The sequence below is a fragment of the Proteus sp. fly-1067 genome (assembly GCF_040139345.1).
GTDB classification, from domain to species: domain Bacteria; phylum Pseudomonadota; class Gammaproteobacteria; order Enterobacterales; family Enterobacteriaceae; genus Proteus; species Proteus vulgaris_B.
On record NZ_JBEEUL010000002.1, the window covers coordinates 100,999 to 216,341 of the forward strand.

Below are 115,343 nucleotides of genomic sequence, written 5' to 3' on the forward strand. Positions count from 1 at the left end.
CTGTAACTTGAATTATTTAGAGTATCTACTTGTTATACTTTAAGTTGTAGATTGTTTGTCACTCATCGCCTAGCTGTAACTTGAATTATTTAGAGTATCTACTTGTTATACTTTAAGTTGTAGATTGTTTGTCACTCATCGCCTAGCTGTGACTTGAATTATTTAGAGTATCTACTGGTTATACTTTAAGTTGTAGATTGTTTGTCACTCATCGCCTAGCTGTAACTTGAATTATTTAGAGTATGTAGATTTCTCTATCTCTATCACCATTTTTTGTTTCTTTTTAATGGTTATATTTATTGATATATAACCAGTTTCTAGCATCTAATCCTTTCAATTTACGCTGTATCTTGATATATACAGCGTGTCATCCTTTAATTTAAGTGGAATTAGAACATGAAAAAATTATCAGGCAAGCTACTTGCTGGCGCAGTTATCTCTTTTGCTTTAGTAAGCCAAAGTTTTGCATCGGAAAAAGTAACGGTATTTGCTGCCGCTTCTCTTACCAATGCTCTTAATGAAATTTCGGCACAATATAAGCAAGAGAAACAAGCTGAAGTTGTTGCGTCTTATGCATCTTCTTCAACGCTAGCTCGTCAAATTGAACAAGGCGCACCTGCAAATCTGTTTATTTCAGCAGACCAGCAGTGGATGGACTACGCAATCGATAAGAATTTAATGGTTGCAGATTCACGTCATACACTATTAGGTAATGATTTAGTGCTTATTGCCCCTAAAGATAGTCAATTAAATGACGTTGTTATTAATAAGGAAACCAAATGGAAATCCTTACTTAATGGCGGAAAACTAGCGGTTGGCGATCCGGATCATGTGCCTGTTGGTATCTATGCGAAAGAATCATTAGAATATTTAGGTGCATGGGACACAGTAAGCCCAGAAATGGCTCGAACTAATAACGTACGTAGCGGTATGGCGTTGGTGGAACGTGATGAAGCACCATTAGGTATCGTATACGGTTCTGATGCGGTTGCGAGTGATAAAGTGAAAGTGGTCGGCGTATTCCCAGCTGATAGCCACAAACCTGTTGAGTATCCAATGGCAGTTGTAAAAGGTCAGGACAATAAAGCAGTTCGTGATTTTTATGACTATCTGAAAACACCTCAAGCCGCAGAAATCTTTAAGAAATACGGCTTTAGCCCACTGTAGGAATTATACTTTTGGAGATGTTAAGTGAATACGAATGGCAAGCCATTATACTAAGCCTTAAGGTATCGACTGTTGCGGTTATTATCAGTCTACCTTTTGGTATTTTTATGGCTTGGCTTTTAGTTAGGGTACGTTTTCCCGGTAAATCATTGCTTGATAGCATTATCCATTTACCTTTAGTTCTTCCTCCTGTTGTGGTCGGTTATCTTTTACTGATCAGTATGGGAAGACGTGGATTTATTGGTGAATGGTTGTATGACTGGTTTGGTTTTAGCTTTACATTTAGTTGGCGAGGCGCAGCACTTGCATCTGCAGTCGTTGCATTTCCACTAATGGTAAGGGCTATCAGATTAGCATTAGAGGCTGTCGATCAGCGTATGGAACAAGCGGCAAGAACCCTTGGGGCTTCACCATTACGCGTCTTTTTTACCATAACGTTACCTTTGTCTATGCCAGGGATCATCGCAGGAATTGTGTTGGCATTTGCGCGCTCATTGGGAGAATTTGGCGCAACAATCACTTTCGTCTCCAATATTCCTGGGGAAACAAGAACTATTCCTCTGGCAATGTATACCTTGATTGAAACACCGGGCGCAGAAATGGATGCCGCCCGTTTATGTGTTATTGCAATTATTTTGGCGCTCGTCTCTTTAATGGCTTCAGAGTGGCTAACTCGTTGGGGGCGTAAAAGATTGGGGGGCGTATGCTAGAGATGAATTTTAAACAGACGCTAGGATCACTGCGTCTGGAAGTCAATACTGAACTGCCAACAGAAAGTATTACCGCAGTCTTTGGTTTATCTGGGGCGGGAAAAACTTCCCTAATTAATGTGATTGGCGGTTTAACCAAACCCGATTCGGGTCGGATTGTATTAAATAATCACACACTGGTTGATACTGAAAAGAAAATTTATCTGCCGCCTGAAAAACGTAAAGTGGGTTATGTATTCCAAGATGCCAGACTGTTTCCTCATTACACCGTAAGAGGAAATCTGCTTTACGGTATGTCGCCAACAATGAAAGTGCAGTTTGATCGCATTATTCATTTATTAGGGATTGGTCATTTACTCTCTCGGTTTCCTATCACCTTATCAGGCGGTGAAAAACAGCGTGTTGCCATAGGGCGAGCGTTGTTAACAGCGCCTGATATTATGTTGATGGATGAGCCTTTGGCTTCGCTTGATTTACCGCGTAAACGCGAGTTACTGCCATATTTAGAAAAGCTCTCACAAGATGTACAAATTCCGATTTTGTATGTAAGTCATAGTCTTGATGAAATTATTCGACTTGCTGATAATGTCATTGTGATGGATGCAGGAAAAATCAAGGCAACAGGTAAGCTGGAAGATGTATGGGCAAGTAGTGCATTACGCCCGTGGTTACAAAAAGAGACATTAAGTAGTATCGCTAATGTGATGGTAGTCGAACACCATAGTCATTACGATATGACAGCAACCGCTTTTGGTAATCAAGTGCTGTGGTTGCCTCAAATCGAGACTAAAATTGGTCGCGATGTGCGTGTGCGTATTGATGCTTCTGATGTGTCACTGACTACCATTCGTCCTTCAAATAGCAGTATTCGTAATATTTTGCATATGAAAGTGGTTGAAACCATTAAAAATGATGGCCAAGTTGATGTGAAACTTGTCAATGACGGTAATTATTTATGGGCAAGGATCACGCCTTGGGCAAAAGATGAGTTGAATATTCAAGAAGGGCAATGGCTTTATGCGCAAATTAAGAGTATTTCGCTAAGTCGCCATCTTTGATTATCAGTTATATTTATCGAGAAAAAGACCTTATTTTAAATGAGGTCTTTTTCTTTTGGGTGAGGTAAAAATAAGACTAAGACAAAATATATTTATGAATAGTTTCTGCAATACCCGGTTGTGAATTCACTTTGGTGACCATTTTAGCGCGAGCTTTTACTTCGTCAGAGGCATTACCCATTGCAACACCTAAGCCAACATGTTCTAGCATGCTAAGATCATTAAAATTATCACCAAAGGCAATAACATCACTCATATTCATGCCATTCGCTTCAACCCAGCGTTGTAAACGGTGGCCTTTACTGTTGCCTTTTTTGGCGATATCAACTTGATCAACCCAAGACCATTCGCACTCTAAACCGACTTGTTGCTCAATTTTTTCAACTAAAGCGCGTAATTCATCGTGATCAGGTGTTGTTGTTGCTATTTTCCAAATGGCATTAACATCATGCATGGCCTTATAGAAATCATCGACTTTAATTAAGTTTGGACGCTGTGCAGTGGGTAATGTTTCTGACCATTTTAAAGTACGCTGCACAGGGGCTGATAGTTGGTCATACATCATTGCATCATCAGCATAAACTAAGTGATGTACATCTGTTTGTTTAACGAGATCTAATACTGCGCTGGTTTCTTGAGTGGTTAATGGATCGGATTCCAGTACCTTTTTACCAATATAGTCATAAAGGTAGGTTCCATTACAGCAGATCGCAGGGGTATCAAGATCGAGTGCTTGATAGAATGGATGAATAGCAACATGATGACGACCTGTTACAATTAAAACTTTAACACCAGCCTTTCTTGCAAGATTGAGTGCTTCTAAAGATTCTGGCAGGATACGTTTTTGGTCATCAAGCAGTGTGCCATCAAGATCCAAAGCAATAACGCGATATGACATAAATAAGCCCCTTGATAGTATATAAGATGCAATGGTGTTGATGTTACACGTTAACCAATAAAAGATAAACTAGCTTAATCGTTACAATCAAACGTTGGTTTTTCTATTATTCTTTATAAATCAATGGGTAATGGATTTTAAGGAGAAGGAATGAAACAGGTAGTCTACGTAGCAAGTCCAGAGAGTCAGCAAATTCATGTTTATGCGTTAAACACCGAAGGTGAAATGGATTTATTGCAGGTTGTTGAGGTTGCAGGGCAAGTGCAACCCATGATTGCAAGTGCTGATGGAAAATACCTTTATGTAGGTATTCGTCCTCATTTTAGTGTGGTGACATTTGCGATTGCTGTCGATGGTCAGTTAGAGCAAAAGGCTATCACTTCCATTCCAAGTACACCTGTTCATTTATGCTTAGATAAAACGGGGCGATTTTTGTTTGTTCCTTCTTATCATCAAGGTAATTTAGCTGTTTTGCCTATTAATGCGCAAGGGATCCCCCAATCACCTATTCAAATTATTGAAGGCTTAAATAAGCCTCATTCATCTAATATTGATTGGAATAATAAACAACTGATTGTGCCTTGCTTAGGTGAAGATCATATTCGTTTATTTGATTTATCAGAAGACGGTCGTTTAACAGAAGCGGGTACTGAAGAGCTAACAACAGCACAAAATGCAGGTCCTCGTCATATGGTATTCCATCCTAATGGTGATGTGTTTTACTGCCTTAATGAATTAGATGCGACAATCAATGTATATCGTCGTATGGGGGATTTATATCGCTTAATGCAAACCGTGGATATTGTGCCTGAAACCTTTAACAGTACTCGTTGGGCGTCAGATATTCATATTACACCTGATGGCTGTTTTCTTTATGCAAGCGAACGTTCTGAAAGCTTTATTTGTGCAATGGCAATTTCAGAGGCGGGCGATTATCTGCAACCTGTGGGTTATTACCCAACGCAAACACAGCCTCGTGGCTTTAATCTTGATAATACAGGAAATTACCTGATTTCTTGTGGCCAAAAATCAGATTTTGCGTCTGTTTCTCGTATTGATAAACACACTGGCGCTTTAACTGAATTAGCGTGTTACCCAGTAGGCAAAGGTGCTATGTGGGTTACTGTTGTGACAAAATAAAAGTCACTTTAAACCTCTAGCGAAATATTTTATCGCTAGAGGTTTAATTCTTTATGAAAGATGAACCACTTTCTCAATAGCTTGAGTGAGTTTAGAGAGGTTTGCTGGTGGCATAATAAATGGCGGCATAATGTAAATCAGCTTGCCAAAAGGTCTGATCCAAACCCCTTCATCTACAAAGATTTTTTGTAGTTTTGCCATATTGACGGGCTCATTCATTTCGACCACACCAATCGCCCCTAAAACCCGCACATCTTTGACACTTTTTACCTGCTTTAGTGGTAATAGCTCTTTTTTAAGTTGTGCTTCTAGTCGTTCAACTTGGTTTATCCAATCGCCTTTTGCTAATAGAGATAAACTGGCATCTGCAACAGCACAAGCTAAAGGATTTCCCATATAAGTAGGACCATGCATAAAGCATCCTGCATCGCCTTGGCTTATGGTTTCTGCAATATGGCGCGTGGTTAAGGTTGCCGATAACGTCATATATCCACCTGTTAATGCTTTACCTACACACATAATATCAGGAGAAATTCCAGCGTGTTCACAGGCAAAAAGTTTACCTGTTCGGCCAAAACCAGTGGCTATTTCATCGGCAATGAGTAGTACATCAAACTCGTCACACAGTGCTCTTGTGTGTTTTAAATATTCAGGATGGTAAATCCGCATTCCACCCGCGCCTTGAACAATAGGCTCAAGCATTACTGCCGCAATTTCGTGGTGATGTTGTTCTAATGTTGAGCGTAATGAATTGATATCACTTGGGTTCCACTGTTCATAAAAGCCTGTTTGAGGCGCATCAACAAATAGGTGATTAGGCAAGTAGCCTTTATAAAGACTGTGCATGGAGTTATTCGGATCACACACTGACATTGCGCCAAAGGTATCACCATGATATCCCTGTTTTAACGCCACAATACGTTGACGTTTTTCTCCTTTAGCTTGCCAATATTGCAAGGCCATTTTCAGTGCGACTTCAACGGCAACCGAACCTGAATCCGCTAAGAATATGCATTCAAGAGGCTCAGGTGTTATTGCTAATAATTTTCGACAAAGTGATACTGCTGGAGGATGAGTAATGCCACCAAACATTACATGAGACATATTGCTTAGTTGTGTAGTAACCGCATTATTAAGCTCAGGATGATTATATCCATGAATTGCTGCCCACCATGAAGACATTCCATCTATCAGTTTTCTACCATCAGCCAAGACTAGTTCAACGCCTTTTGCACTGACGATAGGGTAAGCAGGTAACGGATTACTCATCGAGGTGTATGGATGCCAAATGTGGCGTAAATCAAAAGCGATATCTTCAGGTGTCATTCTATTTTTCACTTAATCATGTAAACCAATGGTGATCAATTTTAGTTGACATGATAACCCTATTATTTAAACTGGCAATCACTTTTAAATAGGAGATTGTATTGTGAGCACACTAAAACGCTGGACATTAAAAGAAGCCAGAGCATTGTTTGATATGCCATTTTTAGATTTGGTTTTTCAAGCGCAACAAGTGCATCGTCAACATTTTGATCCTTCACAGATCCAAGTCAGTACGTTGCTTTCTATCAAAACAGGGGCTTGTCCTGAAGATTGTAAATATTGTGCTCAAAGTGCGCGCTATAAAACGGGATTAGAAAAAGAACGTTTAATGGAAGTGCAGCAAGTAATTGAATCAGCAAAAAAAGCAAAAGCGGCTGGTTCAACGCGTTTTTGTATGGGAGCTGCTTGGAAAAATCCGCATGAACGTGACATGCCTTACCTTGAACAGATGGTGAAAGAAGTCAAAGCATTAGGTATGGAAACTTGTATGACACTGGGTAAGTTAGATGATTCACAAGCTAATAGATTAGCTGATGCGGGGCTAGATTTTTATAACCATAACCTCGATACCTCACCTGAATTTTACGGCAGCATTGTGACAACGCGAACGTATCAAGATCGTTTAGATACACTTGATAAAGTCCGCAATGCAGGCATTAAAGTCTGCTCTGGCGGAATTTTAGGTTTGGGTGAAGAAGTGAAAGACAGAGCCGCAATGTTGGTACAATTAGCCAATTTGCCACAACCTCCAGAAAGTGTACCAATTAATATGTTAGCCAAAATCAAAGGTACGCCATTGGCTGATAATAAAGATGTCGATCCTTTTGATTTTATTCGTACTATCGCCGTTGCTCGTATCATGATGCCACGCTCTTATGTTCGCCTTTCTGCTGGTCGTGAGCAAATGAGTGAACAAACACAAGCATTCTGCTTTATGGCTGGGGCGAACTCTATTTTCTATGGTTGCAAATTATTAACAACAACTAATCCAACTGAAGATAAAGACCACCAACTATTCCGTAAATTAGGCTTAAATCCTGAACGATTAGCAGTATCTATGGGCGACAATCAGCAAGAAGAAGCTTTAATACAAGCAGTTGCTAATAAAGACACTGAACAATTTTATAACGCGGCACTGTAATGAGTTGGCAAACCTATTTAAATGAGCAACTTAATGAGCGTAGAAATACGCCATTATGGCGAAAACGCAAAGTGATCAAACGAGTAGATGGGCGTTTTTTGATCACAATATCAGGTGAAAAGTACCTTAATTTTTCAGGCAATGATTATTTAGGTATTAGCCAACATGCGGATGTTATTAAAGCATGGCAGCAAGGCGCTGATGAGTACGGTGTAGGTAGCGGTGGATCAGGACATATCACCGGATTTACACAAGCGCATGCACAATTAGAACAACATCTAGCAGATTGGCTAGGTTACGATAATGCATTGTTATTTTCATCAGGTTACAGTGCCAATCAAGGCGTTATTTCGGCATTACTTGAAAAAGACGATGCCATTATTGCGGATAAACTTTGCCATGCCTCGTTAATGGAAGCCGCTGTATTATCACCAGCTACATTATGGCGTTTTTTACACAATTCTTTTGACTCTTTATCTCAACGACTTAATAAAACGTCAGCTAGTAAAACCTTGGTGGTTACAGAAGGGGTATTTAGCATGGATGGAGATCAAGCACCATTAACAGAAATAGCAACAATAAGCCGACAACATGATGCATGGTTAATGGTCGATGATGCACACGGTATTGGTGTTTTAGGTAAAGAAGGTCGAGGCAGTTGTGATAAATCGGGTATCAAACCTGAGTTATTAGTGGTGACTTTTGGTAAGGCTTTTGGTATCAGTGGGGCGGCAGTACTTTGTAACAAGCCAACAGCGGAATTTTTTGAACAATACGCTCGTCACCTTATTTATAGTACCTCAATGCCACCTGCACAGGCAGTCGCGTTACATTCAGCATTAAATATAATTAAGCAAGCTGATGGTGAGCGAGCATACCTTCAACAATTAATTGATACCTTTCGTCAAGGTGTTATTTCGCTTCCTATTAAATTATTACCTTCACAAACGGCTATTCAGCCATTAATTATTGGTGATGAACAATTATGCCAAACACTTTCAGGTTATCTGCAATCTAAAGGGCTTTGGGTAAAATCTATCTTTCCACCTACAGTTCCACCTCATAGCGCACGTTTACGAATAACGTTAACCACTCGCCACCACCTTTCAGATATTAAGCTGTTAATCGAGACGCTTCATGCATTCTTTAGTCAAAACAGATAAACAACGTATAGCCCAAACATTTGGTAAAGCGGCTATTCATTATGATAATCACGCCAATATTCAGCGCTACAGTGGCAATAAATTAATGGATTTAGCGCGTTATGATAGTGGCAATATTGTCTTAGATGCAGGATGCGGAACAGGGTATTTCAGCCAAAAATGGAAACAACGCGGATACTTTGTTATTGCACTTGATTTATCACATAAGATGCTACAAGTGGCAAAACAACAACAACGGGCAAATGATTATCTACAAAGTGATATAGAGCATTGTGCAATTATGCCACAAAGTGTGGATATCGTGTTTAGCAATTTAGCGATGCAATGGTGCGATGATTTATCCGTTGCGATTAATTCACTCATGAATGTAGTAAATAAAACAGGAGCACTTTATTTCTCAACACTCGCTACGTTGACACTGCAAGAAGTCAGAGACGCTTGGCAATTTATTGATAACCACCCGCATGTTAATCCTTTTTTATCACTTCATGATATTGAGAAAGCGTGTTGTGGTTTTCATTGCCAATTTTCTACTGAAACTGTCACGGAACACTATGATTCATTACATGCGTTGTTTGCTTCTTTAAAGGGTGTTGGTGCCAATTTTGTACAAGGTGATAGACAAAAAGGGTTAATGACGCGACAAAAATTTCGTGCACTAGAAAAGGTATGGAAAACAGATTCAGGTAAATATGTACTTACCTATCAAATTGTTATAGGAAAAATATCACATGACTAAAATAGTGTTCTTAACAGGTACAGATACAGAAGTAGGTAAAACCGTGGTAAGTAGTGCTCTATTACAATGTGCAGCACATCAAGGATATCAAACTGCGGGCTACAAACCTGTTGCTTCGGGAAGTGAGTGGCTAAATGAAGGTTTACGTAATTCAGATGCACTTACATTGCAAAAATTCAGTACGGTAAAGTTAGATTACCATCGTGTGAATCCTTATTGTTTTGAAACGCCAACATCTCCTCATATTATCAGTCAAGAGATGCATCAGCCTATTGATTTTAATGTGATGTCAGAAGGCTTATCTTACTTAAAACAGCAAGCTGATTGGATTTTAGTTGAAGGGGCTGGTGGTTGGTTTACGCCACTATCAGAAAAGCAATTTTTTTCTGATTGGGTTATTAGTGAACAGCTTCCCGTTATTTTAACGGTAGGTGTTAAATTGGGTTGTATTAATCATGCGTTATTAACGCAACAAGCAATTATTCAGTCTGGTTTAACATTGGCGGGGTGGGTTGCCAATGAAGTTGAACCCGCAGGGCGATATCAGAAGGAATATCTGGCAACATTAAAGCAACATATTAAAGCACCATTCTTAGGCAAAATACCCTATTTAAATGAAGTAAAAGAGCATGATTTTACGTCTTACCTCGATCTTTCTTGTTTAAAACTAGGTTGATAAGCCATTATTGGATAAATGATCAAAGTCTATTTCTTATATCAATAAAAAAATAAAAAAAATAAATTTCTCCGATTTTGAGGGATATTTTAAGCTGGAAAAAAAGACGTAACCTACCGAGAGATAACAACTTTGTGTAGTTATCCACTATTCCTGTGGATAACCTTGTGTATTACCATTATAAAAATACTCTGAATAGAGAGAATACAAGGCATTGCTAAAGATTGGCGTTATTCTCAACTTTTATTTTTAATTCTTATATATCAATTAATTAAATAAAATCAATAGAGCGGATGTTGTTGACGTGTCTCTTTGAATAATTCACAAAATAGGGGCTTGCTTTTTGAAAAAATTCCAGTTCCAAAACTGGGGATAACTTATGCTAATTATTCAAACAAATTTTAGTAGATAGAGATTGAAGCTGGATTTTTATCCAGTATCATAAGGAGTGTCAGCGAGGAGAAGAAAATATGAGCAAAGCTTTTAAACTGCATTCTGAATTTAAGCCTGGTGGTGATCAACCTACGGCTATTGCTTCACTTTGTGAAGGATTAGACGATGGGCTTGCACATCAAACCCTCTTAGGGGTAACTGGTTCAGGTAAAACTTTTACTATTGCTAATGTGATAGCCAACTTAAATCGGCCTACGATGGTGCTTGCGCCAAATAAAACTTTAGCAGCACAGCTTTACAGTGAAATGAAAGAATTCTTTCCTGAAAATGCAGTAGAATACTTTGTTTCTTATTACGATTATTATCAGCCAGAAGCCTATGTGCCAAGTTCTGACACCTTTATTGAAAAAGATGCCTCAGTTAACGAACATATTGAACAAATGCGTTTGTCTGCCACTAAAGCCTTATTAGAACGCAAAGACGTGATTGTGGTGTCATCCGTTTCTGCGATTTATGGTTTGGGTGATCCTGACAGTTATTTAAAAATGATGCTTCACCTGACGAACGGCATGATAATCGACCAACGTGCGATTTTACGGCGTCTCGCTGATTTACAATATACTCGCAATGATCAAGCTTTTCAGCGCGGGACATTTCGTGTCCGTGGTGAGGTGATTGATATCTTCCCTGCTGAATCTGATGATTACGCTTTACGTGTTGAATTATTTGATGAAGAAGTCGAACGCCTTTCGCTCTTTGACCCTTTAACTGGGCAAATCCACTACAATGTGCCCCGTTTTACCGTTTACCCTAAAACGCACTATGTCACCCCACGCGAGCGTATTCTTGAAGCAATGGAGGAAATCAAAAAAGAACTTGCAGAGAGACGCAAAGTGCTTTTAGCGAATGATAAACTTGTTGAAGAACAACGTGTGACACAGCGCACCCAATTTGATCTAGAAATGATGAATGAGCTGGGATATTGCTCAGGTATTGAAAACTATTCACGTTATCTATCAGGTAGAGGGCCAGGTGAGCCACCACCAACCCTATTTGATTACCTTCCTGCTAACGGTCTATTAGTGATTGATGAATCACACGTTACCATTCCACAAATTGGTGGAATGTATAAAGGCGACCGTTCTCGTAAAGAAACTTTGGTTGAATATGGTTTCCGTTTACCCTCGGCACTCGATAACCGCCCATTACGTTTTGAAGAGTTTGAGGCGTTAGCACCACAAACAATTTATGTTTCAGCAACACCGGGTAAATATGAGCTTGAAAAATCAGGTGATGAAATTGTCGAACAAGTTGTAAGACCAACAGGCTTACTTGACCCGATTGTTGAAGTGCGGCCGGTTTCTACACAAGTTGATGATTTACTGTCTGAAATTCGTATTCGTGCTGCAAAAAATGAACGTGTACTGGTTACCACATTAACAAAACGAATGGCAGAAGATTTAACAGAATATCTAGAAGAGCATGGTGAGCGAGTTCGCTATTTACACTCTGATATTGATACGGTTGAACGTGTCGAAATTATTCGTGATTTGCGCCTTGGTGAGTTTGATGTATTAGTCGGTATCAACTTACTCCGAGAGGGATTGGATATGCCAGAGGTCTCTTTGGTTGCTATTTTGGATGCAGATAAAGAAGGTTTCTTGCGTTCAGAGCGTTCATTAATTCAGACTATCGGCCGTGCAGCTCGTAACCTTGAAGGTAAAGCGATTTTATATGGCGATAGAATTACGGACTCAATGGCGAAAGCAATTGGTGAAACTGAACGTCGCCGAGAGAAACAGCAACAATTTAACCTTGAACATGGCATTGTACCTAAAGGGCTAAATAAAAAAGTGGGTGATATTCTTAAAATTGGTCAGCCTTCTCAAGGTCGTAACAAGAAAGGGCATAAAGCAAAAGATATTCATGAAAATTACCCATTATTATCGACTGCTGAGCTAGAAAAAGAGATCCAGCGTTTAGAGGCTGAAATGTATCAACATGCCAAAGATCTTGAGTTTGAAAAAGCCGCAAGTACGCGAGATAAACTACAAGCGTTGCGAGCTCAATTTATTGCGAACTCTTAATAACAGAATTTAAACCAGCACAATAAAGGGATATCTGTATATTTACTCCAGATTATCCCTTTTTCCCTTTTATCTTTCACTTTTTCCCTAGTTTTATATTCCCTTAATGGCGTTCAACTGTTTAAATATCACCACAAACAAGCGTCAATTATTTACAAAGATAAAAAAGATATTAAGGACAGTGAATGAGCGGTTATGTTTATGCAGGGTTTCCCAGCTCTGCAGGGGTTATTATTGGTGTTATTCTTCTTATTTTGCTTTTTAAATGGTTACGCAAATTTGCTGTACAAGATAGTGAATTATCAAAACCATCAACAGCAGGGCAGGAGCCCATTTTATCTGAAGCAGAAAATACAACAGATCAATTATTACCTCATGAATGGGGATTATATGTAGCAGCACCTTACGCTGTGATGAATGAATGGGCATATAACGAATATGACCAAGGTAAAGATGATGGTGGATTATCAGCAGGTTGGGGAATAAACGACCGTTGGGATTTAGTCTATCAATTATTTTGGTTGCTCACTCAAGGTCACACTAATGATTTTTATCAGCTACGTGACCAAATTTTGGATGGCAAAGAAGACGATGTTCAGTCATTAAAAAATGACATTTTGCTTTCAGAGTTAACAGAACATGATAAAAACGAGCGTTTATGGCAAATCGATATGATGAGCACTAATCGCATGAATATTCAAAATGTGAAATACCTTATTTGGGATCTCTGCCGTTTTAACAAGCTCTGTTTAGAAGGATGTCAGCAAGGTTATATTACCCAGCAAGAAGCGCAAACATGGTCGCTAATGAGTGCCTCAATGTTACGTCGAATTTACGATGGCTGGGAAGATATGTGGAAAAACTTTATTGCAGCGCGTTGGTTTTGGGCGAGTGGCGATCAAGATTGGGTTTCTTCTCATCAAGCTTTTACGGATGTTATACAAAATATTCTTAATGCAGAAGATACGTTGGCAACAGAAGAAAACTGGATAATGGATTTGCCACCATTGGATTTAACATCTTTCTCTCGTACTGTGGCTGGCCTCGGTTTAATGAAAAATGACGTGCCAATGACACTTTCTGAAATTGAAGAAACCATTAGCCAACGTATTACGTTAAAACACCTTAATAGTTAATAATGCGTTGAAAACCAATAGCAATATTATGTTTTCATCGACAAAAAAACCGCATTTGCTGTCTATTACAGATGCGGTTTTTTAATGAAATTAGGTAATTAAATTTTATTTAATGGCTTGAGTCGATGCGTTACGTTGCCCTAATTGTTGCAGTGTTAACTCAATAGCTTTACCTAATAAATGGCGATCGTGACGATAAGGAATATCTTTAGCTTCCAATTGAGCCTGTACAATTAATCGACCTTTCATGGATTCATATTGAGTTTCAGGGCTAATGATCACCGCATCTATTGTTTGTAAACCAATATAGTTCTCCATCATGGCGATTTTATCAGACATCGTCATACTGGCAGCCGCGGGACTTAATTCTTTGCCTAAATTACCAATATAAATGGTTGTTGCACTACTACGGCGCAAGGCTTGTGCAAGCTCTGGCAATAATAACAAAGGCATTAAACTGGTAAAAAAACTACCGGGGCCAATTAAGATAAGATCAGCTTGTTCAATGGCTTCAATAGCTTCTCTTGTCGTTGGTACTTTAGGATAAAGATCAAGTTTTTGTGGGATCTTAGGCAAAATATCAACGTTAACTTCACCATAAATCTCATTTCCTTGATCATCTATCGCCATAAGGTCAACAGCTTGTTCAGACATTGGGATAAGATGCGCATTGACTCTTAATAATCCACGAATAAGATTAATAGCTTCTAAAGGTCGAACACTTAAGTTATCTAACGCTTTTAGCATTAAATTTCCTAAATTGTGTCCAGCCAGCTCACCTGTACCTGAAAAGCGGTATTCAAACATTGCAGAAGCTACTGAAGGCTCTGTAATTAATTGATTAATGCAATTGCGCATATCACCCCACGCAATGCCACCTTCTTCTTGACGAATACGGCCAGTAGAACCGCCATTGTCCGTTGTTGTGACAATACCAGTAAGGCGAGAGCCTAAGTAGGAGAGTGCTGAAAGCACACGCCCAAGGCCATGACCTCCACCAAGGGCAACAACACGATCTAAATCACTTAGCGTGCGATTTCGCATATTTGTTCTACTCATCTTTAAAAATTTGTCGCTAATTTATCACAATTAAATTTTAAGCCTATGATCACGGCGTGATTTCATCACATTCCTAGTTTAATTTTACTTTTGACAGCCTAATATTTAATCAATGAAAGTGTTTTTATTTATGTTATTAGCGTGACTAAAGTTTTGTAAGTCGTTGTATTATAAATTATATAGCGAAAACATTATTCGCTTTTTACATAATTAGCAGGTAGAATCCACAATAAATATATAGGTATTAGAAACCTGTGAAAAACAGGTAAAGATAAACTCCTAGCCTTAACGTCTAAGTCGTGTTTTGACAAGATATGATGTTCTGGCCGTGACGAAATAAGTCACCAGGGTGCAAGGTAGAAATGTCTGCATCTCCCGATTTGGAAAGGTGTTATTATGCAACAACTCGTTGATGCGTTTTCCCGCAAGTTTTTCTATTTACGTCTTTCAATTACAGACGTGTGCAATTTCCGTTGTACTTATTGCCTGCCTAATGGTTATAAGCCTAATGGTCACAAATCATTCCTTTCATTAGATGAAATCAGTAGACTCACACAATCTTTTGCTGCATTAGGAACAGAAAAAATCCGCTTAACGGGTGGTGAACCAACAATGCGCCGTGATTTTACTGATATTATCGCGACAATCAAAGATAATGCAGCGATTAAAAAAATTGCAGTAACAACAAATGGTTATCGTTTATCACGCGATGTTGCACAATGGCGTGATGCTGGATTAAATGCGATTAATGTGAGTGTTGATAGTCTCGATCCCCGCCAATTCCACGCTATTACTGGACAAGATAAATTTAGCCAAGTGATGGAAGGTATTGATGCTGCATTTACCGCAGGGTTCGAAAAAGTCAAAGTTAACGTTGTGTTGATGCGTAATGTGAATGACAAAAATCTTCCTGATTTTCTTAATTGGATCAAAGACAGACCTATTCAGCTGCGCTTTATTGAATTAATGGAAACAGGTGACGGTAGTGATATTTTCAACCGCTTTCATTTGTCTGGTGAAGTTATTCGCCAGCGCTTACTCAATGAAGGTTGGTTACAAATTCCTCGCGCCCGTAGTGACGGGCCAGCTCAAGTATTTACTCATCCTGATTATCAAGGTGAAATAGGTCTGATCATGCCTTATGAGAAAGACTTTTGCCTAACCTGTAACCGTTTACGTGTTTCAGCTATTGGTAATCTCCATCTTTGTCTATTTGGTGAAAATGGTATTCCGTTACGTGACCTACTTGCTGACGATAGTCAACAAGAGGCATTACAACAACGTATTCAGGGTGGTCTTCTTCATAAACGAGAAACACATTTTCTTCATCAAGGTGATAGCGGTATTACACCGAACTTATCTGTTATTGGTGGGTAGTTTTTCGCTCTGTTATTTCGTTAATTTCAGGAGTTGTGCATGTCTCAACTAACTCATATTAATGCTGCCGGTGAAGCTCACATGGTGGATGTTAGTGCTAAAGCTGAAACAGTGCGAGAAGCGCGTGCTGAAGCCTTTGTTGAAATGTCAGCAGAAACATTAAGTATGATCACCGAAGGCAAACACCATAAAGGTGATGTATTTGCGACCGCAAGAATTGCAGGTATTCAAGCAGCAAAAAGAACATGGGAATTAATCCCACTATGTCATCCGCTGTTATTAACTAAAGTCGAAGTACGTTTAGAAGCACTCACTGGATCTAATCGTGTACGTATTGAATCTGTTTGCCGTTTAACGGGTAAAACAGGGGTTGAAATGGAAGCATTAACTGCGGCATCAGTAGCTGCGTTAACGATTTATGATATGTGTAAAGCCGTTCAAAAAGATATGGTGATAGGGCCTGTACGTTTATTAGAAAAAACAGGTGGTAAATCAGGTCATTTTAAGGTGGAAGCATGATTAAAGTTCTCTTTTTTGCTCAAGTCCGTGAGTTAGTCGGTGTTGATTCTCTTGAATTAGATTGTGAGTACCACACAGTAGACGATTTACGTAAAGCATTAATTACCAAAGGTGAACGTTGGTTGCTGGCGTTAGAAGATGGCAAGTTACTCTCTGCGGTAAACCAATCTTTTGTTCAAGGTTCTCACGTTATTAATGACGGTGATGAAATCGCCTTTTTCCCACCGGTTACAGGAGGATAAGATGAGCGCATCAACTCGTATTTCAGTACAAACCGAAAATTTTAATGTTGGCGATGAATACCAATGGCTTTCTGAGTGCGATAGCGATGGCGCCGTTGTGACCTTTACAGGTAAAGTGCGTAATCATAATCTCGGTGATGAAGTGAGTACGCTTACTCTTGAGCATTATCCCGGTATGACTGAAAAAGCACTTAATGACATTGTAAGTGAGGCGAGATCTCGTTGGCCTTTACAACGTGTAAGTGTTATTCACCGTGTAGGAACTTTGCATATTGGTGAAGAGATCGTGTTTGTGGGTGTTACCAGTTCTCATCGCAATAGCGCGTTTGAATCCGCTGAATTTATTATGGATTTTTTAAAAACACGCGCACCGTTTTGGAAAAAAGAAGGGCTTTCTGAAAATAACGATAGATGGGTGGATGCACGCCAAAGTGATTATGATTCAGCCGAGCGTTGGGAATAAATTATTACGTTCAATTAAACGCTACATTACTTTACCTAAATTTATTTTGTGATGACATTTCATACAGTTTATTTCATGGAAATGTAAAATCAGTGTGATAAAATTAAATTCTAATGAGTCCATAATGGGCTCTTTACTGAAATAAACGTTATTATTAAATCTAACGTTATCACTATGATTAAAGGGTAATCATCATGGATCGATTTTCACGTTCAAATGATTCAATCGTACAACGCACAGGTTCTGGCCTACAAACCTTTATGGCTCAGGTTTATGGTTGGATGACTGTAGGTCTGTTATTAACTGCGTTTGTTGCATTCTACGTTGCATCAAGCGAAGCATTATTATCAATGATTTTCTCAAGCAAGATCGTCTTCTTTGGTCTGATCATTGCTCAATTAGGATTAGTTTTCGTGTTATCAGGTATGGTTCATAAAATGAGTGGTGCAATGGCAACCTCATTATTTATGCTCTATTCCGTGTTAACGGGTGTGACTATCTCAAGCGTATTACTGCTTTATACCGCATCTTCAATCGCTAGCACATTCTTTATCTGTGCTGCTATGTTTGGTGCATTAAGCATTTACGGTTACACCACTAAGCGTAGCTTAACGGGTATGGGTAGCTTCCTGTTTATGGGGCTTATCGGTATCATTATTGCTTCTATCGTTAATATCTTTATGCAAAGCTCAATGATGAGCATGGTTATCTCTTATGCGGGTGTGTTAATTTTTGCAGGCTTAACGGCTTATGACACACAAAAACTAAAAGATATGGGTAATGAAATTAACCAAGAAGATAAAGAAAATATGCGCCGTTACTCAATTATGGGTGCATTAACGCTTTATTTAGATTTCATCAACCTGTTCTTAATGTTACTGCGTATTTTAGGTGATCGTCGTTAATTTTAACGATATCTGCGGATAAACGTAGTTAAAAAACAGCATAAAAAATAAATCCCACAACTTTATAAGTTGTGGGATTTTTTTGTGCTTTAATTGCTATTATTTTAAGCAATCTTCCTTTGGAAAAGATAATAGGCAATGCTACCCGTTCCTGCTGCAATCACTAATAAAGGCCATAAACTGTGCCATATTACTGTAATATCAGCATTTTTAAGGTAAATCTGCTTTGTAATATCGGTGAAATGACGAATTGGGTTTATCCATGTGGCATGTTGTAGCCAAACTGGCATGTTTTCTACGGGAGAAATATAGCCTGATAATAAAACGGCAGGCATCATAAATACGAAGACACCAATAAAAGCCTGTTGTTGTGTTGAACTTAATGCTGATATTAATAAGCCAAAACCCACCAGTGATAAACCATAAATTAGCATGGTAAAATAAAACAATAATAATGAACCTGAAAAGGGTATTTGATAACCAAATATCCCTATAATCAATACAATAGTACCTTGAATGGCGGCAACAACCATCGCCGGAACCGCTTTACCCACAAAAATTTGCCATGTTGATAGAGGGGAAACTAATAGTTGATCCAAGGTACCTTGCTCTCGCTCTCTAGCAACTGAAAGTGAAGTGACTATCATTACGCCAATGGTGATAATCAATGCTACTAATGAGGGCACAATAAACCATTTATAATTTAAATTTGGGTTATACCAATTACGAACAACAAGTTCTGTTTTATTCAGTAAAGACGGTGTATGTCCTGCTAATTCAGTTTGGTAATTTTGTACGATTTGTTGTACATAATTAGCAGCAATTTGCGCACTATTAGAATTTCGCCCATCTAAGATTAATTGCAATTTAACAGGGATTTGGCTTTCTAAGTTAGCACTAAAGTTTTGTGGAAATCGAACCAATAAAAGTGCTTTACGATTATCAATGGTCTCTTTTATTTCATGTTCATTTTTCAGTAATAATGTTTGAGAAAATGCACTAGCTTTGGCAATACGTTGGGTTAACTCAATAGATTGTTTACCATTATCTTCATCAAAAATTGCGATTGAGGCATTGGTAACATCTAATGTTGCGGCAAAAGGAAATAAGATCATTTGAAAGATAACAGGCATTATCAAAATAATACGAGTCTGAGGCTCTTGTAATAATGACTGTAGCTCTTTCATTATTAGGGTGAGAAGACGATACAACATAAATACTCTCCCTTTAATCTAATCGACGTCGTGTTGCTAATGCTGTTAAGCCAATAAAAAATAGGGCAGAAACGATCAGCAACCACATATCTAATATTAATATCAATGGAATATCACCTGCTAAAAATAGCGTTTGTAAGCTACTGACAAAATAACGTGCGGGAATGAAATAAGTCACTACCTGAATAAAAAATGGCATGCTATCAATTTCAAACACAAAACCGGACAGCATAATCGCAGGTAAAAAAGCTGCATTTAGGGCAATCATGGCGGCATTAAATTGATTGCGAGTCAGTGTTGAAATGAGTAATCCCATTCCTAAGGCAGTGGCTAAAAAGAGCGAGGTGATCCCCCCTAAAATCCAAAGTGATCCTCGATAAGGTACTCCTAGCAAAAAGACGGTTACCACCATGCACAGTACCATGACAAAACTACCTAAAACTTGGTAAGGAATAAGTTTTGAAAGCAAGAGCTCGGTACGTGTGATTTGGGTTGAAAGTAGAGCTTCCATTGTGCCACGTTCCCATTCACGAGCTATGACTAACGAAGTGAGAATTGCACCCACAACGGTAATAATAATAGTAACGGCACCCGGAATAATATAGTGCTGACTAATTGCCGCTGGGTTAAACCAATAGCGCGGTTCTATTTCAATTAGTGGTGTAGTATCAATACCCTTGCTGATGGCTTGTTGTTGTAGCCAGATTTGCCAAACCCCTTTGGTATAGGCTTGTACAAAGTTTGCAGTGTTAGGTTCACTGCCATCGGTGATCACCTGAATGGGCGCATGAGTATCTTGTCGGGTCAGTAACTCAGCAAAGTTCACAGGAATAACCACAATGCCCCGAATTTGTCCCGCTTGCATCTTATCAATCAATAATTGGCGATTATCGCTAATAGTTGCGTTGATATATGGTGAATTGGTAAAAGTGTAAACGAGTTCTTGTGCAGGTTGGCTTTGTTGATTAGTCAAAATACCAATATTTAACTTACTTGAATCCAAGTTAATACCGTAGCCAAAAATAAACAACAGAGTGAGAGGGATCACAAAAGCGATAAGGGCACTACTGGGATCACGGGTGATCTGTTTTGTTTCTTTTAAACATAATGCGAACAGACGTCGCCAAGAAAAATGGGCATGAGAGGATTGAGCTGAATTACGCATGTTTTTCGCTCCCTTTATCATTTTCACGTTCAAGTTTTTTATCGTAATCCAACACTAAACCTATAAAAGCATCTTCCATTGAAGGCGTCGGATTATCGTCGTTAGCAACCATTTTTTTGAGAGAATCTGGCTCTCCTGCAGCAATAATTTTTCCGCGATAAACCAAACCAATACGATCACAATATTCTGCTTCGTCCATAAAGTGAGTGGTCACCATTACGGTTACTCCCTTATCAACCATGCCATTAATATGTAACCAAAATTCTCTTCGCGTTAATGGGTCAACGCCTGATGTGGGTTCATCTAAAAAAAGAATATCAGGCTCGTGCATTAATGAGCATGCAAGGGCAAGGCGCTGCTTATAACCTAAAGGCAAGGTTTCAGTGATTTGATTCACCATCGGCTGTAAGCTAAAGGCAGTTATCATATCGTTGATTTTATTGCGTTGTTGTTTACCGTGTAATCCATAAACACCAGAGAAGAATTTCAAGTTCTGTCCCACTTTAAGATTGCCATAAAGTGAGAATTTTTGTGCCATATAACCTAAATGCTGACGAGCTTTACCTGAGCTCTCTTTTAAGTCCATACCTAATACCAGCGCTTTACCGCTGGTGGGAACTAATAAACCACACATCATTTTAAAGGTTGTCGATTTACCTGCACCATTAGGCCCCAATAACCCAAAAATTTCACCTCGTTTAACTTGAAAATCAACGTGATCGGTTGCTGCAAATTGACCAAACATTTTAGTTAGTTGCTGTGCTTCAATAACGGTTTCATTGGGAGCTGGAGGAATTTGAGGCATAATTTCAGCTAATTCAGATTTATGAGAAGGGCCACCTCCTAATAAATCAATAAAGGCATCCTCAAAGCGTGGTGTAGCTGGAATAAGTTTAGCATCAGGTTTACCCAAGGCATTGAGTAATTCGGATTGATTACTTTGTTTTTTCAATATCAAACGAACAGATTGTCCTTGAATAACTCCATCTGTCACTTGAGGTTGAATGATAGCTTGTTGTAATATTTTTCTTCGCTGATGGCCTTCAACATCAAGCAAAAAAGAACGACCTGCCATTTTCGCTGTTAAATCTTGTGGTATACCACTATAAAGTAACTCTCCTTTATTAAGTAAGAGAATGTTTTTACATTGCTCTGCTTCATCAAGATAAGAGGTACTCCACAGTATCAACATACCATCGCTGGCTAAGGCATGTACCATTTGCCAAAGCTCACGGCGTGCAATGGGATCAACGCCGACGCCAGGCTCATCAAGTAGCAAGACTTTAGGGCTACCTAATAAAGTACAAGCCAGTCCCAGTTTTTGTTTCATACCCCCTGAAAGATTACCTGCAAGGCGAGAGGTAAAACGTGTGAGATCGGTAAAAGAGAGCAACTGTTGGTAAACTTTTTTGCGCTCTTCACCGATGACATTTTTTAAATCAGCATAAAGATTAAGGTTTTCTAATACCGTTAAATCTTCATAGAGACCAAATTTTTGAGGCATATAGCCAAGAATAGCTCGGACATCTACACTTTGTTTTTGTGGCTCCATTCCTAAAATACGAATATCACCAGCATCTGGTTTTAATAGCCCTGCAAGCATACGAATTAATGTGGTTTTACCTGCACCATCTGGGCCGACTAAGCCTGTGACAGAGCCACCCGTTATGGTGGCTGTTAATGCAGAAACCGCTGGGCTTTCTAGTCCGGTAAAGCGTTTTTCAACGCCTTGTAGCTCGATAGTGTAATCAGTGTGTTCCATTTCGCCTCCCACTTAATGAGTGGGTGCAAATTTTAAAGTCACGGGCATTCCTTGACGTAATGCATCGTCAGCATCCGTCACAACAATGCGGAGTCGATAAACTAAATCAGTTCTTAATTCCGGTGTTTCGACACTCTTTGGCGTAAATTCTGCTGTCGGTGAAACAAAACCAATCGTACCATGATAAGGCTTATCTTTACGTCCATCAGTGTAGAGATAGACTTCTCGATTAGGGATTGCTTCACTTAAGTAGGTTTCACTAATATACGCTCTAACCCAAACAGGGTTAGTTAAAGACACCGTAAATACGGGATTACCAGCAGACAAAATAGTGCCAGGCTCAACGGCCCTTGTTAATATTGTACCTTGTGAAGGTGAGACTAACTGTGTGTCTTGAAGGTTTAACTCTGCTTGAGCAACGGCGGCTTTTGCCTGCATAACTTGCCCTTTAGCCGCATCAATATCTTCTTTTCGATAACCATTTTGATATTGATTTAATTTATCTTGGGCTGCTTTTAAGGCTGCAGCTGCTTGATTGCGATTATTTCTTGCGCTATCTAAATCATTGGCTGAAATTACTTTTCGGTTAGCCAAATCTTGCTGGCGTTTATAAAAGTTGTCGGCATATTGCCAAGCGGCTTGTTTTAATGACACGTCAGATTGGGCTTGTGCAATTTCTTCACTGCGATAACCAGCTTCCATTAATGCTAATGCAGCAATAGCGCTATCACGCTCACCATAAGCTTTATTTAGTGCATTACGATAGGGGGCATCATCAAGCTTTCCTAACAATTGCCCTTGTTTGACGGGGGCACCTTCATCAACGAGTAGGGAATCTAATTTCCCTGCAACACGAAAACTCAGGTTAACAGTACGTATATCGACATTACCATAGAGTACTAATTCAGACTCTTTGTTTTCTTCGTAATAATAGATACCTGCAATAATACCGATAATAATCATTAAGATGATAAAGAAACTGATTTTTTTAGTTTTCATAATAACTCTATTTATGCATGATGTGGGTGAGTGTAAATTTCTCTTAATCCATTGAGTAATAAAGTAATATGTGTTTTTAAAGTATTAGAGATAATTTGATACTCATTCTTACCAATTCTATCCCATCCTGTTTGTCTTAGAATGGTTTCTCTCACTAAGCGAAATGATAGCACTTCTCCTAAAATAGCGTGAGTGTGTAGCATTGTCGTCGGAAGAGTGGGATCTAAACCAATATAGATAGCTAATAATTTATTCACACGCGTTAAAAGTGGTGATAACGCTTGCTGGTGGATAAGGGAATACGCTTCGGTAGGAACAAGCTGTTCTCTTGCCATGATACGACTAAGATGAATATTGGCTTTATCAAGTACCAGTTGAGCATATTGTAAAAAGCTATCTATGATCAGCGTTTGTAGCAATGGTAGATGCTCTGTGGGATTGGGCCGCTCAAGAAATTCGTCAAGGATGGTAACAGTAGGTTCAAAATCAAGACGGATAAGATCAGCAATATGTTGCGCAACGGCGAGATACAATCCTTCTTTAGAACCAAAATAATAAGCGATAGCGGCAATATTTTGTTGAGCAGCTTGTGCAATTTGGCGTGTGGTGGCGGCATCAGGGCCATTTTTACCAAAGATCTCACATGCCGCTTCCAATAATTGTCGTTTTGCTAGTTCACCACGAGTCGTCTTCTGATGGGTTTCTGACATAATAGAAGATACCTTACTTAAGTAAAATGTAACAAAACCAATGATATTAAAAACAGCGATAACAAGGAGTATTATATTAGATGATATTGAACAATAGGGAAATTTTGTAATAAATAATCCAATAAAGGTATTTTGTAATAAAAAACGCTATCTATTATTGAAAATTATTTTTGTATTCTGAATACAGCAAAAACTGTTAAAATAGGGGTTATTAGGTTAATCTAGCAAGGTTCATTCTCTTTCATCACTGTCTTACTAACTAAATGATAGTACCTATAGAGTAATAATACCTATAGATTGACAGCATGAAAGCCCGTCATTTTTAATTTCAATCACCGTGTTATACGTTCTGGTTGTAGGAGACTACTGTTTTGACCGATTTTACATCGCTTGGTTTAAGTGAGGCGCTTCTCCGCGCTATTGATGAACAAGGGTATAAAACCCCAACCCCTATTCAACAGCAGGCGATTGAGCCGATTTTGGCGGGTAAAGACGTATTAGCCAGTGCGCAAACAGGGACAGGAAAAACGGCGGCTTTTACATTGCCGATCTTGGAAAAGTTAGCTCAATCAGCAGAAAAAACTAAAGGTCGTCAACCAGTTAAAGCACTAATTTTAACACCAACCCGTGAACTCGCCGCGCAAATTGCTGAGAATGTGAAAGCTTATAGTCGCTATTTACCAATCCGTTCACTGGTCGTTTTTGGTGGTGTGAGTATTAACCCACAAATGATGAAATTGCGCGGTGGCGTTGATGTATTGATAGCAACACCTGGACGCTTACTCGACCTTGAACATCAAAATGCAGTCGATCTTTCTCGTGTTGAAGTCTTAGTGCTTGATGAAGCTGATCGTATGTTAGATATGGGCTTTATTCATGATATTCGCCGTGTGATCAATAAATTACCTAAAAAACGTCAAAATTTATTGTTCTCTGCGACATTCTCTAAAGAGATCACAGGACTTGCCAACTCGTTGTTAAACAATCCTGTGAGTATTTCCGTTGCACCAAAAAATTCAGCAGCTGAATCTGTAGATCAATATGTCCATTTAGTGGATAAAAAACGCAAAACAGAGTTGTTATCACATTTAATTGGCTTAGAAAACTGGTCACAAGTGCTTATTTTTACGCGTACTAAGCACGGTGCTAATAAGCTTGCTGAACATTTAAATGCTGATGGTATCAAATCAGCCGCTATTCATGGTAATAAAAGCCAAGGTGCAAGAACTCGTGCTTTAGCTGACTTTAAAGATGGTAAATTAAAAGCACTGGTGGCAACTGATATTGCAGCTCGTGGCCTTGATATTGACCAACTGCCTTATGTTGTCAATTTTGAACTACCACAAGTGGCAGAAGATTATGTTCACCGTATTGGTAGAACCGGTCGAGCAGCTGCAACAGGTAAAGCTATTTCATTGGTTTGTGTTGATGAACATGGATTATTAGCTGATATCGAGCGTCTATTAAAACGTGAAATTCCGCGTTTAGCGTTAGATGGTTACGATCCTGATCCTTCGATTAAAGCGGCTCCATTGCATAAAAAGCCAAAAAATAATGCTCCACGTAGAAATGGCGGTGGTCATGGACGTGCAGATATTCGTGGCAAAGATAATCGTAACAACGCTCGTAAAGAGAATGATAGTGAAGGCAGTAAAGAAGGCGGTCGTAATAAAAGCAAAGAAAATTACCGTAATAAAGATGGCTCACGTACTGGTAAATTAGGGCCTCGTCGTTCACGTAAAAGTGATGAAGGTAGTGCTAATCAAAGCCCTTGGTCAAAAGCTAGAAAAGAGTTTTGAGGTTAAAAAGTGCGAGTTCTATTAGCGCCAATGGAGGGGGTTTTAGACCCCCTTGTGAGAGAATTACTTACTTCGATTAACGATTACGATCTCTGTATTACAGAATTTGTGCGTGTTGTTGATTCATTATTACCAACAAAAGCCTTTTATCGCTTATGTCCTGAATTACATACAGAAAGTCGCACAAAAAGTGGCACGCTTGTACGGGTGCAATTACTAGGTCAACACCCTCAATGGTTGGCTGAAAATGCGTTTAGAGCCGTATCGTTAGGCTCTTGGGGCGTTGATTTAAACTGTGGTTGCCCTTCAAAAACGGTTAATGGTAGTGGTGGAGGAGCTTCACTTTTAAAACAGCCTGAAACTATTTATCAAGCAACTAAAGAGATGCGTAATGCAGTACCTTTAGAATTACCCGTATCAGTAAAAGTCAGACTTGGTTGGGATTCTTCTACATATAGCCATGAAATTGCTGATGCCGTAGCACAGGGTGGCGCAACAGAAATCACAGTACATGGCAGAACAAAAGAAGATGGTTATAATGCTGAAAAAATCAATTGGCAGGCCATTGGTGATATTCGTCAAAGACTCTCAATACCTGTAATTGCCAATGGTGAAATTTGGAACCGCGAAGATGCATTGGCCTGTTTAGCCACAACAGGTTGTGATGCGATAATGATTGGTCGTGGTGCAATGAATACGCCTAACTTAAGTCGTGTTGTAAAAGGTATAGAAACAAGGATGCCTTGGTCTGAGGTTATTGAATTATTAAAGCGCTATATTCGCTTAGAAAAGCGCGGTGATACGACAATTTATCATGCATCACGGATTAAACAGTGGTTTAGTTATTTACGCAAAGAGTATCCAGAAGCTGATGAATTATTTAGACAAATTAGAACATTAAAAACGTCGCCAGAAATTGCAGTGGCAATAGAGGCTCTGTAGTTTAAAAATAATCTTATCCAATAAAAAATAGCGCTAATTAATCAGCGCTATTTTTTTATTTATTGAGAAATAATCCATCCATTTATCCTAAATATTATGTAATTTATTTCTAATAATTGGAAAAAATTACTTTTTCGACTTACACTCAATAGGTGACTTTTTTAGGTATGTTGTTTATATCATGACTATTTTAGGGGGAAATATGGGAATTCTTGCTTGGATTATCTTTGGTTTAATCGCAGGTATTTTGGCGAAATTCTTAATGCCAGGCTCTTATGATATTGGTCTGATATGGACTTGTATTCTTGGTATTGTAGGTGCGGTTGTCGGTGGTGCAATTAGTAGCTTCTTTGGCAAAGGTAAAGTGGATGGCTTTAATTTTGGTAGCTTTGTTGTCGCTGTGATTGGTGCCATTGTTGTGCTCTACCTTGCAAAAATATTTGCAAGTTAATGCCTTCACATCAAATAGATATTGATAATAAACCCGCGTAATGCGGGTTTACTTTTTAAAGCGTGGACTGATTAAATCAGCATTCACAGGGAAGGGCACTTTCAGCACCCCATTGCGCCCAAGAGCCGTCATAAAGTGCGATAGATTGGCAACCTAATACAGTTAATGCTAAAAATAAAATTGCCGCAGTCATACCAGAGCCACAGGTAACAATAATGGGTTGTGATAAATCAACACCAGCCTGTTCAAATATTTGTTTTAATTCAGTTTTATCTTTTAATTTTCCATCTATAACTAATTCATTCCAAGGCACATTTTTACTACCGGGGATATGTCCACTGCGCAAGCCTGGGCGGGGTTCTGGTGCTCTACCATAAAAGCGATCAGCAGAACGCGCATCAACCATCTGTTTTTGCTTTGTCGCTAGATTATCAATAAGTTGTTGTTTATTGGCATAACGTTGGGAGTGACGTTCAACTACAAATGGGGATTGCCCAGGTGTCTTGATAGCTTCACCTTGTTCTATAGGAAATCCAGAATCAATCCATGCTTGTAGACCGCCAGCAAGAATGCGCACATTACGGCAACCTAGAGTGGTTAATGTCCACCAACCTCTAGGTGCAGAAAATAAGTTACCTTGATCGTAAAGAATAACAGTTGTGGTATTAGAGATACCTAATTGCGTCAGCGTTTCTGAAAATAGTGCATCAGATGGCAACATATGTGGCAATGTTGTTGTTTTATCTGCGACTTCATCGAGATTAAAAAAATGCGCATGTGGAATATGACGTTCAAGGTAAAGCGCTTGATAATCAATCTGTTGGGTTGGCATTGGTGCGCTGACATCAAGGATCACAACATCAGCATTATGTTGATGTTCAAATAGCCATTTGGGTGTAACAAAGTAATCGTATTCCACGGTGCGACCTCATTTATTTAGCAGAAGGTGAGCTGTCTGGGATAGCTGGAAATTGCTGTGTAGGTGATGTTTCAGGTTGCGTTTGCTCTGTTTCTATTGGTGTGGTGGAGCGTGTATAGATATTTAAGCCCGCAAGGAAAACACCACCGATAGAACCGAAAGCAAGTAGTGCGATAATAACAATAATTATTTTTTTCATAATGTTCATTTGCAGATGAATGTTGCGCAAAAGTATATCTAGATATGAAGTTGAAACAAGTGCTAAGTCAGTTTAATCGACAAATGAGAGTGGCTAAAAAAGAGATGAATAGATAAATAAAAAGGCTATTTATTTTTTATAAATAGCCTGAGTAAAGTTAGCGTTGACGTTAATTATTTCAATCAAAGGTTACAGTCAATGATAAGAAAAAAACCCTTAAACTCAGGAGTAAATGAGTTTAAGGGCAAGGGGTAACGCAACTTAATTAGGAATATAAAAACCAGAATGTCATTGCTAAGTTCACAATAGCTGCGACAGCCATAGGAATGGCAGTACGTTTAACTATTTGGAAAGGTGAGACATTCGCAATACCAGCAATGGCAACAATGGCGGCTGTAATGGGTGAAACAGTACGACCAAAGCTTGTCATTATTTGCATTGGTAAAATTAAAGTAATGACATCGACTTTTAAGAAAGCGGCAATTTTTGGTGTTAAGGCTGCAAATGAGAAGAATGCCGCATTACCTGATCCCATTAAAAAGGCCGCTAATGCAAGAATGGCACTCATTACAATGATCATCGCGGCAATGCCGAAGCCAGCATCTTGAGCAGAGCTAATTAGCGTATCGACGGCACCACTTTTAAGTAGACCATTAGCAAAGAACTCACCAGACACAATTAACGAGACCACTAAGACAAATTGCTTACCCATTCCTTCAAAGAACAGCATAAAGCTATTCATCACCGCTTTTGCATCACGTAAGCGAACATATTCGAAAAGAAGTGCAATTACGGTACTAATAATCATTGCCGTGGTGACTTCTAATTTAATGTAAGGGTGTAGCAAAGGACTGAAACCGATAATCAGAATTAAAGGGATCACAGGTAATAGAGCATAAGACAGTGGAATTTTATTGCCTTCTTCTTTTACAACATCAATGGTTGTTGGGTCAAAAACAAAACCTTCACGTTTATCCCACCAGCGTTGAATAAAGAAGTGAGTAATAGCAACAGCAATAATAATAGGAATAGTAACGGGTAATTGGTGCTGAACAAAATAGACGGCAGGTTCGATATCCGCTGTTTTTGCAGCCATAATCACATTACCAGAGCCAGGACCATGGTCGATAAACTGGCAGCATCCAATAACGGCTAAAGCAGAAAGTGGACTAATACCAGAACGAATTAATATCGGATACATAGTGACCATTAACAGCATACCTAAACCAGCATGGCTAGGAATAAAAATAACCAAGATTTGAGTGACTAGAAATGAAATCACTAACAATAAGTAAGGTGATTTTATGGCTTTTAATGGCTTTTCAAAAATTGCGAATAAAGCACGACTTGCGCCAACGTGTTCCATATAACGAGAAAAGCCCGCAATAGCCATTAACGTTAAACCAAGACCAGCAAGACGAGAACTCATAATATCCGTGAAAATTTGGAAGACATCAAAATACTTAAATTGAGTTGTCTTATTTTCAGGTAATAACGGATTAAGATCGAGAGAAGCCGTTAGGAGCAGTAACAACAAGCCCCCGAGTAATAATACTGGCTGAGGTTTATAACCCCGTGCCAGTAAATAAACCACCAACGCTGTTACCAGCGCGGCAATGATTAAACCTGTCATAGTGAATTCCCCGGTAATGATGCAATATTTTTTGTTATTGGTTTAATGCTGAAAAAGCTTGTGTAATATCTGCAATAAGATCATCTGTTGCTTCAAGGCCGATGTGTAAACGTACAAAAGGGCCATGACCTTCACGCCAATTAGAGGCTGTTCTTGCGCCAACGACATTGGCGGGTAATGCAAGGCTTTCAAACCCACCCCAAGATGCACCAATACCAAATAGTTCAAGCGCATCAATAAATTGCTCTGATTGTTTTGTGGTAAATTCTTGTTTAAATTCAATAGTTAATAGGCCATTACTGCCTTTGCAGTCACGTTTCCACAAATCATGACGAGGGTGATTTGGTAATTCAGGGAACCATACTTTTTCAACTTCAGGACGTGTCTCTAACCACTGTGCGATAGCCAAAGCTGATTTACCATGAGCAGCAATACGTTGACCTAATGTTCTCATTCCGCGAAGTACGAGTGCTGCATCATCAGGGCTACTGGCTTGACCTAATGCTTCAGGTAATGCACCAATTTTTTCCCATGCTTTTTCATTCGCAACCATAATGCCCATCATGACATCAGAGTGACCGCACAAATATTTAGTTGCCGCAATAACAGAGACATCAGCACCTAATTCAAGCGGGTTATAAAGCCATGCAGAACCCCATGTATTATCAACACCGACAGGAATATTTCTTTCATGAGCAATACGGCAGATTTCAGGTAAATCAAGCATTTCATAAAGGAGTGAACCTGGTGATTCGACAAAAATAAGCTGTGTATTTTGTTGAATTTTTTGCTCAAAATCTGAACCATCTGTTTTAAAGAAGCTATAAGCAATGTTATTGGGTTCAAGGAAAGCAGATGCGATTTTACGCACAGGTTCATAAACAGAATCTGCAAATAAAACATGTCCACCACTACGCGCATATCCCATGATGGTCACTGCGATAGCCGCCAATCCAGTCGGGAATAACTGTGCACGATGACCGCCTTCTAACTCGGTCACTAATGCTTCTAATGCAAAAGCGGTTTCGGTACCACGTGCGCCATAGCTCAATACACGTTCTGTTGCACGACGATCACGCACATCACGCCAGCTTTTTATTGAGTCAAAAACAATAGTACTGGCTCTCATAACGGGTGGATTAATAGGGCCAGAAGTTTTAATTTCTTGACGTCCACTGTGTATCAATTTTGTTTGTTTATTTTGTTTCATTATTAATATCTCCAAATATAGAAATAGAGTTCCCCGGTAATTAAATAAAATGATTAATTACTGATTGTGCTTATTTTGTTTCTATTATTTATAACAAACTTATTTATTTTTAAAATAGCTATTTTCTAAAAATGATGATCTTCCTCTAACTTTTTAGCATTAATTATTCTAATTAAATCTTAAATGTTATTTAAGAATCAAAAGTTATAACTAATAAATAAAGGGTTATTTGTAACGCGTTGAATCAATGTTATTTTTTAATTGATAAGAAATATTTGAAATTAGATTAAAATTATCAAAGTGTTTTTTTTGAGATTATATTGCATAAATAAAATAACAATCTAACAAGTCGTTTGATTAAAAAAACGATTTTTTTATTATTTTTTTAACAGGGGAAATAATTATGGGAACCAGCGTTTTTGATTCGGTTTTATTAAAGAATTTATGGTCAACAGAAGAGATGAGAACTATTTTTTCTGATAAAACAAGAATGCAAAATTGGCTTGATTATGAAGCAGCATTAGCTATTGAACAAGCCGAATTAGATTTGATCCCGAAAGAGGCGGCAAAAGTTATTGCAGATACCGCGAAACTTGAAAAGCTCGATATGGATTATGTATTAGAACAAGTGCGTCTTACTCGCCATCCATTAGTGCCAACAATTCGTGGTTTAGAGCATGCTTGCCCAGAACATTATGGGGAATATGTTCATTTTGGCCCAACAACACAAGATGTCATTGATACTGGCCTTGTATTGCAACTAAAAGATGCTCATCATACTTTTTTACGTGATATCAAAGTATTAGGTCGTGCATTGCTTTCATTAAGTGAACAACATCGCAACACGCCAATGGTTGGACGTACGTTAGCATTACAAGCTCTGCCAATTACATTTGGGCATAAAACAGCGATCTGGCTAACTGAATTAGCGCGTCATTATCAACGACTTAAAGAGATAGAACCTCGCTTATTTGTTGGCAGTGTTGTCGGTGCGGTAGGTACAAAAGCTTCTTTAAGCGATAAAGCTGATGAATTAGAAGCTCGTGTATTAAAACGCTTAGGCTTAGGTGTACCTGAAATTTCATGGCAACCTGCGCGCGATAGATTCAGTGAATATGGCATGTTAATCGGTTTAATTAGCGGTACGCTAGGTAAAATTGCTAATGAAATCCTACTATTAGCGCATAACGAAATTGATGAGTTATCTGAGCCATTTAGTAAAGGTCAAGTGGGCTCTTCGACTATGCCACATAAACGTAATCCTGCTATTGTGGAAAATGCGGCCTGTGTGAGTAATACCCTAAAAGCAAATCTATCTGTATTAACGGATATGATGAAACATCAGCATGAGCGCGATGGTGCGATTTGGAAAATGGAATGGAAAATCATGCCAGAAATGTGCCTGATGCTGTCTGTTATCTTCGATAATATGAAAACAGTATTAGGTGGATTAAATGTGCATGTAGAAAAAATGCGTGAAAATATGGACATTTTGGGTGGCTTTATGTTGGCAGAGCGAGTGATGTTTGCATTATCTGATAAAGCGGGTAAACAAACTGCACATGAAATTGTGTATGAAGCATCAATGTCAGGGCAAGAAGAAGGTATCACTTTTGTTGAAGCGATTAATCGTGATACCCGTATTCGTGATCACATTACTCAAGAAGAGCTTGATGCACTTTTAGATCCAACAACTTATGTAGGAAATGCACCGACCCAAGTTGATCGTGTTGTTGCGCAAACTAAAGCGTCTGGTTGGTTAAATGACTAAGTGACTTGATTGAACTCAACCTTCTTATTATCTAAAAGCCGGTGATATTACTGGCTTTTTCTTATCTATTTCGAGGTGTTTATGACATTAAGTCAGCAGTTAGCCCAATTTATTACGACAACCACTTTCTCTGATTTACCAGCTCAAGTTATTAGCCGAGCTAAAATTCATTTATTAGATACATTAGGTGTTGCACTTGCGGGGAGTGTACAACAAAGTGCGATTCAAAGTCGTCAGGGCATCACTTTTTTACCTGATAGCCAAGGCACTATTCCAATTTGGGGCAGTTCACTCACAACAAGTACAACTGTAGCTGCACTTACAAATGGTATTGCATCACATGCATTAGATTTTGATGATACACATACCGATTCTATTACACATGGTAGCGCGGTATTAACGCCGATTGCTTTTGCATTGGGTGAGTCAATCGGTGCGTCATCACAAGATATTTTAACGGCCTGGGTGATTGGCTGGGAAGTTGCGGCTAGAGTCGGCTTAGCAAGCCATAGTGGATTTCATCAACGAGGCTTTCATGCCACTGCGATTGCAGGTATTTTTGGCGCAACAGCTTGTGCGGCCTCGTTATTAAAATTAACACCAGAACAGACTGTGAATGCATTAGGGCTCACAGGAAGCCAAGCAGGAGGAGTGGCTGAATATCTTACCAATAGTTCTTCTTCTAAATGCTTTCATGCGGGATGGGCTGCGCAATCAGGTATTATTGCCGCATCATTGGCGAAAGGTGGAATGACTGGCCCTGAAACGATATTCGAAGGTCGCTATAGCCTCTATCAAACCCATGGTATTCGAGAGCAAGCACACCCCGAACAAGTGGCATTGGGATTAGGTGATGTATGGGAATTTTTAAATGTTTCGATTAAACCTTATCCGGTGTGCCATTTTGCTCATGCGACTGTGGATTGTGGGCGTAATTTGCTGAAAAAAGGGATCACGGCTGATGATATTGAAAGTGTGGAATGCGTGGTTGATCCTGTCGCAGCTGCCTTGATTTGTGAGCCTCCTGAAACAAAATGGGCACCTCAAACAGCCTACGGAGCTAAATTTAGTTTGCCATGGTTATTTGCTGCAGGTTTTTTAGATAACGCTTTAACGCTCTCTTCATTATTACCTGAAAACCTACAACGGGAAGATATCCAATCATTAGCAAAGCGTGTAAGTTATCGTTATCCCGAAAAAGGAGAGATCCCATTTCCTACCTATTTCCCCGGATTAATTTTCGTGACATTAAAAAATGGCGAGAAGATCACAGAGAGATTAGATATTCAATATGGCAATCCACAAAATCCAATGACAGATAAAGATGTGATCAGTAAGTTTTACGATAATGCATCTTTGGCGATAGAAGCAGAACAAGCAGCACAATTAGTTGAAAAAATACTGCATTTCGACAATGCCACCATTTCAGAAATAACACAATTATTACGTATTAAAGAAATAGAAGGTTAGGCAGAAATAAAATAGACAAGATGATTGTGTAACAGCTTGATGTGAAAGGGCAGTGTAAAAGATGAGTGTAAAGGATTGGTTTGAGCTACCAATCCTTTTTTATTGCCTTGCACACATAAATTCAGATGTACAAATAATCTTTTCACCATTACGAACAACACCAGAAAAACTAACAATAGTACGGCGCTGCCGACGAAATTCGATCTCAATAAGTAGTTGATCACCTGCTTTTACTGCATCATGAAAACGTGCTTTTTTTATACTGGCAAAATAACATTGCTGGCCTTCTTCCATGGGGGAAAGGTAGTAATGTGCAAGAACTCCAGCGGCTTGAGCCATACTTTCAAGGAGTAGTAAGGGAGGGTAAAATCCGCCAAAAACAACAGTGTCATTGGTGGTGATATTTTTAATTGCGATTAATTTGCCACTAGCAAGTTCAGCTGGCTCAGAAATAACACCATCAATTAATAAGAATGGATAACGATGAGGTAATATTTCCATTATTTCACTGACGGAAATGGGCATACATTTTCTCCTCGTTATGGTGATAGAATAAACACGATTTTGTAATAATGTCGGCTATTATTTCATTCTTATTCAATATCGTACAGTACAACCTAATGATTTTAGACAGGAAATAGTCATAAAAATAATAACAATGGCTAGAAAAGTATAAAATCTAGCCATTAGTATGACTCAATAAGAATAGCTTATTAATCAAGGCGAGCAATAATTTGGCGTAGATCCGCCATTGCGACATCGTTTAGAGGCTCTTGCGGTAAAATAGGCAAGCCCACATCAAAACCTTGAATATTTAGAGAGGCTTTAATACATGATGCTAACGAATATTTGGTAAAGGCTTCGTTGATTTGCCACATTTCTTTTTGTTTTGCTAATGCCGTATCAAAGTCACCTTTTGTTGCGAGGTCATATAGTTCAACACATTGCTTTGGTAATACACAAGCAGGGCCGGCCATCCAACCGACACCACCAAGTTTTAATACAAGTAATGGAATATGTGCCGAAGCACTAAAGATCTTCACGCGTTCACCAAAGGTGTTGATCATAGTAAGCAATCGACCTGTATTGCTTGATGCATCTTTAATATATTCAATATTGGGAATATAGCTAAGTTCATTAAATAAAGAGATGGGAAGAACATCACCCAAAAGCCCCGGATTGGTATAAATTGTCATGGATTTTTCAGGAAATGCTTCAGCGATAGTTCGGAAATAACCTGCTTGTGCGGTTTCACTTAACGGGTACATTTTTTGTGAAATCAGCACCATGCCATCTACACCTAACTGGGCGTATTGTTCGGCTTGATGACAAGCATCTGCGGTTGAAAAACCGGCAACCCCTGCGATAACAGGGATACGCCCCGCAGTTTGATCAACTGTGATACGCACAATTTCATTACGCTGTGCTTGAGAGAGATAAGCGTATTCACCCGTGCTACCTAACGGGCTTAAACCATGAACGCCACACGAGATCAAATGTTCGACCAATCGACGTAATGAAGATTCAAGAATGGTGCCTTTAGTTTGATCAACAGGGGAAACAAGGTAAGGAAAAATACCATGGAATTGGGTCATAATCGGTGTCCTGTTTTATGGTTTTAATATTTTATTGCTTTGGTTATCAACACTATTTAAGGGCTTTGAAATCTCTATTCTTATTGAAGTGTAATATCAGCATGATTAATCACTTCATTTTGCTCATTCTTTAACGAATCAAACAGTATTTGTGCGGCTTTTCCTGGGCTATTGGCATTGAGATATAGGTTATAACTAATTGCTGGTAAAGGGGGTAAGCCTTCTTTTTCGCCTAAAATACGCAAATCGTCACCTGAAAGCTCAATTGAACGAGCCATAATACCTAAGCCCGCACGTACAGCAGCTCTTGCACCTGAAAGCGTTGTAGCAATATAAGCGATCCGCCAACGAATACCTTGTTGATCAAGGTGATTTATCATCATATCGCGGTATGTACTGGGTTCATCTAATACAACTAATGGCAAGGGTTCATCAAGATCAAACCTGAAATGTTTTCCGCAATACCATAAGGAAGGGGAAACTCGTAGCACAATTTTGGGGTAACCCACATGTTCTTCAGTAGAAATGGCTAAATCAAGCTCGTTGTTTTCTAGCATCGACATTAAAAACGGACTACGTTTAACAATGATTTCCATAATAAGACGAGGATACGCCCCTGAAAAACGTGCAAGTAGATCAGGTAAAATTGTGTTTGCCGTATCATCAGGGGAGCCAATTTTTAAGATCCCATCAATTTCTTCATGCATTAATGAAAGACAAGCTTCATCATTTAGGCGCAAAATACGGCGAGCATAGTTAAGCAGTTGTGTACCCGCTTCTGTCAGTGTTTTATTTCGACCTTGGCGAGCAAACAGCTCTTTGCCTATCAACGATTCAAGGCGTTGCATTTGCTGGCTTACTGCAGATTGAGTACGGCAAACAGATTCTGCGGCTGCGGCAAAGGTATTTCCATCGACAACAGCAACAAAGGTTCGGAGTAAATCAAGTTCTAAGTTAAAAATAGGGCGCTTTGTAGGGGTCATTATGGTGTCTCTTAACTGGTGTTGTTGTATTTAATCAAACAAAAAGTATTATTTTTTATAAGGCTATTTTTAGAAGTTATGGCATCAATACTCATACTATGAAGAGTTGGATTAATAATCTATAACAAAGCTCAATAATTTCGAGGCGTTATCCATTCTTTGATGAAAGAAGAGAGCAAATGAAGGTAACTACTGATTTTTATACAGTGTTATGAGACAATAGCGCCCTTCTTAAAATCAGTCACAGAGTAGTTATGTCTCTTTCTCAATCAGTCAAAAATCAAATAAGTCAGTGGTATAAAGCCCTACCAGAGCATATTGAAGGGTTTATTCCGCGTGCGCCACAGCGTGAAATGATAGCTGAAGTGGCCAAGACTTTTTCTGATGAAATGGGACGACACTTAGTGATTGAAGCTCCGACTGGGGTAGGTAAAACACTTTCTTATCTTATTCCGGGTATTGCTATCAGTCGTGATGAAAAAAAACCACTGATTATCAGTACAGCCAATGTGGCACTGCAAGATCAGATTTTTAGCAAAGATCTCCCATTACTCAAAAAAATCATTCCAGATCTTACTTTCACGGGGGCTTTTGGCCGTGGCCGCTATTTATGTCCACGTAATTTAGACGCGATTTGTGTAACAGAAGGTGAACAAATCGACTTAATGTTTTTGCTTGAAGACAAAGTGGATGTGGCGACCAGTGCAGAAAGAGAAATTTGCCAAGAGCTAAAAAATGATTTTACCAGTTTCGGTTGGGATGGTTTACGTGATCATCATAAACGGGCATTAACAGACAGTTTATGGCGTAAAATTAGCACCGATAAAATGAACTGTTTAGGACGTAATTGCCAATATTATCATCGTTGCCCTTTTTTTATTGCACGCCGTGAAATTGATGAAGTGGATGTTGTTATTACCAATCACGCTTTAGTGATGGCAGCAATGGAAAGCGAATCGGTATTACCCGATGCCAAAAACCTGCTGTTAGTGTTGGATGAAGGTCATCATATTCCTGATGTTGCGCGAGATGCACTCGAAGTCGAAGGGGAAATTACCTTAGTTGCCCTTAATAATCAGCTGGATAATATTACTCGCCATGTTAGTCAGTATTTAGCGCAATTTATTCCTGTAAGACCCCCTAAGTTGGCTGATCCTATTCGTTTTGATGCTCACATTGCTAAGTTACGTGAGGCTTATCAAGAGGTTGATACCTTTACGCGAGCATTATTACCAGAACGTAGTGAACAAGATGAATATCTCTTTCCATTAGGCGAATTACCTGAACAGCTTCTGTTAAGTTGTCAGACATTATTTAAGCTAACAGATAGTTTAAAAATGTTGGGTGAAGCTATTTTAAATGATTTAACAGAGCGTACAGCAAAAGAAGATGTTGTGCGTTTACATCGTGCCATTTTAACTACCAGTAGAATGGTCGGTTATTTAGAGAATATGGCCAAATTGTGGCGCTTAGCCACATTAGAGCAAACCTCAAAAGCACCTGTATCGAAATGGCTCACTCGGCGTTACGATAAAAAGCAGTCTCATCTCTATTTCCATTGCGCAGGTATTCGAGTAAGCGAACAACTGACACAATTGTTATGGAAAAATATCCCACATGTGGTTATTACATCTGCAACGTTACGCTCGTTAAATAGCTATTCTCGCATTCAAGAATTAACAGGATTAAGTGAGCATTTTGATGATCGCTTTATTACGTTGTCTTCACCTTTTGAACATAAAGATCAGGGTAGATTAGTTATTCCTAAAATGCGCTATGAACCGACGATGACTCATGAACGTGAACATTTAAAAGAAATGGCACGTTATTTTCGACAAAGCATGGAAGCGAATAACCACAGAGGACAATTGGTTTTATTTAGTAGCCAACGGGCAATGGATGGCTTTTTAGAAGAAGTGAAAGACTTACGGTTATGCTTATTGGTGCAAGGAGATCAGCCTCGTTATCGCTTGGTAGAAACACATTGTAAGCGTATTGATGCAGGAGATAATAGTGTATTGATAGGTTTACAATCATTTGCCGAAGGACTCGATTTAAAAGGCGATTATTTAACGCAGGTGCATATTCATAAAATTGCTTTTCCACCTGTGACCGATCCAGTGATTGTGACAGAAGGCGAGTGGTTAAAATCGCTGAAACGTTATCCTTTTGAAGTGCAGAGCTTGCCAAGTGCATCGTTTAATTTAATTCAGCAAGTTGGGCGACTTATCCGCAGCCATCATTGCCACGGCGAAATTATTATTTATGACAGACGTTTACTAACCAAAAACTATGGTTCACGCTTATTAACAGCACTACCTGTTTTCCCTATTTATCAACCTGATATGCCTAAAGAGAAATAAAGAGAAAGGCCACCTATATCAAGAGAGGTAGCCTTTCTAAGTCATAATAGAAATTTGTTATTACGAATTAATTCTCAATATTGGCTTCAATGAACCATAAGAATTTATCAAGATCACGCGATGCTGCGGTAAACATATCGGCGGTGTCTTCGTCTTCAACTTCATCAATGGCTTTACGGATATCATTTGCAACGATAGCGTAACGATCAGCCAGTGCTTTTAAATGGTCTTGTACATCATGAATATCCAGAGGATAAGCTTTCAATGGGGTTTTCTTGCTAACAACTTGTGCGGTGCCTAATACAGTGCCACCTAATTGAACAATACGCTCTGCAAATTCATCGGTGTGCTCATTTATGGTGTCACGGAAGCCGTCAACCATTTCATGAACAGAAATAAAGTTTCTACCACGCATATTCCAGTGCGCTTGTTTTGTGATGAGAGATAGGTCGATAAACTGCGTCACCATTTGTTGCAGTAACTCGATAGCGTGCAGTTTTACGCTGTCATCGAGATTATTACGGGTATAAAGCAGAGTTGAAGGTGTGGATTTGACTAATTTAGCAGTACTCATAATCGTTCTCCCTAAATAATTAATAAATCAATATCTTAATTTCTGTAAATCATGATAGTGAATTATTAATGGTTAGTCTTATCGATTGATACTATTAAATTGATAGGTCATCTATTAAAAAAATCTAATCTATCGAAATAGTCTATTTAGGGTAAGACAATGAGCGCAAAATAGCAATGATAGGTCAGTAAAGTTATTATTTAATAAGTAAAAAGGATCATAAGATCCTTTTTAAATTAATATTTATTTCTTACTGAGTAAAATGAGTTAAATATCTATTTTACTTCCTCAATTTTGGTTTTACTTTTCATTGTTGCTGTTGAGCCAATAGAAGCTAAAACAATAAAGGCTAAGGCAACCCATTGTATTAACGTCAAATGTTCATGTAAGAAAATAATACCAATAAAGGCACCCATACAAGGCTCTAAGCTCATTAAAGTACCAAATGTTTTGGCGGGTAAGCGCGTAAGTGCGATCATTTCCAAGGTATAAGGAAACGCGGTTGATAAAATCGCAATCGCTAAGGCAATGGGTAAGATAGACCAGCTAAACATAATATCAGGGCTGCTTTGTAATATACCGATAGGCACAAAAATAAAAGCGGCTACTAATGAACCAATTGATACAGTTGCCGCACCATAGCCTTTTCCAGCACGTTGTCCGAATACGATATATAATGCCCACCCCACACCTGCGCCTAAGGCATAAAGAATACCCAGTGGGTCAAGGCCATGAATATTATCACCAATAGGCAACAATAATCCTAAGCCAGCGATGACTAAAATTATCCATAAAAAGTCGATAGCTCTGCGCGATGAAAACATTGCAACGGCTAAAGGGCCTGTAAATTCAAGGGCTACAGCAATACCTAGCGGGATAGTTTCAAGTGCAAGGTAGAAAAGGTAATTCATTGCACCTAAAGATAAGCCATATAAAAACAGTGGCATAATTGACTCGCGATTAAATTTGAGTCGCCATGGTTTAAAGATAAAAAATAGGATCAAAGTCCCTAATAATAGGCGTAACGCCGTTACCGCAGGGGCACCAATAACTGGAAATAGGCTTTTAGCAAGGGATGCGCCACTTTGTATCGAAAGCATAGAAAGGAGCAAAAGAAGCACAGGGTAAAACACCTGTAATTTAGCTGAGTGTCTGGCTGACAACATCCTATAAAACCTCGTCAATAATCAATCGTATGTGTGCTCTGTTAGCGAGATAACAAAGGATCGCATAATATAGAATAAAATTACGTGCTTTAATATAGTTATTTATTAATAAATATTTTCAGTTAAATTTAGTTGAATAAACTTAGCTAAAATATAAATTAATTAATATTTATTAAAATAAAAATTAGGATAATTTAAATATTAGAATTAATAATAATTAACAATATATGTACGATAAAAAGTGCAAAAACACTTTTTTTAACCTTTTTTATCAAAGTAGGCTTAAGTATAATTCAAAATTCGTTTTAACTAGCAAAATGAGAATAACAAATGAATAAAATAAAATCTATCGCAGTGTATTGTGGCTCTAGTTTAGGCGCATCACCTATTTATAAAGAACAGGCCATTATTTTTGCCAAAGAGCTGGTTAAACGTAATATCACCTTAATTTATGGTGGTGCAAGTGTAGGAATTATGGGGACACTCGCCGATACAGTATTAGCTGAAGGCGGAAAGGTGATAGGCGTTATTCCTACGCTATTAGAAGGGCGTGAAATATCTCATAATAATCTGACTGAACTGCATATTGTTGAGACCATGCATCAGCGTAAAAGTAAAATGATAGAACTGGCTGAAGGTTTTGTCGCTTTACCGGGTGGTTTTGGTACATTAGAAGAGTTTAGTGAAGTCTTTACATGGAGCCAAATTGGTTTGCATCAAAAACCATTGGGCATACTTAATATCAATCAGTTTTATTCACCATTATTAATGATGATTGATAAAATGGCGGACGAACAATTCTTACATGAAAAGTACCGCAATATGGCAATTGTAGAACAATGTCCTATTCAATTATTAGATAAATTTGAAACATATATTGCACCTCCAGTTAAAACCTACAACAAATAAAGGTAAAAAATGATAATAATAAGAAAAGCAATTTTGTCTGATGTAGAAGAAATTAATGACCTTTACACCCATTTATTTAATGAAATGGCTAATTTACAACCCGATCGATTAAAGCCGGGTAAGCAAGACGAAGCTTTTATTATTAATGGAATAAAAAATAATAAATTTCATCTTTTGGTCGCAGATTTAGATGGCAAAGTAATTGGATTTAGCATTGCACAAATTCAAGAAACGCCTATGTTTAACTGTTTAGTTCAACGTAAATATGCCTATATTTACGATATTGTCACTGATCCTACAATACGTAACCAAGGTGTCGGCCGTTTATTGCTAACTGCAATGAAAGAGTGGGCGATATCAGAAAAAATGACACATCTTGAGTTATCTGTATTAGCTGAAAATGGCGCTGCAAAACGTTTTTACGAACGTGAAGGGTTAAAAGAAGTGAGCACAGTGATGGGGATTGCTTTATAACAGACTAAATTTATATTAATTCTCATAGGATTAAGCGCATTGATAAAAATAAACCCGCTTAACGCGGGTTTATTACTTATATTATTCAGCTAAATTGTGGGTTTCCCCGCAATGATCGTACACAATACCCTGACATTTTCAACATCTTCTGCCGATATTTCAAACAGGTTTCTATCTAATACTATAAAATCGGCAAATTTTCCGACTTCTAATGATCCAATTTGAGTATCCATATCCAAAGCTTCTGCCGCATTAATGGTGGCTGCACGTAAGACTTCCACTAATGTCAGATTACGATCGTTATCAAGACGTGGACTTGTTGCATCTTTTTGGCGAGTCATCGCAACTTTAAAATCGTACCATTCATTAAGTGGATCAATCGGCCAGTCGCTACCAAAAGCTACGGTGACACCCGCATCAATAAATTTCCCTGCCGTTTCCAAATATTCACAGCGAGATTTACCAAGCATTTCAATATCTTTCTCAATATTGTTCTGATCTACAGCAGCCCATTGGAAAGAGAGAAAAGGGTAGGTTTTTAATTGTGTAAAACGAGCATAATCTTTTTCACACATCAATTCATTATGTGCAAGCCCCGGTCTAATGTCTTTTTCAGGTAACACTTTACGCATTTCACTGATAGCGTCTAGAGCCGTACTAATTGCACCTTCAGCAACGGTATGAATATGAGGATGATAACCCGCACGGGCAATTTCTGTGACTAACGGCGTTAAAATTTCAGGTGAGAAATAGAGATCGCCAATATGTTCAGAGTCTTGCCAATGAGGAGTGTCATCAGTCCCGACATTAATCCGATAAGGGGCATGAAGGCGTGCCGTCATAATTGGTGCTTGTAATACACCATCAAGAAAAAGTTTGATATGGCGGATCGCAACACTAGGTTGAGCCCCATCGCTGATTTGATGCCATTGTGAAAAACGAGTAGCTGCATGGTGTACAGCATTTGGAATAGCATCAATAGATGGCACATCATCAGGCGTAATTTCAACGGCATTTTCAACACGAAGAGTCAGTTCACCGGCTTTTCTTAATGTATTAAAGGCGCGTAATTGAGGCTCACCCACACGTGCATCCATAATAGTGGTTACACCTTGTTCATTTAATAATTTTTGAACATGACGGGCGATTTGCAGGTTTTGTGCTTCAGTGAGTGGTGGCAAGCTATCAATAGCTTGCATTGCAGGTGCGTCTTCAAGAATACCTATTGGTGTTCTATCACCATCACGTTCAATGTTTCCATCAGGAGGATCAGGTGTTTCCGCAGTGATATTTAACAGCGCTAAAGCGCGTGAATTAGCCAATACGCTATGGCAATCACTTGAAAAAAGCAAAATAGGGCGAGCTGTATTTAAGGTATCAAGGTGATAGCGTGTCATTTGTACGCCTTCTGGTTGCATACCTTCACGATACCACGCAGAAACTTTTAGCCATTCAGTATCATTATCAATAAAGTTTTCATCAAGGTATTTTTGAATACGCGATAAAATGTCATCGATAGCAAGTGATTGATAATCAAGATGGCAACCCGCTAATGTTGCACCTCCCCAGAATGGGTGCATATGTGCATCAATAATGCCCGGCATGACCATTCTTCCCTGTAAATCAATTTGTTCAGTATTTTCATTACAGTAAGAAAGTAAACCCTCTTTTTTACCAGAAGCAATAATTACACCTTGGCTGATCGCGATAGCATCAACAATATTGTTATTATGATCAGCGGTATAAATAAGCCCGTTGTAATAGAGAGTGTCTGCAATTTGAAATGTCATTCTTCTACCTTGTATTGCTTTTTTAGCACGTTGAGCTTGTGCTTAAATGATAGTTTTGCTTATAGGGCATCCTGTTGCGTTTTGACGCGGGCGGTCATAGTAGAATTAAATCAGAGTGAATACTACAAGCTTGTCACGTCGATTTAGCGAGAAATACGACTTAGAGGATGATTAAATTGCTAAGAAAATAGATTGATACCTCTATTTTTGGGAAGCGATAAGGTAAGTTTAAATAGGTTAGACTTACCTTATCTAGAATAAAAAGTAGTTAGTTATCTGGTAAATCGGCAGAGCATACTTCGCAATGTGGGTTTTTAGGTAGCTTAAACTCACGAAATTGCATTCGCATTGCGTCAAACATTAATACTTTGCCATGCAAGTTTTCACCGTAGCCAGTGAGTAACTTTATTGCTTCAACAGCTTGTAATGTGCCAATAGTACCTACAACAGGTGCCATTATGCCCGCTTCAACACAACTTAAAGCGTTGTCGCCAAAAAGATGGCTCAGACAACGATAGCAAGGCTCGTCATCTTGATAAGTGAATACACTGATTTGACCTTCCATTCTAATCGCTGCACCAGATACTAGTGGTTTTTTTTGATGAAAGCAGAGGCGATTAAGTTGCTCGCGTACTGCCACATTATCCGTACAGTCCATTACGATATTATGTTGGCTAATAAGTTTATCTAAAGCCTCATCTTCAAGTAATGCATCAACGGTGTCTATTGTGACATGAGGATTAATTGCTTCTAATGTTACTTTTGCAGATAGTACTTTGGGTTGGCCAATCGTAGCGTCACGATGAAGAATTTGGCGCTGAAGATTAGAAAGGGAAACTGTATCAAAATCTAATAATGTGAGTTTTCCTACACCTGCGGCTGTAAGATATTGCGAAGCACTACATCCTAAGCCACCTGCGCCAACAATCAATACAGAGGCACTTTTCAGTGCCTCTTGACCATCAAAATCAAAGCCCCTCAATACAATCTGGCGATTGTAGCGCAGTGTTTCTTCATCGGTTAATTCGATACTCATAAAAACTATTCGCTTTTTAACAGAGAATTAAATAGCTCGATTGTGACGGTTTCACCCGCAGCCACTTTACCACGCTCACGTTCTAAGACGATAAAGCAGTTAGCGACACTAAAGGAGCTATAAACGTGTGAGCCTTGGTGACCTGAAGTGTCTACTTGCCACACACCTTCTGCATTAATACTTGCGATACCACGTTGAAAATCAAGACGACCCACTGATTTTTTCAATGGTGATTGTGTTATGGCTTGGAAACGTTGTGGTGCTTTCCAATGACTAAAACCTGATAACCGCGCAATCAAAGGCTGAACTAATTGATAGAATGTGACGGTTGCTGAGACAGGGTTACCCGGTAAACCGCAGAACCATGCATTGTGCAATCGACCAAATGCAAATGGTTTTCCTGGTTTAATGGCTAATTTCCAAAAACCAATCTCTCCAATTTCATCAAGAATTTGTTTGGTGTAATCTGCTTCACCTACAGAAACACCGCCACTGCTGATCACTAAATCTGCTTCTTGATCTGCTTTTTTAAAGGTTTCACGGAGTTTTTCAGGTGAGTCAGGAATAACGCCTAAATCTAAAACTTCACAACCTAATTTTTCAAGCATTAAGCGTACAGCAAAACGGTTAGTATCATATATTTGCCCCGTTTTTAATGGCTGACCGATAGTTTGTAATTCATCACCTGTTGAGAAAACGGCAACTTTTAAGCGTCGATAAACTTGTACAGTGGCGATCCCTAAAGAGGCGATTAATGGCAATTGTGCTGTTGAAAGCTTAGTGCCAGCAGATAATACAATATCGTTTTCTTTAATATCTTCACCAATACGGCGAATATTTTGGCCTTTCTTAGCAGGTTGTGAAAAATGAACACCATGTTCAGTGACTTCAGCTTCTTCTTGCATAATGACAGTATCAACGCCTGTAGGAACCATTGCTCCTGTCATAATGCGGACACATTGACCAGCAGGAAGTTCTCCCTCAAAAGGAATACCCGCAAACGATTTTCCCGCCACCGGAAGAGGAATTTGGGTGTCTAAGTCAGCGTAACGAAGTCCGTAACCATCCATTGCAGAATTATCAAAAGGTGGAACATTGAGTGGAGATGTAATATCTGCACTTAGAATATAATCGGCTGCATTATTTAATGGGATGTTAAGGGTATCGGTAATTGCCAGCGGTTTTTCAAGTAGTTTTTCTAGCGCTTCATCAAGAGATAATAAACCGCTAACGTGACATTGACTCATCATATACTCCAAGATCTATCGAAATGTTCTGTTTTATTTCATGATACTAATCTATCACGATGGACATCATCATGTCAGAGATCATCTTGTGACTAGAAAGAAACGAAACGTATTATTACAAAAGTGTTAACTATCTGTGGTTAATATGTTGCTCATTCTGTTATTAATGAACAGCACATTTAAAATGTATAAAACGATAAAATAAAATAATGGATATCAATGAATACTTCAAATCACCAAAGTCATTCAGCGCAAGCTTTTCATATCGCGTTTAGTGGTTTTCTTGCTTTAGTCGTTGCAATGGGTATAGGGCGCTTTACCTTTACACCACAAGTGCCATTAATGATTGCAGAATATCAATTGACGCTAACAAGTGCTGGTATTGTCGCCGCATTTAATTATCTTGGTTATCTTGCTGGCTCCTATGATGCAATGAAAGCAGTTAAAGGTGTGGGGTATCGTTTGTGGGCGGGACTTTGGGGGGCGGTGATAATTACTCTGTTGTCCGCTTTTTTAAATGACGCATTTACACACAGTATTGCTCGTTTTTTTATCGGTTGGGCAAGTGGTTGGACGTTGGTGCTGGTGGCGTCATGGGCCAATGAATTATTGGCTCGCCTTAATCGCCCCGCATTAAGCGTTGCTGTTTATGCTGGAACAGGGGCAGGTATATTTATTAGCGGAATGCTCGCTGTATTAATTATGAAATGGCAAATGAATGCGATGACTGGCTGGCTTATTTATGGTTCGCTTGCTTTTATTTGTGCAATATATGTGTGTTACCACCTTCCTAAACCTTGGGCGATGAGTCGAGAAGAGGTAAAAATTGCACCTTTAACACTGACACCAGCAATGAAAAAGTTGATTTTGGGTTATACCTTTGCGGGTTTTGGTTATATTTTACCGGCTACATTTCTTTCTCAAATGGCAGCAGAGCGCTTCCCAGGGAGCTTAATCGCACAATTTGTTTGGCCCATATTTGGTGCTTCTGCTGCATTATGTATCGGAATTGCCATTTTAACGCGTAATGTATTAAACACGCAGTTACGCTTAGCCATTACGCTTTGGTTACAAGCATTAGGTATTTTGATCGCAGAGTGGATACCGACAATAACAGGGCTTGCGATAGGTGCTTTTTTAATTGGTGGCGGTTTGATGTGTGCGGTACAACTTGCTTTTTTACGAGGTAGAGAGTTAGCACCTGATCATGGGCGTTATATGGCGGGTTTACTCACGACTTTTTATGCTATTGGACAATTGGTTGGTCCTATTGTTTCTTCGCTTTCAACGGCATTAACCGGGAAATTAGAACCTGCGCTTTATGTTGCCTTTATTGTGTTGATAATCGGTGGTTTTCTGGTGTGTTTAAAAGAGAAAAAAAAGGCTTAATCTAAAAATAGTTCATACAAAAATGCAATAATTTCATAACGAAAAATGCGGTATCGCTGGATAATGTGATTCATGTCATCTAAAGTGTAGGCTGTTGTCGCTGACAGCGAAACAGATACTTCATTAATGTGTTTATCGGAGAGTCCAATGTCATCATTAAGTAAAGAGGCGCAATGGGTGCACGCTGCGTTAGTTGAACGCGGTTTGGAAACGCCTCTTCGTGAATCAAAGCTATCTCCAAGTGAGAGTAAACAGCAAATTGAACATCATATGACCGAAGTGATGAAGCTGTTAAATCTGGATTTAACTGACGATAGTTTAGCTGAAACGCCTCGTCGTATTGCTAAAATGTATGTTGATGAAATTTTCTCAGGACTGGATTATCACAACTTCCCAAAAATCACACTAATTGAAAATAAAATGCAAGTTGATGAAATGGTGACAGTACGAGATATCACATTAACCAGTACTTGCGAACATCACTTTGTTACCATTGATGGCAAGGCGATTGTGGCTTATATTCCAAAAGATAAAGTGATTGGCTTATCAAAAATTAATCGTATTGTGCAATTTTTTGCTCAACGTCCTCAAGTTCAAGAACGTTTAACCCAGCAAATTCTTATCGCATTACAAACGTTACTAGGCACAAAAAATGTGGCTGTTTCTATTGATGCGGTTCATTACTGTGTTAAAGCTCGTGGTATTCGTGATGCAACGAGTGCAACCACGACAACCTCGTTAGGTGGGTTATTTAAATCGAGTCAAAATACGCGTCAGGAATTTTTACGCGCTGTTCGTCACCTTTGAGATTTCAAATAAATGAATGAATCGTCTCATCAACGTATCGAAGCACTTGATGCGTTGAGAGGAATGGCGATCCTTGGCATTTTATTGCTCAATATTTCAGGTTTTGCCTTATTAAGAGTGGCTTCATTTAACCCGTTACATTCGGGGGAAGCCTCTTTTGGTGATCGTATAACATGGATGGCATTAAACCTTTTTGCCCAAGGCAAGTTCCTCTTTATTTTTGCGTTATTATTTGGTGGTACGCTTTACTTGCTACTACGCAAAGGAACACGTTTTAATTTATCGCGGTTAGTTGTGTTAGCGTTGATTGGTGTTATTCACACACTATTTCTTTGGGAAGGTGATATCTTATTTCCATATAGTGTGTGTGGATTATTTGTTTTTGTTTTTATCAAATCAATAACGACAAAGAACCAATTTATATTGGGAGCGATACTCTATTTTTGTGGTGCACTTATTTTAGGTGTGTTGTTTTATTATTATCGTGATTTTATTGATACCGTTTGGTACAGCACGCCATATTCCCAAATGGTTGAATCCGATTGGAAAACAGGGCCTTATTTAAATAGTATTTATTATCGTTTGAATGAATTAAGTATTTTTGTTTTTAATTTGGTACGTCAATATAGTTGGTTTTTATTTGGTGCAATGTTGATGGGTGCTGCGCTAATGGCATCAGGCTGGTTACAGCAGAAATTTAGCCGTACACACTATGGTTATGTGGCACTTTGTTTTCTCTCAATCAGTTTAAGCTTACAAACAATTGTTGTGCTGGTGGATTATTTTTTTGATTGGGATTATCGCTGGGCTGCGGTTTGGGCACAGCCTTTGACGATGTTGATCCAAGTTATACAAAGCTTGGGGTATATTGCGTTATTTTATTGGAGTTGGAATACAATTAGTCACTCTTATTTTGCCTATGCTTTACGTTGCGTAGGAAAAATGGCGCTGACGACCTATTTAATGCAAAGTCTTATCGGCATTATCCTATTTCAGCGGATGGGATTATTTAACCAATTTACCTTACCTGAACTGATGCCTTTTGTTGTGGTTATTTGGGCAATCAATATTGCTTTTGCCGTAATTTGGCTACGCTATTTCCCACAAGGCCCAATAGAGTGGATTTGGCGTAAATCAGCCTCAAAATTAGCGCAATTCTTTTAGGTTTTCTCGTGATTATTGTCACTTAGAGGAAGTGATTCAACTTCCTCTGGTGAAACTGCGGGATATCCTTTAATGCCATCAGGAATAGATTGTATCGCGGGAATTGTTTCTGGTGGCCCTAAAAAGCGCGGCTCTCGATTTAGAATATATACATCAATTATTGCACCTGCTCTGGCAAATACCTCACGTATGCGTACTTTAAACATACTTTTAGGGGATGCAACTGCGAAACATTGCGCATCAATTCCTTTTTCTAATGCGATAAAAACAGCTCGTTCACAGTGAAAACGTTGCGTAATAATAGTAAAGCCATCAGTCCCAAAAACTTCTTTTGTCCGCACAACAGAATCAAGCGTTCTGAATCCTGCAAAATCCATTACGATACGAGAAGCCGGAATACCCGCTTTAATGAGATCTTTACGCATTGTATTAGGCTCATTATAGCTATGCTTTGCATTATCCCCGCTTAATAATAAATACTGGATTTTACCACTATTATAGGCATTAACAGCACCTTGGATGCGATATTGATAAAATTGGTTAATGTAACCACTGGTGTAATATTTTGATGTACCTAACACCATGCCCACTTTTTTAGCGGGTAACCTATCAATATCTTCAAAAATATAAGGATTTGTTTTCCACCCGATCCAGCGATCGCAGGCAATCAAGGTGACTGCAAGTAGAATAAAAAGCGTGAGAAAAAGATAAATGAGGCGTTTTAGCATGTCCTTGCCTTAATGACGCAAATAACAAATGACTTTCATAATGGTTAAGGCTACTTGAGCAGAGATAGGGAAGCAAGAAAAAAGCGCCTCATATTAAGTAATGATGCGCTTTTCAGAATGGTACTTAGTATTTAGAACGACGTTCTTTTGTAAATACGGTATTCAGGCTGCCAATAGTTGCGTTCAATTGCTTCTTCTAAGGCTGAATCTGAGGTGACAGTAGCAACACCTTGTACTTGTGCTTCTTTTGCAACTTGTTTTGCAATATAACGCGAAACTTGTTGAATATCAGCCAGTAAAGGTAATAGGGAGCCGTCACCCTCTTTTGCCATTGGTGAGCAATCAGCTAATGCACGACTTGCAACCATTAACATGGCATCAGTCACACGTTTAGCACCACAGGCAATAACACCTAACCCAATGCCTGGGAAGATATAAGAGTTATTACATTGTGCAATTGGATACTCTTTATCTTTGTATTTTACAGGTGCAAATGGGCTGCCAGTTGCAACTAAAGCTTGGCCATCTGTCCAATTGATAATATCTTCAGGGCGGGCTTCAACACGTGAAGTTGGATTAGATAATGGCATCACGATAGGGCGTTCACAGTGTTTGTGCATTTCACGAATAATTTCTTCAGTGAATAACCCAGCTTGTCCTGAAACACCAATTAAGATTGTTGGTTTTGCATTCTTAACTACTTCTAACAGAGAAATCGCATCGCTTTCTGTTTTCCAATCAGCAATGGCTTCACTTTTTTGGATAAGCTTGCTTTGGAAATCAAGTAAATTTGGTAGTTTATCAGTTAATAAGCCAAAACGGTCAACCATGAAGATACGCTCACGCGCTTGCTCATCGCTTAAGCCTTCAGATTTCATTTGGGCAATGATTTGCTCAGCAATACCACAACCCGCAGAGCCTGCACCTAAGAAAGTGACTGTTTGGTCTTTTAATTGGCGTCCCGCAGCACGGCTAGCCGCGATAAGACTACCTAAAGTAACAGACGCAGTACCTTGAATATCATCGTTAAAGCAACATAATTCATCACGATAACGGTTTAGTAAAGGCATCGCATTTTTTTGCGCGAAGTCTTCAAATTGCAGCAAAACATTTGGCCAGCGACGTTTAACAGCTTGAATAAATTCATCAACGAACTCGTTATATTCATCACCAGTAATACGAGGATGGCGCCATCCCATATATAGTGGATCGTTTAAACGTTGTGGATTGTTAGTACCAACATCAAGTACAACAGGCAATGTGTACGCTGGGCTGATACCCCCACACGCGGTATATAAAGAGAGTTTACCGATAGGAATACCCATACCACCGATGCCTTGGTCACCTAGACCAAGAATACGTTCGCCATCAGTGACAACAATCACTTTTACGTTTTGTTTAGTGGCGTTTTGTAGCATATCGTCGATATTGGCGCGGTTAGGGTAAGAGATAAACAAACCGCGAGCACGACGATAAATATCAGAGAAATGTTCGCAAGCTTCACCCACTGTTGGTGTGTAAATGATTGGCATCATTTCAGTAAGGTGAGATTCCAATAAACGGTAAAACAGCGTTTCATTGGTGTCTTGGATGTTTCTTAGGTAAATATGTTTGTCGTTATCGTTTTTGAAATCAAGATATTGGCGATAAGCGCGTTCAACCTGCTCTTCAATAGTTTCAACTGCTTCAGGCAGTAAACCATGTAAGTTAAAGGTGCTGCGTTCTTCTTCGCTGAAAGCACTACCTTTATTTAACAGGGGAAATTCAAGCAGGATTGGGCCTGCATACGGGATGTAGAGAGGGCGTTTACTTTCGTGTTCCAGTTCCATGAAAAATACTCTTGTAAGGCAGTTAGTCACATGACAATTGTAGATCCTACAAAATAATAAAAATATGTACAGCTTATGTTATTTTTTTATGATTTTAATGCTTAGAAATGAGAGATAGATACAGTTGTTACAACTTTTTCTGGTAAGCATCAGCAAAATTTACATGCTGATGCTTTTTTAGGAGAGATTTTTAGAGGAATAAGTTAAAACTTTTTACAAAGTGATGCGTTGCATCTGGCGACAACCTAAAGCTGTTAATGTGGCTTGAGTTGCATCCCATTGTGTTAAGATTGTTTCTGCTTTTTCAATTAGGACAGCAGATTCAATTTCCATCACACTCTCACCTGCCATATTTAATAAAATTAATGCGGCTTGTAATGGCGGTAAGCTTGGGTTAAATGCGGCATTTTCTGCGTAGCTACCTTGGAAAATTTTGCCATTTTTCATTTGAACAGCAATACCACTGTGAGACTCACTATAAGGTGCATGACTACGATTGGCAGCTTGTAGCGCCTGTTGTGCTAATTCACTAGGGTTATCAATTTTGTAACCGTGATTAACCTTATCCATTAATAAAGAGGTGATATTGAGATCCTTCGGGCCAAAGCTATCAGGTAAATAATCCCCTAATGTCGCTACCTTTCTACCAGGTAATTGGATCTGAATATGGGTGCCGCTGTTGAGTTCGTTCATAAACTGGCGACAATGACCACAAGGTGTATAGTTAACGGTGATTGAAATTAAGCGAGATTCACCACGTAGCCATGCGTGAGTTACCGCACTTTGTTCAGCATGGACTGTTTGTTGTAATGGTGCGCCAGCAAATTCCATATTGGCACCGAAGTAAAGATTACCACTTTCACCACGAGCAACCGCACCTACTTTGAAGTTAGAGATAGGTGCAACAGCGCAAGCCGCAGCAACAGGCAAAAGTGCAAGGGCTAAGGCATCATCATTACATTGTAACTGTGTTTTTATGGCGTTGACCTGTTCTGTCGTGAACATTGCAGGGAATGCATCCTGCTCAAGATAAGGAGCAAGTGCGTGTTGTAACTGCGGAGATAAATCTGACCAAATTGCCTGAAAACGAGTATGCATACATGAGTCTCCCATTAATCTTTCTGTATTATAAGATTCTAGGCATCTTTACCCATTCTTATATGTGATGAAAATCATATTTTCAATGAAACAATTGCAACAAATTCATTAATTGAGAGATGTATCTCAAATTTATAGTAAAAATCCCCGAAATAAATTTAATTAAATCGGGGATTTAAGAATGGAGAGTAAGAAAGAGATCAACTATAAAGATGCAAAATAATAGGGAATATAAACGGAGCAAGTAAAGAAGTAATAATCCCACAGGTCATTAATGCTAATGAACTATAAGCACCTTCGATATAATCTACTTCTGCAGCTCTTGCTGTTCCCACTGCATGCGAAACGGTTCCCATAGCTAAACCTCGAGAGGCGTGAGTCGGAATTCGCAATATCTTGAATAGAGTGTGACCAAAAATGGCACCTAAAATACCTACTGCAATAACACATGCAGCACTGATTGCAGGAATACCACCTATGGAGTCTGCGACTGCCATCGCGATAGGTGTTGTGACGGATTTAGGTAAGATTGATGCTGCGATTTCAGGTGTTGCACCAGCCCATAAGGCAATCGCAGTACCACTAGCCATGGCAGCAACACTACCAATAAAGCAAATACTAATTAATGATTTCCACTGTGCGCGAATTTGGTGTAATTGCTGATAAAGCGGGATTGCTAAAGCGACAACCGCAGGTTGTAGTAAGTCATTTAAAATACGACTACCTGCAAAATAATTTTCATAAGGTATTTTAGTTATTAATAAAATAGGAATAATCACCACAATAGCAATTAAAAGCGGATTTAAAATAGGCAATTTAAATCGGGCTGCAAGCTTACGAGCTAAGTAAAAAATAAAAATACTTAAAGGTAGTGACCACCAAATATTCATCAATATGGCTAACATTTTTTCTTCTCGCTTAACGCGTTATCGTCGTCTTTCTTTTTTGTTTCAACAATATCTTTAACTTGGTCTGGTTTTGAACCCACGATAATGCGTTCACGATGAACGTAGTGTGAGCAATATGCAACGAGTGCCATAACACCAAAGGTACTCACGACGCAGGCTAAAACGATGGGAAAAAGTTGCTGACTTAACAAATCATAATAGTTCATTACACCAACACCGATAGGGATAAAGAGTAATGACATGTTTTTTAATAGGATATTGGCACCGGGTTTAACCCAACGTAAAGGGATAAGCTGGAAAGCAAGTAGACCAAAAAGGATCAGTAAGCCAACAATACTGCCTGGAACCGCAAAGGGTAGAAGGGCTGAAATAAGATTACCAGCAAAGAGACAAAGATAAAGTACCAAAAAAGATCGTAGATAATGCCAAAGTGTAATCTGCAATCGTGCCCGTTTAGATTTCATAAGTAAGTGTCCCAAATCAACTAACAGAATTATCATACACCGATTTTGAAAGTGTGCTATGGATCACAATAAAAAAAGAGCGGGGCTCTAATAGAACCCCGCCATTTATTTACTTGGCAAATGAATCTTGGTTGTTATTTCACTTGTTGGCCCGGTTTTGCACCAGTATCTGGGCTGAGTAAGAAGATATCTTTATCACCCGGGCCGGCAGCCATTACCATGCCTTCTGAAATACCAAAACGCATTTTACGAGGTGCTAAGTTTGCCACCATTACTGTTAAGCGACCTTCTAACACTTTAGGATCTGGGTATGCTGTACGAATACCGGAAAATACTTGGCGAGTTTCTCCACCTAAGTCCAAAATTAATTTCAACAGTTTGTCTGAGCCTTCAACAAAATCTGCTTGTTTAATTTCAGCGATACGCATATCAATTTTTGCAAAATCATCAAACTTGATGGTTTCTTGGATCGGTGAATCAGCTAATGGACCAGAGACTTCTTTTACGGGTGCAATGGTACTTTTAGATGCTTCAACCATTGCATTGGCTTTATCCATTTCAATACGGTTAAACAGCGCTTTGAATTTAGTGATTTCTTGGCCTAACAGCGGTTGTGCAAGTGCATCCCATGTTAATTGAGTTTGCAAAAATGCTTCTGAACGTTCTGTTAGTGAAGGTAAGACTGGTTTCAGATACGTCATCAACACGCGGAACAAGTTAATTCCCATGGTGCAGATTGCTTGTAACTGAGCGTCTTGACCTTCTTGTTTTGCCACTACCCAAGGTGCTTTTTCGTCAATATAACGGTTAGCTTCATCAGCTAATGCCATAATTTCACGGATGGCTTTACTAAATTCACGATTTTCGAATGATTGTGCAATGGTTTCTTGCATATCAACAAAGTGCTGATAAAGCTTAGCATCATCTAAAGAATCTGCTAATTTGCCATCAAAACGCTTGCTGATAAAACCAGCGGTACGTGATGCTAGGTTAACGACTTTATTTACGATGTCGCTATTTACGCGCTGAACAAAGTCTTCTAAGTTTAGGTCAATATCGTCAATGCGTGATGAAAGTTTTGCTGCATAATAATAACGTAGGCAATCAGCATCAAAATGATCAAGATAGGCACGAGCAGTAATAAATGTGCCACGAGACTTAGACATCTTGGCGCCATTTACAGTGACATAACCATGAACAAATAGGTTTGTTGGCTTGCGATATTCACTGCCTTCTAACATAGCAGGCCAGAATAAGCTGTGGAAATAGACGATATCTTTGCCAATAAAGTGATAAAGGTCAGCTTTGCTGTCTTTATTCCAAAACTCATCAAAATTTAAATCACCGCGTTTTTCACATAAGTTTAAGAATGAACTCATGTAGCCAATCGGTGCATCTAGCCATACATAGAAATATTTACCTGGTGCATCTGGAATTTCGAAACCGAAATAAGGCGCATCACGAGTGATATCCCATTGCTGTAAACCACTGTCGAACCATTCTTGCATTTTATTCGCAACTTGTTCTTGCAGTGCGCCTGAACGGATCCATGCTTGTAGCATGTTGCTGAATGCAGGTAAGTCAAAGAAGTAGTGTTCTGTTTCGCGCATTACAGGTGTTGATCCTGAAACGACAGAACGTGGATTAATTAATTCTGTAGGGCTGTATGTTGAGCCACATACTTCACAGTTATCACCGTATTGGTCTTGTGCTTTACATTTAGGGCACGTGCCTTTTACAAAACGGTCAGGAAGAAACATGCCTTTTTCTTCATCATACAGCTGAGAAATTGTTTTGCTTTTGATGTGACCATTTTTCTTCAGTGCTAGATAAATTTTCGTCGATAATTCACGACTTTCTTCACTGTGTGTAGAGTGATAATTATCATAGCTGATATTGAAGCCAGCAAAATCCTGCTGATGCTCTTTGCTCATTTCTTCAATCATGGCTTCTGGGGTTATACCCAATTGTTGAGCTTTCAACATAATTGGAGTGCCGTGGGCATCGTCAGCGCAGATGAAATGAACTTCTTTGCCGCGCATTCGTTGATAACGGACCCAGATATCTGCCTGAATGTGCTCAAGGATATGACCGAGATGAATTGAACCGTTAGCATAAGGTAACGCGCAGGTTACCAATAATTTATTCGCGACGTGAGACATAGTAAGGATCTTACTTCCATAAAATTAATAAAAGGGACTTTGATGGTAACCGATCCGTCATGATGTCGCTAGGGCAATAATGGAGTTTTTGCAAGAGAAATTTCAGTTGGCAAATTGAGGTAAGGCATTATCGTAGTCATCTACTATCTGATATGATAGATACACTCATATAGTTAATAAATAATGAAAACGAGAGGAGCCGGGATGAGTGATAAATCCCCCGAGCAGACCACCCCTGAGATTCTGAACGAAAAGGTTTCAGGTGTCTTGTCTACTTTTGAACACCCGACATTGAAACGTAATCTGCTTTCTCTAAAAGCATTACATCAATGTGCGATGATTGACGATGTTCTTCATATCGAATTAGTGATGCCATTTGTTTGGAAAAAACCTTTCCAAGCGCTAATCGAAGAAAAGACAGCTGAACTTCGTGACATTACAGGCGCAAAAGCGATTGAATGGAAACTCAAGCATAATATTTCAACCTTACGTCGTGCAAATGATCTGCCTGGCGTTAATGGCGTGCGTAATATTCTTGCTGTGAGCTCTGGTAAAGGTGGTGTAGGTAAATCAAGTACAGCCGTTAACCTTGCATTAGCCCTTGCACAAGAAGGTGCTAAAGTGGGTATTCTTGATGCGGATATTTATGGGCCGTCTATTCCTAATATGTTAGGTACCACAATGGAGCGTCCAACGTCTCCTGATGGACAACATATGGCGCCAATTATGGCTTATGGATTAGCGTCTAACTCTATCGGTTATTTAGTGACTGATGATAATGCGATGGTATGGCGTGGTCCTATGGCAAGCAAGGCGTTAATGCAAATGCTCCAAGATACGTTGTGGCCTGACTTAGATTATCTCGTTATCGATATGCCACCAGGAACAGGTGATATTCAATTAACCTTATCCCAAAATATCCCTGTAACCGCAGCGGTTGTGGTAACAACACCTCAAGATATTGCGCTGGTGGATGCAATGAAAGGGATTGTCATGTTTAAGAAAGTCAATGTGCCAGTATTAGGTATTATTGAAAACATGAGTGCGCATATTTGTAGTAACTGTGGTCACCTTGAGCCTATCTTTGGTACAGGTGGCGCGGCGAAATTGGCGGAGAAATATCATTGCCAATTATTAGGTCAAGTTCCTCTTCATATCTCTTTACGTGAAGACTTAGACCGTGGACAGCCAACAGTGATGCGTGATCCAGAAGGTGAATTTGCTGATATTTATCGCGAAATAGCGTCAACCGTTTCTGCTCAAATGTATTGGGATGGTGATGCAATTCCAACGGAAATTTCTTTCCGCGCAGTGTAATCGCAGTAGAATAATGCCTGAAATTATTTACTGATTTAAATGGAGAGTCATTTGGCTTTCCATTTTTTACATGTGATTTCCGGCTGTTTTTGATAAAAAACAAATAGATTTCTGGTTTTACGCTGGAACCAGAGTGATTTCAAAACTATAATCTGCGCTAGCGTAATATTTACATATTATTACGTTATCCCTCTTTTTATTTCAAACCAGGTTTTTGATTATGGCTGACACAGCACATCAGTGCACAATTGTAGGTATCGCTGGAGCTTCTGCTTCGGGTAAAAGTCTTATTGCAAGTACGCTTTACCGTGAATTAAGAGCGCAAGTAGGTGATCATAATATCGGTGTGATACCAGAAGATTGTTATTATCGTGACCAAAGTGATTTAACGATGGAAGAACGATATAAGGTCAATTATGACCACCCAAATTCGATGGATCACTCACTTTTATACCAACATTTGTGTGAATTAAAAGCAGGAAAAGCCATCGAACTCCCCCAATATGATTACGTCGCTCACACACGCAAAGCAGAATCCATTCCTTTTAGACCAAAAAAAGTTATCATCATTGAAGGCATTTTGTTATTAACAGACAAACGCCTACGTGAAGAGATGGATTTTTCTATTTTTGTTGATACGCCATTAGATATCTGTTTAATGCGTAGAATTAAACGTGATGTAAATGAACGTGGGCGTAGCTTAGACTCAGTCATTGAACAATATAATAAAACTGTTCGTCCGATGTTTTTCCAGTTTATTGAACCTTCTAAACAATATGCCGATATTATTGTGCCAAGAGGGGGTAAAAACCGCGTTGCGATTGATATTCTGAAAGCAAAAATAGGGCAGTTCTGCGAATAATAGGTTCATTTATGGGCAGCTTTCATGCATGATGAAACTGCCTAATTAACTTGAAGAAGGAAATAAAATGCGATTATGCGACCGTGATATTATTCAGTGGCTGGATGAAGGTAAATTAGTCATTGAGCCTCGCCCGCCTGTCGAGCGAATTAACGGCGCAACAGCAGATGTTCGCTTAGGAAACCAGTTTCGTGTTTTCCAAGGACATACTGCCGCTTATATTGATCTGAGTGGCCCAAAAGCTGAAGTGAATGCTGCATTAGAACGTGTGATGAGTGATGAAATTGTTTTACCTGAAGGTGAAGCGTTTTACTTACATCCTGGTGAATTAGCATTAGCTGTGACACTAGAGTCAGTCACATTACCTGATAATGTGGTGGGGTGGTTAGATGGACGCTCATCATTAGCACGCTTAGGTTTGATGGTGCACGTTACTGCACATCGTATTGATCCTGGTTGGCATGGACAAATCGTATTAGAATTCTTTAATTCAGGTAAACTACCTCTTGCATTAAGACCGGGCATGGTGATTGGTGCATTAAGTTTTGAACCTATGTCAGGCCCTGCGGATAGACCTTATAATCGTCGTCAAGATGCTAAGTATAAAAATCAACAAGGTGCGGTAGGTAGTCGAATTAGTGAAGATTAACTATCTTTATAATCATCATTATCAGATTTCACTAAACGGGTAATTATATGAAAAGGTTTTTGACAACACTGGCTATTTTGCTTGTGGTTATTTTGGCAGGCTTAACAGCATTAGTTTTACTCATTAACCCTAATGATTTCCGTGGATATCTTGTTGAAAGAGTTGAAAAACAAAGCGGTTATAAACTCACATTACAAGATGATATGCGTTGGCATGTTTGGCCAAAACTGAGCATTATCAGTGGTAAAATGTCATTGACAGCACCTGGTGCTGAAATGCCTTTAATTACTGCGGATAATATGCGTCTGGATGTTGAGTTATTACCGCTTCTTTCTCATCAACTTGAAGTAAAAGAAGTCATGCTTAAAGGTGCCGTAGTACGTCAAACACCCGAAAGTAAGGCTATTCCAAAAATAGTTTCTCCTTCTACACCTAAAGATGTTTCTCACCCAGTGATTGAAACAAGAGCGAATAATTGGCAGTTAAATATTGCCAAAGTTAAAATTTCAGACAGCTTAATTATTTGGCAAATGAAAGATGGCGAGCAGCTTAATTTGCGTGATATTAATTTATCGCTGAAAACAGATGATAAAAAACAAATTAATCTAGAGATGAGTACGAAAGTAAATCGTGATCGTCGTGAGATAACGCTAAATGTTGCTGCTAATGCTGATATGAACAGCTATCCTTACCAAATCAATGGTACGATCACACAGTTAGATTATGCATTATCCGGAGTAGAAATCCCTGAAAATGGCATAACAGGAAGTTTAACCTCGGATTTTATGATCCAAAATGAGGGTGTGAGAAAAATTTCATTTGATAACCTAAATCTCACTGCTAATGATAGTCAATTACAAGGCAGTGTTAGTGCGGAGTTTGCAAATAAAACACGTTATCAGGTTGATTTAAAAGGTGAACAATTAAATTTAAATACGTTGTTACCAGAGTTAGCAGCGACTAAAATAACTGAAACCGCATTATTGGTTCCTAAAGATAATAAAATACCATCATCATTTTCATTATTTAATACTGCGCATGCGGCTCCAGCACCAAATGCCACGATTATGGCCAAGCCGGTTATTACTTCAGTGACTATTGAAAATAAAGAATATGATTTAACCCATTGGGGCAATATTGAATTTACGCTGAAATTAGCACTAAATAAGCTCCTTTATAAAGATTTAGAGATTAATAATTTTAAACTTGATGCGCTAAATAACCCTAATTCGCTAAATATTCAAACTTTAACAGGAAAAATTCTTCAGGGTGATTTTTCACTTCCTACCGTGATTTCTACAAGTATTGTGCCAGCACATATTAGTATGGATATCACAATGAATAATATTCCGTTACAACCTCTATTGCATGCGTTCAATCAGCCTGAAAATTTCAGTGGATTAATTTCAGCCAAAGGAAATGTTGAAGGTGCGGGATATAACCGAAAAGCCTTTTATCATTACTGGCAGGGCACACTGAATACCTCATTAACTCAATTTAAGATGCAGGGCTTAAATGTCCCTCAGGTGATCCAGCAATCTATTGCCCAAGCGACAGATAAAGTGATTTATCCTGAAGATATCGAAAGTTACACTCAAGCAGATAATGTCATTGCCCAATTTAAATTAACACCCAAAGGACAATTGGCGGTTAATTCCCTTGATGCTCAAGCTGATGCTTATCAAATTAAAGGGCAGGGTAAAGTTAACCTTCAACGTCATGATCTTGATGTAACACTATTGGTTAATATTAAAAAAGGGTGGGGTAAAGAAAATGAATTTATCCGCCAACTGGCTAAAATTGATATTCCATTAAGACTTTATGGGGATTGGAATGCGGTGCAATATGAGCTCAATGTTGAAAAATTATTGCGCGATCAATTACAGCAAAAAGCGAAACAAGCTATCGATAATTGGCTGAATAAGCAAGATGCTGAAAGCCCAGAAGTAAAAGCACTTAATCAGCTATTGAAGAAAATTTAATTTCACGACTTTTAACTTCATCACACTCTTAATAAAAGCACACAATTTTGATAATTGTGTGCTTTTTGCTTTATATCTATCATTTAATTTACGTTTTGAATGAAAAGTAAGCATTCGTGCTATATCTATACAAAAAAATAGTCGTTTTTTTTGATATATGTCATACACTGCAACGTTGCCTTTGGGCAGAGTGTGTCAATCACACTAAACGCAAAAATGATGATAAAAATAAAAAACTTCATTTTATAAATGATTACTTTAGACAGGATAAATAAATGATTGAAATTCTTATCGGCGCCTTAGTTGCTGTAGGCGTTGGACGCTATATTGTAAAAGGCTATTCACCAACCGGCGTTTTAATGACTGGTGGTCTGTTATTACTGATCATCAGCGTTATTATGGGAAGGGCTGTTTTACCTGCAAGTGCAACTGCGACAGGCTACGGCTTAATCGATATTGTTGAGTATGTGAAAAATCTACTAATGAGCCGTGGTGGCGATTTAGGTATGATGATCATGATACTTTGTGGTTTTGCTTCTTATATGACACACATTGGTGCTAATGATGTTGTTGTTAAATTAGCATCACGTCCTCTGAAAATGATCAACTCACCTTATCTGCTGATGGTTGCGGCTTATATTGTTGCGTGCCTAATGTCACTGGCCGTTTCATCAGCAACAGGTTTAGGGGTGTTGTTAATGGCAACACTGTTCCCTGTTATGGTGAATATGGGAATTAGTCGCGGTGCGGCAGCTGCAATTTGTGCGTCTCCAGCCTCTATCATTTTAGCGCCAACATCGGGCGATGTTATTTTAGCTGCTGAAGCATCTCAAATGCCACTGATTGATTTTGCATTTAAAACCACATTACCTATCTCTATTGCTGCAATTATTGGTATGTGTATTGCACACTTCTTCTGGCAACGTTACCTTGACCGCAAAGAGCACATTGAAACTGAAATGTTAGACGTGAATGAAATCAAAACTCACGCACCAAGTTTCTATGCTATTTTACCTTTTACGCCAATCATTGGTGTTTTAGTTTTTGATGGTAAATGGTTACCAGAGCTTCATATCGTTGCCATTATTATCATCTGTATGATTTTAGCAGCTATTATCGAATTTATTCGTAGCTTCAGTGCAAAACAAGTTTTTGAAGGTTTAGAAGTCGCTTACCGCGGTATGGCAGATGCATTTGCTCAAGTTGTTATGTTATTAGTTGCTGCGGGAGTATTTGCTCAAGGCTTAACAACTGTTGGTTTTATTAATGCCTTAATTGAAGGAGCTCAGTCATTAGGCTCAGGTGCCATTGTGATGATGATTGCACTGGTATTAATTACGATGTTAGCTGCAATGACAACGGGCTCTGGGAATGCACCATTCTATGCTTTTGTTGAATTAATTCCTCGCTTAGCAAGCAATATGGGTGTTAACCCTGCTTATTTAACTATTCCTATGTTACAAGCTTCAAACTTAGGCCGTACATTATCGCCTGTTTCTGGTGTTGTGGTTGCGGTATCCGGTATGGCAAAAATTTCACCGTTTGAAGTGATGAAACGTGTTTCTGTACCAGTATTAGTAGGGTTGATTATTGTTATTGTTGCGACTGAAATTCTAGTACCAAGTACATTAGGTTAATTGTTAACCAATTGAATTAATAGAAAATTATTGTTTTAAATTTTATTGACGGGCTTTGTCATTAAACAAAGCCCGTTTTTTTATTTGTTTAAGAAAAGTCGTATAAAAAATAATTAGTTAAACTGAATAAAAGCATCCGCGACTTTTTTAGGGCCTTCATAAATTTCAATTTTTTCTAATTTTTCTAATAAATGATGAGGAGCATGTTCAACTAAAAACTGCATATTTCCCTCACTTATCCAATGTTCAGGCTCTTGTTTGGTGTGAGTGATTTCAATGGCAAGACTCCAGCTATTTGGTTCATAAGGTAGTTGAGTGGTTGGATAATAAAAACCAGCTAAAGGCGGTGGAGATTGTCTTCCTCCTTCAACAGAGGTTAACCAGACGATTTTAACGCAGACATTGGTATGCATATGACTTTCCAGTAGATACTATCTTCAGATAAAAAATATCCGCCTTTAAGGCGGATATTTTGCTATTTGACAGGGATTACGCTTCGTCAACGTTTTCTTCGTCTTCAGGTGTAGGTTCCACAATTCGAACTTTATTAATTCGATGGTTGTTCACTTCTAATGGCTCAAATTCAATACCATCAATAAGGATCTTCTCACCAACAGTTGGAACACGTTGTAAATGCTCCATTAATAAGCCTGCTAAAGTTTCATACTCACGTTTTTCATCCAATTTTATTGGAATATAAAGTACTAAGTCTTCAAGTGGTGTAAAGCCATTAACAGTCCATGAACCGTCTTCATTTTGAACCAAATCGTGGCGTGAATCGTTTTCTTCAGAACTGACAGGCAAGTTACCTGCTATGGTTTCCATTACGTCAGTTAACGTGACGATACCCTCAACTGAACCAAATTCATCTACAACAAAAGCGAAGTGAGTATGAGCACTTCGGAATTGTTCTAATGCTTGTAATAAGGATAAACCTTCAGGGAAGATCAGTGGCTGTGTTACTAACAATCGTAAGTTTAACGGCTCATTACGTAATTGTTGATTCAACAGCTGAATAACATTCACAACTCCAACAGGTTCATCACTGTGTTGTTCATCAGTAATCACTAGGCGAGAGTGAGGATCTTTTTCCAATAATTGGCGGATATCATCTTGCGTTGAATTTAAGTCTACATATTCAACATCATGGCGAGAAGTCATGATACTGTTGACATTACGTTGACTTAAACCAAGCACACGCACAATCATTTGACGTTCTTGAGGATCAAATACCTCTTCAGCATTAGAGACTAAATCGGATGTGTGATGATCTAATTCGGATGATTCAGGCTTACCATTAATAATACGTAACACGGCTTCAGCTGTTCGTTCACGTAAAGAACGAGAGGCTGATAAGAAACGGCGACGATTAAATTGTGCTAGCTGATTAAAGACTTCTATCATGATAGAGAAGCCGATCGCTGCATATAGGTAACCTTTTGGAATGGCGTAGCCAAAGCCTTCGGCAACTAATGCAAAACCAATCATCAGTAAGAAACTTAAACACAAAATCACAATGGTTGGGTGGTTATTAACGAAGTTCGTTAAAGGCTTACTTGCCAGGATCATTAAGAACATTGCGATAGTAACAGCCGCAATCATAACACCTAAATGATCAACCATACCCACAGCAGTTATTACTGAGTCAAGCGAGAATACCGCATCCAGCACGATAATTTGGGCAACAACAGACCAAAAGCTGGTTGTTTTACGTTGTTTTCCCTCATTGTGGTCTTTACCTTCTAGCCGTTCATTAAGCTCCATAGTGGCTTTGAACAGCAAGAATATCCCTCCGAGAAGCATAATTAAATCTCTTGCACTGAAAGGATGATCAAACAGTGTAATAAGAGGTTTTGTCAGAGTGATAAGCCAAGAGAGACTAAATAACAACACAACACGCATTATTAAGGCACATAATAGCCCTGTTATACGCGCTTTATCTCTTAGTTTTGCTGGGAGTTTATCTGCCAGAATAGCAATAAAAACAAGGTTATCAATACCAAGTACGATTTCGAGAACAATTAGGGTGGAAAGTCCTACCCAGATCGTCGGATCCAAGATCCATTCCATACAGTTTGTTTTACCTTCTATAAAGACGGCATATGCCGACTTGGGAATAATGAGCAATTTGGAGGAATTTTTCAATAATTTATTATCAATAGAAGGGTAATAATTTCATTTTGTATAAAAGATTGTGATACCAATTACATCAATAACTACCACCAAGTGAGAGAGTGAGTTACTATGTGATCAGGTTAACAAATTGTCAGTACATTGATACTGGCAGGTTTATTTTCAGACGGGAGTTATTTTCATGTCAAAACAGCAAATCGGCGTGGTTGGTATGGCAGTAATGGGACGTAACCTAGCGCTAAATATTGAAAGCCGCGGTTATTCTGTTTCTATCTACAACCGCTCAAGCGATAAAACTAATGAAGTTATCGCTGAAAATCCAGGTAAAAAACTGGTTCCGAATTATTCTATTGAAGAGTTTGTTGATTCGTTAGAAAAACCGCGCCGTATCTTATTAATGGTAAAAGCGGGTGAAGCAACGGATAAAACAATTGCTGCATTGACACCGCATTTAGATAAAGGCGATATCCTTATCGATGGCGGAAATACATTCTTTAAAGACACTATTCGTCGTAACCGTGAGTTATCAGCGCAAGGCTTTAATTTCATCGGCACAGGTGTTTCTGGCGGTGAAGAAGGTGCATTAAAAGGCCCTTCAATCATGCCTGGCGGACAAAAAGAAGCTTACGAATTAGTCGCGCCAATCCTTGAAAAAATTGCGGCTGTTGCTGAAGGCGAACCTTGTGTGACTTATATCGGTGCTGATGGCGCGGGTCACTATGTGAAAATGGTTCACAATGGTATTGAATATGGCGATATGCAATTGATCGCAGAAGCCTATTCCGTATTAAAACACTCTTTAGGCCTGACTAATGAAGAATTAGCAGAAACCTTCACTGAGTGGAATAAAGGTGAATTAAGTAGCTACTTGATTGAGATTACTGCTGATATTTTCCGTAAAAAAGATGATGAAGGTAAATACCTTGTTGATGTTATCCTTGATGAAGCTGCAAATAAAGGTACTGGTAAATGGACTAGCCAAAGCTCTTTAGACTTAGGTGTACCTGTTACTCTTATCACTGAATCTGTGTTTGCTCGTTATATCTCTTCATTAAAAGATCAACGTGTGGCGGCATCTAAAGTATTATCAGGCCCAACCCCTAAAGCATTCTCTGGTGACAAAAAAGCCTTTATTGAAAATGTTCGTCGTGCACTGTATTTAGGAAAAATTGTTTCTTATGCGCAGGGTTTCCAACAACTGAAAGCGGCATCAGATGAATATAACTGGGATTTAAACTACGGTGAAATCGCGAAGATTTTCCGTGCGGGTTGTATCATTCGTGCGCAATTCCTGCAAAAAATTACAGATGCATATAATGAAGATGCAAGTATTGCAAATCTGCTGTTAGCGCCTTACTTCAAACAAATCGCGGATGATTACCAACAAGCGCTACGTGATGTTGTTTGTTACGGTGTACAAGCTGGTATTCCTACGCCAACATTCTCTGCTGCTATTTCTTACTACGATAGCTATCGTGCAGAAGTATTGCCAGCAAACTTAATCCAAGCACAACGTGACTACTTTGGTGCACATACGTATAAACGCACTGATAAAGATGGCGTATTCCACACAGAGTGGATGGAATAAGTAAGATTAAATATTAAGTTATATCTCGATTAATATAACAAATAAAAGGTGCTTATTAATGAGCACCTTTTTTATTTTGAGCGATTAAATTCAATTACAGCCTCGTCTCTTTGCTGGTCTATATAAGATGCTAAGTCATTTACAATGGATCATCCTAGTTGATTTTTGACTATCATTTAAGCGATATGTTGGTATCGGTAATTCACCTGCATTAGCTTTTCTTCCTGCTTTAGATTTTCTTACTTATCAAGGAGTTCTCAGTTTTACATCAAGTCCATTTGTTTCCGCTAACGTTAAGAGTGCTTTTTCTAAATCACTAACAGCGCTAAGAACTAGTGCAGTTGAAGCAATGTCAGTTGCGCCAAAGCTTGCTAGGGTTACAGGTGTTGGAATTGCAATCGAAGGATTGTGGCCAAGTAGCAATATCATGTCTACTCAAGCTGAAATGGCTTTATTGAATAATTATGGCATTTTGGATAGGGATATATTTGATAGAAATAAAGCACGCAAAGTTACCACAATGCCTGCGGATATTGTTACTAATCAAATTAGTGATATTGGTAAAAAAAAATCATTAAGCATACATACTCAGGTCATGTCTGCTTTAGATAAGAATACTGGAAAGCAACGAACCATTGTATCTACAGGTCAGGCTATTAGTATTCCAATCGTAAAGGCAACAGCAACAAGCACACCTAACATTTATACGGCCCCTATTATTGCGGGTGCCAAGCCAGTGCGTATTAGCGTTTCTGAAAACAAAGCAGATAAAAATAAACAGGTGATCATCAACTCTAAGCCTAATGCTGGATACTATATTCCTTCATCTAAATTAAAGACCCATCATGCCATTGTTGATTTTGGTGGTAAACATGAAGCTCTTTATGTCTCTATTATTGATGTCATTGATGTCAATAATGAAAAGCAAATAGTAGAAACAGAATGGGCTGAATGGTCGACATTGCATCCGTTAGAAGCTGCATTATTAGAGCTTGAAGAAGCCAAGAAAAGATTAGCGAATATTGATAAACAGTATCAGGCACAAGTTGCTGTTATTAATAAACTCAAAGCCACACCAGAAGGTTTAACATTAGCTGATCCTGTTAAAAATCCTCTTGTTTATAAACAGGATAATAAGCAAATTAGTGTGACCAAAGTTGAAGTTAAGATTGCTGATAAGATTCTACTTAATACTCTTCTAACTAAAGGAATGGGTGCATATTTAGGTGAAGTAGAAAAAAGAATAGCTATAAATAAGCCAGATAGAATACAAACTTACCTAATTAAACTATTTTATGAGCGACTTGGTGATCAGGTAGTATCATATAACAATCAATTAGCCAAATCGGAGGAAATCCTAGCTCCTATCCTCGAATCGCGAAAAAAAGCAGAAGGAAAGAAAAAAGCCGCTGAGGATAAGCTTAAGGCTGAGCAGGATAAAAAACGCCAGGGCGTTAAGGAAAAAGGTCATGGTTACCATGAGCCACCGAAAACTCAAGATATTAAGGGATTGGGGGAATTAAAAGAAAGCAAGCCCAAAACACCTAAGCAAGGCGGAGCTGGTAAACGAGCTCGTTGGCTCGGGGATAAAGGACGTAAAATTTATGAGTGGGATTATCAGCATGGTGAAATTGAAGGTTATCGTGCTAGCGATGGACAACATATTGGGGCATTTGACCCGAAAACGGGTAAGCAACTTAAACCGGCAGATCCGAAACGCAATATCAAAAAATATTTATAAGGAGATGACAAATCATGGGATTGAAATTAAGAGTTTATTGGTTCGATAAAAAGACAGAAGACTTTATTGGTGAAGAATATTCCAAAGATTTTGGAGATGACGATTTTTTAATTGGAGAAACGGTTAATCCAAAAAATGAGAATATTATCAATAATGGTGAGTTTGACTTGGAAAAAGAATGGATAGATACAATTCAAAAGCATATAACTCATAAAATTGAACAAAATAAGTATGATTATTTTATTGCTTTTGCTTACCGAGATAAGTGGTAATTAATTATCGTCAGGGATGAAAGGAAGGCGAATACCCGTTACTCACGGATGAGTGGCGGGTATTCATTAACTGGCGTGTTAATATCGTGGGTAACATCTATCCTACAATAAGAGAATGAGAATAGATGTAAATCATAAGGCTGAATTTATTTATTAGTGAGCATGTTATATTTGTCATGTAACGTTTGGGGGAACAGTTCAGTGTAAACTTGCCAGAGGGTTGCAAGTGACTTGTGCTACTTCCTCTATACTAAATCTTGCCTCAAATAAACGACTAGCGCCTTCACGTCTAAGGTCGTGATATCGGAAGTCAATAATTCCCAGTTTATCCCTAACCTTGTGAACACCTTTAGATACAGACTGAGAATTATATGGAAAAATCCTATCATTAGTTTTGCTTTGTCGGCTCAAAATTTCCCAAGCTTCACCAAGTAAAGGCACCACCATGTGATTGCCGATTTTTTTTCTTGGATCTTTTCTATCTATAACTAAAACCGAACGACTAGCATAATCGACATCAGTCCATAAAATCTTACAGACTTCACCTATTCGCATACATGAAAGTATAGAAAACATAAAAATATCCCTGTATGGAATAATACCTATTTAAACTTACTTTAAAACTAAGCTTAATATGCATGTTAATTAACTGAAATCGTCTATTTTAATTATCTTTATTTCCTATGGGCAGATTTTTCTAATAGAGGTATTGCTCTTTCTTCTCCCCAGCTTTGTAGTGCAGCTAAAACGTGAGAGAGTGATTCTCCGTCTTCACTTAATCTATATTCAACTTTGGGTGGAATTTCGGCATATACTTTGCGCTCAATAAGCCCATCAGACTCAAGTTCACGTAATTGTTTAGTTAGCATTCTAGGCGTTATTGAAATAAGTTTTCTTTTTAGTTCATTAAACCGCAGTATTTTCCCCTGTAAATGGTAAAGGATCATGCCTTTTCCTTTACCTCCCATTAGCTCTAAAGAAGCCTCAACCGGGCATCCATCATAGGTATAGTTGTTATATCTGTTCTTTTTGACAGTATCCATTTGTATCCTATATACATAAATTGTGCGTACTTGCTAGATGGTAAATTATTATTAAAATAGCACAGATACAAGTGTCTTATTTGGAATAGGTGTAATAAATGAATTTATTAAAGATATTGAAAACACGTTATGCGACAAAACATTTTGATAAAAATAAAGTGATCCCTGAGCAAGAGTTAGAACAAATAAAAGCATTATTACAACTAAGCCCATCAAGTGTGAATACTCAGCCATGGCATTTTTTTATAGCAAAAAGTGATGATGCAAAGCAGAAAATTGCGGGATCAACAGAAGGCGGATATGAATTTAATAAAGAGAAAATATTAAGTGCTTCACATGTTGTGGTTATGTGTGCAAAAAATGCTTTATCTGAAGAATATCTCTCTCATCTGCTTGAATTAGAAGATAAAGCTGGACGATATTCTACAGCAGAATTTAAAGAGCAGAATAAACTTGCTCGATCATTTTTTGTTAATTTACATGAAAAGCAACTTGATGATTTATCTCATTGGATAGAGAAACAAGTTTATTTAAATATGGGCTCTTTGTTATTAGGAGCTGCAACGTTAGGAATTGATGCTTTACCAATGGAAGGCTTTGACCTATCAAAAATAGATTCAACATTTTCTTTAAATGATAAAGGCCTCCATGCCGTGGCAATTGTTGCATTAGGCTATAGAGAAGAAGATGATTTCAACTACAATTTGCCAAAATCAAGATTGCCACAGAGTGAAATTATCACAGATATTTAAATTTTAAGTTTTTGATTTAAACCTCACTTAATAAAGTGAGGTTTTCTCGTGATATTTTGTATTTTATTAAGAAATATAAAAACTATTGTTCAGATGCTTTTATATAGTGTGTTTTTTCATTTATTTTCTCTGATACTAAATCAGAATCTAGCTTGGTTTCTATTGATACATTTCCACTAAAAACATCATTCATTTTCTCTTTGTCTAATGCATTTTCCCAGCGAGCGACAACAATACAAGCGCAAGCATTACCCACAAGATTAGTTAATGCGCGACATTCTGACATAAAACGATCAATACCTAGGATCAAAGCCATACCGGCAACGGGAACGCTAGGAACAACCGATAATGTTGCGGCAAGAGTAATGAAACCAGCTCCTGTAACACCTGCTGCACCTTTTGAGCTGATCATGGCAACAAACAGTAATGTAATTTGCTCTGTTAACGACAAATCAACGCCTGTTGCTTGAGCGATAAATAATGCCGCCATGGTCATATAGATATTAGTACCATCCAAATTAAAGGAATAACCAGTAGGAATAACTAAACCAACGACTGATTTTTTACAGCCAAGTTGTTCCATTTTACTCATTAATGTGGGCAACGCAGCTTCAGATGAAGAGGTGCCTAATACCAACCAAAGCTCATCTTTTATGTATTTAATTAAAGAGAGGATAGAAAAACCATTATATTTAGCAACAGCACCTAAAACTACCAACACAAAAAGTAATGCAGTTAGATAAAAAGTAATCACCAACAACATTAAATTACCAATGGAAGAAATGCCGTATTTGCCTATAGTAAAAGCCATTGCACCAAAAGCACCAATAGGCGCTAACTTCATTAGCATACCAACCATCTTAAAAACCGGATCGCAAAGATGCTGTAAGAATTTTAATACAGGTTCACCTCGTGAGCCTATTGATGCTAATGCCAAACCAAAAATCACAGAAACAAACAGCACTTGTAAGATATTGCCGTTAACTAATGGGCTAACGATAGTATCAGGGATGATATTCATGAAAAAATCAACAAGAGAAGAGCTGTGTGCCTGAGTGACATACATTTCTACTCGGCTACTGTCTAATGATTCAGGAGAGATATTTAAACCATCACCAGGGCGAATAATATTGGCAGTGATTAATCCAATAACAAGTGCAATTGTAGAAAATGTAAGAAAGTAAATCATCGATTTACCCGCTACTTTTCCAACGGCTTTCATATTGTTCATACCAGCAATGCCGGTTACTACGGTTAGAAAAATAACAGGAGCAATGATCATTTTTACTATTTTGATAAATCCATCACCTAACGGTTTGAAAGATTCACCAATATCAGGATAAAAATGGCCTAATAAAATACCGAAAATGATAGCTATAATGACTTGGATATATAACACACGATAAAAGGGGAGCTTGCGGGATGAAGTCTGCATAAAAATTCCCTGTAACTGAAAGATATTGACTAAATAAAAAAGAAATTATGATGTAAATTATTATTTACATTTATTTTGTTGTGACAGGTAACTTAAAGGTATGAGTAAACTAGGTCAATAAAATAAAGTTGATTTTATCAAATATTGTGCTCTTCATCTAAAAAATTAGATTTTAATTCCTGTTTTTATGTTTTTTTTGAAATTTATTTAACCTAAACATTAGGTTAATAAAATTATTTTTTTGTTTGGTTTTATTGCGCTTATTTAATGATATGTATATTTAAATCGATTTTAAAGTGAATAAAAAAAGTGAGATGTAAACAAAAATGGACGAGGAGAAATCGGTTTAAGAGGTAATAAGCAAATTATTTTTATTCTCAGGTTTATTATGGAAAGTATGTACCATTCACAAAATCCGTAATAAAAATAAATTCTAACCAACAAACAAAGAAAAATTCAGAAAGAATAATAAAGGCGAATATTGAGCGGAATTCTGAGATATCTCGTATTAAAATAAACAGAGAGGTATTATGATTGCAGAAAATAGAAATTTTAGTGAATATCTATTTTATTAGTTCTTTTAGTTTGTTCATAATATTATTTCTTATTTATAAATTATAAAAAAATAAGTATTTATTTTTGAAGGTAATAGATATGAAAAATAGAAGAGCACATAAGTGCTCTTCTATTGATTATAAAAAATACTTTTTATTTCACTGGGATTTTAATTGCATTATCAGATTCAATTTCAATAGCATCTAATGGAGCATCTTCAATAAATTCACTTGATGTTCTACCACTAAAGACATCATTCATTCTTTCTTTATCTAAGGCATTTTCCCAACGAGCAACCACGATGCAGGCGCAAGCATTGCCCACAAGATTGGTTAATGCACGACACTCTGACATAAAGCGGTCAATGCCTAGAATTAATGCCATACCTGCAACAGGAACACTTGGTACAACGGATAAAGTTGCAGCTAAAGTAATAAAGCCTGCACCAGTAACACCAGCAGCACCTTTTGAACTTATCATTGCGACTAAAAGCAGTGTAATTTGTTCTGTTAATGAAAGGTCGATACCAGTAGCTTGTGCAATAAATAAAGCTGCCATGGTCATATAGATGTTAGTGCCGTCTAAGTTAAAGGAATAACCTGTTGGAATAACTAAACCGACAACTGATTTTTTACAACCTACATTTTCCATTTTACGCATTAAGCTAGGTAAAGCCGCTTCTGAAGAAGATGTCCCTAATACTAACCAAAGCTCATCTTTTATATATTTAATTAAAGAGAGAATAGAGAAGCCATTATATTTTGCAACAGCACCTAACACGACAAGAACGAATAATAATGAAGTTATATAGAAAGTCAGAACAAGTAATACCAAGTTACTGATTGATGAAATACCATATTTACCAATGGTAAAGGCCATTGCACCAAAAGCACCGATAGGGGCTAATTTCATTAGCATACCGACCATTTTGAATACAGGTTCAGAGAAGTTTTGTAAAAATTTAAGAACCGGTTCACCACGAGCACCGATAGACGCTAAGGCAATACCAAAGATCACAGAAACAAATAGTACTTGTAAAATATTCCCATTAACCAATGGGCTAATAACCGTATCAGGAATAATATTCATTAAGAAGCCAACAATTGAAGAGTCATGCGCTTTTGCTACATAACTTTCTACTTTGCTCGCATCTAATGAGGCTGGAGAAATATTGAGACCATCACCAGGGCGAATAATATTTGCAACAATTAAACCGATAATTAATGCAATGGTAGAGAAAGTAAGGAAGTAAGCCATGGATTTACCCGCGACTGTGCCTACCGCTTTCATATTATTCATACCAGCAATACCCGTTACGACAGTTAAGAAGATAACCGGTGCGATGATCATTTTTACGATTTTAATAAAAGCATCACCAAGTGGTTTAAATGATTCACCAACGTCAGGATAGAAGTGACCAAGTAAGATGCCGAGTAAAATAGCAACAATCACTTGCACATATAATACTTTATAAAGCGGTTGTTTTTTAGTTGAAGTTTGCATGAAAGTGTCCCTGCACCTATTGGTACATTATTTATATATTTATAAGTTAGAAAAAAACAGAGTTGTAAATAAAATTTTACATTATTGTAATTTTATTGATGCTAACTTAAATGTACGAGTAAATCAGGTCAATAACATAAAATCTATTTAGTTAATTATTGAGTGCTGAATCGAAAAAAATAGTAAAAAAATTCTATTTCGTACATTTTTTGGTATTAAATGTAACCGAGTGTGTAATTTAAGAGATAAAATCTAATTTTTAAATAATTGTTAGTATTAAATCTTGGCGAGGTTTTTGAGCAGATAATTTAAATATTGCTTTTGGCGTGTAAATCTATATATACAGTAAGAATTGATATCATGATAACAATTACCCTTAGCTGAATGATGACGAGGGTAATTGTTAAAAATAAATTAGCTCTTTTTATTACTCACTTTATTCTTCACGAATAAAAGAAATTAATTCAGGTTGTGCAATTCGTTTGTAATCTTGCGTATTAAGAATAATTGAGCGTTCTAATGTACCCGCATTAAAAGCGAGTTCATCAAAGCGTTCAAAAAGTAGCGGGTCAGCCACAAGCTTTAACGCTGGGTGAAAACTAAAGGGAGGGATAGCACCAAATACACATTGGGTAAGATCATCAACTTCCTTAGGGCTTGCTAGAGACGCTCTAGTTCCACCAATTTGATGCGCAAGCTTTGATAGATCGGCTTGTTTATCAGCGGGTAATATTGCAAGAACATGTTGTTTAATACCGTTACCTTTAATATGGCAAACAAGTCCTTTTGCTCCCTGTCCTAATTGTGTTCCTCTTATTTTTGCAACTTCTTCAGAACGACCTGCGGTAGGGTGTTCCATTACACGGTAAGTAGCATGATTTTGATCTAATAAAGCAGTCAGTTGCTCAAAAATAGTCAAAGACATCAATGACTCCTGATTAATAAGTTATTTATTTAAGGTCATTATACGACTTTAAAAAAAATATTCTGCTGTGATGTTTATGGTTGGTTTTGATTATTTTGATAAGCTTTTCAAATTATTTTGTTACAAATGATAATATGTTAATAGTATTATCCTATTGAATTAATAGGGTAATTGGGCTTCTTTATTTAATTACCTGTAATAACATGACAAACAAATTGATATTTATTCATTATCTTGATGATGATCAATTTAAGAACAAAAAGAATAGAACATATTAAAACATAGATTTAATTACTAAAAAGGAAGTCAATAATGGCAGTTTCAACATTCTATATCCCTTCTGTAAATAAAATTGGTTCGGGTTGTCTGGCTGAAGCGGTAAGTTCAATGAAAGACTTTGGCTTTCATAAGGCACTTATCGTCACTGATAGTATTTTAAATCAACTGGGTGTTGTTGATAAAGTCAGTAAGTTACTGACAGAAGCTGGTATTTCTAGTGTAACTTATGATGGTACTGCACCAAACCCTACGGTTGAAAACGTAGAAGCAGGTTTAGCTTTGCTGAAAGAAAATCAATGTGACTGTGTGATTTCTTTAGGTGGTGGCTCTCCACATGATTGCGCTAAAGGTATCGCGTTAGTGGCTTCTAATGGCGGAAAAATCGCTGATTATGAAGGTGTTGATCGTTCTGCAAAACCTCAATTACCTTTAATTTCTATTAATACTACCGCAGGTACGGCTTCTGAAATGACGCGTTTTTGTATCATCACTGATACTGCTCGTCATATTAAAATGGCTATCGTTGATAAAAACGTTACCCCAATCTTGTCTGTAAATGACTCAGAATTAATGATTGGTATGCCAAAAGGCTTAACCGCAGCAACAGGTATGGATGCATTAACTCATGCTGTTGAAGCGTATGTTTCAATTGCCGCAAACCCAATCACTGATGCGTGTGCATTAAAAGCAGTTACTATGATCAGTGAGTCTTTACGTAAAGTTGTTGATAACGGCGGTGATGAGCAAGCACGTGAAAATATGGCTTACGCACAATTCTTAGCGGGTATGGCATTTAATAACGCTTCTTTAGGTTATGTGCATGCTATGGCTCACCAATTAGGTGGCTTCTATAATTTACCTCATGGTGTGTGTAATGCAGTGTTATTACCTCATGTTCAAGCTTATAACATCCAAGCTGCCGCGGGTCGTTTAAAAGATATCGCACAAGCAATGGGTGTTGATGTTTCTGCAATGAGCGATGAGCAAGGCGCTAAAGCGTGTATCGAAGAAATTCGTAAAATGGCTAAAGATGTGGGTATTCCAGCAGGTCTGAAAGAATTAGGCGTAAAAGAAGAAGACTTCAAAACATTAGCTGAAAATGCGCTGAAAGATGCTTGTGCAATCACTAACCCTGTTCAGGGCACTGAAAGTGATGTTATCGAGTTATTCCGCCAAGCAATGTAATACTCAAGAAATAAATAACAACTAATCTTTGTTATTTTTATGTCTTAACTGAGTAATAAAAGCACCTCAAAATCTCATGAGGTGCTTTTTTGTTTATGTGTTATTTTCTCGTTTGGTAGCTCTAGATAGGGCTAATTAGCTAGAAATTATTCAGCTTTTTTATGACGCTCTTGCAAGCAACCAATGACATCAGAGAGTGATAATGATTGGTCTTGTAACAATACCATTAAGTGATAGAGCAGATCAGAGGCTTCATTTCTTAGCTCTTCTCTATCATTAACTGTGGCAGCTAATGCGGTTTCTACACCTTCTTCTCCGACTTTTTGAGCTATTCGTTTTGTACCACTGGCGTAAAGACGGGCAGTGTAAGAGCTATCTGGTGAGGCATTTTTACGCTCACGTAATATATTTTCCAGCTCATAGAGAAATCCCCACTGGCTTTGTGCAGGAGCAAAGCAACTCTCAGTGCCATTATGGCAAGTTGGTCCAATCGGATTCGCTAAAATAAGTAAAGTATCATTATCACAGTCAGGATAAATATTGACTAACTTGAGAAAATTGCCTGATGTTTCACCTTTTGTCCATAAACGTTGTTTAGTACGAGAATAGAAAGTGACATTTCTACTTTTTAGTGTCACATCTAGCGCTTCTCTATTCATGTAGCCTAGCATTAATACATCACCTGAAATGGCATTTTGGATAATAACAGGCATAAGATTATCCACTTTTTCCCAATCTAATTGCGCTAATGTTTCACTATTCATTATATTCTTACCTTAACGTCATTTTCTGCAAGATATTGTTTTAATTCGTTAATATTAATAATTTGCTTGTGAAAAACAGACGCTGCAAGTGCGCCATCAACATTGGCTAATTTAAAGGCATCAAGAAAGTGTGACATCTCGCCAGCACCACCAGAAGCAATAAGAGGTACATCGGCAACTTGGCGTACTTGAGCTAATTGTTTCAAGTCATAACCTTGTCTGACACCATCTTGATTCATCATATTTAAAACAATTTCACCCGCGCCTAGCTTCTGAACTTCACGTACCCAATCAAGTGTTTTCCAATGTGTTTGTTGAGTGCGTTTTTCATCCCCAGTGAATTGATAAACTAGGTATTCACCTGTTTTTTCATCAAACCAAGTATCAATGCCTACAACAACACATTGCACACCGTAACGTTCTGCTAAGCGTGAAATCAATGTTGGATCAGAAAGCGCAGGGGAGTTGATCGAAATCTTATCTGCCCCAAAAGAGAGAATTTTTCCTGCATCCTCAACGGAACGAATGCCACCAGCAACACAAAATGGAATATCAATGACTTCAGCTACACGTGACACCCAGCTTTTATCAACAACTCGACCATCAGAAGAGGCGGTAATATCATAAAATACAAGCTCATCAGCGCCTTCTTTGGCATAGCGTTCAGCAAGAGGAACAATATCACCAATGATTTCATGATTTCGAAATTGAACACCTTTAACAACTTGTCCATCACGAACATCAAGACAAGGAATTATGCGTTTTGCCAGCATGATATCGCCTCTTTTAATGTAAATTTGCCTTCTAATAATGCTCTACCAACAATAATACCAGCGACGCCAGATGCCGGAAGTGCTGCGATATCTTGTAAATTACCAATACCACCAGAAGCTTGAAATAAAATGTCAGGAAAACGTTGGCTAATTTCTGTATACAATTCAACGTTAGAGCCTGTTAATGTGCCGTCACGAGAAATATCAGTACACAACACATGTTTTAACCCGACACTTTGATAAAGTTCGATGATCTCTTCGAGGGTATAAAGAGAATTCTCTTGCCAGCCACTCACCGCTACCCATTTTTTGCCTTGTTTATCAATACGAACATCAAGGGCTAATACAATGCTATCTGCGCCATAACGCTCAAACCAAGTTTTTACCATTTCGGGCTGACTGATCGCGGTAGAGCCAATAACAACTCTACTTGCTCCTGCATCGAGTAATGATTTTACATCAGCTTCAGTGCGAATACCTCCACCTACTTGTACTGGTACATTCACACAAGCAACAAGCTCTTTTAATAGTGAAATTTGGCGAGCTGAAGGATCTTTTGCACCCGTTAGATCTACTAAATGAAGCAGTTTTGCACCGTCTCTTTCATATTGTTGATAACGAATCAGCGGATTATCATCGTAATCGCGTTGCTTGGCGTAATCACCTTGATGAAGACGGACAACTTTCCCGTCAATCAAATCTAATGCTGGAATGATCATAACGCGTTACATCTCCAAAAAATTCTTGATAAGTTGAGCTCCAGATTTTCCAGAGCGCTCTGGGTGAAATTGCACACCATAAAAATTATCTTTTTGAATTGCGCTACTAAAACGAGAGCCATATTCAGTTTCGGCAATGGTTGATTCATTTAATGCTAAACCATAACTGTGAACAAAATAGAACCAAGCATCGTTATCAAGAGAACGAAAAAGAGGATGAGCAGGTTTCGCTAATACTTGATTCCAACCCATATGAGGTAACGGTAAACCTGCTGTATTTAACTTATCAATGGTGCCATCAACGAGCCCTAATAAAGGAACACCTTTTCCTTCTTCGCTTAGTGAAGCCAATATTTGCATACCTAAACAAATCCCTAAAACAGGCTGTGTTAACGCTTTAATTAAAGGAATTAATTCGCGCGCTTCCAGTTGTTCCATTGCTGCGCGAGCCGTTCCCACACCAGGTAAAAAGAGTTTATCCGCAGATAGTACAACGTTTTTTTCATAGGAAATAATGGGATCATAACCGAGTCGCTTAACGGCATAAGCGACAGAGGCTAAATTGGCACAACCTGTATCAAGAATAACCACTTTCATCACAGAACACCTTTTGAGCTTGGTAAAGTATTACCTTCAACACGAATGGCTTGGCGTAATGTACGACCAAAGACTTTAAATAAGCTTTCCGCTTTGTGGTGATCGTTTTTGCCTTTCGATTTTAGGTGTAATGTGCAACCCATGGTGTAAGAGAGTGAACGGAAAAAGTGTTCTATCATTTCCGTACTTAGATCACCGACACGTTGATATTTAAATTCTGCTTTGTATTCAAGGTGTGGGCGACCTGAAATATCTAATGCACAGCTTGCAAGGCATTCATCCATCGGTAATGTAAAACCAAAGCGAGCAATGCCGCGTTTATCACCCAATGCTTCACGCAGGGCTTCACCTAAAGCAAGGCCCGTGTCTTCAACAGTGTGGTGGTCGTCAATCACTAAGTCGCCTTGTACGTCGATATTCATACGAAAACCGCCATGAGTGGCAATTTGATCAAGCATATGATCAAAGAAACCAACACCAGTGCTGATTTGGCTGTCACCTTCACGATCAAGCCAGATATCAATAGCAATTTGCGTCTCTTTTGTTTTACGCTCAACGTGAGCGTAGCGATCTTTTTTGGTGAGTTGTTCTGTGATGACCGTCCAATTAAGCTCATTGGTATTATAAAGTAAGCCTTTAATACCCATATTTTCAGCTAACTGAATATCTGTTTGTCTATCACCAATAACGTAGCTGTTATCTTTATCGAGTGCACCATCAACTAAGTATTGTGTGACAAGCCCTGTTTCAGGTTTGCGACAAGGGCAGTTATCTTCAGGTTTATGAGGACAAATTAAAACATCATCAAAGGTTATTCCTTGTGATGAGAAAATTTGCATCATCAAATTATGTGGCGGATCAAAATCTGCCTGAGGAAAACTTTCTGTGCCTAATCCATCTTGATTAGTGATCATAATAAGCTTGTAACCGGCCTTTTGTAGCGCGGTCAGTGCGGGGATCACGTCATTTTCAAAGGCGAGTTTATCGAGTCTATCAACTTGATAATCTGTAGGTGGCTCGGTGATTAAAGTACCATCACGGTCAATAAAAAGAATTTTTTGGCTCATGGTAAGTTCCCTCAGTTGCGATTTTTATTGTTATCGTTTTATATTTTATACGTTTGCAGTTTGAATATTTTTTATGGCATTGATCACGCTATCACATTCTTCGGTTGTACCGATAGAAATACGCAAGCAACCATTAAGCCCATATTGACGTTGTTGATCGCGTAAAATGATCCCTTGCTCCCATAAAGTACGGAAAACCAGATTAGCATCAGTGAATTTCACTAAAATATAGTTGGTTTCGCTGTTATAAACCTGCTCAACATTCGGTAATTTTTTTAATGCATCAGATAAAACCGTTCTGTTACGTGATATTTCAGCAACACGATTTTTCATCACGTCAATACCCGCTTCAGTTAATGCTTGTGCTGCAATGTCGGCAACAGGTGTTGACAGTGGATATGGTGCGATCACTTTTAGCAATAATTCAATGATGGGTGGATTGGCAAGCGTAAATCCACAGCGCAATCCAGCTAATGCAAATGCTTTCGATAAGGTTCGCAAAATGACTAAATTCGGATAATCTTCAAGCCATGAAACAATGGATGCTTGTGGGCAGAATTCTATATAAGCTTCATCAACTGCAACTATAGTTTTACCTTTAGCAAGTTCTAATACATCACGAATAAGTGAAGGGTTAACAATGTTTCCAGTTGGGTTATTAGGGCTACAAAGATAGATCAGTTTTACATTATCAAGCTGTGATGACATTGTTTTAACATCGGGGTTCCAATCAGCGAGCGTAGGAATAACACGTTGTTCTATACCAAATGTTTCTGCACTTACGCTATACATGCCGTAAGTAGGAGGGCAATAAAGCACTGCATCTTTACCCGGTTCGCAAAAAGCACGAATAAGCAGTTCAATGGCTTCATCTGCACCACGGCTGACTAAGACTTGATTTGGATTAACACCCGCATATGCGGCATAACGATTAATGACATTAACAGGCTGACACTCAGGGTAACGGTTTAAATTTTTTTCATTAAAAGTAAATTCGGGTGCAACAGGGTATTCGTTTGCATTTAACCAAACCGAACCATTCCCGCCTAAACGTCTTGCCGACTGATAAGGCGTTAACTCACGTACATTTTTCCGGGCAAGTGAGGTGATATCAAATTCATTTTTCATCGTTATTTTTCCCCTGAGCCAAAGCATTAACACGAAGTGTGACTGCATTTTTGTGAGCGGTTAATTGTTCAGCTTGCGCTAATATTTCAATAGTTTGTGCTAAATCAGATAAACCTTGTGCCGTGAGTTTTTGTACAGTCATGCGTTTCATAAAGTCAGCCAAACCTAAACTTGAGTAGGTTGAGGTGTAGCCATAAGTCGGTAAAACGTGATTAGTGCCTGAAGCATAATCTCCCGCTGATTCAGGAGACCAAGCACCAAGAAAAACAGAACCAGCACTGGTAATGCTATCAACACGTGTATCAGCATCATTAGTTTGAATAATCAAGTGCTCAGGGCCATAGCTATTGCTGATTTCAATACATTGATTGAGATCGCGAGTAATAATGACTCGACTTTCAGCTAAAGCTTGTTTGGCAATTTCAGCTCGGCTTAATTGTGTAAGTTGTGTTTCAGTTTCAGCAATAACTGCTTTGGCTAATGTTTCATCTGGAGTTAATAACACAACTTGTGAATCAGGGCCGTGCTCTGCTTGTGACAGTAAGTCAGCAGCAATAAATGCAGGATTTGCATCGGCATCAGCAATCACCAAAACTTCTGAAGGGCCTGCTGGCATATCAATAGCTGCACCTTGTAGTGATTGGCTGACTTGGCGTTTGGCTTCGGTAACATAAGCATTACCGGGGCCAAAGATTTTATCTACTTTAGGAATAGATTCTGTACCAAACGCCATTGCCGCAATCGCCTGCGCACCACCGACTTGGAAAATTTCATCAATACCAATTTGTTGAGCAATATATAAAATTTCATCAGCAATAGGAGGAGGAGAGCAAAGAATAACTTTGCGACAACCTGCAATACGCGCTGGGATACCTAACATCATTACGGTTGAAAGTAATGGAGCCGAGCCACCAGGAATATAAAGTCCTACTGCATCAATGGGTCTGCTTACTTGTTGACAAAATACTCCTGGCTGAGTTTCTACTTCAATAGTGTTAGGAATTTGAGCTTCATGAAAACGGCGAATATTATTCATCGCCTGTGCTATTGCTTGTTTTATTTCGTTATTAAGTCTTGTTGTGGCTTCATCAATTTGCGTTTTTGGCACCAAAACACTTTCCGGCGCTGCCTTATCGAATTTTTGGCTAAGTGCTTTAAGCGCTTTATCCCCATCATTGCGTACCTGTGAAATGATGCTAGCAACTTGTTCTGTAATTGAACCGGATGCTGAAATAGCAGGGCGAGTTAATAGCACTTGTTGCTGTTCTTGTGTGCATTCATTCCAGTAAGTTAATGTATTAAAACCCGTTTTCATCATTTCACCTTATTCCATCATTTTTTCAATTGGTAAAACAAGAATTGAACTTGCACCTAATGCTTTTAACTTTTCCATTGTTTCCCAGAATAGGGTTTCACTGCTGACCATGTGCATTGCAACGCGATTCTGGTCACCTGCAAGAGGCAGAATAGTTGGTCTTTCAGCACCAGGAAGTAACGCAATGACATCTTCGAGGCAATCACTTGGTGCGTGTAACATAATGTATTTTGATTCTCGAGCTTGGATAACGCCTTGAATACGCGTCAGTAAACGGTCGATAAGGGCTTGTTTGTCGGTTTCCATTTCCCCGTCGCGTTGGATCAAACACGCTTTTGAACGATAAATAACTTCAACTTCTTTTAAACCGTTAGCTTCTAATGTTGCACCAGTAGAAACTAAGTCACAGATAGAGTCAGCAAGACCTGCACGAGGAGCGACTTCAACAGAACCATTTAATAGGCATGATTTAAACTTGATACCTTTTTGGTCTAAATAACGTTTTAGTAGATTGGGGTAAGAGGTGGCAATGCGTGTATTATCTAGGCATTCAGCACCTTGATAGTTAAAATCAACAGGGGTTGCAAGAGATAAACGGCAACCACCAAAATCAAGACGTCGTAGTGTGAGATAACTCGGGTTTTCGCCTTGTGCTCGGCGTTTTAATAACTCTTCTTCTAATACGTTTTCCCCAATAATTCCTAAATCAACCACACCGTCCATCACCAGACCTGGAATATCGTCATCTCTTACACGTAAAATATCGATTGGCATATTTTCCGCATAAGCGATCAGACGTTGTTGGTTTAAGTTAATTTTGATGCCACAACGTGCTAAAAGGGCACGAGACTCATCACTTAAACGACCTGATTTTTGCATTGCTATTCTTAATCTTGTTTTGTCTAACATAATATTACCCTGTCCTTGTCTTAATTTTTTGTTTGAAAATTAGCTATAAAAAAACCCCGGAAGTTGCCTTCCGGGGTTTTTATTGTTTGTCTGCATTCAGACCACCGGAAGCGTTACTTAAACGTCTTCCAGCACTCATCGCCTGAAAGACTAGTCAGGATGATGGTGATGATGGTGGTTTAGTTGAATGCTATACATAATTATTTTCCTAGCTAATTACACTATTTGTTATTTGATGTGCTCGTTACTATTAATTTGTATGTATGTAGTAACCAACATTCAGAATTTGTCTGCCTTTCAACCTACATGATTTGCAAAGTGAAAAGCAACCTATTTTTTAATAATAATTTAATTATTTTGTAACCTTTTGTTTTTAATGCTATTTTAATATTTCTCTTATTTACTTAATGTCGCAAGTGAGCGAGTATATAGGGGTATGCTAAAAATTAACGAAATATAAGTAGTATTTATATGTAATGGCGAAATGAAAATTTTATAGCATACTTTAACTAAGCCATTTAAGTAGGGGAGCAAAATGAAACGAATAACCATCGTTGGATTAGGTTGGTTAGGTTTACCACTTGCCGCTGCGTTGCGTGATGCAGGTTATCAAGTTAAAGGGACTAAAACCACCGAAGATGGCGTAGAAGCAGCAAGAATGAGTGGCGTTGATTGCTGTTTAGTGAATTTAACACCCGCAATTGAATGTGATAGAGATGATTTTGATTACTTAATGGAAACTGACGTACTGATCATCACGTTGCCGCCAAGTGCCGCTGGTGGCGGTTATGATTATGTTGAAGCTATTCAAACGTTAGTGGATAGTGCAATGTCTCGCCATGTTACAAGAGTGATTTACATTAGCTCTACTTCTGTATATGGCAATCAAACAGGTAATATCACAGAAGAAATGGATATTCGACCAGAAACACAATCGGCAAAAATGTTAGCTGAAGTTGAAAACTGGTTACATCGTTTACCGTTAACCACTGTTGATATTCTTCGATTAGCTGGGTTAGTTGGCCCAGGTCGTCATGCCGGACGTTTTTTATCGGGTAAAAAACAAGTAAAAGGCGCGCATCAGTGTGTCAATTTAGTTCATTTAGATGATGTGATTTTTGCGGTTGAACAACTGCTTGCACAAAACGAAGGTGGTCATTTATATAATTTATGTGCCCCAATTCATCCTAAAAAGAAAGATTTTTACTCAAGAGTATCCTCTCAACTTGATCTTATTCCCCCTGAATTTGCAGATGAAGAGAAGCCGTTAATACGGGAAATTGACGGTCAGGAGATCTGTCGAGATCTTGGATTCCATTATCATTATCCAGATCCCGACAAAATGCCAATGAATTAACTTATAGGCAGTAATACAACATCACGGAAAATAGATCTTTCACTTAATTGTGCAAACCAGCGCTCAATATGTGGGAAGTGAGGTCTATCTTTACAAACCTCGAGCCATGGATAAACCAGTGGCGCGATAGCGATATCAGCAAGAGAGATTTCATCTCCAGCAAAATAAGTTGTTTTTGCCAGTTGGTTATCTGCAATTTTGATCAGTTTGTTAAGCTTTTCTTTTAATGCTTCAACAAGCTCGGGGTTCTGTTGCTCTTTAGGTGTGCGAACAATCATTATCATCATTTGTTGAATGGGTGAAAATAGGCTGCCATTTGACCAATCCATCCATTTTTCTACATTTGCTCGTTGTTTAGGATCAATTGGATAGAGTGCGTTATTCTCATATTTTGAGCATAAATAACGAATAATGGTATTAGACTCCCATAAAACAAAGTCATCATCTTGTAATGTTGGGATAGAAGCGTTGGGATTCATTGCTAAATAATTTGCTTCATTGAGTCCACCAAATGGACCACCAACATCAATTTGCTCATAAGGTACGTTTAACTCCTTTAAGCACCAAAGAACTTTTTTAACGTTAGATGAGTTTTTTCTACCCCAGACTTTTAACATAAAGGTCTCCTAAACCACGATAAGTAATAAAATTTCCCTCTATAGGGCGTTAAACATGAATATAAGATAAATCTCTATATATCAATGTTGGCGTCTTATTCCAGAAAGCCATATAGTAGGAAAGCTTTAACAAATTGATATAAAAGGGTGATCGGTAATGAAAAAAAATATTCCATCTGTTCTGGGTAAGGTTACCGCGGGAATGGGTTTACTGCTAATTATTTCTAGTCCTTCATTTGCGGTAAATAATCCTGTACCTCCTCAAATAGAGGCAAAATCTTATGTATTAATGGATTACAATAGCGGAAAAATTCTGGCATCGGAAAAACCTGATGAGCGTTTAGATCCCGCAAGTCTGACAAAAATCATGAGTAGTTATGTGGTTGGACAAGCCATCAAAGAAGGGCGGATGTCGCCAGACGATATGGTGATTGTAGGGCGCAATGCATGGGCAACAGGTAATCCGGTATTAAAAGGTTCATCATTGATGTTCTTGAAACCGGGTGATCAGGTCAAAGTTATTGATTTAAATAGAGGTATGGTCATTCAATCAGGTAATGATGCTAGTATCGCATTAGCTGAACATGTTGCGGGTAGTCAGGAAACCTTTGTGGATTTAATGAACTCCTATGCCAAAAATCTCGGTTTAACCAATACACATTTTAAAACAGTCCATGGATTAGATTCTGACGGGCAATATACAACAGCGCAAGATATGGCACTGTTAACAGCGGCTATGATCCGTGATGTACCATCAGAATACGAAATACATAAAGAAAAAGAATTTACATTCAACAATATTCGTCAGCCAAACCGCAATCGTTTATTGTGGAATAAGAATATGAATGTTGATGGCGTGAAAACCGGTCACACGAATGGTGCTGGATATAACCTTGTATCTTCAGCAACTGAAGGTGATATGCGCTTAATTGCGGTTGTTTTAGGAACTCCATCAGATAAAGTCCGTTTTGCTGAAAGTGAAAAATTATTAGGTTGGGGTTTCCGCTTTTTTGAAACGGTAACACCAGTTAAAGAAAATACACCACTAACAACACAAAAAGTATGGTATGGCGATAAAGGTGAAGTGGCTTTAGGTGTAGCTAATGATGCTTCAATCACTATTCCTAAAGGTGAACTGAAAAATTTAAAAGCCTCGTTTACTTTAACCAATCCAGTATTAGAAGCACCTTTAACGCAAAATCAGGTTGTGGGTACAGTTAACTTTTTATTAAACGATGAAGTCATTGAACAACGTCCTTTAGTGGTAAAAGAAGCGGTTGAAGAAGGTGGTTTCTTTAGTCGTATCTGGGATTTTGTGGTTAAAACAGTATCTGGCTGGTTCAACGCTATTTTTGGTTAATTTATCAATAATAGTTTTATCAACGCGTTACTGAGATTTCACCCATAAAGAAAGACTCGTTGTTGTTTTTGTACAAAAAATCCGTAATTGAAATACGATTACGGATTTTTTTGTATTTAATGAAATAAAGAGATTGCACACTTTAGCGTTTATATAAGTCCATCAATCTTCCCTTGATTATCAACATTTACGGCAATGGCCGCTGGTGTTTTCGGTAATCCAGGCATAGTGGTAATAGAGCCTGTCAACACAACAACAAAACCGGCACCTGCTGAAACATACACTTCACGCACATTTATCGTAAAATCAGTAGGGCGACCTAATAACGCGGGATTATCTGAGAGTGAATATTGTGTTTTTGCCATACATACAGGGAAATGGCCGAACCCCATATTTTCTATTTTTTCCAACATATTGCGAGCATGTTGGCTATAGGTCACACCATTTGCTCCATAGATCTCTTTTGCGACAGTATTAATTTTTTCATTAAGCGAGGCATTATCAGGATAAATTAATTGAAATTGGCTATGCTCATTTTCAAGTGTATCAATGACTTGATTTGCTAATTCAATACCGCCTGCGCCTCCTTTTTCCCACACTTTTGTAATTGCAAATCGACAATCTCTATCTAGACAAAATTGCTCTATAAACTGATGTTCTGCAACACTATCAGTAATATAGGCATTAAGTGAGATAATCACAGGTAAGCCATATTTTTTTAGGTTTTCAATATGTTTTTCTAGATTTACAATTCCTTTTTCAAGCGCAACTAAATCTTCATTATTCCATTCGCCTTTACCTAAACCACCGTTGTATTTTAGTGCTTTTGTCGTCACAACAATCACTGCACAATCTGGGCGTAACCCACTCATTCGGCATTTTATATCAAAGAATTTTTCAGCACCTAAATCAGCGCCAAAACCAGCTTCCGTAATAGTGATATCAGCAAGTTGAAGGGCTAATTTTGTTGCTCTCACACTATTGCAACCATGAGCAATATTAGCGAATGGGCCACCATGAATAATTGCAGGCGTATTTTCGAGTGTTTGCACTAGATTAGGGTTAATAGCATCTTTTAACAAACTGGCCATTGCGCCAACAGCTTGTAAATCGTTGGCAGTGACAGGGTTGCCATTGTAAGAATAAGCAACAATGATCTGAGAAAGCCTTTGCTTTAAATCTTGAATATCCTCAGCTAAACATAGAATTGACATAATTTCAGAAGCAACAGTAATAACAAAGTTATCTTCTCTTGTAATACCGTCTTTTTCGCCACCCAATCCCACAACAATATTTCGTAAAGCGCGATCGTTCATATCCATACAACGTTTAAACACGATTTGCTTGGGATCGATATTTAAAGGATTACCTTGATAGATGGAGTTATCAAGCATGGCGGCCAGTAAATTGTTTGCTGACGTAATTGCATGAAAATCGCCAGTAAAATGAAGATTAAGATCTTCCATTGGTACAACTTGAGAATAACCCCCTCCGGCGGCCCCCCCTTTAATACCAAAACAAGGGCCTAATGAGGGTTCGCGTAACGCGATAATGGCACTTTTTCCAATATGGTTAAGGGCTTGCCCTAATCCAACGGTGACGGTTGTTTTACCTTCGCCTGCGGGGGTAGGATTAATTGCTGTGACTAAAACGAGTTTTCCTGTTTTTTTTGTAGCAACTTTAGACCAAATGCTGTGGCTAAATTTAGCTTTGTATTTGCCATAAAACTCGATATCATCTTGATCAATATTTAAATTTTTAGCGATATCTTGAATTGGTAAGAGGTGTGCTTCTTGGGAGATTTGAATATCTGATTTCATTTTAGTTCTCTTTTTTATCCCGTTTCTGATGTCTCTAGTGATCTTTACTCATCAACTGTAGCCAAGGATCTAAATAAGGCCAATAGATTGATTAAGTTGTAATTATTTTCTATTCGATAACGTGTTTATCGTCACACCCTTTAAATAATTTTTGTAACAGACTCCTATCTTTGACATTTTGCTACTTATATTGAGTAAGATTTTTTTTCAATATCGAGTTTTCTTCTACACGTATTTTAACTAAGGATGATAATTTAATCTCATCCAAAAAAGATGTTCAAAGAGAAGAGCATCATCCTTTATTTTAGATAATAATAAAAAAGGCGCTGATATCAGCGCCTTATCCATTATAAATATCTGTATTTCGGACTCTCAGGTTTAGTCACAAGAAATTTTAATGGCTAATCCACCTTGAGAGGTTTCACGATACTTAGCATTAATGTCTTTACCTGTTTCGTACATTGTTTCAATGACTTTATCTAAACAAATACGAGGGTCGCTGACACGACGCAAAGCCATACGAGATGAGTTTACGGCTTGTACGGCTGCGATAGCATTACGTTCAATACAAGGAACTTGTACTTGTCCTGCAACTGGGTCGCAGGTAAGCCCTAAGTTATGCTCCATTGCAATTTCTGCAGCAATACAAACTTGCTCTGGGCTACCGCCTAAAAGCTCAGTTAATGCACCCGCTGCCATTGAACAAGCAACACCTACTTCGCCTTGGCAACCTACTTCAGCGCCTGAGATAGATGCATTCATTTTGTAAAGAGAACCAATAACACCTGCGACTAAGAAAAAGCGAGTATAAGAATTTTCATTTACAGGACGAATGAATTTATCGTAGTAAGAAAGTACAGCAGGGATAATGCCACATGCTCCGTTTGTCGGTGCTGTTACAACACGTCCACCAGCCGCATTTTCTTCATTGACGGCAAGGGCAAACATATTGATCCAGTCAACAACAGTCATAGGATCGGTTGTGGTTTTATCTTCTGTTACTAACATACGGCGTAATGCAGAAGCACGGCGCGGTACGCGTAATGGTCCAGGTAATAAGCCTTCGGTATTAACACCACGCTCAATACCGGACTTCATCACTTCCCATACGGCACCGAGATGAGCAGAAATTTCTTCTTTACTGCGCAATGCTAATTCGTTTTGCATCACTAATGCAGATAAAGAGAGGCCTGTTTCTTTACAGTGGCGACGTAAATCAGTCGCATATTGATAAGGATAAGGGACTTGAACCGTATTTTCTTCAGGTTGACCAAAATGCTCTTCATCAACAATAAAACCACCGCCAATAGAATAATAGGTTTTTTTTAATAGAACCTGTTCACCATTATAAGCGGTGATGGACATGCCATTCTCATGGAGGGGTAAATTGCTTTTATGAAAATTCATACCACCATCAACAGGGAAATCTACTTCTTTAATGCCATTTGCTAGCATTAAGCGACCGGTTGCTTCCACTTGTTTAATGAACGGTGTAATAGAATCTATATCAACAGTATCGGGTAAGTTTCCTGCTAATCCCATAATAATTGCCGTATCAGTGGCGTGACCTTTACCGGTTAAAGATAAAGAGCCATAAACATCAACGATAACGCGGGAAACAGAAGAGAGAAGGTTTTTTTCAGCAAGGATATCAACGAATTCTTTCCCAGCTTTCATTGGGCCTACGGTGTGTGAGCTTGAAGGACCGATACCAATTTTAAAAATATCAAAGACGCTAACCATAATATTCGCCTCCCTAATTAATTAAAGGCGCAACTGTGTGATTATTAGAGTGATAAGTGTCAGTTTTGAAGTCTAAATCTGTAATGGCTACTTCCTTTTACGAAAGTAGCCATTAGATGCCTTATTAGCCCATGAAAGAGTTAATTAAGCTATAGAAAACTGCTGAGATTGCGATAAGACCCATGATTACAACGAATACGTTGCTGATATGGCCTTCGTATTTCTTCATCGCTGGTACTTTGCGGATTGCATACATAGGCATCAGGAACAGTAACATTGCGATAATTGGGCCACCTAATGTTTCAATCATACCTAAAATGCTTGGGTTTAATGTTGCAACGATCCACGTTGTAACCAGCATAAACAGTGCAGTGATTTTGTTTAAACGATCTTTTTCGATTGTTTTACCTTTTTCACGCAGTGATTTGATGATTAAACCGTTGAAACCTTCACGAGCACCTAAGTAGTGACCTAAGAAAGATTTAGTGATCGCAACGAAAGCAATAAATGGAGCAATATAAGCAATAACGGGTGCTTCAAAATGGTTAGCTAGGTAAGACAGGATACTGATGTTCTGTGCTTTTGCTTCTGCTAAGTTTTCTGGTGTTAAGCTAAATACACAGCTAAACACGAAGAACATAACAGTGATAACCATCATAATGTGAGCATAAGCTAAAATGCGTGAACATTTTTTCTCAGCGTTTTCACCGTATTCTTCTCGTTTTGCAACAGCAAATGCAGAGATAATAGGCGAGTGGTTGAAAGAGAACACCATAACTGGGATAGCCAACCATAGTGTGACTAACAGACCTTGGCCCATACCTGATGTTGTTGCGTGATCAAAAGAGAGCGTATCAAGGATAGCACTATTCCACTCAGGAATAAGATACAGCGCTAAAACCATCAATACTGCAACAAATGGGAACACTAACACGCTCATTGCTTTAACGATAGCTTGTTCACCAAAACGAATAATCGACATGATACCAAGGATCAGTACCAGTGATAAAATTGCACGAGGTGGTGCAGACATGTGCATTTGGTTCACAATAAAGCTTTCTACTGTATTGGTGATAGCAACACTATAAACCAATAAAATAGGATAAATAGCAAAGAAATAGAGCAGAGTAATCAGTTTACCTGCTGTTTTACCAAAGTGTTCTTCAACAACTTCAGTGATATCTTCACCTGGGTTTTTACCTGATAACACAAAGCGAGCCATACCGCGGTGTGCAAAGAAGGTCATTGGGAATGCAAGAACTAACATAATCAACAGAGGAATTAATCCACCAATCCCTGCGTTGATAGGTAAAAATAGAACACCAGCACCGATAGCCGTACCGTATAAACCTAACATCCATACTGTATCTGACTTACGCCATGCTTTGTAATCACCTTGGGTGTTACCCGATGCGATAGAACCAGCTTTGGTTGTATCCATAATACTCTCCGAAATAACGCGGTAAAAAATAATGAATAAAAATAAGTGTGCGATTTTATTTCTTATCAGAAAAAATCACGACATAAATTTAATTATGAATAAATGAGTGCATTGAGTACCTGGTGTTATCTCAATATCTTCAATTACCACATACTAAAATCTTTAAATTTCAAAAGAATTAGACTCTTTTAAAATTTGAAAAAATATTCGATAAGTTTATATCCAGACTTAAGAGGTGCAGAATATAGTGTTTTTCAGGATAAACTACCGTGATCACCATCTCAAATGCTAAATATAACTGAAAAACCTAAAAATGTAACATTTTTTATATTTTGTGTTTTCAGAGGGGGTTTTTAAAACATTTTGAAATACTTTTCCATTTTTAATTGGTATTAAAAATAAATCTAAATACCTAAATGTTCATATGTTAATGATTAAATTCAGGCTTTTTTATTTCTTATGAAATAAATGATTTAAATCAATTGAGTTATTTTTGTTCACAATCAAAACATTATATTAACATCGTATGTTATTGATATATAAGAATTAATTATTTTATTTTATTTGTGTATAAAACTAGACAAAAGAATATAAAAATAAGGGAATACGATTATTTATTAATGATTTTACTTTATTCTATGAAATAAATATAACAATAACTCAATCATAAGTAGAATATTGTTTATTATTACGGCAATAAATTTGTTAATAAATGAGTTTGATACATTACTATATAGCGAATATAAAAACTTCATTTTGATTAAAATAACAACATATTTATTTTTGGACAAATAATATAATAATAGAGGATATTTTTATTTATATATTAATATATCGAAGTGGAAGTTTACTTAAGTTAAATATAAAAAGACCACAATAAATGTGGTCTTTTTTAATGTAAGAAAGGTTAGGCTTTTGTCCAACCTTTACGAATAGGATAAGCAAAACAGAGCTGATAAAGCTGTTGTACCCATTTTTGGAGTATATCGCCGCCTTTAGACCAAAAGATCTGGCTTAAACCACAAGACAGTAGTGCAACGATAAATGCGCCTACCATATCGATTGGCCAATGCACACCAAGGTAAATACGAGCCCAAGCAATCGCTAGTCCTAAACCCAGCATAATATAACCAATACGTTTACTGTTATGCCAAAACAGATAAGCTAAGGCAATGGTAAAAACAAATGTACCGTGGTTGCTAGGGAATGAAGGTGTTGCATCATGGTCAAGGAAGTTATGGCCAATATTAGCGGCAAACGGGCGTTCATGAGGGGCGATTGCACCAATCAGCCAAGAAATAGAGAGCGCAATACCCAAAGATACAGCTGCTTTACATGCTAATGTTCTTTGCTGGCTAAGATATTTTTCATTACCCCATAGCCAATAGAACGCTAAAGAGAGCGGAAAAAGATAGACAAGATACTTAGCAATAATAACCGCCATGCCAATTTCGAAAGGTGATGCTGCAGGTGTTGCATTCATCATTGAAAATACGGCTAAATTAAGTTGTTCCAGCAAAGTAAGCTCCATACATGTCGTGCTGATAAGCGATGTTTATGATACATAATACGCAAGTTTTCAAGGGTAAATGAGGGAGTAATAGGGGTAAAGTGTTTTTTTCTTATTTAATTGTGCTTTTTTTAAAAGATTTGTCAGTTTTAGCTCAAATTGACCAAAAACACGCTTAAAAAGAGTATTACGCTTACCGTATTGCTCTCACATTGCTCTTTTTCTTATCTTCAATGAGGAATAAATAAATGTGGCTCCAAAAAAATATTGTACTTAATGCCAAGCCAAGAGGGTTTCATTTAATTACACAAACATTGATCCAAGAATTACCCGAACTAAGACAATACAAAATCGGAATTGCTCACTTTTTTATTCAACATACTTCAGCTTCATTGACGATAAATGAAAATGCCGACCCGACAGTACGAAGTGACTTTGAAAGCTTCTTTAATCAAAGTGTAAAAGAGAATGAAGATTACTATCTTCATACTTATGAAGGTAGTGATGATATGCCAGCCCATATAAAAAGTAGCTTACTTGGGCAAAGCGTCACTATTCCTATTAGCCAAGGTGAACTTAATTTAGGAACTTGGCAGGGGATTTATCTCGGGGAGCACCGTGATCGTGGTGGGCGTCGTCGTATTATAGTGACATTGCAAGGTGAGTGTTATTAGATTGCAGGCAATAAAAAACCCGACAGTTATTTCACCAAAGGGGTTGAAACTATCGGGCTCCTCAATATTTGGGGACATCAAAGAAAAGCAGTGGCACTAATTCAGACTCCGGGTTAGACAGAAAGTTCTCTGACTAATGAAAAAAAATAGAATTATTTTTTGGAAAGAGGGGAATATAAAGAGATAATGAATGAAATAAAAAAGGAAAAGCGCTAAAACATATTGAATATTAAGCTGTTTTAGCGCTTTTTAATTAGTTGTAGATGCCTAAATTTTCTTTAGCATATGCTTCAAAATCTGTGCAACCACCAATGTGTTTCTCATCAATGAAAATTTGTGGCACAGTTTCAACTTCTTTACCGACGGTTTTAGATAAATCAGCTTTTGTAATTCCTTCAGCTTGGATATCTACATAGCGGAAATCAAAATCGTCACGTTTTTCAGCCAGAGTTTCAGCCAGTTGTTTAGCACGTACACAATATGGGCAACCCGGACGACCAAAAATAACAACAAACATACGACACTCCTTATTGAGGAAATAAAATTCAGGCATAATAGTCTTTATTGTTTGATACTATGCCCTTTTATTAGACTAAACAAAAACAGTTATTGCCTTTTAGTGTAATAAATTATACCAATTTGCCGAATAATGAGATAGGACTGCGATACAGCATTTAGCGGAGAAAATATGGAAAAGCCTTCTAAACGGGATATGAAATCACTGTCTGATATGCCAAAACCCATCATAATCATAGAGATCGTGGGGATTATTTTATTAGTAGTTGCTTACTTATATATCAATCAATATATCACCTCTCCGCAGTGGTTAGGCACCTACACAGGGCAATTAACTCTGATTGTTCTAGGGGTTATCTGTATGATCCCACCTTCTATTCATATTGTATGGCGGGCGATTTATCGTTTAACGTTTTTAGGTATTGATAACAATCTTGCGAATAATAAAAAGAAAAAAGAGAATAACAAAGAATAGCGTACTGTTTTTTCTCAACAAAGCATGAAAAACTAAGAAAACCCAATTTGTAAATTGGCTTAATTTTCTTAGTTTTTCTATTTATTAGTGCCTTCAAGATAGAAAAAGTGGCAAAATAGCCTCAATGCCAAAAGGCACTCTTTTCTTTAGCGCGTAAAGGTTATTTGAATGAACGCTGTTGTTACCCCCGATCTGGATCAGCTAAAATCTTGGCTTGATGAACTACAGATTGCTTATTATGAATGTGACTCTTGTCAGGCGTTACATTTACCACATCTTCAATATATCAGCGGCATATTTGACGCTAAAATTGATATTCTTGAAGATGTGCTTGTATTTACCGCTATCGCTGAATTAAAACCCTCAGCAATAGTGCCTTTAATGGCCAATCTTAGCCAAATTAATGCAAGTTCTTTGTTTATTAAAACATTTTTAGAAATTAGTGATGAAAACTTACCTAAATTAGTATTCTGCCAGTCATTCCCTGTTGCTGCGGGGATCTCACTGAATCAGTTTGATCTGTTCTTACAAAAAGCAGAAGAACAATCGGCTGAAGTTGTCAGTGAAATTTTTAATAATGGTTTCTTGTATGGTGAAAAACAAGAAAGCGAAAATGAAGAAGATGAAGAAGAAGTTGAAATAAGTAGTTCATCAACGGACTCCTCCTATACTGTACATTAATATTAATCTCCATAACGGTCTCAAAATCTTATGCAATGCGCACGATTTAGTGCGGGTGATTGTCATTCTTGTGAATGGCTTTCTCTTGCTTATTCTGAACAAATCAAGAAAAAACAGCACAGCTTATTAGCATTACTACCTGAAAATTATTCTTTTGATAAATTAGCGCCTGTTGAAAGCCGACAAGCGCAATTTCGTAACAAAGCTAAAATGGTAGTTAGTGGCAGTGTTGAAAAACCAGTATTAGGCCTAAAAACACGAGAGGGTGTGGCCGTCGATTTATGTGAATGTCCTCTTTATCCTGACTCATTTGTACCTATATTCCCGATTTTAAAAACATTTATAGCGATAGCAGGATTAGTACCTTACGATATTGAGCGTCGTCGTGGCGAACTTAAGTTTATTTTATTAACCGAAAGCAGAAGCAATGGCTCGATGATGTTGCGTTTTGTTTTGCGTTCAGAAAAAAAATTAGAACAACTTTATAAAGCACTTCCGTGGTTACAAGAACAATTGCCTCAATTAGCTGTTATCTCTGTGAATATTCAACCTATTCATATGGCTATTCTTGAGGGTGAAAAAGAGATTATTCTGACTGAAAAAACATTTTTAGATGAATCTTTTAATCAAATTCCATTACATATTCGCCCTAGAGGTTTTTTTCAAACTAATCCAGAGGTCGCTTCATCACTTTATGCAACGGCAGGTCGTTGGGTAAGAGAATTAAATATCTCACATTTGTGGGATATGTTTTGTGGATCAGGAGGTTTTGGATTGCATTGCGCAGATAAATCAACCCAATTGACAGGAATTGAGATCAGTCCTGAAGCAATAGAATGTGCGCGTTTATCTGCTCATGAATTAGGATTAGAGCATGTTGAGTTTCAAGCCTTAGATTCAACAGGTTATGCATTAGCTAAAGAGTCAGTACCTGAATTAGTGCTTGTTAATCCGCCAAGACGGGGGATCGGTGAGGCACTGTGTGGCTATTTAAATAAAATGAAACCTCGCTTTATTCTGTACTCTAGTTGTAATGCTCAAACCATGGCAAAAGATATCCAGCAACTTTCTCATTATCGTATTGATAGAGTGCAGTTGTTTGATATGTTTCCTCATACTGCTCACTATGAAGTGCTTACATTATTGGTATTACAAGACAGTTAAGATATTCATTACAAAATAGGTAATGGGTGTTAGTATAAATAAGTATTTAACGCTCGATGGATAACATCGGGCGTTTTCTTTTTTGATTAGATAGGCATTCTATTTTATGCAGAATTTAAAAGCGTTGTTATTAGTGATGGTGCTATTAGGGCCATTAGGGATCGATCTCTATTTACCGACCATACCTGCTATTGCTCAAGACTTAGAAAGTAGTGAATCCCTTATTCAATCGACTATCGCTTTATTTATTTTAGTGTTGGGGATAGGGCAACTTATATCAGGGCCTTTGGTGGATAGGTTTGGTCGTAAACCTATCGCTATTGTTGGGATCTTTATCTATATTGTAGGTTCTATTATTGCTACGATCTCAACAGACTCAACACTTTTTATTATTTCACGATTATTACAAGCGTCTGCGGTGTGTTGTACTTCCGTTGTGGCTTTTACCTGTGTTCGTGACTGCTTTAATGGTAATGATGCTGCTCGTGTTTTCGGCTTTTTAAATGGTACTTTAAATATTATTCCCGCACTCGCACCCTTATTAGGTGGATTATTGGCTGAGTATTGGGGGTGGCGCGCACCTTTCGGATTTTTAATTTTCTATTCAGTATTTGTGCTAGTTTTGATCACTCGTTTCTTACCTGAAACTAAGCCTGAAAATACAGCTCAATCAAAACAGAAATTAGGTAAAACATACCTTGAGATTTTGTGCAGTAAACGTTTTTTAACTTTTGCCCTAGTGAATGCAGGCACAATGGGAATGGCATTAACTTATGTTTCATTTGCCCCTATTGTTTTGATGAATGATGCGAAACTATCACCGCTGATTTTTTCCATTGTTTTTGGTGTAAATGGTTTTTGGATAATGTTTGTTAGTTTTTATGTAAACCGTGTGATCCACCGTGTTGGCAGACCAATTTGTTTGATCTTAGGAGGCGGATTAATGGGATTAGGCAGTGTGAGCTTGTTATTAAGCTTAATGTTTATTCCTGCTGGAATACAAAACCATTGGCTGATTTATATGCTCCCTGTAGCAAGTGCTTGTGCCGGATTAGCCTTTATTATGGGGCCTGCGACAAGTTATGCACTTGAGCCATATTCGCAAACGGCAGGTATTGCCTCTGCTTTAGTTGGTTTTATTCAAATGGCAGGCGGTGCTGCTTTTGGTTTAACGGCACTGGCATCACCAGTACAACCTAAATTAGCGTTAGCCGTTGTCATGTTAATTGGGAGCTTGTTGGCATGGAATGCATATCGAGTAAGCCATAAAGAAGCATCAATAGAAAAGCTGGCGACACAAGAATAGAGCCATTATTTGCTATTATTTATTCAGCAATAAAAAATACCCCAGAGTGAAAAAATTCTGGGGTGTTTTTTTATCGGCAGCTTGGTTTACGTATTTTTAATTACGATGTTCAAACTCTAAGGCTTTTTTCTCAATCAATCTCATTAGAAGTGTCAGTATTCCGTTGATGCCTAAATAAATAATGCCTGCAGCAACAAAGACCATCACATCATAACTTTGACCAAATACTTGCCGGCTATAACCAGTTAATTCAAGCAAAGTGATCGTACTGGCGAGTGAGGTACTTTTAAATATTAATACAACTTCGTTTGAATAGGATGAAAGCGCACGTTTAAATGCATAAGGCAATATTACTCTTGCCGTTTGCACTGGTGACATACCTAATGCTTGGCAAGATTGCCATTGTCCTGAAGGAATAGCTCTTACTGCACCATAGAAAAGTAAGGTTGAATAAGCGGCACTATTTAATGCTAATGTGACCATGGCACAAAACCAAGGTGTTGATAATAACTCCCAAATCATAGGGAATTTTTGCAACACAGGAAATTGTCCCGGGCCATAATAGATTAAGAAAAACTGCACTAATAACGGTGTACCGGTAAATAAGGTGATATATGCCTTTACAATTTGAGTAATAACAGGTGTTTTTAATGCCAAAATAAATGTCATTAAAACTGAAAGTGTAAATGCTACCAATAAAGCCACTAATGTTAATGACAAGCTGGTTGGTAATCCCGGTAAAATATCAACAATATAATCCCACATTATGAGGCACTCCGTTCAAATCGAGTTGTTCTCATTTCTAACCATTTCAGGATATATTGACTGACCAGCGTAATGGCTAAATAAATCAGTGCAACAATACTATACCAAGTAAAAGGTTCTTGGGTTCTATTAGCTATACTTTGTGTTTGTAACATTAAATCATTAACACTGATTAATGAGACTAAAGCCGTATCTTTTAATAAAACTAACCACTGATTACCTAAACCGGGTAAAGCATGACGCCACATTTGAGGCATAATAAAGCGGAAGAAAATAGTAATCCGACCCATACCTAATGCTTGGCCGGCTTCCCATTGGCCTGTTGGTACAGCTTTTAAGGCGCCACGTAATGTTTGTGAAGCATAAGAAGCATAAAGAAGTGAAAGGGCGATAACACCACAATAGAAAGGTAGAGATTCAGTATCACCAAAATCTATTTGTAAGGTGAAAGAACCTAATTCAATGCCATCCATTAAGATCATGACACCTTGTAAGGTGCCATAATAGACAAAAAGAACCACCAGCATTTCTGGTAGTCCTCTGATTAGTGTTACCCAGCATGTTCCTAAGAAAGCAAAGGCTTTCCATCTCGCGGATTCCCATGCTGTAAACAACATGGCGAGAACTAATCCGATGATAAGAGCAGAAATAGCAAGTGAGACCGTAGTAACGGCCGCACCTGCTAGAGTTGTTATTTCATTCATTTATTAAGCTATTATTGTTATTCAAACCATTTTTTATAAATGACATCATAAGTGCCATCAGCTTTTACTTCAGCTAATGCTTTGTTCAATTTATCTTGTAAATCAGCATTGCCTTTTCTTACTGCGATCGCAAGGCCTGTACCAAAATAGTTAGGATCTGCAACTTTATCGCCTACAATACCTAATTCAGGATTTTTTTTCAGCCATTCATTTACAACTGCAGTGTCACCAAAGATAGCTTCAATACGACCATTTTTAAGATCTAATACTGCATTTTGGTAACTGTCATAAGGAACAGTTTTCATTTCTTTGTGTTGCTCATTGATGAATTTCTGATGGGTTGTCCCATTCTGAACACCAATTTGTTTGCCTTTTAAGCTAGCAACATCAGAGATTTTGCCTGTTACTGTAATAAATACAGCGGAGTTATCATAGTAAGAATCCGTGAAATCAACTTGTTTTTGACGCTCAGGCGTAATATCAATACCCGCCATTAATGCTTCAAAACGACGGAATTTCAGACTTGGAATTAAGCTATCAAAAGACTGATTGGTAAAGGTACAATCTGCATTAATTTTTGCACACATTGCATTAGCGAGATCAACATCAAATCCTACAATTTGGTTATTGGCATCAATCATTTCAAAGGGCGGATATGTTGCTTCAGTGGCAAAACGGATTGTCTCTTTCTCAGCCGCAGTTGCAGAAAGTGTAATACTGGTCAGAAGTGCTGCAAATAATATTTTTTTCATTGTCTGATCCCGATTTAGTGTGACAAGTAATTAGCAAAAGCTTCCGTTTGTGGAGCTGTGAAACGATAGTTATCACCTTGCTCTATAATACGGCCGTTTTCCATATATACAACTTTGCTCGCGGCTTTGCGTGCAATTTCAACTTCATGGGTCACAATCACTTGTGTAATACCCGTTTCAGAAAGCTCTTTAATAATATCAACAACTTGAGCTGTAATTTCAGGATCTAATGCCGCTGTCGGTTCATCAAATAAGAGAACTTGAGGCTCCATCATTAATGCTCTTGCAATGGCAACACGTTGTTGCTGTCCACCCGATAAATGTAGTGGGAAGCGTCCTGCATAATCACTTAAACGTAAACGCTCAAGTAACTTCATCGCTTTTTCTTTAGCTTGCGGTTTTGATAAACCTAATACACGACAAGGTGCTTCAATTAAATTATCAATAACTGTCAAATGTGGCCATAAATTATATTGTTGAAATACCATGCCTACATTTTGGCGTAATGAACGAATTGCCTTTGCGTTAGGCTGTTGGCTAAAGTCAAAATGTAGACCCGCAATTTCTAATTCGCCTGAACGTGGCATTTCTAATAAATTAAGAACTCTCATTAATGAGCTCTTACCTGCACCGCTTGGCCCTAATAGAACCATTGTTTCACCAGCAGAGCATTCCAGATTAATATCATAGAGTGCTTGGTGCGAACCGTAGAAACAATTTATGTTTTTTAATTGAATACTCATGCGTTTTTTCTGAATAGTCATTAACTGGTTCAAATAATAAAACGGTAAGAATAATTATGCAACTAAAACTGCATAATAAAGTGGTTTTTTTACGTAAAAATGGGTAATAAGGCTATTTTTTTTCACTGTTAGGTGAATTTTTATCCAGTTTGTAAGCGTTAGTACTTATCGTTTTAGCCATACCTTTGAAAATAAATAAGTGTGCAGGCATCATCGCAAACCAATAAAGTAACCCACTAAAACCGGCAGGATGCCACCAAGCACGAACATCGATTGAGCGAAGATTGCCACTATCATGGATAGTAAAAGAAAGTCGACCTAAACCGGGTGCTTTCATCCCAAATAATAAGGTAAGTTGTTTTTCTGGCTCTAGTTTGATCACTCGCCAGCCATCAATCATATCACCAAGCTCTAATGTGTCTCTGGGCGGTCGGCCATAAGTCACTTTATTTCCGACTATATCATCCATGATGGCGCGGGTTTTCCATAGCGCGTTACCATAAAAGTAGCCTTGTTCACCGCCAATCTGTTGTACTGTATGCCAAAGAGATGCAGCGCTAGCGGGTGTTGAGACAGTACAACCTGCATTTTTAGGGTAATAACCGTACCCCGGTTTCCAGCGATTACGAACCGCTGGAGAATATCCCCAATCCTGATTATCTAAAGCTGCTTCTTCATCAGCCAATGTTTCTTTTACTGCGTCATCAAATTTAATTAGGGATTGAGGAATAAGTTCGCGTAAAGGAGCATCGTTGGCTGGAAGATCATGTTTTAACCCTTGAATAAGCTCTTTAGCAATGGAAGTTGGTACGGACGTTATCATACTGATAAAGCCCGCAGAAATAAGACTGCCCGGCATAGGTAAGGGGATCAATACACGCTTTTTCCCTGAAATTTTAATAAAGCGCTCAAAAAGAGTTTGATAGCTAATATATTCGGGGCCACCAGCATCAAAAATACGATGTTGATGTGTGGGATGATGGATAATTTCTGTTAAATAGTGAATTAAGTTTTTTAAGGCAATAGGGGAAGATTTTGAACGAACCCAGCGCGGGGGCGTAAGAATAGGGAGGTTATAAACCATATCACGCATAATTTCAAAGGCGGCGGAGCCTGGGCCGACAATCATTGAGGTACGAATTTCAGTCACAGGGATCGCACTCGTTCTTAATACCTCACCTGTGAGTTTTCGGGCAATGAGATGGGGAGAATATTGCTGATCTTCATGTTGTAAGGCACTTAAAAAGATAATTTGTTTAACTTCTGTACCTTCTAATGCGTCTACAACATTAATTGCCGCTTTACGCTCTTGTTCAACTAAATTATGTGCATCGCCCATGCTATGGACAAGGTAGTACACGATATCAGTATCATGCATGACTTTGCTTAAGGTTTCTGGATTGTGCAAGTCCACAAAAATACAGCGTGTATTTTCCCAACCTTGAGACATCATCCAGTCAACTCTGCGCGCTCCCGCAGTGACTTGATGACCTTGTTTTATCAGAGCTGGAATAAGATTTTGACCAATATGACCACTTGCACCAAGTACTAATACACGCTGTTGATTCATTGTTAATCCACTGTAAAAAGAGAACGTTATTGTTCTATTGTTACTGATTTTTCTATGAAGTAAAGAAAGCCATTAATATTGGGGTGATTAAACTTAACACAAATCCATGCACAATAGCCGCAGGCACAATGGCAACACCACCACTTCTTTGTAAAACAGGTAACGTAAAGTCCATGGAAGTTGAACCACAAATCCCTAATGCTGTATTTCTATAACGATTAACAATGATAGGTATAAGCATAATTGCCGCTAATTCACGCATTAAGTCATTGAAAAACGCAGTACTACCAATAACAGGACCAAATGCATCGGTAAGTACAATCCCAGATAAAGAGTACCAACCATATCCAGATGCAATGGCTAATCCCATTTTCATTGGTAATCCTAGTAAATAAGCAGCTAAAGCACCACCTGCAAGCGCACTTACCCCCATGACGACAGCAACGGTTGTTCCTCTGCGGTTAATTAAAATTTGTTTTGGGCTCATTCCGCTATTACGCAATTGTAATCCGACTAACCACAGCAAGAAGATAAGTGCACCTTGGCTGGCATGAGATGCATAATGAAAAATTGACCAGCCTGTTAAGCCAACAAAAAAACCGACAACAACGACACCGCATAATTGTAACGATTCAAGAACCATTTTTATGCGTGATGGTGGCTTAGATTGCTTATGTGCAGGGACATGCCAAGGATCTTTTTTATCCAACAACCATAAAAATAGTAAATTTGCACCAAAGGTACATAAAAAGAAAACGCTGGCATAAGCAAGAATAGAGACTAAATTTTCACCAATATTATCTAACATGGCTAAACTGACGCCCATTAGAAATAGGATAACATAGACCATCGCACTAAGTAGGCGATTTGCCAAATGAAGTAATGGGCGATTGTTTAACTTAATCAAATACCCTACAAAAAGTGGAAGTAGGATAATCAATAACCCTGATAACATTTCTATTCCTTACTGAGTGCACTCAAATTATAAAATAAACTAATAACGTGACTTGTATTATAACATTTACTTATGTTGTTGTGGATACAGAAGCTGAGATAAATCTAAAATTTTTATTGAAGGCATGAGCCTAACATGTTTATCGATAAGTGGCTTTAATTGTTTGAAAAGTGAACGATTTGGGTATATATCGAATAGTTGAGTAAATTTTATTACGACACTCTTTAACTGTGATTTAATGAAAATATTCATTAAATGAAATTATTGGCAGATTAAGCATAAAATTAAGGTAGGAAGAATAAAAAACATAGCTTAGTCGTAACTAACGAGGGGATTTATGTATTTAGAAAGAGTGGAAATAGTTGGATTCCGTGGACTTAATCGTCTTTCACTACCTCTTGATATGAATACAGTGTTAGTGGGTGAAAATGCGTGGGGTAAAAGCTCATTACTTGATGCGTTAACACTCAGCTTGGGTATTGAAACCTATCAATATGCATTTACACCTGATGATTTCCATCGTCTGCCGAATGAGTCGGAAGAAAATAGTAAAAAAACCCTACAAATTATTCTGACATTTACTGAATCACGCCCTGGACGACATCGTTCTTATCGTTTCCATAAAATAGCACCTGTATGGGTTGCAAATGGTGATGAGCTAAAACATATCTATTACCGCATCAGTGCAGAATTAGATGAACAAAAGAATGTAAAAACATTTCGCTATTTTCTTGATAAAGAAGGAAAGCAAATTCGCTTACCTAATGGGCAAACTCAAGAAATCATTGCAGAGATTGTTAGGCTTTATCCTGTTCTTCGCTTGCAAGATGCGCGTTTTGTTCGTGATCTTACCTCTGACGTTATCGATCCTCATAAGGATCCTCATCGAGAAGCGTTTAATAATAAAATGAGTGAGTTAACCAAGGCATTAGTCAAAAATCCAGACGAGTTGTCAGATGAGGATTTACGCGAAGGGCTAGATGCCATGCAACAGCTATTAGGGCACTATTTTGCCGACCATGGTTCGTTGTTGTTTAAATCACATGCTCGTCATCGCAAAGTCAATGAGCCTCATGTGCGTGGATGGCATGCGTTAGAAAATATTAATAAGGTGTTGGCAAAACCAAATCAACGAAGTATTCGATTAATTATCTTAGGCATGTTCTCCTCTATATTACAGTCTCGAGGTAGCGTTGCATTAGATCCTTATGCAAGGCCTATTGTCATTGTAGAAAACCCTGAAACACGTTTGCATCCTATTATGCTTTCAGTGGCTTGGGGCTTACTTAATCTTTTCTCACTACAACGGATAACAACGACTAATTCAGGTGAGTTACTGTCACTAGCACCATTAGAAAGTGTGTGTCGTTTAGTACGTGATACTGACAAAGTAGCTGCTTATCGCGTTGGTAATCAACAATTACATTCAGATGAAGAACGACGCATTTCATTTCATATTCGTTATAACAGGCCGTCTGCACTTTTTGCTCGTTGCTGGCTATTAGTTGAAGGTGAAACGGAAATTTGGCTAATGAACGAGCTGGCAAGACAATGTAATTATTTTTTTGAAGCCGAAGGAATAAAAGTTATTGAATTTGCGCAATGTGGACTTAAGCCATTATTAAAGTATGCAACATATATGGGAATAGAATGGCATACCTTAGTGGATGGTGATGAAGCGGGTAAGAAATATGCCGCAACGGTTAAAGATTTTGCATCAAAAAGCAATGATGCTGAGCGTGATAGATTAACAAAACTTCCCGCCTTAGATATGGAACATTTCTTATATAAAGAAGGCTTTCGTAATGTGTATCATGATGTTGCAGGTGTGCCTGATAATGAAAAATGGCCAACCCGACGTGTGATTATTAAAGCTATCCAACGCTCATCAAAACCTGATCTCGCACTAACGGTAGCTAACAATGCTGCTCAACGAGGAGTAGACTCCATCCCCTCCATACTGAAAAGTATGTTTTCTCGTGTTGCATGGCTTGCTAGAGGCAAAGCAAATTAGGCCGTTATAGCAAGAAAGATAAACGCACGAGATCAATGTAGATTCTATTTAGCGATGAAGGTGAATATCATCGCTAAAGTTTTTTATGGCTGATTAAATTGTTATGTTTAGGAAGGATATTGTATGGCTTTTTTATCTTTAAAAAAGCGCGGGAGAGTGCTCACCCTTATTTTAATTACGTTTGCTATTGTCGCCTATTTTTTTTGGCCGAAAGAAAATGTACCGTCATATCAAACACAAATCATTACGAGAGGTGATCTGTCAAAAGAAGTGACAGCAACAGGTAAGCTTGATGCTGTGCGTAAAGTTGATGTGGGCGCGCAAGTCAGTGGCCAATTACAAACTTTGTTTGTGAAAGAGGGGGATGCGGTTAAAAAAGGTGATTTATTAGCGATTATTGATCCAAAAAAAGCGCAAAATGAAGTCACTGAATCGCAGGAAACTAACAATGAGCTTAGAGCGAATCTTCAACAAGCACAGGCCGAATTACGTTTAGCGCAACTTACATATCAACGTCAGTTAAAGTTGATTGGTACACATGCAATTGCACAAGATGAGCTTGATCGTACTAAAACGGATGTTGATGTTAAAAAAGCGCGCATTATTACCTATGAAGCGCAAATTAAAAAGAATCAAGCGACCTTAGATACAGCGAAAACTAACCTCCAATATACACGTATCACAGCACCTATGGATGGTATAGTGACGTTTATTAAAACCCTAGAAGGTCAAACCGTCATTGCTGCGCAAGAAGCACCAACGATTTTAACTTTAGCCGATTTAGATACGATGTTGGTAAAGGCGGAAGTATCTGAAGCAGATGTTATTTATTTAAAACCTGATCTTAATGCTTCTTTTACAGTGTTAGGTGCGCCTGATAAAGCCTTTAGTGGCAAGTTAAAAGATATTCTGCCAACGCCTGAAAAAATTAATGATGCTATTTTCTACTATGCCCGTTTTGAAGTACCTAATGAACAACATTTACTACGTTTACAAATGACCGCGCAAGTTAAAATTCTTATCGAAAATAAGAAAAATGTACTCCTCATACCACTTTCTGTTTTAGGCGATGATGCTGGTATTAATGAATATTACGTTGATGTTTTAGTTAATGGTCAGCCAGAAAAACGCACGGTAAAAATAGGTATGCGTACTGATGTTTATGCTGAAGTTCTCAGCGGATTAAAAGAGAACGATGCGGTTATTCTGGGTGAAACTTCAGGAGATGCATAATGCCGGCATTATTAGAACTCAATGAGGTTAGTCGCGCATATAGCAATGGTGAAGAAGAAATTGTTGTTCTTAATAAAGTCTCATTAACGATTAATGCGGGTGAAATGGTCGCTATTATGGGGGCGTCGGGCTCTGGTAAATCGACCTTAATGAATATATTAGGATGTTTGGATAAACCAAGTAGCGGTGAATATAAAGTTGCAGGTCAAAGTGTTGCACAAATGGAAGGTGATCAACTTGCAGCATTACGTCGTGAACACTTTGGATTTATTTTTCAACGCTATCATTTAATGGCACACTTAAGTGCAGAGCAAAATGTTGAAATTCCAGCCATTTATGCAGATAAAAATGCCACTCAACGTAAAGAAAGAGCGCGTGAATTATTAACTCGTTTAGGATTAGGTGAGCGAGTTAATTATCGACCTAATCAGCTTTCTGGCGGTCAGCAACAACGTGTAAGTATTGCGAGAGCGTTGATGAATGGAGGCGAGGTCATTCTTGCTGATGAGCCTACTGGCGCATTAGATAGTCATTCTGGTAAAGAAGTAATGGCTATTTTGAAGCAATTAAATGAACAAGGACATACAGTTATTATCGTAACGCATGATCCTTTAATTGCAGAACAAGCTGAACGAATTATCGAAATAAAAGACGGTAAGATTATTAGTGATAACCGTCATCAAACAACGATACATAAAGTTAAAAAAGAAACGACAACGGTTTTAACTTCCTCCTATTTTGGCCAAATTGTAGGGCGCTTTACTCAAGCACTAGAAATGGCTTGGCGTGCCATGGTTGTTAATAAAGTACGCACATTATTGACAATGCTCGGCATTATTATAGGGATCGCTTCTGTCGTAACGATTATTGTCATTGGTGATGCTGCAAAAAGTATGGTGCTTTCTGATATAAAAGCCATTGGTTCGAATACCATTGATATTTATCCGGGAAAAGATTTTGGTAGTGATTCCCCTGAAGACAGACAATCATTAACACTACAAGATGTCTTCGCTTTAAAGCAGCAACCTTATGTGCAAGCGGTCACACCACAAGTGCAATTTAGTACTCGATTACGCCGTGGAAACCAAGACTCTCCAGCCTCTGTTGCGGGTGTGAGTGAAGATTATTTTATTGTATATGCTATGAAGTTTTCACAAGGTCGCTCATTTACTCAAGATATGATCCTGCGACAAGCGCAGGTTGTTGTGATTGATGAAAATACTCGCCATCGATTTTTCCCGGTTAAGAAAGATGTGATTGGTGAGCAAATTATTATTCGCAATATTCCTTCTACGATTGTTGGGGTTATTGCAGATAAAAAATCAGCTTTTGGTAATGGGCAGTCATTACGTGTTTGGGTGCCTTATAGTACGTTAAATAGTCGTATTTTAAATCGCTCATATCTTGATAGCATTACGGTAAGAGCAATAGAAGGTTATGATGCCAGTGTAGCAGAGCAACAAATGATCCGTTTGCTCACGATCAGACATGGTAAAAAAGATATTTTCACTTATAACCTTGATAGTTTTATTAAAGCGGCTGAGAGCACTACGCAAACAATGCAATTATTTCTTACACTTGTCGCCGTTATTTCATTAGTAGTTGGTGGCATTGGTGTTATGAATATTATGCTAGTTTCTGTGACTGAAAGAACGCGAGAAATTGGTATTAGAATGGCGGTTGGTGCGAGAGCAAGTGATGTGATGCAACAGTTTCTCATTGAGTCTGTGCTGGTTTGTTTAGTTGGGGGAGTGTTAGGAATTGCTCTTTCGTTTAGTATCGCAATGATTGCAAGCGTAATGTTACCGGATTGGCATTTTGTCTTCCAACCTATTGCATTAATCAGTGCTTTTATTTGTTCAACTGCTATTGGGGTTATTTTCGGATTTTTACCTGCAAGAAGTGCCGCAAAAATGAATCCTATTGATGCATTAGCAAGAGAATAATTCAAACAATAAGATAAAAGCCCTCAAGTATATAAAGGGCTTTTATTTGAATGAATTAGGTATCATGCTTGACTGAAAATACCCGATTTCATTGGGCAAAATGTATTATCAGGTTTATCTATACTGTGCGTATCTTCTATTCAATGATAGGAATGATAAGGTCAGCATGGTCACCTTTAGGCCCTTTTATCGTGCTATAATTAACTTTCTGCCCCGCTTTAAGTGTGCGGTAGCCTTCCATTCTAATTGTTGAATAGTGGGCAAAAATATCCTCGCCACCTTTTTCTGGGGTAATAAAACCAAAGCCCTTAGCATTATTGAACCACTTTACTGTACCTGTCTCCATACTTAGCTTCTCTCATATACTTGTATTTATTTGTTTAACATCACTTTCAGTATATTTACTGAGCTGTTCATAAAACATACTCTATTTTATTGTTTCAGTCGTCAAGAGGTGAAAGGGACAGAAAGTGTTCCGATAAGGCGAAATTTTGATGTAGCTAACGCTTTGTTATTTTTTAGATGTAAAAAGAGGGAATAAAAAAGCGTTGATAGGCAGACTTTCCTGTGAGATGGTAAACTAAATGTCATAATTGAAAGTGACGTTTAACAAAACTATGAGTAATACAAAACAATGGGTCAGTTTGATTTTTTAACAGAAACCACGTTAAGGGATGATGTTCATCAGGTAAATGAGCCACCAGCAATGTATAAGGTGATCTTGAATAATGATGATTACACCCCCATGGATTTTGTTGTAGAAGTGCTTACGATGTATTTTTTTCTCAGTGAGGAAAAAGCAACACAAATTATGCTGGACGTTCATCATAAAGGAAAAGGAGTTTGTGGGGTTTATAGTGCGGATATTGCTGAAACAAAAGTGGCACAAGTTAATCTGTATGCAAGAGAAAACGAATACCCACTTTTATGTACTCTTGAACAAGCATGATCCGGTTAGTCTTTTAAGGAGGAGGTGCTTATGCTTAATCACGAATTAGAGCTGAGTCTTAATGTTGCATTCGCGAAAGCCCGTGATAACAGACACGAATTTATGACTGTAGAGCACCTGTTGTTGGCGCTATTAAGTAATAAATCGGCACGCGAAGCATTGGAAGCTTGTAAAGTCGATCTGGCAGTCTTACGCGAAGAACTTGAAGTTTTTATTCGTAAAACAACCCCTATTTTGCCTGAAAATGTAGACAGAGAAACACAACCAACGCTGAGTTTTCAGCGTGTCTTACAGCGTGCTGTTTTTCATGTTCAATCATCAGGTAAAAATGAAGTCTCTGGCGCTAATGTGCTGGTGGCTATTTTTAGTGAACAAGAATCTCACGCAGCTTATTTATTACGTAAGCATGACGTTAGTCGCCTTGATGTCGTGAATTTTATTTCTCATGGTATTTCAAAAGAAGATCAACAAAACGAAGATCTTTCTGACATGAATGATATGAACGCGCAATCTCAGCAAGAGATACCTCAAGGTGACGATCATATGGATAATTTTACAACTAACCTTAATCAGTTAGCGCGGCAAGGTAAAATAGATCCTCTGATTGGGCGTCAAGCTGAATTAGAACGAACCATTCAAGTATTATGTCGTCGTCGCAAAAATAATCCGCTATTAGTGGGGGAATCAGGCGTCGGTAAAACCGCAATTGCAGAAGGGCTTGCATGGCGTATTGAGCAAGATGATGTTCCTGACGTTATGAAAGGCTACACCATTTACTCACTAGATATTGGCTCGCTATTAGCGGGAACTAAATATCGTGGCGATTTCGAAAAACGCTTTAAAGCGTTACTGAAAACCCTTGAAAAAGATGAGAAAAGCATCTTATTTATTGATGAGATCCACACTATTATTGGTGCAGGAGCCGCATCAGGTGGGCAGGTAGACGCGGCAAACTTAATTAAACCGCTGTTATCAGGTGGGCGAATTCGAGTTATAGGCTCTACGACTTATCAAGAATTTAGTAATATTTTTGAAAAAGACAGAGCACTTGCGCGTCGTTTCCAAAAAATTGATGTAACAGAACCTTCACCTGATGAAACCGTTTTAATCATCAAAGGATTGCGTCAGAAATATGAAGCGCACCACGATGTACGTTATACCAATAAAGCGATTCAGGCTGCGGTGGATTTATCTGTTAAATACATTACAGATAGACATCTACCAGATAAAGCCATTGATGTTATTGATGAAGCTGGTGCAAAAACACGTTTAATTGCGCCGAGTAAACGCAAAAAAACGATCAATGTTTCTGATATTGAATCTGTAGTTGCTAAAATCGCACGTATCCCTGAAAAAACAGTTTCTAGTAGCGATAAATCGATACTGAAAAATCTCGATAACCAATTAAAAATGTTGGTATTTGGTCAAGATCCTGCAATTCATGCATTATCTGAAGCCATTAAAATGAGTCGAGCAGGCTTAGGCCAAGATAACAAACCAGTAGGTTCATTCTTATTTGCTGGCCCAACAGGGGTAGGTAAAACAGAAGTTACTGTGCAATTAGCGAAAGCGTTGAATGTTAAATTACTGCGCTTTGATATGTCTGAATATATGGAACGACATACTGTTAGCCGTTTAATTGGTGCGCCTCCTGGTTATGTTGGTTTTGATCAAGGTGGATTATTAACTGATGCAGTAATCAAAAACCCTTATTCTGTTGTGTTGCTTGATGAAATTGAAAAAGCACATCCAGATGTGTTCAATATTCTTCTACAAGTCATGGATAATGGTACATTAACAGACAACAATGGTCGCAAAGCAGATTTCCGTAATGTTATTTTAGTAATGACGACTAATGCGGGTGTGCGTGAAACGCAACGCAAGTCGATTGGATTTACAGAGCAAGACAATAGCACCGATGCTATGGCGGAAATTAAAAAAGCGTTCTCACCTGAATTCCGTAACCGTTTAGATAACATTATTTGGTTTAATGCATTATCACCTGAAATTATCTCTATGGTAGTGGATAAATTTATTGTCGAGTTACAAGTACAGCTAGATGATAAAGGGGTATCGTTAGAAGTTAGTCAAGAAGCACGTCAATGGTTGTGTGATAAAGGCTATGATAAAGCGATGGGCGCAAGACCTATGGCGCGTGTAATCCAAGAAAATCTGAAAAAACCATTAGCCAACGAGATTTTATTTGGCTCTCTTGTTAATGGCGGTTCAGTTTCTGTCACATTAGATAAACTAGCAGATAAGTTAAACTACGAGTTTGTCAGTCAAGAAAAGCTGGCTAAGAATGAAGATACCGTTATCTAAAAAATAGCGGTTAACTTACTAAGCCATAAATGCATACACCACAGGTGAGCATCAATAAATGCCTTGCCTGTGGTGTTTTTTTCACCCGTTATATAACAATAACGGGAGAGAACAGATTGGGATCAACGGCTACGGAAGATGATACGGCCTTTGCTCAGGTCATATGGGGTCAGCTCAACGGTAACCTTGTCGCCTGTCAGGATACGAATATAGTTTTTACGCATTTTTCCTGAGATATGAGCGGTAACGACGTGTCCGTTTTCTAATTCTACGCGGAACATCGTGTTTGGCAGAGTATCCAGTACAGTGCCTTGCATTTCAATGTTGTCTTCTTTGGCCATCTAATCCTCTAAGTTTTAATAACCATATTTTTTAAACGGCAAGATAATGCCGAAAATATTGTCCTATGTAAAGGAATGTTATCGGATAGCAATGGTGTTCACCTTGCTATTGCACTTAACATCCTTACCGTGACTTGCGTTTTACTGAGCTAAAGCAAAAGTAATAACAGAAGTCGTAATTCTTTATTTTGTGGTATTTATAACAATAAAATAGCAACACACCTTAACCACATAATAGGTGTGTAAGATAAAATTTTTGTATAAACCTTTTTGTATAAATAACAGAATGGCATTCTCAATTCTGTCTTAAATAAGAAGGGCTTTACAAAAACAAGCAGTGATTATAATTCCAACGATTGCTGATACCAACACTTTTTATCAATAATCACTTTTTTCCAGCGAGATAATGCATCTAAATAATGGTCACGCGAGATCTCACTGGCGCCTAACGAGGCAGTATGAGAGTTTAGCACCTGACAATCAAATAGTTGACCCCCATAACGAAGAAAATGGTTATAAAAAGCAATAAAGGCACATTTAGAAGCGTTATCTCTGCGACTAAACATCGATTCACCACAAAAAACCGCACCAATATTGACTCCATATAAGCCACCTACGAGTTCATCGCCTTCCCATACTTCAACAGAATGTGCTTCACCTTGATGATACAGCGCTTCATAACCTTCTTTAATATCAGGGCCTATCCATGTACCTTCATCACGAATAGAACAGGCCTCTATCACTGAACTAAAGGCGTGATTTAACGTTATTTTATACGGATGATGACGAATAAATTTACGTAAACTACGCCCAATATGCAAATCACCAGCAGGCAAGACAGCTCTTGGATCAGGTGACCACCATAATGGTTCTTCGTAGGGGAAGTACCAAGGGAAGATCCCTGATTGATATGCAACACGTAATCGAGAAGAGGAGATTTCTCCTCCTATCGCTAATAATCCATTAGGCTCTTTTAATGCTAAATGAGGCTCTGGAAAATCCAAATCACTATCGTCTAATTGAAACAACGGCATATTATGCCTCGTGAGCCGGAGTTAATAGTGCCTGTCTCTGGTGGAATTTAGCATAATGTCCTTGTTGTTTTAACAACGAAGCATGAGTGCCTGTTTCAACGATTTTTCCGCCATCCATAACGCAAATTTTATCCATTTTATCTAAACCGTGAAGTCGGTGAGTGATCATTAATACTGCTTTACCCTGACAATGTTGGTGTAAGAGAGCAAGGATCTGCTGTTCTGTGTCGGCGTCAAGGCCCTCTGTTGGCTCATCAAGCAATACAAGAGGTGCATTATGGAGTAGGGCTCTTGCCAGTCCCAAACGTCGCTGTTCGCCACCTGAGAGCTGTCTACCACCATCGCCCATCCATGCGTTTAAGCCTTCATCATTTTCCAGAAGGTGTCCAAGGCCAACTTGTTGAAGTGCATAGACTAGCTCTTCATCCGTAGCCTCTTCTTTTGCCATAATTAAGTTTTCTCTTAGGGTATGACTAAAGACATGAACACGTTGAGGAACAACAGACATCATTGAACGCAAAGTCGCTTCATCATAATCGGCAATAGATGAATTATTTAAGCGGATCGTGCCGTGAGTTGGATCAAAAGCGCGGTTGATTAATTGTAAGAGTGTTGATTTACCACAACCTGTTTTTCCTAACAATGCAATATGTTGCCCTGCTTCAATAGTTAAATCTACATGATTAATAACTTGCATCGGCTGAGCTGGATAAGTAAAGCACACATTATGTAGGGTAAGTGAAGCACTCTTTTTTCTTTCTTCTCCTTTTTCAGGGAAAGTGACATCTGGTTTTTGCTCAATTAAATGAGAAATACGTGTTGCAGATGTCATCACTTGCCCCAAATGTTGGAAAGCAACCGTAACAGGGGCTAAAGACTCAAATGCTGCCAATGCACAGAATGTGAATAAAGCAATTAGAGCTTCAGGCATAAAGCTATGGTCTATTCCATCTGCTGCTAGCCATAAAATTAAGGTTGCAGTCAGCCCTGAGGCGAGGATCATCAATGATTGCGATAATCCTGTTAAGTTTGCTTGTTGTGCTTGTCGGTGTAACCACTTGGCTTCAAGTTGCGCTAAATTTGCTCTAAAAC

At 38.3% G+C, this 115,343-nt stretch carries 106 protein-coding genes, 1 pseudogene, 1 riboswitch and 1 other annotated feature (1 of these 109 running past the window's edge); of the genes and pseudogenes, 48 read left to right on the forward strand and 59 right to left on the reverse strand.

Annotated features, from left to right (window positions below; genetic code table 11):
* The first annotated feature begins 396 nt into the window (after positions 1 to 396).
* From modA to modC, 3 genes are read left to right on the forward strand one after another with little or no spacing between them, the layout of a single operon-like run.
* Positions 397 to 1,167: a molybdate ABC transporter substrate-binding protein gene (gene modA / locus ABN217_RS05085; protein ID WP_072070568.1), complete on the forward strand. Its 771-nt coding sequence runs from the start codon at positions 397 to 399 to the stop codon at positions 1,165 to 1,167.
* A 17-nt stretch (positions 1,168 to 1,184) separates the two neighbouring features.
* Complete coding sequence (modB, locus tag ABN217_RS05090; protein WP_006537607.1) at positions 1,185 to 1,877, forward strand: molybdate ABC transporter permease subunit; 693 nt, start codon at positions 1,185 to 1,187, stop codon at positions 1,875 to 1,877.
* Positions 1,871 to 2,935 carry a molybdenum ABC transporter ATP-binding protein ModC gene (gene modC / locus ABN217_RS05095; protein ID WP_340895668.1) on the forward strand — a complete coding sequence of 355 codons (1,065 nt, stop codon included), beginning with the start codon at positions 1,871 to 1,873 and terminating at the stop codon, positions 2,933 to 2,935. Before modB ends, modC begins: the two co-directional genes overlap by 7 nt.
* A 76-nt stretch (positions 2,936 to 3,011) precedes the next feature.
* On the opposite strand, the gene ABN217_RS05100 is transcribed toward modC, so the two are convergent.
* Entirely contained in the window at positions 3,012 to 3,833 is an 822-nt protein-coding gene (locus ABN217_RS05100) for a pyridoxal phosphatase (protein ID WP_340895669.1), read from the reverse strand.
* A gap of 150 nt (positions 3,834 to 3,983) precedes the next feature.
* Here ABN217_RS05100 and pgl point away from each other — a divergent pair, with 150 nt between their 5' ends.
* Positions 3,984 to 4,973: a 6-phosphogluconolactonase gene (pgl, locus tag ABN217_RS05105; RefSeq protein WP_340895672.1), complete on the forward strand. Its 990-nt coding sequence runs from the start codon at positions 3,984 to 3,986 to the stop codon at positions 4,971 to 4,973.
* A gap of 51 nt (positions 4,974 to 5,024) precedes the next feature.
* Here the strand turns inward: pgl and bioA are convergent, their stop codons facing one another.
* Positions 5,025 to 6,299: an adenosylmethionine--8-amino-7-oxononanoate transaminase gene (gene bioA, locus ABN217_RS05110; protein ID WP_349439398.1), complete on the reverse strand. Its 1,275-nt coding sequence runs from the start codon at positions 6,297 to 6,299 to the stop codon at positions 5,025 to 5,027.
* 103 nt (positions 6,300 to 6,402) lie between these two features.
* Between bioA and bioB the strand changes: the two genes are divergently transcribed.
* From bioB to ABN217_RS05140, 6 genes are all read left to right on the forward strand, one after another.
* A complete protein-coding gene (gene bioB / locus ABN217_RS05115) occupies positions 6,403 to 7,440 on the forward strand; it encodes a biotin synthase BioB (protein WP_349459158.1) in 1,038 nt (345 codons plus the stop codon).
* Complete coding sequence (bioF, locus tag ABN217_RS05120; protein WP_196553398.1) at positions 7,440 to 8,603, forward strand: 8-amino-7-oxononanoate synthase; 1,164 nt, start codon at positions 7,440 to 7,442, stop codon at positions 8,601 to 8,603. The genes bioB and bioF overlap by 1 nt, the downstream gene beginning before the upstream one ends.
* Positions 8,578 to 9,342: a malonyl-ACP O-methyltransferase BioC gene (gene bioC / locus ABN217_RS05125; protein ID WP_197269411.1), complete on the forward strand. Its 765-nt coding sequence runs from the start codon at positions 8,578 to 8,580 to the stop codon at positions 9,340 to 9,342. The genes bioF and bioC overlap by 26 nt, the downstream gene beginning before the upstream one ends.
* The gene (gene bioD / locus ABN217_RS05130) at positions 9,335 to 10,018 is read left to right on the forward strand and encodes a dethiobiotin synthase (RefSeq protein ID WP_197269410.1); all 684 of its coding nucleotides are present in this window, start codon (positions 9,335 to 9,337) and stop codon (positions 10,016 to 10,018) included. The genes bioC and bioD overlap by 8 nt, the downstream gene beginning before the upstream one ends.
* Before the next feature lie 470 nt (positions 10,019 to 10,488).
* Positions 10,489 to 12,498: an excinuclease ABC subunit UvrB gene (gene uvrB / locus ABN217_RS05135; RefSeq protein ID WP_072070559.1), complete on the forward strand. Its 2,010-nt coding sequence runs from the start codon at positions 10,489 to 10,491 to the stop codon at positions 12,496 to 12,498.
* Positions 12,499 to 12,683: 185 nt separating this feature from the next.
* The gene (locus tag ABN217_RS05140) at positions 12,684 to 13,634 is read left to right on the forward strand and encodes a DUF1266 domain-containing protein (protein ID WP_115350879.1); all 951 of its coding nucleotides are present in this window, start codon (positions 12,684 to 12,686) and stop codon (positions 13,632 to 13,634) included.
* A gap of 105 nt (positions 13,635 to 13,739) precedes the next feature.
* Here the strand turns inward: ABN217_RS05140 and yvcK are convergent, their stop codons facing one another.
* Positions 13,740 to 14,678 (reverse strand): uridine diphosphate-N-acetylglucosamine-binding protein YvcK, encoded by a 939-nt coding sequence (gene yvcK / locus ABN217_RS05145; protein WP_196553394.1) that lies wholly within the window; start codon positions 14,676 to 14,678, stop codon positions 13,740 to 13,742.
* 279 nt (positions 14,679 to 14,957) lie between these two features.
* Positions 14,958 to 15,100, forward strand: a riboswitch (molybdenum cofactor riboswitch).
* On the opposite strand from yvcK, the gene moaA reads away from it, so the two are divergent.
* The 5 genes from moaA to ABN217_RS05170 all read left to right on the forward strand — a co-directional run bounded on the left by moaA (position 15,090) and on the right by ABN217_RS05170 (position 18,199).
* Positions 15,090 to 16,070, forward strand: coding sequence for a GTP 3',8-cyclase MoaA (moaA, locus tag ABN217_RS05150; RefSeq protein ID WP_115350881.1), 981 nt, complete (start codon positions 15,090 to 15,092; stop codon positions 16,068 to 16,070). Its footprint overlaps the riboswitch before it by 11 nt.
* Before the next feature lie 39 nt (positions 16,071 to 16,109).
* On the forward strand, positions 16,110 to 16,589 hold the full coding sequence (gene moaC / locus ABN217_RS05155) for a cyclic pyranopterin monophosphate synthase MoaC (RefSeq protein ID WP_023581221.1): 480 nt from the start codon (positions 16,110 to 16,112) through the stop codon (positions 16,587 to 16,589).
* Complete coding sequence (gene moaD / locus ABN217_RS05160) at positions 16,586 to 16,831, forward strand: molybdopterin synthase sulfur carrier subunit (protein ID WP_072070557.1); 246 nt, start codon at positions 16,586 to 16,588, stop codon at positions 16,829 to 16,831. Before moaC ends, moaD begins: the two co-directional genes overlap by 4 nt.
* Position 16,832: 1 nt before the next feature.
* Positions 16,833 to 17,294, forward strand: coding sequence for a molybdopterin synthase catalytic subunit MoaE (gene moaE, locus ABN217_RS05165; RefSeq protein ID WP_197269407.1), 462 nt, complete (start codon positions 16,833 to 16,835; stop codon positions 17,292 to 17,294).
* 194 nt (positions 17,295 to 17,488) lie between these two features.
* Positions 17,489 to 18,199, forward strand: a complete 711-nt coding sequence (locus ABN217_RS05170) for a Bax inhibitor-1/YccA family protein (RefSeq protein ID WP_072070555.1) — start codon at positions 17,489 to 17,491, stop codon at positions 18,197 to 18,199.
* A 104-nt stretch (positions 18,200 to 18,303) separates the two neighbouring features.
* Here ABN217_RS05170 and ABN217_RS05175 read toward each other — a convergent pair whose 3' ends face one another.
* Genes ABN217_RS05175 through ABN217_RS05195 form a run of 5 tightly spaced genes read right to left on the reverse strand, consistent with a single transcriptional unit; the run spans position 18,304 to position 24,049 of the window.
* Positions 18,304 to 19,413: an ABC transporter permease gene (locus tag ABN217_RS05175; RefSeq protein WP_196553392.1), complete on the reverse strand. Its 1,110-nt coding sequence runs from the start codon at positions 19,411 to 19,413 to the stop codon at positions 18,304 to 18,306.
* 13 nt (positions 19,414 to 19,426) lie between these two features.
* Positions 19,427 to 20,578: an ABC transporter permease gene (locus tag ABN217_RS05180; RefSeq protein ID WP_072070553.1), complete on the reverse strand. Its 1,152-nt coding sequence runs from the start codon at positions 20,576 to 20,578 to the stop codon at positions 19,427 to 19,429.
* Positions 20,571 to 22,340 carry an ATP-binding cassette domain-containing protein gene (locus ABN217_RS05185; RefSeq protein ID WP_197269405.1) on the reverse strand — a complete coding sequence of 590 codons (1,770 nt, stop codon included), beginning with the start codon at positions 22,338 to 22,340 and terminating at the stop codon, positions 20,571 to 20,573. The genes ABN217_RS05180 and ABN217_RS05185 overlap by 8 nt, the downstream gene beginning before the upstream one ends.
* 12 nt (positions 22,341 to 22,352) lie before the next feature.
* Entirely contained in the window at positions 22,353 to 23,339 is a 987-nt protein-coding gene (hlyD, locus tag ABN217_RS05190; protein WP_340895697.1) for a secretion protein HlyD, read from the reverse strand.
* A gap of 11 nt (positions 23,340 to 23,350) precedes the next feature.
* Positions 23,351 to 24,049 (reverse strand): CerR family C-terminal domain-containing protein, encoded by a 699-nt coding sequence (locus ABN217_RS05195; RefSeq protein ID WP_072070550.1) that lies wholly within the window; start codon positions 24,047 to 24,049, stop codon positions 23,351 to 23,353.
* A gap of 371 nt (positions 24,050 to 24,420) precedes the next feature.
* On the opposite strand from ABN217_RS05195, the gene rhlE reads away from it, so the two are divergent.
* The 3 genes from rhlE (at position 24,421) to ABN217_RS05210 (ending at position 27,241) form a co-directional block, all read left to right on the forward strand.
* Positions 24,421 to 25,848 (forward strand): ATP-dependent RNA helicase RhlE, encoded by a 1,428-nt coding sequence (gene rhlE / locus ABN217_RS05200; RefSeq protein ID WP_196553389.1) that lies wholly within the window; start codon positions 24,421 to 24,423, stop codon positions 25,846 to 25,848.
* Between the two features lie 9 nt (positions 25,849 to 25,857).
* On the forward strand, positions 25,858 to 26,790 hold the full coding sequence (gene dusC / locus ABN217_RS05205) for a tRNA dihydrouridine(16) synthase DusC (RefSeq protein ID WP_196553388.1): 933 nt from the start codon (positions 25,858 to 25,860) through the stop codon (positions 26,788 to 26,790).
* Between the two features lie 202 nt (positions 26,791 to 26,992).
* Positions 26,993 to 27,241: a GlsB/YeaQ/YmgE family stress response membrane protein gene (locus ABN217_RS05210; protein WP_036938310.1), complete on the forward strand. Its 249-nt coding sequence runs from the start codon at positions 26,993 to 26,995 to the stop codon at positions 27,239 to 27,241.
* A 76-nt stretch (positions 27,242 to 27,317) separates the two neighbouring features.
* Here ABN217_RS05210 and sseA read toward each other — a convergent pair whose 3' ends face one another.
* The 4 genes from sseA to metC form a co-directional block, all read right to left on the reverse strand.
* On the reverse strand, positions 27,318 to 28,160 hold the full coding sequence (gene sseA / locus ABN217_RS05215) for a 3-mercaptopyruvate sulfurtransferase (protein WP_197269403.1): 843 nt from the start codon (positions 28,158 to 28,160) through the stop codon (positions 27,318 to 27,320).
* A gap of 13 nt (positions 28,161 to 28,173) precedes the next feature.
* Complete coding sequence (locus tag ABN217_RS05220; RefSeq protein ID WP_036912140.1) at positions 28,174 to 28,359, reverse strand: YohO family small membrane protein; 186 nt, start codon at positions 28,357 to 28,359, stop codon at positions 28,174 to 28,176.
* Positions 28,360 to 28,624: 265 nt separating this feature from the next.
* Positions 28,625 to 29,992, reverse strand: coding sequence for a C4-dicarboxylate transporter DcuC (dcuC, locus tag ABN217_RS05225; RefSeq protein ID WP_072070545.1), 1,368 nt, complete (start codon positions 29,990 to 29,992; stop codon positions 28,625 to 28,627).
* Positions 29,993 to 30,026: 34 nt separating this feature from the next.
* Complete coding sequence (metC, locus tag ABN217_RS05230; protein WP_196553386.1) at positions 30,027 to 31,202, reverse strand: cystathionine beta-lyase; 1,176 nt, start codon at positions 31,200 to 31,202, stop codon at positions 30,027 to 30,029.
* A 403-nt stretch (positions 31,203 to 31,605) separates the two neighbouring features.
* Here metC and purB point away from each other — a divergent pair, with 403 nt between their 5' ends.
* Positions 31,606 to 32,973 carry an adenylosuccinate lyase gene (gene purB, locus ABN217_RS05235; protein ID WP_196553385.1) on the forward strand — a complete coding sequence of 456 codons (1,368 nt, stop codon included), beginning with the start codon at positions 31,606 to 31,608 and terminating at the stop codon, positions 32,971 to 32,973.
* Positions 32,974 to 33,054: 81 nt separating this feature from the next.
* Positions 33,055 to 34,443 (forward strand): MmgE/PrpD family protein, encoded by a 1,389-nt coding sequence (locus ABN217_RS05240; RefSeq protein WP_197269402.1) that lies wholly within the window; start codon positions 33,055 to 33,057, stop codon positions 34,441 to 34,443.
* 99 nt (positions 34,444 to 34,542) lie between these two features.
* Here the strand turns inward: ABN217_RS05240 and ABN217_RS05245 are convergent, their stop codons facing one another.
* The 3 genes from ABN217_RS05245 to ABN217_RS05255 form a co-directional block, all read right to left on the reverse strand.
* Positions 34,543 to 34,968, reverse strand: coding sequence for an ApeP family dehydratase (locus ABN217_RS05245; protein ID WP_196553383.1), 426 nt, complete (start codon positions 34,966 to 34,968; stop codon positions 34,543 to 34,545).
* 188 nt (positions 34,969 to 35,156) lie between these two features.
* Positions 35,157 to 36,038 carry a dihydrodipicolinate synthase family protein gene (locus ABN217_RS05250; protein ID WP_196553382.1) on the reverse strand — a complete coding sequence of 294 codons (882 nt, stop codon included), beginning with the start codon at positions 36,036 to 36,038 and terminating at the stop codon, positions 35,157 to 35,159.
* A gap of 80 nt (positions 36,039 to 36,118) precedes the next feature.
* Positions 36,119 to 37,021, reverse strand: a complete 903-nt coding sequence (locus ABN217_RS05255; protein WP_072070539.1) for a LysR family transcriptional regulator — start codon at positions 37,019 to 37,021, stop codon at positions 36,119 to 36,121.
* Positions 37,022 to 37,275: 254 nt separating this feature from the next.
* Here ABN217_RS05255 and dinG point away from each other — a divergent pair, with 254 nt between their 5' ends.
* Complete coding sequence (gene dinG, locus ABN217_RS05260; protein WP_349459159.1) at positions 37,276 to 39,384, forward strand: ATP-dependent DNA helicase DinG; 2,109 nt, start codon at positions 37,276 to 37,278, stop codon at positions 39,382 to 39,384.
* A 67-nt stretch (positions 39,385 to 39,451) separates the two neighbouring features.
* Here dinG and dps read toward each other — a convergent pair whose 3' ends face one another.
* Together dps and rhtA are read right to left on the reverse strand one after the other, a co-directional pair.
* Positions 39,452 to 39,958 carry a DNA starvation/stationary phase protection protein Dps gene (dps, locus tag ABN217_RS05265; protein WP_072070537.1) on the reverse strand — a complete coding sequence of 169 codons (507 nt, stop codon included), beginning with the start codon at positions 39,956 to 39,958 and terminating at the stop codon, positions 39,452 to 39,454.
* Positions 39,959 to 40,233: 275 nt separating this feature from the next.
* Positions 40,234 to 41,124, reverse strand: coding sequence for a threonine/homoserine exporter RhtA (gene rhtA / locus ABN217_RS05270; protein WP_196553380.1), 891 nt, complete (start codon positions 41,122 to 41,124; stop codon positions 40,234 to 40,236).
* A gap of 330 nt (positions 41,125 to 41,454) precedes the next feature.
* Between rhtA and ABN217_RS05275 the strand changes: the two genes are divergently transcribed.
* Both ABN217_RS05275 and ABN217_RS05280 read left to right on the forward strand, forming a co-directional pair.
* Positions 41,455 to 42,033: an LOG family protein gene (locus tag ABN217_RS05275; RefSeq protein WP_115350889.1), complete on the forward strand. Its 579-nt coding sequence runs from the start codon at positions 41,455 to 41,457 to the stop codon at positions 42,031 to 42,033.
* A 9-nt stretch (positions 42,034 to 42,042) separates the two neighbouring features.
* Positions 42,043 to 42,507 (forward strand): GNAT family N-acetyltransferase, encoded by a 465-nt coding sequence (locus ABN217_RS05280; RefSeq protein ID WP_072070534.1) that lies wholly within the window; start codon positions 42,043 to 42,045, stop codon positions 42,505 to 42,507.
* Between the two features lie 89 nt (positions 42,508 to 42,596).
* Here ABN217_RS05280 and ABN217_RS05285 read toward each other — a convergent pair whose 3' ends face one another.
* The 3 genes from ABN217_RS05285 to moeA all read right to left on the reverse strand — a co-directional run bounded on the left by ABN217_RS05285 (position 42,597) and on the right by moeA (position 46,580).
* On the reverse strand, positions 42,597 to 44,297 hold the full coding sequence (locus ABN217_RS05285; protein WP_349439402.1) for an amidohydrolase: 1,701 nt from the start codon (positions 44,295 to 44,297) through the stop codon (positions 42,597 to 42,599).
* 268 nt (positions 44,298 to 44,565) lie between these two features.
* Positions 44,566 to 45,333: a molybdopterin-synthase adenylyltransferase MoeB gene (gene moeB, locus ABN217_RS05290; RefSeq protein WP_349439403.1), complete on the reverse strand. Its 768-nt coding sequence runs from the start codon at positions 45,331 to 45,333 to the stop codon at positions 44,566 to 44,568.
* Between the two features lie 5 nt (positions 45,334 to 45,338).
* A complete protein-coding gene (moeA, locus tag ABN217_RS05295) occupies positions 45,339 to 46,580 on the reverse strand; it encodes a molybdopterin molybdotransferase MoeA (RefSeq protein ID WP_349439404.1) in 1,242 nt (413 codons plus the stop codon).
* Positions 46,581 to 46,799: 219 nt separating this feature from the next.
* Here moeA and ABN217_RS05300 point away from each other — a divergent pair, with 219 nt between their 5' ends.
* The 3 genes from ABN217_RS05300 to yeiB all read left to right on the forward strand — a co-directional run bounded on the left by ABN217_RS05300 (position 46,800) and on the right by yeiB (position 49,940).
* A complete protein-coding gene (locus ABN217_RS05300) occupies positions 46,800 to 47,969 on the forward strand; it encodes a YbfB/YjiJ family MFS transporter (RefSeq protein WP_340895718.1) in 1,170 nt (389 codons plus the stop codon).
* Between the two features lie 147 nt (positions 47,970 to 48,116).
* Complete coding sequence (gene folE, locus ABN217_RS05305) at positions 48,117 to 48,776, forward strand: GTP cyclohydrolase I FolE (RefSeq protein WP_072070529.1); 660 nt, start codon at positions 48,117 to 48,119, stop codon at positions 48,774 to 48,776.
* 12 nt (positions 48,777 to 48,788) lie between these two features.
* Positions 48,789 to 49,940 (forward strand): DUF418 domain-containing protein YeiB, encoded by a 1,152-nt coding sequence (gene yeiB / locus ABN217_RS05310; protein ID WP_349439405.1) that lies wholly within the window; start codon positions 48,789 to 48,791, stop codon positions 49,938 to 49,940.
* Here the strand turns inward: yeiB and sanA are convergent.
* From sanA to metG, 6 genes are all read right to left on the reverse strand, one after another.
* The gene (sanA, locus tag ABN217_RS05315) at positions 49,937 to 50,668 is read right to left on the reverse strand and encodes an outer membrane permeability protein SanA (RefSeq protein ID WP_196553374.1); all 732 of its coding nucleotides are present in this window, start codon (positions 50,666 to 50,668) and stop codon (positions 49,937 to 49,939) included. The genes yeiB and sanA overlap by 4 nt on opposite strands.
* Before the next feature lie 131 nt (positions 50,669 to 50,799).
* Positions 50,800 to 52,497 (reverse strand): NAD-dependent malic enzyme, encoded by a 1,698-nt coding sequence (locus tag ABN217_RS05320; RefSeq protein WP_072070526.1) that lies wholly within the window; start codon positions 52,495 to 52,497, stop codon positions 50,800 to 50,802.
* A 213-nt stretch (positions 52,498 to 52,710) separates the two neighbouring features.
* On the reverse strand, positions 52,711 to 53,595 hold the full coding sequence (gene cdd / locus ABN217_RS05325; protein ID WP_196553373.1) for a cytidine deaminase: 885 nt from the start codon (positions 53,593 to 53,595) through the stop codon (positions 52,711 to 52,713).
* A gap of 200 nt (positions 53,596 to 53,795) precedes the next feature.
* The gene (locus tag ABN217_RS05330; RefSeq protein WP_072070598.1) at positions 53,796 to 54,491 is read right to left on the reverse strand and encodes a CidB/LrgB family autolysis modulator; all 696 of its coding nucleotides are present in this window, start codon (positions 54,489 to 54,491) and stop codon (positions 53,796 to 53,798) included.
* A gap of 2 nt (positions 54,492 to 54,493) precedes the next feature.
* Positions 54,494 to 54,967, reverse strand: coding sequence for a CidA/LrgA family protein (locus ABN217_RS05335; protein ID WP_072070524.1), 474 nt, complete (start codon positions 54,965 to 54,967; stop codon positions 54,494 to 54,496).
* Positions 54,968 to 55,101: 134 nt separating this feature from the next.
* Positions 55,102 to 57,129 carry a methionine--tRNA ligase gene (metG, locus tag ABN217_RS05340; RefSeq protein ID WP_196553372.1) on the reverse strand — a complete coding sequence of 676 codons (2,028 nt, stop codon included), beginning with the start codon at positions 57,127 to 57,129 and terminating at the stop codon, positions 55,102 to 55,104.
* Between the two features lie 204 nt (positions 57,130 to 57,333).
* Here metG and apbC point away from each other — a divergent pair, with 204 nt between their 5' ends.
* From apbC to dcuC (ABN217_RS05365), 5 genes are all read left to right on the forward strand, one after another.
* Positions 57,334 to 58,446 (forward strand): iron-sulfur cluster carrier protein ApbC, encoded by a 1,113-nt coding sequence (gene apbC / locus ABN217_RS05345; RefSeq protein WP_115350896.1) that lies wholly within the window; start codon positions 57,334 to 57,336, stop codon positions 58,444 to 58,446.
* A gap of 220 nt (positions 58,447 to 58,666) precedes the next feature.
* The gene (gene udk / locus ABN217_RS05350) at positions 58,667 to 59,308 is read left to right on the forward strand and encodes a uridine kinase (protein WP_072070521.1); all 642 of its coding nucleotides are present in this window, start codon (positions 58,667 to 58,669) and stop codon (positions 59,306 to 59,308) included.
* Positions 59,309 to 59,375: 67 nt separating this feature from the next.
* Positions 59,376 to 59,957 carry a dCTP deaminase gene (gene dcd / locus ABN217_RS05355; protein WP_072070520.1) on the forward strand — a complete coding sequence of 194 codons (582 nt, stop codon included), beginning with the start codon at positions 59,376 to 59,378 and terminating at the stop codon, positions 59,955 to 59,957.
* A 47-nt stretch (positions 59,958 to 60,004) separates the two neighbouring features.
* Positions 60,005 to 61,939 (forward strand): outer membrane assembly protein AsmA, encoded by a 1,935-nt coding sequence (gene asmA / locus ABN217_RS05360; RefSeq protein ID WP_196553371.1) that lies wholly within the window; start codon positions 60,005 to 60,007, stop codon positions 61,937 to 61,939.
* A gap of 275 nt (positions 61,940 to 62,214) precedes the next feature.
* On the forward strand, positions 62,215 to 63,576 hold the full coding sequence (gene dcuC, locus ABN217_RS05365) for an anaerobic C4-dicarboxylate transporter DcuC (RefSeq protein ID WP_072070517.1): 1,362 nt from the start codon (positions 62,215 to 62,217) through the stop codon (positions 63,574 to 63,576).
* 113 nt (positions 63,577 to 63,689) lie between these two features.
* Here the strand turns inward: dcuC (ABN217_RS05365) and ABN217_RS05370 are convergent, their stop codons facing one another.
* On the reverse strand, positions 63,690 to 63,989 hold the full coding sequence (locus ABN217_RS05370) for a hypothetical protein (RefSeq protein ID WP_196553370.1): 300 nt from the start codon (positions 63,987 to 63,989) through the stop codon (positions 63,690 to 63,692).
* A gap of 76 nt (positions 63,990 to 64,065) precedes the next feature.
* A complete protein-coding gene (locus ABN217_RS05375) occupies positions 64,066 to 65,646 on the reverse strand; it encodes a TerC family protein (protein WP_072069722.1) in 1,581 nt (526 codons plus the stop codon).
* 244 nt (positions 65,647 to 65,890) lie between these two features.
* Here ABN217_RS05375 and gnd point away from each other — a divergent pair, with 244 nt between their 5' ends.
* The gene (gnd, locus tag ABN217_RS05380) at positions 65,891 to 67,297 is read left to right on the forward strand and encodes an NADP-dependent phosphogluconate dehydrogenase (protein ID WP_023581264.1); all 1,407 of its coding nucleotides are present in this window, start codon (positions 65,891 to 65,893) and stop codon (positions 67,295 to 67,297) included.
* A 135-nt stretch (positions 67,298 to 67,432) separates the two neighbouring features.
* Here the strand turns inward: gnd and ABN217_RS05385 are convergent, their stop codons facing one another.
* Together ABN217_RS05385 and ABN217_RS05390 are read right to left on the reverse strand one after the other, a co-directional pair.
* Positions 67,433 to 67,492: a pyocin activator PrtN family protein gene (locus ABN217_RS05385; RefSeq protein ID WP_231619389.1), complete on the reverse strand. Its 60-nt coding sequence runs from the start codon at positions 67,490 to 67,492 to the stop codon at positions 67,433 to 67,435.
* A gap of 51 nt (positions 67,493 to 67,543) precedes the next feature.
* Complete coding sequence (locus tag ABN217_RS05390) at positions 67,544 to 67,726, reverse strand: hypothetical protein (protein ID WP_349439443.1); 183 nt, start codon at positions 67,724 to 67,726, stop codon at positions 67,544 to 67,546.
* On the opposite strand from ABN217_RS05390, the gene ABN217_RS05395 reads away from it, so the two are divergent.
* Entirely contained in the window at positions 67,647 to 69,038 is a 1,392-nt protein-coding gene (locus tag ABN217_RS05395; protein ID WP_349459160.1) for a colicin E3/pyocin S6 family cytotoxin, read from the forward strand. The genes ABN217_RS05390 and ABN217_RS05395 overlap by 80 nt on opposite strands.
* Before the next feature lie 14 nt (positions 69,039 to 69,052).
* Positions 69,053 to 69,310: a colicin E3-like toxin immunity protein gene (locus ABN217_RS05400; RefSeq protein ID WP_036894997.1), complete on the forward strand. Its 258-nt coding sequence runs from the start codon at positions 69,053 to 69,055 to the stop codon at positions 69,308 to 69,310.
* 146 nt (positions 69,311 to 69,456) lie between these two features.
* Here ABN217_RS05400 and ABN217_RS05405 read toward each other — a convergent pair.
* A pseudogene (locus ABN217_RS05405) lies at positions 69,457 to 69,907 on the reverse strand (tyrosine-type recombinase/integrase); the annotation flags it as partial.
* Positions 69,908 to 69,984: 77 nt separating this feature from the next.
* Positions 69,985 to 70,353 (reverse strand): winged helix-turn-helix transcriptional regulator, encoded by a 369-nt coding sequence (locus ABN217_RS05410; RefSeq protein ID WP_196553369.1) that lies wholly within the window; start codon positions 70,351 to 70,353, stop codon positions 69,985 to 69,987.
* A gap of 98 nt (positions 70,354 to 70,451) precedes the next feature.
* Between ABN217_RS05410 and nfsB the strand changes: the two genes are divergently transcribed.
* Positions 70,452 to 71,105, forward strand: a complete 654-nt coding sequence (nfsB, locus tag ABN217_RS05415; protein WP_197269393.1) for an oxygen-insensitive NAD(P)H nitroreductase — start codon at positions 70,452 to 70,454, stop codon at positions 71,103 to 71,105.
* A gap of 82 nt (positions 71,106 to 71,187) precedes the next feature.
* Here nfsB and ABN217_RS05420 read toward each other — a convergent pair whose 3' ends face one another.
* The 3 genes from ABN217_RS05420 to ABN217_RS05430 all read right to left on the reverse strand — a co-directional run bounded on the left by ABN217_RS05420 (position 71,188) and on the right by ABN217_RS05430 (position 75,523).
* Positions 71,188 to 72,540 carry a dicarboxylate/amino acid:cation symporter gene (locus ABN217_RS05420; protein WP_115350937.1) on the reverse strand — a complete coding sequence of 451 codons (1,353 nt, stop codon included), beginning with the start codon at positions 72,538 to 72,540 and terminating at the stop codon, positions 71,188 to 71,190.
* A gap of 708 nt (positions 72,541 to 73,248) precedes the next feature.
* The gene (locus tag ABN217_RS05425; protein ID WP_072069718.1) at positions 73,249 to 74,598 is read right to left on the reverse strand and encodes a dicarboxylate/amino acid:cation symporter; all 1,350 of its coding nucleotides are present in this window, start codon (positions 74,596 to 74,598) and stop codon (positions 73,249 to 73,251) included.
* Between the two features lie 436 nt (positions 74,599 to 75,034).
* Complete coding sequence (locus tag ABN217_RS05430) at positions 75,035 to 75,523, reverse strand: YbaK/prolyl-tRNA synthetase associated domain-containing protein (RefSeq protein ID WP_349459161.1); 489 nt, start codon at positions 75,521 to 75,523, stop codon at positions 75,035 to 75,037.
* Positions 75,524 to 75,835: 312 nt separating this feature from the next.
* Between ABN217_RS05430 and yiaY the strand changes: the two genes are divergently transcribed.
* Positions 75,836 to 76,987, forward strand: a complete 1,152-nt coding sequence (yiaY, locus tag ABN217_RS05435; protein WP_072069716.1) for an L-threonine dehydrogenase — start codon at positions 75,836 to 75,838, stop codon at positions 76,985 to 76,987.
* Positions 76,988 to 77,133: 146 nt separating this feature from the next.
* Here yiaY and hisIE read toward each other — a convergent pair whose 3' ends face one another.
* The 8 genes from hisIE to hisG are packed head-to-tail and all read right to left on the reverse strand — an operon-like array spanning position 77,134 to position 84,259.
* Positions 77,134 to 77,751: a bifunctional phosphoribosyl-AMP cyclohydrolase/phosphoribosyl-ATP diphosphatase HisIE gene (hisIE, locus tag ABN217_RS05440; protein WP_082151811.1), complete on the reverse strand. Its 618-nt coding sequence runs from the start codon at positions 77,749 to 77,751 to the stop codon at positions 77,134 to 77,136.
* Positions 77,751 to 78,524: an imidazole glycerol phosphate synthase subunit HisF gene (gene hisF / locus ABN217_RS05445; RefSeq protein ID WP_109400805.1), complete on the reverse strand. Its 774-nt coding sequence runs from the start codon at positions 78,522 to 78,524 to the stop codon at positions 77,751 to 77,753. The genes hisIE and hisF overlap by 1 nt, the downstream gene beginning before the upstream one ends.
* Positions 78,506 to 79,243 (reverse strand): 1-(5-phosphoribosyl)-5-[(5-phosphoribosylamino)methylideneamino]imidazole-4-carboxamide isomerase, encoded by a 738-nt coding sequence (gene hisA / locus ABN217_RS05450; protein ID WP_349440095.1) that lies wholly within the window; start codon positions 79,241 to 79,243, stop codon positions 78,506 to 78,508. The genes hisF and hisA overlap by 19 nt, the downstream gene beginning before the upstream one ends.
* Positions 79,244 to 79,249: 6 nt before the next feature.
* On the reverse strand, positions 79,250 to 79,840 hold the full coding sequence (gene hisH, locus ABN217_RS05455; protein WP_349459162.1) for an imidazole glycerol phosphate synthase subunit HisH: 591 nt from the start codon (positions 79,838 to 79,840) through the stop codon (positions 79,250 to 79,252).
* Complete coding sequence (hisB, locus tag ABN217_RS05460; protein ID WP_349440098.1) at positions 79,840 to 80,907, reverse strand: bifunctional histidinol-phosphatase/imidazoleglycerol-phosphate dehydratase HisB; 1,068 nt, start codon at positions 80,905 to 80,907, stop codon at positions 79,840 to 79,842. The genes hisH and hisB overlap by 1 nt, the downstream gene beginning before the upstream one ends.
* Positions 80,908 to 80,952: 45 nt before the next feature.
* Complete coding sequence (gene hisC, locus ABN217_RS05465) at positions 80,953 to 82,035, reverse strand: histidinol-phosphate transaminase (RefSeq protein ID WP_349439408.1); 1,083 nt, start codon at positions 82,033 to 82,035, stop codon at positions 80,953 to 80,955.
* Positions 82,025 to 83,353, reverse strand: coding sequence for a histidinol dehydrogenase (gene hisD / locus ABN217_RS05470; RefSeq protein WP_349439409.1), 1,329 nt, complete (start codon positions 83,351 to 83,353; stop codon positions 82,025 to 82,027). Before hisD ends, hisC begins: the two co-directional genes overlap by 11 nt.
* Positions 83,354 to 83,359: 6 nt before the next feature.
* The gene (gene hisG, locus ABN217_RS05475; RefSeq protein WP_072069708.1) at positions 83,360 to 84,259 is read right to left on the reverse strand and encodes an ATP phosphoribosyltransferase; all 900 of its coding nucleotides are present in this window, start codon (positions 84,257 to 84,259) and stop codon (positions 83,360 to 83,362) included.
* 44 nt (positions 84,260 to 84,303) lie between these two features.
* Positions 84,304 to 84,434 (reverse strand) — a sequence feature (His leader region).
* 360 nt (positions 84,435 to 84,794) lie between these two features.
* Here hisG and ABN217_RS05480 point away from each other — a divergent pair.
* Complete coding sequence (locus ABN217_RS05480) at positions 84,795 to 85,616, forward strand: SDR family oxidoreductase (RefSeq protein WP_072069707.1); 822 nt, start codon at positions 84,795 to 84,797, stop codon at positions 85,614 to 85,616.
* Here ABN217_RS05480 and ABN217_RS05485 read toward each other — a convergent pair.
* Positions 85,613 to 86,233: a glutathione S-transferase family protein gene (locus ABN217_RS05485; RefSeq protein WP_196553361.1), complete on the reverse strand. Its 621-nt coding sequence runs from the start codon at positions 86,231 to 86,233 to the stop codon at positions 85,613 to 85,615. The two genes, ABN217_RS05480 and ABN217_RS05485, sit on opposite strands and share 4 nt — an antisense overlap.
* A 157-nt stretch (positions 86,234 to 86,390) precedes the next feature.
* Between ABN217_RS05485 and ABN217_RS05490 the strand changes: the two genes are divergently transcribed.
* Positions 86,391 to 87,593: a serine hydrolase gene (locus tag ABN217_RS05490; protein ID WP_072069705.1), complete on the forward strand. Its 1,203-nt coding sequence runs from the start codon at positions 86,391 to 86,393 to the stop codon at positions 87,591 to 87,593.
* A 149-nt stretch (positions 87,594 to 87,742) separates the two neighbouring features.
* On the opposite strand, the gene ABN217_RS05495 is transcribed toward ABN217_RS05490, so the two are convergent.
* The 4 genes from ABN217_RS05495 to ybjG all read right to left on the reverse strand — a co-directional run bounded on the left by ABN217_RS05495 (position 87,743) and on the right by ybjG (position 94,116).
* On the reverse strand, positions 87,743 to 89,413 hold the full coding sequence (locus tag ABN217_RS05495) for a formate--tetrahydrofolate ligase (RefSeq protein ID WP_349439410.1): 1,671 nt from the start codon (positions 89,411 to 89,413) through the stop codon (positions 87,743 to 87,745).
* 378 nt (positions 89,414 to 89,791) lie between these two features.
* Positions 89,792 to 91,156, reverse strand: a complete 1,365-nt coding sequence (locus ABN217_RS05500; RefSeq protein WP_349439411.1) for an L-serine ammonia-lyase — start codon at positions 91,154 to 91,156, stop codon at positions 89,792 to 89,794.
* A 124-nt stretch (positions 91,157 to 91,280) separates the two neighbouring features.
* Positions 91,281 to 92,597 (reverse strand): HAAAP family serine/threonine permease, encoded by a 1,317-nt coding sequence (locus ABN217_RS05505; protein ID WP_072069703.1) that lies wholly within the window; start codon positions 92,595 to 92,597, stop codon positions 91,281 to 91,283.
* Between the two features lie 907 nt (positions 92,598 to 93,504).
* Positions 93,505 to 94,116: an undecaprenyl-diphosphate phosphatase gene (ybjG, locus tag ABN217_RS05510; protein WP_072069702.1), complete on the reverse strand. Its 612-nt coding sequence runs from the start codon at positions 94,114 to 94,116 to the stop codon at positions 93,505 to 93,507.
* A 239-nt stretch (positions 94,117 to 94,355) separates the two neighbouring features.
* Between ybjG and ABN217_RS05515 the strand changes: the two genes are divergently transcribed.
* Entirely contained in the window at positions 94,356 to 94,781 is a 426-nt protein-coding gene (locus ABN217_RS05515; RefSeq protein WP_115350946.1) for a secondary thiamine-phosphate synthase enzyme YjbQ, read from the forward strand.
* A 253-nt stretch (positions 94,782 to 95,034) separates the two neighbouring features.
* On the opposite strand, the gene ABN217_RS05520 is transcribed toward ABN217_RS05515, so the two are convergent.
* On the reverse strand, positions 95,035 to 95,298 hold the full coding sequence (locus ABN217_RS05520) for a GrxA family glutaredoxin (RefSeq protein WP_036938187.1): 264 nt from the start codon (positions 95,296 to 95,298) through the stop codon (positions 95,035 to 95,037).
* A 171-nt stretch (positions 95,299 to 95,469) separates the two neighbouring features.
* Here ABN217_RS05520 and ABN217_RS05525 point away from each other — a divergent pair, with 171 nt between their 5' ends.
* The 4 genes from ABN217_RS05525 to ABN217_RS05540 all read left to right on the forward strand — a co-directional run bounded on the left by ABN217_RS05525 (position 95,470) and on the right by ABN217_RS05540 (position 98,923).
* The gene (locus tag ABN217_RS05525; protein WP_072069700.1) at positions 95,470 to 95,772 is read left to right on the forward strand and encodes a YbjC family protein; all 303 of its coding nucleotides are present in this window, start codon (positions 95,470 to 95,472) and stop codon (positions 95,770 to 95,772) included.
* Between the two features lie 168 nt (positions 95,773 to 95,940).
* Positions 95,941 to 96,453, forward strand: a complete 513-nt coding sequence (locus ABN217_RS05530) for a type III secretion system chaperone family protein (protein ID WP_072069699.1) — start codon at positions 95,941 to 95,943, stop codon at positions 96,451 to 96,453.
* 30 nt (positions 96,454 to 96,483) lie between these two features.
* A complete protein-coding gene (gene rlmC / locus ABN217_RS05535) occupies positions 96,484 to 97,617 on the forward strand; it encodes a 23S rRNA (uracil(747)-C(5))-methyltransferase RlmC (RefSeq protein ID WP_349439412.1) in 1,134 nt (377 codons plus the stop codon).
* A gap of 106 nt (positions 97,618 to 97,723) precedes the next feature.
* Entirely contained in the window at positions 97,724 to 98,923 is a 1,200-nt protein-coding gene (locus tag ABN217_RS05540; RefSeq protein WP_349439413.1) for a multidrug effflux MFS transporter, read from the forward strand.
* 96 nt (positions 98,924 to 99,019) lie between these two features.
* Here the strand turns inward: ABN217_RS05540 and artM are convergent, their stop codons facing one another.
* The 6 genes from artM to ABN217_RS05570 form a co-directional block, all read right to left on the reverse strand.
* Positions 99,020 to 99,688 carry an arginine ABC transporter permease ArtM gene (gene artM, locus ABN217_RS05545; protein ID WP_196553355.1) on the reverse strand — a complete coding sequence of 223 codons (669 nt, stop codon included), beginning with the start codon at positions 99,686 to 99,688 and terminating at the stop codon, positions 99,020 to 99,022.
* On the reverse strand, positions 99,688 to 100,392 hold the full coding sequence (gene artQ / locus ABN217_RS05550; protein ID WP_072069696.1) for an arginine ABC transporter permease ArtQ: 705 nt from the start codon (positions 100,390 to 100,392) through the stop codon (positions 99,688 to 99,690). The genes artM and artQ overlap by 1 nt, the downstream gene beginning before the upstream one ends.
* 17 nt (positions 100,393 to 100,409) lie before the next feature.
* The gene (artJ, locus tag ABN217_RS05555) at positions 100,410 to 101,144 is read right to left on the reverse strand and encodes an arginine ABC transporter substrate-binding protein (protein ID WP_023581291.1); all 735 of its coding nucleotides are present in this window, start codon (positions 101,142 to 101,144) and stop codon (positions 100,410 to 100,412) included.
* Between the two features lie 14 nt (positions 101,145 to 101,158).
* Complete coding sequence (artP, locus tag ABN217_RS05560; RefSeq protein WP_072069731.1) at positions 101,159 to 101,887, reverse strand: arginine ABC transporter ATP-binding protein ArtP; 729 nt, start codon at positions 101,885 to 101,887, stop codon at positions 101,159 to 101,161.
* A 112-nt stretch (positions 101,888 to 101,999) separates the two neighbouring features.
* Positions 102,000 to 103,457: a DUF2867 domain-containing protein gene (locus ABN217_RS05565; protein ID WP_196553354.1), complete on the reverse strand. Its 1,458-nt coding sequence runs from the start codon at positions 103,455 to 103,457 to the stop codon at positions 102,000 to 102,002.
* A gap of 52 nt (positions 103,458 to 103,509) precedes the next feature.
* On the reverse strand, positions 103,510 to 104,412 hold the full coding sequence (locus ABN217_RS05570; RefSeq protein ID WP_072062825.1) for a LysO family transporter: 903 nt from the start codon (positions 104,410 to 104,412) through the stop codon (positions 103,510 to 103,512).
* 337 nt (positions 104,413 to 104,749) lie between these two features.
* On the opposite strand from ABN217_RS05570, the gene ABN217_RS05575 reads away from it, so the two are divergent.
* From ABN217_RS05575 to macB, 3 genes are all read left to right on the forward strand, one after another.
* Entirely contained in the window at positions 104,750 to 106,426 is a 1,677-nt protein-coding gene (locus ABN217_RS05575) for a DUF2813 domain-containing protein (protein WP_196553353.1), read from the forward strand.
* 123 nt (positions 106,427 to 106,549) lie between these two features.
* On the forward strand, positions 106,550 to 107,659 hold the full coding sequence (macA, locus tag ABN217_RS05580; RefSeq protein ID WP_197269386.1) for a macrolide transporter subunit MacA: 1,110 nt from the start codon (positions 106,550 to 106,552) through the stop codon (positions 107,657 to 107,659).
* A complete protein-coding gene (macB, locus tag ABN217_RS05585) occupies positions 107,659 to 109,605 on the forward strand; it encodes a macrolide ABC transporter ATP-binding protein/permease MacB (RefSeq protein ID WP_349459163.1) in 1,947 nt (648 codons plus the stop codon). Before macA ends, macB begins: the two co-directional genes overlap by 1 nt.
* Positions 109,606 to 109,741: 136 nt before the next feature.
* Here macB and cspD read toward each other — a convergent pair whose 3' ends face one another.
* Positions 109,742 to 109,951, reverse strand: a complete 210-nt coding sequence (gene cspD, locus ABN217_RS05590) for a cold shock domain-containing protein CspD (RefSeq protein WP_072062820.1) — start codon at positions 109,949 to 109,951, stop codon at positions 109,742 to 109,744.
* A gap of 288 nt (positions 109,952 to 110,239) precedes the next feature.
* Between cspD and clpS the strand changes: the two genes are divergently transcribed.
* The gene (clpS, locus tag ABN217_RS05595) at positions 110,240 to 110,554 is read left to right on the forward strand and encodes an ATP-dependent Clp protease adapter ClpS (RefSeq protein ID WP_036938154.1); all 315 of its coding nucleotides are present in this window, start codon (positions 110,240 to 110,242) and stop codon (positions 110,552 to 110,554) included.
* Positions 110,555 to 110,584: 30 nt separating this feature from the next.
* Entirely contained in the window at positions 110,585 to 112,876 is a 2,292-nt protein-coding gene (clpA, locus tag ABN217_RS05600; RefSeq protein ID WP_196553350.1) for an ATP-dependent Clp protease ATP-binding subunit ClpA, read from the forward strand.
* A gap of 122 nt (positions 112,877 to 112,998) precedes the next feature.
* Here the strand turns inward: clpA and infA are convergent, their stop codons facing one another.
* From infA to cydC, 3 genes are all read right to left on the reverse strand, one after another.
* On the reverse strand, positions 112,999 to 113,217 hold the full coding sequence (gene infA / locus ABN217_RS05605; protein WP_004244560.1) for a translation initiation factor IF-1: 219 nt from the start codon (positions 113,215 to 113,217) through the stop codon (positions 112,999 to 113,001).
* Between the two features lie 341 nt (positions 113,218 to 113,558).
* Positions 113,559 to 114,251 carry a leucyl/phenylalanyl-tRNA--protein transferase gene (aat, locus tag ABN217_RS05610; protein WP_349459164.1) on the reverse strand — a complete coding sequence of 231 codons (693 nt, stop codon included), beginning with the start codon at positions 114,249 to 114,251 and terminating at the stop codon, positions 113,559 to 113,561.
* A 1-nt stretch (position 114,252) separates the two neighbouring features.
* Positions 114,253 to 115,343, reverse strand: the 3' portion of a protein-coding gene (gene cydC / locus ABN217_RS05615; RefSeq protein WP_349440114.1) for a heme ABC transporter ATP-binding protein/permease CydC. 661 nt of this gene lie beyond the right edge of the window; the window shows 1,091 of its 1,752 coding nt (coding positions 662–1,752); its start codon lies beyond the right edge, outside the window; its stop codon occupies positions 114,253 to 114,255.

What these genes read in the sequence shown, in the direction of transcription:
- gnd (WP_023581264.1), top strand. Translation starts at nt 65,891, where the DNA reads ATGTCAAAACAGCAAATCGGCGTGGTTGGTATGGCAGTAATGGGACGT.
- ABN217_RS05140 (WP_115350879.1), top strand. Translation starts at nt 12,684, where the DNA reads ATGAGCGGTTATGTTTATGCAGGGTTTCCCAGCTCTGCAGGGGTTATT.
- ABN217_RS05565 (WP_196553354.1), bottom strand. Translation starts at nt 103,457, where the DNA reads ATGAATCAACAGCGTGTATTAGTACTTGGTGCAAGTGGTCATATTGGT.
- ABN217_RS05495 (WP_349439410.1), bottom strand. Translation starts at nt 89,413, where the DNA reads ATGAAATCAGATATTCAAATCTCCCAAGAAGCACACCTCTTACCAATT.
- artM (WP_196553355.1), bottom strand. Translation starts at nt 99,688, where the DNA reads ATGTGGGATTATATTGTTGATATTTTACCGGGATTACCAACCAGCTTG.
- asmA (WP_196553371.1), top strand. Translation starts at nt 60,005, where the DNA reads ATGAAAAGGTTTTTGACAACACTGGCTATTTTGCTTGTGGTTATTTTG.
- modA (WP_072070568.1), top strand. Translation starts at nt 397, where the DNA reads ATGAAAAAATTATCAGGCAAGCTACTTGCTGGCGCAGTTATCTCTTTT.
- ABN217_RS05420 (WP_115350937.1), bottom strand. Translation starts at nt 72,540, where the DNA reads ATGCAGACTTCATCCCGCAAGCTCCCCTTTTATCGTGTGTTATATATC.
- ABN217_RS05515 (WP_115350946.1), top strand. Translation starts at nt 94,356, where the DNA reads ATGTGGCTCCAAAAAAATATTGTACTTAATGCCAAGCCAAGAGGGTTT.
- ABN217_RS05395 (WP_349459160.1), top strand. Translation starts at nt 67,647, where the DNA reads ATGTCAGTTGCGCCAAAGCTTGCTAGGGTTACAGGTGTTGGAATTGCA.
- rlmC (WP_349439412.1), top strand. Translation starts at nt 96,484, where the DNA reads ATGCAATGCGCACGATTTAGTGCGGGTGATTGTCATTCTTGTGAATGG.
- hisG (WP_072069708.1), bottom strand. Translation starts at nt 84,259, where the DNA reads ATGTTAGACAAAACAAGATTAAGAATAGCAATGCAAAAATCAGGTCGT.
- dcuC (WP_072070545.1), bottom strand. Translation starts at nt 29,992, where the DNA reads ATGACAGGTTTAATCATTGCCGCGCTGGTAACAGCGTTGGTGGTTTAT.
- hisH (WP_349459162.1), bottom strand. Translation starts at nt 79,840, where the DNA reads ATGAAAGTGGTTATTCTTGATACAGGTTGTGCCAATTTAGCCTCTGTC.
- artP (WP_072069731.1), bottom strand. Translation starts at nt 101,887, where the DNA reads ATGAGTATTCAATTAAAAAACATAAATTGTTTCTACGGTTCGCACCAA.
- moaD (WP_072070557.1), top strand. Translation starts at nt 16,586, where the DNA reads ATGATTAAAGTTCTCTTTTTTGCTCAAGTCCGTGAGTTAGTCGGTGTT.
- ABN217_RS05430 (WP_349459161.1), bottom strand. Translation starts at nt 75,523, where the DNA reads ATGTCTTTGACTATTTTTGAGCAACTGACTGCTTTATTAGATCAAAAT.
- ABN217_RS05520 (WP_036938187.1), bottom strand. Translation starts at nt 95,298, where the DNA reads ATGTTTGTTGTTATTTTTGGTCGTCCGGGTTGCCCATATTGTGTACGT.
- ABN217_RS05505 (WP_072069703.1), bottom strand. Translation starts at nt 92,597, where the DNA reads ATGGATACAACCAAAGCTGGTTCTATCGCATCGGGTAACACCCAAGGT.
- hlyD (WP_340895697.1), bottom strand. Translation starts at nt 23,339, where the DNA reads ATGAAAACTAAAAAAATCAGTTTCTTTATCATCTTAATGATTATTATC.
- ABN217_RS05490 (WP_072069705.1), top strand. Translation starts at nt 86,391, where the DNA reads ATGAAAAAAAATATTCCATCTGTTCTGGGTAAGGTTACCGCGGGAATG.
- moeA (WP_349439404.1), bottom strand. Translation starts at nt 46,580, where the DNA reads ATGAGTCAATGTCACGTTAGCGGTTTATTATCTCTTGATGAAGCGCTA.
- purB (WP_196553385.1), top strand. Translation starts at nt 31,606, where the DNA reads ATGGGAACCAGCGTTTTTGATTCGGTTTTATTAAAGAATTTATGGTCA.
- yiaY (WP_072069716.1), top strand. Translation starts at nt 75,836, where the DNA reads ATGGCAGTTTCAACATTCTATATCCCTTCTGTAAATAAAATTGGTTCG.
- pgl (WP_340895672.1), top strand. Translation starts at nt 3,984, where the DNA reads ATGAAACAGGTAGTCTACGTAGCAAGTCCAGAGAGTCAGCAAATTCAT.
- dinG (WP_349459159.1), top strand. Translation starts at nt 37,276, where the DNA reads ATGTCTCTTTCTCAATCAGTCAAAAATCAAATAAGTCAGTGGTATAAA.
- ABN217_RS05275 (WP_115350889.1), top strand. Translation starts at nt 41,455, where the DNA reads ATGAATAAAATAAAATCTATCGCAGTGTATTGTGGCTCTAGTTTAGGC.
- sanA (WP_196553374.1), bottom strand. Translation starts at nt 50,668, where the DNA reads ATGCTAAAACGCCTCATTTATCTTTTTCTCACGCTTTTTATTCTACTT.
- ABN217_RS05410 (WP_196553369.1), bottom strand. Translation starts at nt 70,353, where the DNA reads ATGGATACTGTCAAAAAGAACAGATATAACAACTATACCTATGATGGA.
- ABN217_RS05480 (WP_072069707.1), top strand. Translation starts at nt 84,795, where the DNA reads ATGAAACGAATAACCATCGTTGGATTAGGTTGGTTAGGTTTACCACTT.
- udk (WP_072070521.1), top strand. Translation starts at nt 58,667, where the DNA reads ATGGCTGACACAGCACATCAGTGCACAATTGTAGGTATCGCTGGAGCT.
- bioF (WP_196553398.1), top strand. Translation starts at nt 7,440, where the DNA reads ATGAGTTGGCAAACCTATTTAAATGAGCAACTTAATGAGCGTAGAAAT.
- hisB (WP_349440098.1), bottom strand. Translation starts at nt 80,907, where the DNA reads ATGAGCCAAAAAATTCTTTTTATTGACCGTGATGGTACTTTAATCACC.
- ABN217_RS05425 (WP_072069718.1), bottom strand. Translation starts at nt 74,598, where the DNA reads ATGCAAACTTCAACTAAAAAACAACCGCTTTATAAAGTATTATATGTG.
- ABN217_RS05280 (WP_072070534.1), top strand. Translation starts at nt 42,043, where the DNA reads ATGATAATAATAAGAAAAGCAATTTTGTCTGATGTAGAAGAAATTAAT.
- macB (WP_349459163.1), top strand. Translation starts at nt 107,659, where the DNA reads ATGCCGGCATTATTAGAACTCAATGAGGTTAGTCGCGCATATAGCAAT.
- ABN217_RS05285 (WP_349439402.1), bottom strand. Translation starts at nt 44,297, where the DNA reads ATGACATTTCAAATTGCAGACACTCTCTATTACAACGGGCTTATTTAT.
- macA (WP_197269386.1), top strand. Translation starts at nt 106,550, where the DNA reads ATGGCTTTTTTATCTTTAAAAAAGCGCGGGAGAGTGCTCACCCTTATT.
- bioC (WP_197269411.1), top strand. Translation starts at nt 8,578, where the DNA reads ATGCATTCTTTAGTCAAAACAGATAAACAACGTATAGCCCAAACATTT.
- nfsB (WP_197269393.1), top strand. Translation starts at nt 70,452, where the DNA reads ATGAATTTATTAAAGATATTGAAAACACGTTATGCGACAAAACATTTT.
- ABN217_RS05575 (WP_196553353.1), top strand. Translation starts at nt 104,750, where the DNA reads ATGTATTTAGAAAGAGTGGAAATAGTTGGATTCCGTGGACTTAATCGT.
- ABN217_RS05245 (WP_196553383.1), bottom strand. Translation starts at nt 34,968, where the DNA reads ATGCCCATTTCCGTCAGTGAAATAATGGAAATATTACCTCATCGTTAT.
- aat (WP_349459164.1), bottom strand. Translation starts at nt 114,251, where the DNA reads ATGCCGTTGTTTCAATTAGACGATAGTGATTTGGATTTTCCAGAGCCT.
- clpS (WP_036938154.1), top strand. Translation starts at nt 110,240, where the DNA reads ATGGGTCAGTTTGATTTTTTAACAGAAACCACGTTAAGGGATGATGTT.
- hisA (WP_349440095.1), bottom strand. Translation starts at nt 79,243, where the DNA reads ATGATCATTCCAGCATTAGATTTGATTGACGGGAAAGTTGTCCGTCTT.
- moaA (WP_115350881.1), top strand. Translation starts at nt 15,090, where the DNA reads ATGCAACAACTCGTTGATGCGTTTTCCCGCAAGTTTTTCTATTTACGT.
- dcuC (WP_072070517.1), top strand. Translation starts at nt 62,215, where the DNA reads ATGATTGAAATTCTTATCGGCGCCTTAGTTGCTGTAGGCGTTGGACGC.
- hisIE (WP_082151811.1), bottom strand. Translation starts at nt 77,751, where the DNA reads ATGAATAGTGAAACATTAGCGCAATTAGATTGGGAAAAAGTGGATAAT.
- moaE (WP_197269407.1), top strand. Translation starts at nt 16,833, where the DNA reads ATGAGCGCATCAACTCGTATTTCAGTACAAACCGAAAATTTTAATGTT.
- dcd (WP_072070520.1), top strand. Translation starts at nt 59,376, where the DNA reads ATGCGATTATGCGACCGTGATATTATTCAGTGGCTGGATGAAGGTAAA.
- moaC (WP_023581221.1), top strand. Translation starts at nt 16,110, where the DNA reads ATGTCTCAACTAACTCATATTAATGCTGCCGGTGAAGCTCACATGGTG.
- modB (WP_006537607.1), top strand. Translation starts at nt 1,185, where the DNA reads ATGTTAAGTGAATACGAATGGCAAGCCATTATACTAAGCCTTAAGGTA.
- metG (WP_196553372.1), bottom strand. Translation starts at nt 57,129, where the DNA reads ATGTCTCACGTCGCGAATAAATTATTGGTAACCTGCGCGTTACCTTAT.
- ABN217_RS05525 (WP_072069700.1), top strand. Translation starts at nt 95,470, where the DNA reads ATGGAAAAGCCTTCTAAACGGGATATGAAATCACTGTCTGATATGCCA.
- ABN217_RS05570 (WP_072062825.1), bottom strand. Translation starts at nt 104,412, where the DNA reads ATGTTATCAGGGTTATTGATTATCCTACTTCCACTTTTTGTAGGGTAT.
- metC (WP_196553386.1), bottom strand. Translation starts at nt 31,202, where the DNA reads ATGAAACAAAATAAACAAACAAAATTGATACACAGTGGACGTCAAGAA.
- moeB (WP_349439403.1), bottom strand. Translation starts at nt 45,333, where the DNA reads ATGAGTATCGAATTAACCGATGAAGAAACACTGCGCTACAATCGCCAG.
- ABN217_RS05400 (WP_036894997.1), top strand. Translation starts at nt 69,053, where the DNA reads ATGGGATTGAAATTAAGAGTTTATTGGTTCGATAAAAAGACAGAAGAC.
- apbC (WP_115350896.1), top strand. Translation starts at nt 57,334, where the DNA reads ATGAGTGATAAATCCCCCGAGCAGACCACCCCTGAGATTCTGAACGAA.
- infA (WP_004244560.1), bottom strand. Translation starts at nt 113,217, where the DNA reads ATGGCCAAAGAAGACAACATTGAAATGCAAGGCACTGTACTGGATACT.
- ABN217_RS05100 (WP_340895669.1), bottom strand. Translation starts at nt 3,833, where the DNA reads ATGTCATATCGCGTTATTGCTTTGGATCTTGATGGCACACTGCTTGAT.
- hisD (WP_349439409.1), bottom strand. Translation starts at nt 83,353, where the DNA reads ATGATGAAAACGGGTTTTAATACATTAACTTACTGGAATGAATGCACA.
- ABN217_RS05195 (WP_072070550.1), bottom strand. Translation starts at nt 24,049, where the DNA reads ATGTCAGAAACCCATCAGAAGACGACTCGTGGTGAACTAGCAAAACGA.
- cdd (WP_196553373.1), bottom strand. Translation starts at nt 53,595, where the DNA reads ATGCATACTCGTTTTCAGGCAATTTGGTCAGATTTATCTCCGCAGTTA.
- modC (WP_340895668.1), top strand. Translation starts at nt 1,871, where the DNA reads ATGCTAGAGATGAATTTTAAACAGACGCTAGGATCACTGCGTCTGGAA.
- ABN217_RS05210 (WP_036938310.1), top strand. Translation starts at nt 26,993, where the DNA reads ATGGGAATTCTTGCTTGGATTATCTTTGGTTTAATCGCAGGTATTTTG.
- ABN217_RS05170 (WP_072070555.1), top strand. Translation starts at nt 17,489, where the DNA reads ATGGATCGATTTTCACGTTCAAATGATTCAATCGTACAACGCACAGGT.
- rhtA (WP_196553380.1), bottom strand. Translation starts at nt 41,124, where the DNA reads ATGTTGTCAGCCAGACACTCAGCTAAATTACAGGTGTTTTACCCTGTG.
- ABN217_RS05375 (WP_072069722.1), bottom strand. Translation starts at nt 65,646, where the DNA reads ATGGAATGGATCTTGGATCCGACGATCTGGGTAGGACTTTCCACCCTA.
- hisC (WP_349439408.1), bottom strand. Translation starts at nt 82,035, where the DNA reads ATGAAAAATGAATTTGATATCACCTCACTTGCCCGGAAAAATGTACGT.
- ABN217_RS05175 (WP_196553392.1), bottom strand. Translation starts at nt 19,413, where the DNA reads ATGTTGTATCGTCTTCTCACCCTAATAATGAAAGAGCTACAGTCATTA.
- ABN217_RS05300 (WP_340895718.1), top strand. Translation starts at nt 46,800, where the DNA reads ATGAATACTTCAAATCACCAAAGTCATTCAGCGCAAGCTTTTCATATC.
- ABN217_RS05220 (WP_036912140.1), bottom strand. Translation starts at nt 28,359, where the DNA reads ATGAAAAAAATAATTATTGTTATTATCGCACTACTTGCTTTCGGTTCT.
- bioA (WP_349439398.1), bottom strand. Translation starts at nt 6,299, where the DNA reads ATGACACCTGAAGATATCGCTTTTGATTTACGCCACATTTGGCATCCA.
- yvcK (WP_196553394.1), bottom strand. Translation starts at nt 14,678, where the DNA reads ATGCGAAATCGCACGCTAAGTGATTTAGATCGTGTTGTTGCCCTTGGT.
- ABN217_RS05185 (WP_197269405.1), bottom strand. Translation starts at nt 22,340, where the DNA reads ATGGAACACACTGATTACACTATCGAGCTACAAGGCGTTGAAAAACGC.
- cspD (WP_072062820.1), bottom strand. Translation starts at nt 109,951, where the DNA reads ATGGAGACAGGTACAGTAAAGTGGTTCAATAATGCTAAGGGCTTTGGT.
- ABN217_RS05500 (WP_349439411.1), bottom strand. Translation starts at nt 91,156, where the DNA reads ATGGTTAGCGTCTTTGATATTTTTAAAATTGGTATCGGTCCTTCAAGC.
- dps (WP_072070537.1), bottom strand. Translation starts at nt 39,958, where the DNA reads ATGAGTACTGCTAAATTAGTCAAATCCACACCTTCAACTCTGCTTTAT.
- ABN217_RS05320 (WP_072070526.1), bottom strand. Translation starts at nt 52,497, where the DNA reads ATGGAACTGGAACACGAAAGTAAACGCCCTCTCTACATCCCGTATGCA.
- yeiB (WP_349439405.1), top strand. Translation starts at nt 48,789, where the DNA reads ATGAATGAATCGTCTCATCAACGTATCGAAGCACTTGATGCGTTGAGA.
- ABN217_RS05255 (WP_072070539.1), bottom strand. Translation starts at nt 37,021, where the DNA reads ATGACCCCTACAAAGCGCCCTATTTTTAACTTAGAACTTGATTTACTC.
- hisF (WP_109400805.1), bottom strand. Translation starts at nt 78,524, where the DNA reads ATGCTGGCAAAACGCATAATTCCTTGTCTTGATGTTCGTGATGGACAA.
- ABN217_RS05370 (WP_196553370.1), bottom strand. Translation starts at nt 63,989, where the DNA reads ATGCATACCAATGTCTGCGTTAAAATCGTCTGGTTAACCTCTGTTGAA.
- ABN217_RS05390 (WP_349439443.1), bottom strand. Translation starts at nt 67,726, where the DNA reads ATGATATTGCTACTTGGCCACAATCCTTCGATTGCAATTCCAACACCT.
- artJ (WP_023581291.1), bottom strand. Translation starts at nt 101,144, where the DNA reads ATGAAAAAAATATTATTTGCAGCACTTCTGACCAGTATTACACTTTCT.
- artQ (WP_072069696.1), bottom strand. Translation starts at nt 100,392, where the DNA reads ATGAATGAAATAACAACTCTAGCAGGTGCGGCCGTTACTACGGTCTCA.
- ABN217_RS05530 (WP_072069699.1), top strand. Translation starts at nt 95,941, where the DNA reads ATGAACGCTGTTGTTACCCCCGATCTGGATCAGCTAAAATCTTGGCTT.
- ABN217_RS05250 (WP_196553382.1), bottom strand. Translation starts at nt 36,038, where the DNA reads ATGACCCAATTCCATGGTATTTTTCCTTACCTTGTTTCCCCTGTTGAT.
- ABN217_RS05180 (WP_072070553.1), bottom strand. Translation starts at nt 20,578, where the DNA reads ATGCGTAATTCAGCTCAATCCTCTCATGCCCATTTTTCTTGGCGACGT.
- ABN217_RS05335 (WP_072070524.1), bottom strand. Translation starts at nt 54,967, where the DNA reads ATGAAATCTAAACGGGCACGATTGCAGATTACACTTTGGCATTATCTA.
- folE (WP_072070529.1), top strand. Translation starts at nt 48,117, where the DNA reads ATGTCATCATTAAGTAAAGAGGCGCAATGGGTGCACGCTGCGTTAGTT.
- bioD (WP_197269410.1), top strand. Translation starts at nt 9,335, where the DNA reads ATGACTAAAATAGTGTTCTTAACAGGTACAGATACAGAAGTAGGTAAA.
- uvrB (WP_072070559.1), top strand. Translation starts at nt 10,489, where the DNA reads ATGAGCAAAGCTTTTAAACTGCATTCTGAATTTAAGCCTGGTGGTGAT.
- ABN217_RS05540 (WP_349439413.1), top strand. Translation starts at nt 97,724, where the DNA reads ATGCAGAATTTAAAAGCGTTGTTATTAGTGATGGTGCTATTAGGGCCA.
- ABN217_RS05240 (WP_197269402.1), top strand. Translation starts at nt 33,055, where the DNA reads ATGACATTAAGTCAGCAGTTAGCCCAATTTATTACGACAACCACTTTC.
- clpA (WP_196553350.1), top strand. Translation starts at nt 110,585, where the DNA reads ATGCTTAATCACGAATTAGAGCTGAGTCTTAATGTTGCATTCGCGAAA.
- ABN217_RS05485 (WP_196553361.1), bottom strand. Translation starts at nt 86,233, where the DNA reads ATGTTAAAAGTCTGGGGTAGAAAAAACTCATCTAACGTTAAAAAAGTT.